This window comes from Streptomyces sp. NPDC007205, from assembly GCF_040634095.1.
GTDB lineage: Bacteria > Actinomycetota > Actinomycetes > Streptomycetales > Streptomycetaceae > Streptomyces.
The window spans coordinates 340,550-455,892 of the sequence record NZ_JBEYEW010000002.1; the positions used below are offsets into that span (position 1 = coordinate 340,550).

The following is a 115,343-nucleotide window of genomic DNA, read 5'->3' on the forward strand; positions in this document are numbered from 1 at the left end:
AGTGGCTCTCCGCGCCGCACTGACCCCGGCTGCGGGGTTGGCTCAGCGGGTGGTCGGTTTTTGCCGAGCAGGTCGTGATCGTGTGGCGGTAGGCGGTAGGCGGCAGCAAGGTGAGTGAGGTTGGCGGTGTGTCTCTCGCTGGGCAGGGGCTGCACGCGCAGCGCGCTGGGCGCGCACGGCCACGTGGTGTCGGCTGGAGGTGGAGGTGAACTGGGGGCCATGGCCGGGTGGGTCGCCGGCTGCTGGGCGAATGCGGCAGTGGGCGGGGGAGCGGTACGGTAGTGCTCCTCGGCGAGGCGCTCCAGCGCGTTGGCGTCGGGCTGCCGGATCGGTACCGGTCCCGTCACAGAGCGCGGTCCTGCGCGTGCTGCGAGCGGCTCCGCCCCGCCTACCGAATGCGGCTCGCCGCACCTGATGCGGCCGCACCCGGCCGTACGACCCCCCGGCGCCTGAGGCTTGGCGCGTCCTGGATGCCCGGTGACCGGTGGCGCGTTTCGGCGTGCCCGGCACCGGGTGACAGGATGACCCCCATGAGCAACGTGTACTTCGACATCAATATCAACGGCGCCTTTGCCGGCCGGATCGTCTTCAGCCTGTTCGACGAGGTCGTTCCGAAGACCGCGCGCAACTTCCGTGAGCTGGCCACGGGCCAGAACGGCTATGGCTATGCCGGTTCGGGCTTCCACCGTGTCATTCCCCAGTTCATGCTGCAGGGCGGTGACTTCACCAACCACGACGGGACCGGTGGCAAGAGCATCTATGGCGAGAAGTTCGAGGACGAGAACTTCGAGCTGAAGCACGACCGCAAGTACCTGCTGTCGATGGCGAACGCCGGCCGCAACACCAACGGCTCGCAGTTCTTCATCACCACCGTCCTCACCCCCTGGCTCGACGGCAAGCACGTCGTCTTCGGCGAGGTCGTCGAGGGCCAGGAGCTCGTCGACCAGATCGAGGCCCTGGGCTCGCAGTCCGGCGCTCCCAAGGGCAAGGTCGAGATCGCGGCCTCCGGCGTCGTCGACGCCGCCTGATCCCAGTATCGGTCGTCGCACGACCGGTGGGACCGATATTCCTGGGGAGCCGGGGCTCACGGACGGTGCGGGGAGGGGACAAATCCGCCGCCACGCTGCCGGTCAGCGCGTCCCCCTCGACCGTTCCGTGGCTCTCGGTGTCGTCAACCGCAGGCGCGGGAAAGGGCATATTCGCAATATGCGGACGACGCGCTTGAGAGATTTCCCTAGCCGTGATGCCGATCTCGAATTTTCCCCAGTGCTGTTCTTCGCCCCAGTCGGTTCACGGAGTGAACCAACTGGGGAATGTGGGGAGCGGAAAGCAGAAGGACTCACCGTCACTCGGTCGGTGAGTCCTTCTGAGCGGGGCGACTCAGTGGGAGGAGATGAAGCCCTCCGACTGGTCGAGAGGGAACGGAGAGCCGGAGCTCTCGGGAATCCATCCGTTGGCGCGAGCGGTTCGAATGCTGTCAGCAACGTCGGAAGGCAGGACAGGGTTGGCCTGTGTGCCGAACCAGTTGCTGGGGTGTGGCTGGTTGGCCGTGATCACCAGAGTGGTGCCGGGAGTCTCGGCGTGTTCGACCGCATAGGTCAGGGGCGACCAGACCAGTCCCTGGTCGTAGGTGGGCCTCCCGCGAAGCCTCCATCGGTAGGTGGTGCCGTCGACGGTGATGCGCCGCGACCCCTTCTTCACCAGTGCCATGCCCACGTCCTTTCTCAAGGGCGAGGGTAGTGAATGGCCACTGACCATGTCCCACGGGTTTCCTGCGCCCGGGTTCAGCTTCTGCGCATCGAAATGACGATCACGTCCCACCGAGTGGTGTAGTCACTGGTCGAGCTGGTTCGGTTCCGGTGGGGGAAGCCGGTGGTCATCCCCAGTCGGTTTGTCCCGGAATCCGGGCCGGTCGCGTCGGCATGTTTCGGTGGGCGCACCGCGTGGAGTGCGTGGCGGTCCTTGACCATCACGAAGGAGTGCTGACCTCTGAGGTAGCAGGTCGGGGTTCCTGTAATCCGACTCCTGACCCGCTGCGGCGGGGCGCCTTTCCAGTGCAGGCGCAGGTGGTTGGGATCGGGGTCGACCTCCACCTCGGCGAAGCCGGGTATGCGCGCCCGGTCGGACTCGGAGAGCCCTTCGGTGATCAGGCCTGCAACGGCGTCGAGAGACCTGCTGGCGTTCGTCCTATCCGCGAGGCTGCCTGCGTGGTCGGCGCAGAAGAGGCGCCTGCCAGAGGCGGGATGACGAACGGTACTGCGGCGGCCAGGGCTGCGGCTGGCAGGACGAATGCCATCCATCTGGGACGTGCACCGTGCTTCATATGCCGCTGTCTTCCTGCTGGAACCAGCATGACGTGAACATGCTCTTAGGGGTTCTCGTGGCACAGGCCCGCTAGATAAAGCGGTGCTCGGATTTCGGAGAAGGTTGCGAAGCAGGTAGTTGCAGGGCTGAGGTGCACAGCGCGGTTCCTGCCGACCCAGTGCCCAAGTCCGTACGGTAGATGGAGGCCCGGCGTCGTGGCGACGACGCGGTCGGGCGATCCATGGCTCTCCCGCCGATCGCGAACCGCGTCCAGTTCCGCGCTTTGCGGGGTGTCAGCACCGATGGCTCAGTGGGCGACCAGCCGCTGGCTCAGCCACTGCAGCATCGGCGGGATCTCGCGCCGCCAGGTGTTGAAGTTGTGCCCGCCGCTCGGGAGGATGATCGACGACATCCTGGTCACGTTGGTCGCCTGCACGCTCTTGATGAACTTGAGCGTGTCCTTGTAGTTGTGCTCACCGACCCTGCTGCTGGTGACGAGCAGCGACGTCTCGGGCGCGGCCAGATGCTTGAGCGTCCAGAAGAGGTCGGATCGATTCTGCAGGTTCTTGTCGCCGTGGAACAGGTCCCCGGTGGTGGGGTCGATCGGCGCCTTGTAGTACGGCGACAGGCCGGCGGCGGCCGCGTAGGAACCCGGGTGGTGCATGGCGATCTTCAGGGCGCAGTAACCGCCGGTCGAGTCGCCGACGACGCCCCAGCTGGCGGGCGTCTTGTCCACCCGGTAGCGGGCCATCACCGCATCGCGCAGGTCCTTGGCGAAGAACGTCTCGGTCTGCGGTCCGCCGGGCACGTCGACACACTCGGTGTCGCGCGGCGGCGCCACGGTCGGGCGCAGCATCACCAGGATCATCGGCTGCATCTTCCCGGCCATGGCCAGCTGCAGCGCCGTACTCGGGTAGTGCAGCTTGTCCACCAGCGCCTGGGCTGTGCCGGGGTAGCCGGTGAGGATGACGGAGACCGGGAACTTGCGCGTGCGGTTCTGCGGCTGGAAGTACTCGGGCGGCAGATACACGAACGCCGGCGTGGCCAGGTGGGTCGTACGGCCGATGATGTCCACCTTCTGGACCTGGCCGGCCACCTGCGGCAGCGTGCTGCTCGCACCGATGACCTTGGACGTGGCGACCACCTGGACGGGGCTGATGGCGCCGTCCGCTATATGATCGACGACCACTCCCTGGGCATTCTCTTGGCCGAACAGGTCCGCCCAGCTGGCGTAGAAACCGAAGGCCTGGTTCACGGCGAGGCCCGCCGAGGCGAAGAGCGCCAACTGGGTGCCGAGCAGCAGAACGACCCGCCCGCTGACGGCTCGCCAGTTCTGCCGGGCCAGGCGAGGCCACAGCCAGACCGTGCTGAGGAACAGTACGACGGCCAGGACGACCGCCAGCACCAGCACTTTGTTGCTCGTGAGTCCCATGGGCTGTTTCCTGCCTGCGCTTTCCGCCCGGTGCCCGCCCGCGCTTCGTTGCGAGGGCTTGTCCGGGACCTTCCTTGGCCTTTGACCGAGACAGAGGTGCAGATGTCGGTCGAGGTTCCGGCCCGATCCAGCCGGCTGTGGTGCATACTGCGCGGCCCGCGCCCCGAGACCGAAAGAGTGCAACGGCTGCGAAGCACACTGATTTCTGGTCGGTTCAGTGTCCGGTTGGCGGCTGGATGTAGTCCTCCAGGCGAGCCACCGCGAAGCCCTGCTCCTGGATGCGCCTGAGAAGATTCGCGAACATCTCCGTCATGGTGGCGCCCTTGAGCTCCGCAGGGCCGCGGAAATGAGCGAGGATTATGTCACCGGGACGCAGCTTCTTGCCTGGCTCCTGGTATTGCATAGTGCGTACCTGCATGGACTCACGCCACCATACGATCGCTCGCGGCCCGCACTCTCCCACCGCGATCTTGGTGTTGTCGTTGTACGCCCCGTAGGGTGGCCGGAAGAGCAACGGGGCGGTGCCGAACTGCTGGGTGAGGATTTTCTGGTCGCCGCACACCTCCTGCTTCTGGCGGCCCAGCGGGATGGTGTTCATCGCGGGATGGTGCAGGGTGTGGTTCTGGATGTGGTTGCCCATCGCCTGCAGTGGCTTGAAGTACCCGTAGTCCGACTTGATGGCGTCGTTCATCAGGAACATCGTGATCGGGATCTTCAGGTCCCGCATCATCTCGATGAACTTGGGGTCCTTCTCCAGTCCGTCGTCGACGGTGATGAAGACGACCTTCTGGGATGTCGGTATGTGCGCGAAGACCGGGACCGGGCCGGTTGCGGACAGCTTGATGGGTTTGTCCGCCGGGGGCTCGGGAGCCGCGGGCAGCGGTGTCAGGCCCCACTTGTGCCAGGCGGCAGGCTCAGCCGTGACGTGCGACGCGGTCCCGGGCGTGCCGCCGACGGAGCCGGACGCCGGGCCGGTTGCCTCGCCACCGCTCGTGCCACAGCCGCCTACGGACAGGGCCAGGAGCACGCTGGCCAGCGGCGCGTAGAGCCTGCCGCCTATGTTGCGTCGCTTCACCGTACCGGTCTCCTGACTGCAAAGCTGACCTTGACCTGGTGGAAAGTAGCCGTGGCATGAAAGACGAAGTTCAGCTGCATGAAAGGCGAAGTTCAGCGGAGGGTGAGAATGTGACCAAGGCCGACATGACCCCCGGCGCCATGCCAAGGATCGTACGGACCGGTACCAGACCGCCGAAGAGATGCGCGACGCCATCGGGGAGGTACTGGCAGGCCGTGCCACGGCGGTCACTTCACCGCTGCCGGATCCACCTGCGACCGCTCGGACACCCAGCTACCGCCGCCCCGGGAGCCCCGGAAAGTACGCCCCGTGCGTCGACGGCGCATCCGCCGGCCACTCCAGGCAGTGGCAGTGCTGCCGGCAGCCGCCGTGTGCGTCTACGTGATCACCGGGCCCCGCACCACGACTCACGTGGCGAGATGTGAACTCAAGACCAGATCACTAGCTCGAGGACACCTCCAAGCGGATGTGTTGGCCCGCCCAGTGCTACGGCGAGGTGGGCAGGCGCGGTGAGCGGAGCACGAGCAGGGTGATCTCGCTGGGGGCGAAGACGCGGAACGGCGGGCCCCAGAAGCCGGTGCCGCGGCTGGTGTAGAGGAGGGTGCGGGTGCCGTGGTGGCTGAGGCCGGCGAGGGCGGGCTGGTCGATGCGGACCAGGTGGTGGAAGGGCCAGATCTGGCCGCCGTGGGTGTGGCCGGAGAGCTGGAGGTCGATGCCCTCGGCTGCCGCCCGGTCGACGAACTTGGGCTGGTGTGCCAGGAGCAGGACGGGCAGGTCGGGGTCGGCGCCGTCCAAGGCTCCGGCGAGGTGGGCGCGGTGGCCTGCCAGGCCGGAGGACTCGGCGGTGACATCGTCCACGCCGGCGACCACGAGGGTGTCGCCTCCGCGTTCGAGCAGCAGATGGCGGTTGCGCAGCGGCTCCCAGCCCAGCTCGTCCATCAGGTCGACCCAGCCCTGGGCCTCGCTGTAGTACTCGTGGTTGCCGGTGACGTAGACACGGGCCCGGGTGGCCCGCACGGTACCGAGTGGGACGGCCTGGGCGCGGCGGCGTTCGGCCGTGCCGTCCGCGATGTCGCCGGTGTGGCAGACCAGGTCGGCTTCCAGCGTGTTCACCGTCTCGCATACCCGTGCCGACCAGCGGGCGCGATCGAGTGGGCCGTAGTGGGTGTCGGTGATGAGGACGACGCGTATGCCGTCCAGCCCGGCACCCAGGCGTGGGAGTTGCACGTCGAGTCGGCGCACGCGTGGCACGCGGCGGGCCTCGGCGTACCCCCAGGCGAGCAGTACGGCGGTTGTGCCGAGGACAGCCCAAGTGACGATTCGGGCCCGGTCCTGGCTCTCGCCGACCCCGGCCACGGTCAGGGCGAGCCGCAAGAGAACCCCGATCAGAACGGACCAGGTGAACAGCACCCAGCTGGTGCCCAGCAGGGTGTCACCGATGATCGCCGCCCGGTCCTGCTGGCGCCGGCCGTGGCCACGCACCATCGCGAGCGGCATACCGACGAGGCCGAGGACGAACAGGGCGGTGCCGACCAGCGTGACGGGCAGCGGCCAGTGCTGGCCGGTGTGCAGGAGCACCCAGCAGGGCACGGCCCACAGCAGGACGGGCGCGATCAGCGGGATGTAGCGCATCAGACGGTGCAGCCGGCTCTGCCGCGGCGCTTGCGCTTCAGCCTCGGCGGGCCGGGTGCTGCTGGTGTCGGTCACGCTTCCCCTCCCTGACCAGGCTGCCGTCTCGCGCACTGTACCCGGTCGCCCTCGGGCCGGCTGGACCGGCGTTCATGGACGCGGCCCCCTTGGGGCGAAGGGTTCTGTGCGGGATGGCAAAAGGCGCCGCAGGCACCATTCTTGGCATGAGCCGTGATCAGGGCGCTGCCGGTGGTGCGGGTACGCGGCTGCGGCTCGGGCCGGGTGTCGATGGCAGGCATGGTCTGCTACAAGCCCGGCGAGCGGGCGACGCTGATCTGCGCGGTGCGCGAGTACACCGGCCGGCCGAAAGGCTTCGGCCGGCACCACTTCTGCGAGCCGACCGTCCGCACCCACACTGATCGGTGTTCCAGCTGCCGCCCACGCACCCGACCTCAACCCCACGAGGGCATCTGGTCGCTGGTCCGGTGCGACATCGGCAACCTCGCCGCAGCCGACCCCGGCCAGATCGCCCGAGCCGTGAAGCACCGGCTCAAGAAGTCCCAGTGCCGCTCAGAGCTGGTCGACGGCTGCCAGGCCGGCACCCGCCTGCCTCTGCATGGCGGCGAGCAAACGACCGGCCTACGTCGCGGGCTTCGTCAACAGCAGTTCGGTGTTGTGGTCTGCCGCGGTGCCGATGCGGGTGGTGGGGGTGGCGTAGGGGTCGTTGTAGGCGAGTTCCCGGTACAGCGCGGCGAGGCCGGGATCGGAGGTGTCGGTGAAGTCGGTCCGGTAGGGGGCGGCGGACTCGATGAGCGTGGTGAACAGCGACAGAGTGCCGTCCTGGTTGTCGGCGATCTCGATGATCCGGGCGTGGTGCGGGTAGTCGACGTGGGAGGCGGTGTTGATCTCCCAGAACGCGCGTTCGGGGACCGTGTGGCCGTGCGGGATGATCTGGTTGGTGTGGGTGTGCCCGTTGACCCAGGCCACGACGTTCGGGTAGCGCTGGAGGAGGGCGACCAGTTCGCCGCCGCTGTGGCGTGCTTCGAAGGGGTGGTACGGGTCGGGCAGCAGGTTGCCCATGGTGCCGCTGGTGTGGTGGCTGAAGACGACGACGAGGCGGCTGTCGGATCCGCCTCGGACCACGCTGCCGTTGGTGTCGTACCAATGCCCGCTGTGCGCCTTGAGGACCGACTCCAGCCAGTTCAGCTGCGCCGTGCCGAGCGAACCGTCCGCGAATCCCGCCCGGTTGGTGGTGTCGAGGCTGATGCCGAGGGCGCCGTCGGCGAGGTCGAAGGTGTAGTAGAGGTGTCCGCTGCTGACCGAGTCGTTGGTGAACCCGTGGCCGACGGGACCGGCTCCGGTGTACGCGGGGCTCAGGTGCGCCTTGGCGAACTCGGCCGGCGTGAAGGGGTGGCGCCGCTCGTCGGGGGTGACCGTGCGGATCGCGTCGCCGCTGGTCAGCAGCTTGCTCAGCAGCAGCACGGCCTCCGCCGGGTCGTGCAGTACGGCGTCCGCCAGCTGGATTGCGGTGGCGTCGTCGCAGCCCTCCAGCTTGCGGGAGCCGGTGTAGAGGTCGTTCAGCAGGCCGAGGTCGGGCAGGCTGCCCTCGATACTGTCGTCGTGGTTGCCGACTGTCGTGTACCACGGGAGGCTCAGCCCCGGGGCGTCGAAGGGGCGGATGGCGCCGCTCAGGAAACCGGGGATCTCCGGCAGGCCCTTGGCCTTGTAGACGTCCTGGAGGGACGACTCGGGGTTCCAGTACTGGGCGCTGCCGGAGTTCTGCACGCCTTCGTAGCGGGAGAGGTTTCCGCTGTTCGGGGCGACCCGGCCGCCGCTCATGACCGTCAGGTACCAGTCGAGCTCGATGCGTTCGTGGTTGTCGGTGTTGTCACCGGTGGCCATGACAAGGCTGAAGGGCAGGCCGGTGTAAGGCCCTTGGCGCACCGCGTTGACTCGTTCGACGAGGGACGAGGCGCCGCGCACGGTCAGCGTCTCCTGCGGCCGGTGCGCGCTGTCGTTCAACCGCGCCAGGTACTCGAACCGCACGGGCGACTCGGTGTCCGTCAGATGCAGGTCGGTGAACTGCACGAAGGAGGCGAGCCCGGTCCGCCGGTCGTCCCGCCCGGACGCGGCACCGGCCAGTTCGGCGCGCACCATGAGGGGCCAGCCGGGCCCAGCTGTCAGCCGTTTGTACGCTCCGTCGCCGGAGGGCGTGGCCACCTGTTCCAGCGTGGTCCCCTCGATCCGCACCGCGCGCGCGGCCGTGGCGGCGAGGGCCCGGTCCTGGGCACGTGCGCTGCTCGGTGTCAGCAGCGGCCACAGGGCGGCTCCTGCGGCTGCCGCGGATGCTCCCGACACGAACCGGCGACGGCTCATCTGGCTCATGAATCCCCCTGCCCATGGCGGCAATTGAGTGTCACGTCCGAGGACCGGGCGCGTCCGCCGGGGCAACCTTACTGACGGGTAGACAGGTGTCCAGGGCACAGATGCAAACTTGGGGGAAACAGGGGTAACGAGGTGCATCGGCCGACGGGGAACTCGGACGAAGGGCCTCTCCCCGCGTGACTGCTGGGCGAGTACGACCACCGCCTCGTCCGGTCCGTCAGTGGCGGGCGCGGCTGGCCGAGGGACCTGGCCGATGCCGCCCGTGCGATGGCAAAGGCACTGGACGCGTACGCGGACGCCGTCCAGAGGGCGAAGAAGAGGCCGGAGTACGAGCTGGAGATCGCTGGTGCAACGCCAGTGGCCGGCGGCGCATTCTCTGTTGTCACGGACGCCGCAGCGGCGTTGGCGGCCGGCATTGAGCCACCTCGCCGCCGGCCTGGGGGTTGCGGTGACGGAGGAGATCGCGACCATCGCCACCATCGCGGCTACGACGCCGGCGTCGGCGGCGTTCGCCGGCGTGGAGTCCCTCGGCGTGGATCTGGCCGTCGCCCAGCCGATGTCCGTCGCGCCGGTCGAGCAGAAGGGCGGACTCGTGGCCGGCTTCGGACTGGACAAAGTCCACCTGCCCGTGCGGCCCCAGCGTCACGCTGCCCGAGTACGACGACTGCTGCGCAACGGCCGGCCCCGCGCTCGTCGACCGCTTCGCCACCTGGGACGCCGCCCCATATGCCGGCGGCTACGCCGTCAGCGTCCACCGCCGCCGAGGTGCACCACGAGGTGTCCTTGCGCCACCACGCCGGTATCGTCAGCCATCGACTCGCCCCCATGTGAAGAGCGCTGAACTTGGCGCCTGCCTGCCCGCGCACCAGGGCTCTGGTCGTCTCGGTACACCGGGAATGCGAGTCAAGACCCGCCTTTGCTGCGTGGTCGGTTCGGTTCACCACCTCAGTCGCGGGAGCATCTGCGGACCAGGCAGTACTCAGCACTGCTACACGCACGCGCGTAGTGCAGGAGCGGTGCAAGGCATCTTGGCGTGGTCGCTGCGGGCGCTCTGCCGCGAATGCCAAGCACTGCGGCAACATACTTGACCGTGCTGCCGCGACTGACGCATGGGCGGAGTCGGCGTGTGGGAGCCGCGGTCGGGTGCTGGACGGCCGCGCCGGGGACGCTCCGAGACGGCCGCGTGCGAGTCCGGCAGCGCCGGTCAGCTGCGCCGGTGCGCCGACTCCTCCAGCCGCTCGACGAGCTCGGCAGCCATGGCCTTGATGGTTTCCAGCCCCTTGCGCCCCCACGGCTGCGGGTCCTGGTCGACCACGCAGATCGTGCCGAGCACCACGCCGGTGCTGTCTATCAGCGGTGCGCCCAGGTAGGAGTGGACGCCGATCGCGTCGACCACCGGGTTACCGGCGAACCGCGGGAAGTCCCGGATGTCCTCCAGCACCAGCGCCCGGCGGCGCTTGACGACGTGCGGGCAGATGCCCATGTCGATGTCGCGGGGCATGACCCGGCCCGGGCACCGGTTCCTCCAGCAACGGTGGTCCCCCGTGGACCGTGGTGTCCTGCGCGGCGCTGTACAAGCCTGCGAAGTACTGGTCGTCCGGCGTGGAAGGATCAGGCATAACAGTCCCCGGGCAGTGCGATGATCGGGCCGAGCTGCGCTCGTTATCGCGCACCAGGACCCCGGTGTCAACCCCTGGCGCGTACAGAAATCGAACCGTTGTCCTCAAGTGTGCTTCGGAGCGCCCGTCCCAAGGGTGCGAGTGAGGAAGGGGCCACCAGCACTGGGGACAGCGTCGCGCCAGCGGCCGCCACCGGCAGCCTGGTGCGCAATCGGCACGCGTCCACGAGGAATCCGTCAAGCAGCGAGCCGAGCGGGGTCTCGAAGTGCGCGCCGGAGTAAAAAAGGTCGCCGCTCGAGCGTCGGCGAGTGAGGCAACCGACCAGCAGGTGCCCTGCCTTTCGTCGTCCCGGTGCATCTCTGGGAAGTTCAGTCCGACACCGTGAAGTCCTGGAGTCCCCTTGCCCCCGGTGATGCGCGCCGTGCGGCACACCGGCTGGGACCCCCGCCTGCCTGACAGCGACTACGGCCGTTCAGTGATGGGGCCAACAGCTCGGCGAGCCCGGGCGGTTCGGTGCCGACCGGGGACCCGGACGCGGTCCGGGTCGCCATGCTGGTGCCCATCGCGGGCGCAGCCCGGCAGGACGGAGCACACCTGGGACCCGCTGCCGTGTTCCCGGTATGCGGCCCTGTACGGACCGACCACCGGGGACGGGATCCGGCTCGCCGACACCAATCCCGTCCTCAAGGTGGAGGACTACTGGTGCGGTGGGGCCTGGACGCAGTGGTGACGAGATGGTCTTCGGCGGCGGCAAGGTGGTCCACGAGTCCATGGGCCAGTCGCACATCCCGCGTGACGACCCCCCGCATGCCGGCGGACACAGGTCGGCGGCGCGTACGACGGACCAGCCCGCGGTGAGCGTCTCGGCCTAGGCGACGTTGATCCCGAGGTGCTTGCAGGGGTCGCTGTCCTCGCGGCGACCGGCGAGTTCGGTGACGACCTGGAAGGTTCCGCCGGGTGCCAGGACCTTCCGGACGCGGTCGAGGAAGGCCGGCTTGTCGTCCATCCACCGATAGACCAGGCGGCAGGTGACGACCGCGTACGCCCGGTCCGGCAGGGCGTTGACCCGTCGTCGGCGGCGAAGTCCATCAGATGCCGGGTCAGCCCTCCGCCGTGCTGGTGGCTCCGGGTTTTCTGGGCTGCTGCGGCGATGGCGCCGGGGGAGAAGTCGATGCCGGTGGCGCGGTAATCGAGCTCGTGGAGGTGGTGGGTGAGGGCGCCGTCGCCGGTGCCGATGTCGAGGGCCCGGGCGTCCACGGCCGGGTCCGACGTGATCCGCCAGAAGCGTGCGCGGTACGCCTTTCACCCAATATCGCGGCGAGCGCTTATACGCCTGCCGCAGACTCGGACCGAGGCATTTTCACACAGGAGGAGTGTTTCATGAATGACTGGCCCTTGACGCTCATGGCGGTGCACGCCCACCCCGACGACGAGGCCACTGGAACGGGAGGTGTCCTCGCGCGATACGCGGCGGAGGGCATCCGCACGGTCCTCGTGACGTGCACCGACGGCAGTTGCGGTGACGGACCGGGGGGTGTCAAGCCGGGCGATCCCGGGCACGATCCGGCAGCCGTCGCCTTGATGCGGCGTCAAGAACTTGAGTCGAGTTGCGAGATTCTGAAGGTCAGTCATCTGGAGACGCTGGACTACGCCGACTCCGGGATGATGGGCTGGCCGGCCAATGACGCCCCCGGATCCTTTTGGCGGACACCCGTGGAGGAGGGCGCTGCCCGACTCGCGCAACTCTTGCGCCGCTACCAACCCGATGTGGTCGTCACCTACGACGAGAACGGCTTCTACGGCCACCCCGACCACATCCAGGCAAACCGCATCACGATGACGGCGCTGGCGATGACCCTGCGGACACCGAAGGTGTACTGGACGACAGCGCCCCGCTCGATGATGCAGCGGTTCGGGGAGGCCATGCGCGAGTTCCATGCGGACTGGCAGGAGCCGGATCCGGCCGAGGCCGCCGCGTTGGCCGAGCTCGGACTCCCCGACGAGGAGATCACCACCTGGGTGGACACGACCGCATTCGGCGGTCAGAAGTTCGACGCGCTGGCCGCGCACGCCAGCCAGGGCGAGAACATCTTCTTCCTCAAGATGGGCCAGAAAAGGTTCACCGAATTGATGGGCGTCGAGACCTTCGTACGTGTCCAGGACACCACCGGCGCGGCCGTGCCCGAGAACGACCTCTTCGCCGGACTGCGCTGATCCGCCCGCTTTCCGGGGGCCTGGGAAAGCTCATGGTCGGTACGGCTCGATTGAGCGTGCTCGCACATCTGGAGCCTTGTTCACAAGGATCCGCTCCGCGCGTCCATTGATCATCAGGGTGGCCCTGCTCGGCAGCGTGGCGGTCACGAGGACGTCGGTCCCCCACCTGGGCAGGGCCGTCGAGCGGGGAACGTTCGACAGGGCTGGGCGGGGATCAACCGTACCGGCTGGCGGCCAGTGTCCATGCCGAGCTGCAGGCCGCCCCGCTCAGCGCGTCCCCGGAGCAGATGCGGGCTGCGGGTCTGCACAGATCAGCATCGCTGGCGGTGCGTGATCCCGCTCCGCCGTCGGTTGCGGCCATGGACGCTCGGATGCGGGCAGGAAGTCGAGCAGCGGTCAGCCGACCGGCGACGGCGCACGCTCTGTGTGGCGCGCTCTGACGCCGGCGGAAAAGGGTGGGCAGGATACGGGGTCGTCGTGGTCCGCCTGGTGCGGTCCGACGCCGTGAGACTCGGGACGAGGGCAAGGCCAGGCTGGTCACCCCCCAGCCCCACAGTCGGCGACACCGTGCCGGAAAGGTGGAACGCAGCAGCGGCGAGACGGCGGGGGCCCAGACCATGGGCGATGTAGTAGCAACTGGAAGTCGTCGCCCCGGTCGCCGACGGACCCTCAGGTCCCGTTGCCCTCCTGCGGTCGGACCCGCCGCAGGCGAACGGCGAAGCGGCGACCGCCGAGTGAAACACACCACGGTTATTGCCCGTAGGCATGGGCGGCCCTGACGGGTAGGTTCCCACGACCGGCGTCCATGGGAACGAGCCCTGTGGACGCCCTTGTGATCGCGGATAGCCCGTCAAGCCCTCCTCCCAGGAGAGAACACGATAAATGTCTGCACAAGAACCTGCGCACCACCCACCCCGGCGCATCGGCGTGGTGGCCGAGTCCGTCTCCGGTGAGACGCGTGTCGCGGCGACGCCGGCGACCGTGCGTCAGCTGCTCGACCTCGGTTACGAGGTCGTGGTGGAGTCCGAGGCCGGCGCGGCGTCCGGCTTCAGTGACCAGGCCTACCTCGATACCGGCGCCGAGATCGGTGAGGCCTGGGACGCGGATGTCGTGCTGAAGGTGAACTCCCCCTCCGACGCGGAGATCACCCGGCTGCGGCACGGCGCGACCATGGTCGCCCTGCTGGCACCGGCCCAAAGGCCGGAGCTGCTTCGGACACTCGCCGATGCCGGAGTGACCGCTCTGGCGCTGGACGCGGTGCCCCGCATCTCGCGCGCGCAGTCGATGGATGTGCTGTCGTCGATGGCCAACATCGCCGGGTACCGGGCGGTCATCGAAGCCGCGCACGTCTTCGGCCGGTTCTTCACCGGCCAGGTCACCGCGGCGGGCAAGGTGCCGCCGGCGAAGGTGCTGGTCGCCGGCGTGGGCGTGGCCGGTCTGGCGGCGATCGGCGCCGCCTCCAGCCTCGGCGCGATCGTCCGGGCCACCGACCCGCGGCCCGAGGTCGCCGACCAGGTGAAGTCGCTGGGCGGCGAGTACCTCCCCGTGCACGTCGCCCAGGAGACGAGCACCGACGGCTATGCCAAGGCGACCTCGGCCGACTACGACCGTGCCGCCGCCCATCTCTACCACGAGCAGGCCGGCGACGTGGATATCGTGATCACCACCGCGCTGATCCCGGGCCGGCCGGCGCCGCGCCTGCTGACGGCCCGGGATGTGGCGGTCATGAAGCCTGGCAGCGTCATCGTGGACATGGCCGCCGCCCAGGGCGGCAACGTCGAGGGCACCGTGCCGGGGCGTGCGGTGGTCACCGACAACGGCGTCACCATCATCGGCTACACCGACCTGGCTTCCCGGCTGCCCGCCCAGGCCTCGCAGTTGTTCGGCACCAACCTGGTGAATCTGCTGAAGCTGCTCACACCCGGCAAGGACGGGCAGTTGACGATCGACTTCGACGACGTGGTGCAGCGGGCGGTGACCGTGGTGCGGGACGGCGACGTCACCTGGCCGCCGCCGCCCGTCGCCGTCTCGGCAGCGCCCGCCGCGCAGCCCGCGGCCGCGCCCGAACCGCCCGAACCGAAGCAGTCGACATCGAAGCTGACGCCTGCCTGGCGCGTCGGCCTGACCGGGCTCGGCATGCTCGCCATGTTCCTGCTGGTGGCCTTCGCCCCCGCCCAACTCGCGGGTAACTTCACCGTGTTCGCCCTGGCGGTGGTGATCGGCTACTACGTCATCGGCAAGGTGCACCACGCGCTGCACACCCCGCTGATGTCGGTGACCAACGCGATCTCCGGGATTGTCGTGATCGGCGCCCTGTTGCAGATCGGGCACGAGAACCGGCTCGTCACCGCGCTGTCCTTCGTGGCGATCCTGCTGACGAGTGTCAACGTCTTCGGAGGTTTCGCCGTCACCCGCCGCATGCTGTCCATGTTCTCGAAAGGCTGAGCCGAGATGACCTCTCTGACGGCTTCCCACGCTGCCGACCTGGTCGCCGCCCTGTTGTTCATCCTCAGCCTGGCCGGCCTGTCCCAACACCGCACCTCCCGTGCCGGCGTCGTCTACGGCATCGCCGGCATGGTCCTCGCGCTGCTCGCCACCATCGTGGTGGCGGCGCAGAGCATCACCGCCGGGGCGGTGGCCCTGATCGTGCTGGCCATGGCGCTCGGCGCGGCGATCGGCCTGTGGCGGGCCCGCCGCGTCGAGATGACGCAGATGCCCGAACTGATCGCGGTGCTGCACAGCTTCGTCGGCCTCGCCGCGGTGCTCGTGGGCTGGAACAGCTACCTGGAGGTGGAGGCGCACGGCACGGCTCAGAACCGGATCGGCGCCGATCTGCTGGGCATCCACCATGCCGAGGTGTTCATCGGCATCTTCATCGGAGCGGTCACCTTCACCGGCTCGATCGTCGCGTTCCTGAAGCTCTCGGCACGCATCAAGTCCCGTCCGCTGATGCTGCCCGGCAAGAACGCGCTCAACATCGGCGCGCTTGTTGCGTTCGTCGCGCTGACCGCCTGGTTCACGATCAGCCCCGACCTGCCGCTGATGATCGCGGTCACCGTGCTGGCGCTGACCCTCGGCTGGCACCTGGTCGCCTCGATCGGCGGTGGCGACATGCCCGTCGTCGTCTCCATGCTGAACAGCTACTCGGGCTGGGCGGCGGCCGCGGCGGGCTTCCTGCTCGACAACAACCTGCTCATCGTCACCGGCGCGTTGGTGGGCTCCTCCGGCGCCTACCTGTCCTACATCATGTGCAAGGCGATGAACCGGTCGTTCCTGTCCGTCATCGCGGGCGGTTTCGGCATCGAGGCGCCGTCCGGCCGCGAGGACGTGCAGGGCGAGCACCGCGAGGTGCGGGCGGCGGAGGCGGCAGAGATGCTCGCCCAGGCGCACTCGGTGATCATCACCCCCGGTTACGGCATGGCCGTAGCCCAGGCCCAGCATCCGGTCGCGGAGTTGACGCGGCAGCTGCGCGAGCGGGGTGTCGAGGTCCGCTTCGGCGTCCACCCCGTCGCCGGTCGCCTGCCCGGGCACATGAACGTGCTGCTCGCCGAGGCGAAGGTGCCGTACGACATCGTCCTGGAAATGGACGAGATCAACGACGACTTCGCCGACACCTCCATCGTGCTGGTCATCGGCGCGAACGACACCGTCAACCCGGCCGCCACCGAGGACCCGGCCAGCCCGATCGCCGGCATGCCGGTGCTGCGGGTCTGGGAGGCGGAACGGGTCATCGTCTTCAAGCGCTCCATGGCCTCCGGCTACGCGGGCGTGCAGAACCCGCTCTTCTTCCGCGAGAACAGCAGCATGCTCTTCGGCGACGCCAAGCAGAGCGTCGAGGACATCCTGCATGCGCTCAGCACCAACGGCAGCCATGGGGCGGCCCCGGCCGCGCGTCAGACGACGGTGGCCGGCCGGTGAGCCGGTTCCGAGTTCGTTCGCCGTCCTGCCACAGGCGTCCGGACCGACTCGATGGTCCAGTTGCGGGGCTCGGCCGGTTGCGGTGCCCGTCGAAACGGGAGGCAACCGGCTGGCCATTCCGCGGCCCGGTGCTCTCGCAAGCCCGATGGCGCTCGGCGATCCGGCAGCTGGGTGCGATCGATGTGGAGCGGGCGGCAGAACCGACGAGGCGGCCCCAGCTGACTCCTGGCGTACGCCGACAGCGGTCTCAGAGGTGGAGCTTCCCTTGTGCCAACACAACCGTATCGTCAGCGGCCAACTCGCCCCTCGGACACCAGCTGAGACCCCTGTTGATCAGGGTTTTCTGCTTTCCAGGACTGTGGCGTGACCAACAGCCTGGAGACTCCCCAGGTCGGACCAGGGATGGCAAGCTGATCCGGCTCGCGTGGGACGCGGCCAGCTTGCGAGCGTTCTCCGTACGGCGCTTGCCGTACTTGCCCGCCGTGTGAGTGGTGCCGGACGTTGGCTGAGACCTCCACCAAGTTCTCTCCGGCCTCCAGAGCATTGGTCACATAGCTGTGACCCCAGTCGTGAATGCGGAAGTCGTCAGGGAGCTTCAGCCAGGTGCGCAGGGTGCGCCAGCGCGCCGAGATCTTCTCCGGGTCCTGTGTCCGCCCGCCTCCCTCGGTCGAGCTTGAAGCCGTCCCGGGCATACACAAGGTCGTGATCCACCCACGCCGGCCCGAGCCGCTTGCGCTCGGCGTCCTGTCGCTCCTTCTGCCAATTCAGAATGTTCATGCCGGACTGATCCACGAAGAAGCGGGCCGTCTGGCCGTCGTCCACGGTCGGGAACTTCCGTTCAGGAAGCGAACTGTGTCCTCGCCGGCGGCCTGCGCGTCGCGTACGTGCTTCAGAAACTGCGCCTCGGAACGGACTGGACCACCCACCACGGCGATGCAGCCCGTGACGAACCCCACGAGCAGGAACACCACGACGGCCCCGGCAACGGACAGTCCCAGGACCATGAACCGGCGGCGGAAAGCGGACGCCGCGGGAGCGGCGGAAGGAGTCGGCGTCATGAAGCCATCCGAACACCGCCACCCAGGCCGACGGCACCGTCGCCCCACTCGGTCTCGTACTCAGAAGGGCCGGAGTGCCCGGAGAGTCCTCATGGCCTCTCTGAGGCTCTGAGCACCTGTCTGGCGAACGGTGCCCACTTGGGCGCTCAGTCGGTCACACCTGCGCACTTCAGTCAGCGCCTGGAGCAGCCGAGAGTGAGTACGTCTGCGCACTTGGTTGAGTAGAGCGCCTCATGAAGTGCGCGAGGGCTGCCGACGATCATCGGCTTATGAATCCTCAGACGTATGCGAGGCTCTACGGCCCGTGGAAGCCGGCCCCGTCGGCCACAGCCCGTCCAGGGGTCACGTTGCTGACGGCTCTGCTCGGCGTTGCCACGGTCCTGTCGATGGCATGGCTGACTTTCCTGGTAGGCATGGTCGCACTGTGGGGCGCGGCGGAAGGGGCGGCCGTCGGGGGCTTTCTCGCGCAGTACGCGGCGGGCGTGGCCGGCGGTGCCGCGCTGCTCGCCGCGCTCGCCTTTGTGCCCGGGGTGCGGCGCATGACGCCGGCCGGGCGGCGGCTGTTGCTGACTGCGGTGGCGTGTCCTGTCCCACTCGTTCTTGCTGTCGTGACCTGGTTGGGCGCTGGCTGACCACTTCTCCTGCCTCGCACCGAACCGTTCACGGGGCGCATCACCGCAACGCCCGTGGTGACGAGGTACGCCGCCCATCCACTCGCCGAACTGAGCACCGTACTCGGCGAGACATGCCAACCGGAGCAGTTGACGCCGATATCGCCGCCGACCTGGGCAGGGGCAGGCACAGGCACCGGTCCGCCCCGACTCCTCGGTGAGACGGCCAGCGGGGCTTATGGTGCGGACCAGCTCCTAGAAGGGTTCGGCGGCCCGCAGGAGATCCTGTGGAAGGTAGGGGGATTCGACGCGGATGGCCCAGCCGCGGCGGCGGGCGTGGCAGGCCAGGGCGAGGATGTCGAGGTTGACGGAAGCATCCGGATCGTCGGCGCGGTCGGCGACCTGGTAGTAGTCGCGGTGGGCTTCGAGCGCGTCGGCCAGGGCCAGGTTGAAGCTCTCCTCGTCGCCTTGCACGAGCTGTGACAGCAGCACGGCCGGCGGCATGGCGAAGCCCCAGTCCTTGGCTTTCTCGTCCTGTTGCAGCGCCCGCTGCGCGGCCGGCTCGGGGTCGGTGCCCTTGAGGTAGGCGTGGAGGGCTTCGCGGTACGCGCTGAAGGCGGAGCGGTCCGGGCGGGCGAAGGCGGGGCCGGTGAGGACCAGCGGGGCGAGGTCCTCACGTGCTCCGGTGATGAGGGCGAAGGCAGTGGCCGTCTGCCAGTTCCCGGCGCCGGCTTCCTCGCCCCGCTCGGCCGGGTAGCGCAGCGTGCGGCCGTCGATGGTCACCTCGGCCTCGGTGCCCGGTTCCGCGAGGGCGATGCGGAACAGGGCCGCCCCCGTCTGGGAGGCCAGCCGAAGGTTCGCGAGCTGTGCTTCCGTGACGCCGCCGGGGCTCCCCGCACGCCACTTGAACAGGCGCTCCTGATCGCCCATGACGCTGCCCAGCAGCCAGACAGCCAGGGGCTCTTCGCCGACGGGCGTGAACGCCTCCTGGATGTGTTCCTCGTACATGGCCTCGATCCGCGGGTTCACCGTCCGCTTGCAGGCGGGCCGTTCCACCACCAGGGGGCCCGCGGCGAGCGCGGCGACCGCGTCCGGCCGCCGGTCCCGGCCGAACCCCGCGACCCGCGGGCCTCGGGTCTCGAAGCCGGTGACCAGCGCGTGCGGGAGGTAGTCGGTGCGGACGGCAGGTGCCCAGCCCAGGGTCCGGTACGCGAGCGCGGCGAGGGTGATGGGGACGAGCGGGAGAAGGGTGCTCGGGGAGGCCGCGGGGCCGTGCAGGGTGGTGTGCCTGGCCAGGAGGTCGGCCAGCGCGGCATCGAAGGCGCCTTGGTCCTCGGCGGCCAGGGCGCGCAGCGTGTGCAGCGCCGCGCTGTCCGGCCGGTCCAGGAGAGGCTCGCCGGTCTCCTGGGCGCGGCTACGGATGCGGTTCAGGGCCGCGTCGACGGCGGCGAGCTTGGCCTGCGCGCTCGGCGGGTACTCCTCGTCGTCGCCGGTGTCGTCCAGGACCACGGCCATCAGTCCTGTGGCGAGCTCGCCGAGGGGCGTTCCCTGCGCCTGCTCGGCGAACTTCCGCCGGGCGAAATCGAAGGCCTCGCCGTGCCAATCGGCCTTGTCCGTGAGGACCGTCAGGCAGAGCGCGTCGATCCACTCCCCGGGCGTGACGCTCTCCTCGGGGGCATCCTCACCCGGGTCGTAGCTCATGCCGAAGTTCACATACTCCAGGAAGACGTGGAAGCTGCAGTGCGGGTGGTACGCCGCGTAGGCGACGGCGCCGGCCGCGGCTTCGGAGGCGTCCTTGAGGGCGGCCTTGGCCTCCGGGGTGTCGAGGTCGGGTGTCTCGACGGAGAGGGCGCCCAGGTAGTCGAGGAACCCCTCGGCGATCGACTGCCATTCGTAGGTGGCCATCCGGCCGCCCCGCGACATGGACCGCACCTGGCTCCCGATGCGGTTGGTGAAGTCCTCGCGCGCTGCCGACACGACGGCTCCGCCCACCTGGTGACGCTCTATCCGCACTGCCCTGCTCCTTGATCGAATCTCTGCGACAGCCTAAGCGTGGGGTCTGACAGGCCGGCGGCTGCGGCTGCACCTGAACAGACGGCTCCGAGGAGGCGGCACAGACAGTGATCATCTCCGTCGCTCCTTGGGGCCTGGAGTCGGTCGACGCCGGCGTCGAGTTCGAGGTTCGGGCTGATCAATCGACCACAATCTGAGGCTCACGATCCGGCAAGACTGGTCGACGCACTTCCGGAGCCGGAAGTGCCCGCCCCGCGTGTGGTCGGCGTCGACGACCCGGCAAGCGTCGCGCGGACAAGGCGTGCTTCTCCGCCGACCACATCACCTGGCTGCGCGAACATGCGCTCATCACGCGCATCGCGCGTCCGGGGATGGAATCGGGCGAACGGCTCGGCCGGCACCGCTGGAAGATCGAGCGGGCGATCGCCTGGCAGTTCGGCTACCGCCGCCGCACTGTCCGATACGAGCGAACCGGCTCACACTTCCTCGCCCTTCTCGGCCTCGCCGCCGCCCTGACCTGCTACAAGAAGCTCTCAAGACTGAAGTCGGGCAGCGGGAGACCGTAGCGGTCCCCCGCTGCCCGAACCTGATCACAGGCCACGCTGGGGCGCGATGATCAGGCCCGGGTCACCGGTGCCTGCAGTTCCGTCACCCAGTCGTCACGATTTTCGGGGCATTCCAGGTTGATCTCCCGGGGGTATCCGGTCGACTGGTAGCCGCGGGCGTCGATCCAGCGGGCCAGGGCCTGGGCGGTGGGGAGCACGGTGTCCATCGAACCGCGGTGCACGATGGTCGCCGCCTGGTCAAGGCACGGCAGGTCGAGGATCCGGAAGGCGCCGTCCTGGAGAGGGGCGGACACCTGGACGGCGGCGTGGACGGTGATCCTGCCGCCGCCCTCCGGGGCGTCCTCGTAGTACGCGACGCCGGGGCCCGTGGGCGTAACACCCGCCGAGCCCAGGCACCGGAACAACTCGTCGTAGAGCGGCCCGATGACCGGGCCGATGTCCTCGGGCTGGAAACTCGCGGCGGTTGCGGTCAGCTCCGCCACCCGGACGGAAGGGACGCTCTTGATGACAACGTCGTTGGTGGGCATGTGTCCCTCACCCTCGATCGCTCGGAGCCTCGCCTCGACCTGGACCAGCCGTGCTCCTGCGGCAGCAATTGCCGTCTCCAGTTCGGCCCGCCGCAGCCGCAGCATGCCGCGCAGTTCCTCGAGGCTGACCTTCTCGTCCACGATGTCCTGGACCTGCTGGAGAGTGAATCCAAGGTCCTTGAGCGCGATGATCCGGTTGAGGCGGGCGAGCTGAGCAGCGGTGTAGTAGCGATAGCCGCTGGCGGGGTCGACGTGAGCCGGGCGCAGCAGTCCGGTCGCGTCGTAGTGACGCAGCATCCGGACCGAGACGCGGCCGTGCCGGGCGAAGTCTCCGATGGTGAACATGATGTCTCCGAGCTGACCGCCTGACACGGTGTGAGAGTCAAGAAGCTACGTGGCGGCCGAGGGACAGCGAAAACTCGGGGCCTCATCGGCGCAGATGCATGGGGTGCCCGCAAGTGAGCAGTCCATGACGAGACAGCGCCCCACGGCGGACCGGGTCACGGTGGGGGTCGGTCAGGGCGTACAGGGCGCTACGGGGCAGGCGCTCGAAGCCGGCTAGCCGCAGAATGTGCTCGGCGACGTGGTTGTCGTGCGAGGTCGCCGCCACGACGCCGTACCGGTCGTGGTGGCCGGCAGTGTGCGGGCGAGTTTCCGCCACGAAGATGCACCTCGCAGAGGTCGGGCCGTGCGGAGGCCGAGGATGCGGCCGGACGACGGATTTGGTGTGGCCGGAACTTTGCGCTAGCGCGATGGGGACAGGCCGTCGTGGCCGAGAGAGCCGGCCGGCGAAGACGCTGCGGCCGGTCTCGTCGCCGCAATGCTCAGGCGGATCGCGCGTTGGGACCGGCGCGAGCGGCATGGGCCTGACCGGGCTGCACGGCCGCGCAGGGCTCGCTGGACCCGTGCCGTCTCGGCGCGCAGGCGGCCGTTCCCCATTCAAGTCAGGGAGGAGTGCCGGCCCTCGGCGTTGCGCCCTGTCGTCTCGAAGAGAGCTTGAGATCCCGACCCCGACAGTGGGCCGAGGTCGCGTAACCTGCCGCCATGTCAGGGATGGATGCGGTCGTTGATGTGTCGAATGTCTGTTGGGCGAATGACATCGCGCCAGGGCCGAAGTCGCCCCGGCTGGGGCGGCTGCGCATACTGACGGACGCGTGGCGCGGCCTGTACGGCGCTCAGACGCGTATGGAACTGGTGGTGGACCGGTCGCTTCGGTACAAGATCCCACCAGGTGAGAGACACGAGTTCGACCGGATGTGCCGGACGGGGGAGCTTGTGGAGGTTCCGTACGCGGACCCCGTGATGCTGTCCATGGCAGGCGAGAGAGACCTGAAGGTCATCAGCCGGGACAAGTTCATCGACCTGCGGCGGCGACATGCCTGGATCGAGGGCGCTGCCGAGCGGTTTTACAGGTGGAGGGTGGAGAGCGGCGGGCTGCGCTTCGTACCGAGCGGAATCGTGCCGGTTTCGGGACATGTCGTGTCACAGGCGGAAGAGGACAAGGAGCTGACCCGGGACGGGCTCAAGGACCGCAAGGACGTCCTGAATTTCGCCTGGAAGTGCGTGTCACGGTGCGCGCTGTCACAACTGTGGCCGGACCGCATTCTGTTGTGGCCCGTGGTGGACCGAGAAACCGGCGCGCCGGTGTGCCCGGACCGCAATTGCCGCCGGCCGTTGGTGAAGGTGGGGGCGCGTAAGTCCGCGCGGCAGATCGTGGTCGCACGTCGGGACGACGGCACGGAGATCGTGCGTTTCCCGCTGGAGGCGGGGGACTGTGTGGAGATCGGCCGGGGCGCGCTCTCGCACGGGATCAACCTGGACGGGCTCGGCGATCAGCACCGCCAGGCTGTCGCGGCGGTCAGCCGTCATCATCTGCTGCTCGAACTGGACGATCGTCTGGTGCTGTCAGCGCGTGACGTCGGCTCGTCGCACGGGACCGAGGTGCAACGCTGGACCGGGCAGGCGCTCGGGGATCCCAGGCGGTTGGCGGCGGGCGAGGAGGTGCGACTGAACAGTCCGGACCGACTGGTGCTGGCCGGAGCCGTGGTCGTGCGGATGTCGGGTCGGCGTCACAGCCCTGATGTCGAGTATCCGGAGTCCGGCGATGCAGGCGGGGCAAGTACGGCCTTCGCGGACCCCAAGCAGTGACAAGTGGTCTCAGAAGACCACGAAACCATTGTGAGATGAACAACACACGGCTAGGCTTCGGTGCGTGCTGGTGAGTCTGACACGGGTGGGGGCTGCGCGGCAGGCACTTGCCAAGGGACTGGTCCTGCAAGGTGCCGACCCGAATGCCGTGGTAGCGCAGGCGACACGGAACGGTATGCCCGCTGTCGGAGGCGAGCCCATCCGGTTGGAGCAGCATTCCAGACACCAGGAACTGTTGCAGCTCGTCACGCCGATGTCGTGGCTGGGCACCAGAGGAGCCCGCAGGGAAGGATTCGACGCGCTGGCACGCGCAGTTGACACGGTGGCGACGGCAGCGACGCAGGCGGGAGGCCTGCTGACGGCTCCGGGCCTGTCGCTGGACGGTTCGGTCGTACCCTTGGACGGTGATACGCACTGGCTGGAGGCCACCGACCCGGTCGAGCAGGAGGTGTTGTGCAACCTCCTACGGCGGCACAGCCCACTGCTGATCGCGATAGCCGGCCGGGGGTCCTTCGTCCCGGGCGGGCGCCGGGACCGTATCGGCTCGCGCTGGCTCGCCGACTCCCGTGAGCACCTCGCCGCCCGCTTCCTGGCTTCCGTGTCGCAGCGCCATCTGTACCGGGTGCAGGCCGAGTTGCGCCGTCGGGACGGCATCAGCCATCTCGATCGGATGGATGTCGCTCCCGTGGTGGGCGACGGAACCGTACTCGTCCGCTGCCTGGACGCGCAGGTGTCGCTGGCCGAAACGCGTGCGCACGTACTGCTGTTGAGTGCCCTGGCACTGAGAGCGCGAGCGCTGGTGAAGGAGGGCCGCCGCGAAGGACATGTGCCGCAACGGCTGTTGGAGGAGAACCGCGCCCGCGCGATCTCCGACGGGCTGCGTGCCGGTCTGGCAGAGGACAGGCGTCCGCGCGACCGGGACCGTGACAGGCACGACCAACCGGCACGGAACCAGAACCCGCAGGAACGTAAGGTCCCGGCCCGCCAGGCGGTTCGGGTACTGCTGGATGACCTCGTGCCGGAGTTCAGCCGGCTGGACGCCACCCCGGAGGAGATTCTTCCCCTGCTGTGTCTGGTCGAGTTGCCGGGCGGACAGTCGCTGCGGGCCCAGGACCTCTTCGCCCAGAGCGGCAGGAGCGGGCGGGTGCCGCCGGAGACCGTACGGGAGATGCTGACCGACAGCCGGCCGGGCGGTCCGCTGCTCGATGCGGTGTTGGCCGAGTACCCGGGCAGTGGTCAGCTGATGATGAAGGTGTGGCGGGAGGCGCTGGAGAGCGGAGTTTCGCTTCGGGCACGCCGTGACCGCGATCGCGCCCCGGCCCCTTCCAGCGGTCGGCAGGACCAGCGGCGCAAGGCAAGGGCAGATGGCCGACGGGGCCGTCCGGCCGGCCCGGCGAAGGGAGGGAAGCAACGGTGACCGTTGTGCACTCCGAGCACTCTGCGGTGCCGGCCGGCGAGGTGGAGGTCGTACTCGATCTGCGTGCGTCCACGTTGTCCCTGTCCGGTGCTGCGCAGTACGCCGAGTTATGGAATCAGCTGGAGTCGGCGTTGCTGGGGCAGTCGTTACGGACGGGCGCCCCCTACCAGTGGAGTTCGCACTTCGGCGACATCACGGTGGAGATCGTCCGGCTGGCGCCCGGAGTGACGGTGACCCACGAGAACACCCGCTTCGACGTCGTGGCGGTCAGAGAACGGGCGACTCTCTCCTACCGGTGTGCCACCTGCGCCGAGCTCGGCAAGGAGACGTACGGACCGTTTGTGTGCCGCGGTTGTGCGGACGCTGGGCGCAGGGACCGGGTCTGCGACGAGCATGTCGTCATTCTGGACGGGGCGCTCATCACTGCCTGCCCGCTCCATCGCCCCGAGTGCGGGGAATGCCGGCAGCCGGCCACCTTCCGGTGTGCCGGGCCTCGTTGCCGCACGAAGACCGCCTGGTGCGACGCCCACCGCGTTGCCCATCCTGAGGACCCGGACACCGATTACTGCCCTTCCTGCTACCAGCTGGTCTTTCCGGTCTGCGAGCACAGCGGTTGCAACGGTGTCGGCACCATGGCCTGCGACATCGTGGACGGCTCTGGCCACCCCTGCGGACGGCAGGCCTGTACCCGGCACGCACTTCGCTGGCAGGTCTTCGGCCACGAGAGGACCGGGCTGGGGCTGTGCAAGCAGCACCATGCGGCGCTGCGTGGCACTGCGCCGGTGGAGCTGATGCGGCAGATCGTGTCTACTGCCGCCCGGCGCTCCGACGACTTCAGGACACCCAGACTCGTGTCGTTCGGCCACAATCTGCGCAACACCGGGCATCGACAGCTCGCCGTCGACTACCGGTCCATCTACGAACAGCTGCGACGGCTCCGTGACGACTGCGAGGGCAGCGGAGACCGGCACGTTGCGGGCGCCCTGCGCCGCGCAGATGCGGGATGGCAGCGTGAACTCGCTGCCCTGGTAGGCACCGCGGAGGAGGGAGAACGGCTACTGGCCCGGCTGCGACTGCTCGTCGAGCAGCAGGACGGGCGCCGGGGCCCGGAGATCGCGGCGGCGCTGCGGCTGGTGGAGTTCAAGGCTCCGCGGGTTCGCAACGGGGTCACGGAACGGCGGGGCATCCTCTTCATCGACCTTCCTGCGCCGCTTCGTGGACTCTTCATCGGTGCCAAGGGCGTGAACGTGGCGAGGTACCGGACAGAGCTGGGCGTGGATGTGAAGTTCGAGGGCGATCGGAGCCGACGATGACAGGACGCCCGGGGGACCCGGCCGACACCAAGGCGGTGGTCGTACCGGCCGGGGGCGTCCTGGCCGGGGCGCGCGTCGGCGTGTCCGCCGCCGACTGGCCGCCCGCCTCGGCCTCTCAGGACATTCGCTTGCGCGTGCTCACCGTAGACACGGGCTACGACAGCACCTCCGTCGCTGTCGAGGTGGTGCCCCTGGACGATGTGCCGTCCGGTGTCCTGGCGATCCCCGACGACCTGGCCCAGACCACTGATTTCGCCGGGGCCGAGGAGACCGCCACCTGGCGGCTCGACGCGGCCCCGGTGGTGGAGGCTCGCTCCGTGCGGCTGGAGTCATCCACCGAGCGCTCGCTCGACGACACCGCCCGTGATCTGGCCGAGGCGGGTCTGGTGGGCAGAGTCATGTGGATCCCCCACGACAAGCACGAGCTCTGGCTGGACGTCGATTCCGTTCCCTTCAGGGTTCAGCAGTACGACATCGAGGGCCGTGACGGCGTCATCCTCAGGATCGGCGAGCGTACCGCCGTGGATCTCTTCGTGCCGGGCGCCCGGAGCGGCGTCGACATCGTCATCCTGGCCGACTGCAGCGGCTCGATGGGGTGTGACGACATCGCGTCGGTGGGGGAGTACGCCGCCGCCCGAAGGTCCGTGGTCCGCGACTGGCGCACCTATGTGGGATCCCGGAGCCGCACGGCCCAGGTGGGCATGAGCCGGATGCGTGCGCTTCAGGACGCGCTGCAGCACCTCCTCGACGTACGGCTCCAGGTGAGCGGCCGGGTCTCCCGGGTCGCGCTGGTGGAATTCACCCACGGCACCCGGCAGGTCTTCCCCCGTCAGGGCGGCATGTCCGAGGTCGACGCGGGCACGCCGCAGGAGGCAGAGGCGTTTCGGCACGCGATCGCCCTCCTCCAGGCTCAGAACGCAGGCACCGACATCGGCAATGCCCTGCACGAGGCAGCCAACCTCCTCTACCGGCACCACAAACCCGGTAACGAGAAGCTCATCGTGCTCGTGAGCGACGGCGCGCACTGGGCACCGAAGGGTGAACAGGGATCCGGCGAGGTGGTGTACGCGCACCAGGAGCCGGTCAGTCTCATGGAACACCTGCACGGTGCCACGGGCATTCGGGTGCATGCCATCGGCATCAGTACCCCCGCCATGTACGAGAGGTGGCTGGCGCAGACCGGGGGGCAGGACCACGAGTCGCTGCGGCCGGACCACGCGCTGCTGGCGGAACTGGTCCGGGTCGGCGGCGGCGACCCTGCCGCCATCGGTGGCTACGAGGTGCTGGACGAGTACTTCTCCGGACTGGGTGCGGGCCTGTCGCGCCGTGTGCGGGTGACCCGCGGCCAGTCCACGGCCTCGGGCCTGCCGGCCGCGACGACGCAGGTGCTGCGGGACTGGGCGGTACGGCTGTCGGCCGGCCGCACGGTGGCGCAGTCGCAGGACCTGGCCAGGCGTCGGGAAAGCGTCCGCGAACGGCTGTCCGCCGCCGTCGGCCGGTGCGTCGAGGCCGCCCAGACTGCGCTGCGTACGCCGTTGCTCGACCAGCGGCAGCTCTGGGACGCGGTGACCCGCGGTATGGAGGGCAGGCGTGGGGTGCCCGACGCCAAGGCGTTCGTCAGGATGGTCACGCGGGCACTGCTGCCACAGTCGGGGCAGGCGCCGCTGCCGGAGCGGGTCGCAGCATGTCACCAGCAGGTGCGGGAGTTCCTGTCCGGGCTCACCGAGGAACACAACCGGCTCACGGCCTCAGGCACCGGCGTCGACGACGACGCGTGGATCGTGGAGCGCTGTGACCGGCTGGCCGATCTGGTGGAAGCCCTGGCCCTGCAACTTGAGGCTTTGCCACCTGCCGCCAACCCGCCTGCCAACCCGCCTGCCGGGCCGCCCGAGGACACCCGTCCGGCCGATCAGTCGGCCGCCCATGAGGCTCGGTACGAGGTTGAGTCCGCGCTCGGCACGGCGAGCATGACCCCTGGCAGCTCTCAACCGACCTTCCCGCTCGGGCTCCAGGCCCGCTTCAGGCTCTGAGCGTGCCCGTGCACTCCAGCCCATGGGAGCCCGGCATGTGTCTCGGTAGCCGGGAGAACCCCGACCAGTACATCCTCGACAAGTACATCGCCCGTGGAGGGGAGGGCGAGTCCTGGCGCGCCCGCCGCATCGATCGGTCCGGTGAGGTCTCCGACTGGATGGTCAAGGTCCTTCCACCCCAGAGCGACCCGACCGAGCTGCGGAAGTGGCAGGGGCGCTGGGAGGACTGTGCCGCCAACGCCATCAACCTGGCGATCGAGGGCCTCGTCGCGCCGATTGCCATCGTCGGTCCTTCACCCCATTGGCCCGGGACGGAATCCGGCACGTACTCCTCCTACCTGGTGACGCCCTGGTGTGATGGCTGCAACCTGCGGCAGTGGGCGGAACGCAACCCCGATCCCCTCGAAGTAGCCGACGTCCTGGTACGGCTGTGCGCACTGGTGGACCGTCTGCACGACCGCGGCTGGATTCACGGGGACATCTCGTCGGGCAACGTCATGATCACCCGGAGCCACCGGGTCCAGCTCATCGACCTCGCCTTTCTGCACCGCGCGGGCGTCCCGCGTACCGCACCCGTGTACACCAAGGGCTACGTGGCTCTGGAGAAGGTGCCCGACCTGCACCTGACCACGATCGAAGCCGAGCGCTATGCGGTGGGGGTGCTGGCCAGGGAAGCGTTGCTCGGCGTGGCTCCCGAGGCGGTTCCCGGCGGCGCGCGCAGCCAGTTCGAGGAAGAACTGACGCACGCCGGCTACTCCGCGGAGACTGCCACACACGCCGCCCTGCCGCTGGCGGACGATCCAGCGCAGCGTCCCTCGAAGTTGCTGCCATGGGCGGAACGGCTGCGCGCATTGCTGCGGGACGGCGGACGCCCGGCGCGACACCAGTGCGTGGACATCCTGGCCGGGAGCACACGTGGCTTGATCGTGGCTGCGGGCGGGGCGGGCGGCGTGGAGTTCCTCCGAGTGCCGGGACCCGCTCCCCTTACCGAAGCGCTGCCCCCTGACGAGGGCGCACCGCGCGGAGTCCACAAGGTCGCGATCCAGTACACCGGCACCGGACGCCCGGTCGTCTTTGCTCTCGACCGTGCCGGCGATCTCCACGTCGGCGACGCGTCCGGCTGGCGCACGGGGCTTGTGGGGGCCGCTGGGCTCGCCGTCTGCTGCACCCCTGAAGGGAACCTCATCGGCTGGACGGCACACGACGGCGCCCTGTACGCCGTGCGGTGCCCGGCGGACGGTGGCGAGCCCGTACGGCAACGGGTGGAGCAGACACCGGCTGAACGCGTTTTGGCGGCGGCCCGCGATACAGACGGCAACACCGCCGTACTCGTCGACGACGGGAGCGCCGTGTCGTGTCTACGGCTGGGACAAGGCCAGCCCCATCCGCCGCCTGATCGAGAACTCGTGCACGGCCGGCGGGCCGATCAGGCGGCCCTCGCGGTGAACCGCTGGGGCAACCTTGAGGCCGTGCTGAACTTCCCTTCCGGCCCGCCGGAACGTGTGGAACATGACGGCATGGGCTGGGACACCCCAGTCACCCTGGCCACCACACAGCCGGTGTACGACGTCACGGCTGTCGGACATCGAGGCGGCCCCACGGTGGCACTGGCCGGACCGGAGGGCGTACTGGTCATGACGGGAGACGCTGAGGACAGCGCATGGAGGCTCATCAAGGAGTCCTCTGACGCGACGCAGGTCACTGTCGCCGAGGGAGCTGGATGGAGACTGTGTCTGGCAGCCGTCGTCGACGGCACCGCACGCCTGTGGTTCGAGAAGGTGACGGGCAACGGCTGGGACGACCGCGTCGTTCTGATGTGAGGCCTCGCTCACGCTTCTGGGACTGGGCGGTCAACGGTTTTCACCGAATCGCCGTGCGTGCACATGCCTGGTCAGAGGGCGTCGACGCCGCTCACCTTCCAGCCGTCGGAGGTGCGGGTGAGTGTCAGTCGCACCCGGTTGAGGTCCAGCCGGGGCTGTGGGACCTGCGTGCTCTCGGTGATCTGGTTGACGAAGAGCAGCACGACCGCCTTGTCCGGGGTGGCCGACACGACGGAGGCAGCAGGGGCGCCGCCGTCGGAGGGTGTGGCCACGGTTGCCTTCACCACGCCGTGGTACTTCGTCGCGGTCGGCGCGACCACCGTCTTCGTCGTCCTGCCGTACTGGTCGCGGAAGTGCCCGGTCAGCAGGGCGCGAGCCCGGGCGAAGTCCCGGTCCAGGTGCCGGTAGTCGTACGACAGCACGACCGGCGCGGCCTTCTGCGCGGCCGCGAGGGCCTCGCCGCGGGCCTGCTCCGCCTGCCGCCCCTGCCGGTACTGCCACCCGAGGACGGCGGCCACGACCAGGGCCGCCACGAGGACGACGCCCAGTACGGCGGTGAGCACGCTCCGCCCGATCCTGCGCGAGGGCGCGCTCTCCTCCGGCTCGTCCTCGAAGGGCGCGGGCTCCGGCGGGTCCTCCCAGCCGTCCGCCGGGGGCTCGACGAGCAGGGTGCGTCCGGGGGCGGCTTCCTCTTCCTGGCGGGCAGCGTGCTCGGGGCGCGCCGGCCGTCCGGCGCGCTTGGCCGCCGCGCGGGCGGCCGCGGTCATGGTGCGGCGGGCCGGGGAGCCGGTTCCGCGGGTGCGGGAGGTCGGGTTCGCCACGGTGTCTCTCCTCATTGATGGCCTCAGGGGTGGGTCAGCCGACGAACGTGACGTCGGAGGTCAGCCAGCGGCCGGCCACGCGCACGAGGTCGAGCTGGAGCCGGTAGGTGCGCGCCTGGCCCTCCGGCGCGGCGGTGTTGGTCACCTTGCTGTCGGCCACGACCAGGACCCGGGCCGAGCGCGCGTCGGACCGCACGATGCCCGCTTCCAGGACCTGCCCCTCGGACACCGACTTGTTCTGGGCGACGAGCTTCGTCAGCTGCGCGGTCTGCGCGGCGAACTGTTTCCTGAAGTCGCCGGTGGCGCCCTTCAGCACGGTGCGGCTGTCCCGGTCGTAGTGCCGGTAGTCGAGCGAGGTGAAGTTCAGCGCCGACTGGCGGGCCGCCGCCAGGATGTCCTGACGGCGCTGCTCCGCCGCGTGCTGGTCGGCCGACTTCAGGCCCAGCCAGACGGCCAGCACGGTCGTCAGCACGGTCGCGGCGACGAGCACCGCCGACAGCAGCCTCGCGCGTCCCCCTGTCATGCCATCGGTCCCACGAGCAGCCATTGCCACGACTCCTTTCCGAACACGGTCTGTTCGCCGCCCGCCGAGCCGATCTCGACGGGCGTTCCGTCCGGGCCGGTCACGGTGCCGGTCTCCGGGTCGTACGGGGCCACGAACGCGGCCTGGTTCGCGCCGGCCGAACCGGACGTCGCGCCGGGCGCGTTCTGTGCTCCGCGCACCGAGGTCTTGCTGCCGCGCGGTGCCGTGCAGTGCGCGGCGGTGTTCGCCGGGCGCGTGCCGGTGTCGGCGGGGTCGCGCCGCTGGGTGCCGTAGCCCTGGGTGCACGCGGGCGGGTCGTCGGCGTTCACGGTCAGCCCGAAGTGGGTGGTGCCGTCGCCGGGGATGACCGTGTAGCTGCCCGCGACCGTGAGCGGGAGCGTGACCAGGGCCTGTTCGACGCCGGGCAGCCGGGCCACGGTGATCTGGCCGCCGCTGATGAGGTTGGCCAGCAGCACCGGCACGTGCGGCCGGGTGGACTTCAGCAAGGAGTCCAACTGCTGCGTGGCGGGTGGTGTGTTGCCGATCAGCCGGCGCAGGTCGCCGTCGCTCGACTTCAGCTGCTCGGTGAGCGTGGCCAGGTCGCGGGAGAACGACTTGATGGCCGAGCCCTGGTCGGCCTGGGTCTTGAGCACCTTCCGCGAGTCCTCGATCAGCGAGACCGTCTGGGGGAGCGACGCGGACGCCGACTCCACCAGCGCGTTGCCGGAGTCCACCAGCCGGCTCAGGTTCGGTCCGGTGCCGGAGAACGCCTTGCCCAGCTCGTCGACGGTGACCCGCAGATCGTCCTTGCCGACCGAGTTGACCAGCCGGTCGAGGCTGAGGACCAGGTCGGTGACCGGCAGCGGGGTCCGGGTACGGCTGCGCGGGATCGGACTGCCGTCCATGAGGTACGGGCCGCCCGACCGCCGTGGCTGGAGGTCGACGTACTGCTCGCCCACCGCCGAACGGTCGGCGACCACCGCGAGCGTGTCGGCGGGGATCCTCGGGGCGCCGTCCTCGATCTTCAGCGCCACCGAGACCCCGGACCCGGTCAGCTGCAGAGCGCCCACGCGGCCCACCGGCACACCCCGGTAGGTGACCTCGGCGCCGGGGAAGACGCCCCCGGACTCGGCGAAGTCGGCGCGCACGGTGTACCCGCGGTGCAGGACGTCGTCCACGAGGCCCGTGTAGCGGGCGCCGACGTACGACACCCCGAGGGCGGTGACGGTCGCGAAGGCGAGCAGCTGGGCCCTGACCGTACGTGTGATCACGGCAGTATCCCCTTCAGCATCAGCTCGGCGAGGCCGAGATCGATCCCGGGCGGGAGCCGACGCGCGCCGCCCCCGGTGCCGTAGGCGGCGGTGCACACCGGCGGGCACAGCAGGGTGCTGCCGTCGGAGGGCGTCGAGGGCACGGCGGGTGCGGAGGGCGCGGAAGGCACGGACGGGGCGGACGGCAGGGACGGGACGGACGGGATGGACGGCAGAGGGGTGGGGGTGGGGACGCCGGGAAGGTGCGGCGTCCCGGGGGCCGGGGACTTCCGGCCCTTGCCCGGCTTGTCGGTGACGTTGCCGTAGAGGCCCGCCAGGTCGAGGTCGGCGGTGATCTTCAGATTGACGTAGTCGCCCTTGATGGCGTCCGTCGCGTTGCGCGGGAACGGGTAAGTGGTGAGGATCTCAAGGGAGTTGGGCAGGTCGTCGCCCGCCTTGTTCAGCTCCTGCAGGATGGGCCGGAGCTTCTTCAGGTTGGCGACCGTGTCGTCGTGGGAGGCGTTGACCACCCTGGTGCCGGTCCTGCCGAGGCCGGCCAGGGCGGTGAGCATCTTCGTCAGGTCCTTGCGCTGGTCGGCGAGGGCCTTCAGGGCGGGCGGCATGGTGTCGACGGCCAGGGCGATCGTCTTCTTCTCGTTCTTCAGCCGCTTCGCCAGCCGGTCGACGCCCTTCAGCGCGCGCACGATCTCCGCCCGCTGGTCGTCGAGGCCGCCGAGGAACGTGTCGAGCTGCTTCAGCAGGGACCTGACCCGGTCCTCGCGGCCGTTCAGAGCCTTGTTCAGCTCGACGGTGATCGTCTTCAGCTGGGCCACCCCGCCGCCGTTGAGCAGCGCGGACAGGGCCGACAGCACCTCCTCGACCTCCGGGTTGCGGCCGCTGCGGGACAGCGGGATGCGGTCGCCGTCGCGGAGCCGTCCGACGGGCGCGGTGCCGGCCGGTGCGGACAGGGCGACGTACTTCTCGCCGAGCATGCTGGTCTGCCTCAGGTCGGCGACCGCGTTGCCGGGCAGCTTCACCGAGTCGGCGATCCTGAGCCGTACGCGGGCGTGCCAGCCGTCCAGTTCCACCTTCTCGACCGCGCCCACGGTGACGTTGTCGACCTTGACCGCCGACTGCGGCACCAGGTCCAGTACGTCCCGGAAGTCGACGGTGACGTGGTAGGCGTGGCCGTCCGAGGCGGCACCGCCGGGGAGCGGGACGTCGTACCAGCCGTTGAACTCGCAGCCGGTCAGCAGCAGCGAGCCGGCCGCCGTCCAGGCGGCCACCTGCCCCTTGCGCAGTGTGCTCATGCCGGTGCCCCCAGGATTCCGCCGAGGGTCTTGTCGACCGTGCCCGTCGACGCCGGGGCCGACGGGACCTTGGGCAGGGAGTCGAAGAGCTTCTTCAGTCCGGCACAGTTGTCGTGGTCGTCGCCGGTCGTCTTCAGGATCGAGCAGAGCAGGGCCGACGGATCCTGCGACGTCTGTGCGTTGTTGCGGGTGTCGAGGGTGCCGGCGGCCGGGTTGTAGGCGTTCTGCAGGTTCGACAGGCCCGTGGGGGCGACGGTCATCAGTTCCTCCAGTGCGGCCCGTTGGGTGACGAGGACCTTGGTGACCTTGGCCAGGCCCTGGACGTCCGAGGTCAGCGCCTTCTTATTGCCCTTCACGAAGCCGGACACGTCCCCGAGCGCGGCGGCCAGGTACTTCAGCGCCGCCGCGAGATCCTTGCGCTCCCCGGCGAGCTGCCCGGCCGCGGTCGCGAGGTCGGTGTTGAACGACCGCACGCTGGTGTCGTCCGCCGCCAGCGCCGCCGTGAACACCTGAAGGTTCCGCACGGTCCCGAACAGGTCGCCGCGCCCGTCGGACAGCGTGGTGACCGCCTGGGACAGGTCCTCCACGGTCTGGTTGAGGTTCTTGCCCTGGCCCCGGAGGTTGTCGGCGCTCACCCCGAGCAGCCGGGACAGTGAGCCCTTCTTGTTGGCACCGTTCGGGCCGAGCGCATCGGCGGTGGTGTGCAGGCTGTCGAAGATCCGGTCCAGCTCGACGGGGACGGCCGTACGGGACTCGGGGATGACGTCTCCGTCCCGCATGACCGCGCCCTTGCGGTACACCGGCAGCAGCTGCACGTAACGGTCGCTGACCACCGAGGAGTTGACGATGGCGGCCTGGGCGTCGGCGGGGACCTTGCGGCCCCGGTCGTACTCCAGCTCCACCCGCACCCGGCCGCCCTCCGGCGTGATCTTCCTGACCTCGCCGATGCGGACGCCGAGGACGCGGACGTCGGAGCCGGGGTAGATGCCGACGGTGCGCGGGAAGTACGCCGTGACGCGGACGGGGGCGGGGCCCGGCCACAGGACGACGGCGAGACCGACGACGACCGCGAGCGCGGTGAACAGGGCCAGGAGTCTGCGGATCACCGGGTGCCTCCCGTCCGTGGCGTGACCGGGGCGGCGACCAGGTTCTGGACGTAGGAGTCGAACCAGCGGCCGTTGCCGAGGGTGTTGGTGAAGAGCCGTACGTAGGGGGCGAGGAGCCTGACGCTGCGGTCGAGGCTCGTCTGGTTGCGTGCGAGCATCCGCACGAAGGTGTTGAGGTTCTTCAGTGCGGGCCCGATCTCCTTGCTGTTGTCGTCGACCAGGCCGGACAGCTCGATGCCCAGCAGCGCGGAACTCTTGAGCAGCGTGTGGATCGCCGCGCGCCGCTTGTCGATCTCCTTGAACAGCGCGTCACCGTCCTTGACCAGCGCGGAGAAGTCCTTCGTGTGACCGGCCAGCACCTTGGTGACTCCGTTCGCACGGTCGAGGAGCCCGTGCAGTGCCTTGTCACGGGAGGCGACCGTCCGGGAGATCCGCGACAGTCCCCTGACCGACGCCCGCACCTCCGCGGGAGAGTCCTGGAAGGTGACGGAGATCGTGTCCAGCGCCTTCGCGAGCCGGTCCGTGTCGACCTTCTCGCTGGTGGTCGTCAGGTCGCTGAAGGCCTGGACGACGTCGTACGCCGACACGGTCCGCCCGAGCGGAATCTCGCTGCCCGGCTCCAACTGGCCGTGCCCTTTCGGGTACAGGGCCAGGTACTTCGCGCCGAGGATCGTCTTGACGCGGATCGCCGCGCCCGTGTCGGTGCCGAACCCCGGGTGGCCCTTCACCTTGAAGGTGACCTTGACGTGGTCGCCGTCCAGGTCGACGCCCTCGACCTTGCCGACCTTGACCCCGGCGATGCGTACCTCGTCGCCCGGCTTGAGCCCGCCGGCCTCGGAGAAGGCCGCGCTGTAGGTGTCGCCGCCGCCGATCAGCGGCAGGCTGTCGGCGTTGAAGGCGGCAACGGTGAGCAGCGCGAGGACGGTGAGGCCGACAGCGCCGACGACGACCGGGTTCCGCTCCCGGAAGGGCTTCAGGCGTGGGCGCCCCAGCCGGATGCCGGGCAGCTTCGGCGGCAGGACGCGCACCTTGACCAACGGCTGGGGGCGGGTCTTGCGCCTGGGCAGCAGCCGGGGGAGTTGCGGCAGCTTCGGTGGCAGGACCCGTACCTTCACCAGGGGCTCGGGACGGCGCTGCCGTGGGACACGCAGTCTCATCCGCCACACCTCGCCCGCGCCACGTGCAGGTCCGGGGTGATCACCTGCTTGGTCTTCGGCAGCACGATCCGGCCGTCGAAGTCGCAGAGGTAGAAGTTGAACCACGAGCCGTACGAGGCCGTCCCCGTCAGCTTGTTGAGCTTGTTCGGCAGCCGCTTCAGGACGCCCTCCACGGTGTTCTCGTTCTTGTTCAGCGTTCCGGTGAGATCGCCGAGCCCGGCGATGTCGTCCTTCAGCGGGGGACGCGCGTCCTTCAGCAGCCCCGACGTGACGTCCGTGAGGTCGCCGATGCTCACCAGCGACTCCCCGATGGGCTTGCGGTCGGCGGACAGTCCCGAGACCACCCGGCGCAGCTGCGTGAGCAGGTCGGAGAAGCGGGAGCCGCGTTTGTCGAGCGTCGCCAGGACGGTGTTGAGGTTGTCGATCACCGAGCCGATCAGCTTGTCGCGGTCGGCGAGGGTGGTGGTGAGTGAGGCCGTGTGCGCCAGCAGGCTGTTCACCGTGCCGCCCTCGCCCTGGAGGGTCTGGACGATCTCGGTGGCGAGCTGGTTGACGTCGCTCGGGCTGAGCGCGGCGAACAGCGGCTTGAAGCCGTTCAGCAGGGCGTTGAGGTCCAGCGCCGGCTGGGTCCGGGACAGCGGGATGGTGCCGCCCGGCCGCAGCCGGGCGGTGACGTCGCCGGGGCCCTCGGTGAGCGCGATGTACCGCTGCCCGACCAGGTTGCGGTAGCGGACGACCGCGTGGGTCCCCGCGAGCAGCGGCCGGTCCGCGCTGACGCTGAACGTGACCTCCGCCAGGGTCCGGTCCTTGATCCGGATGCCCTCCACCTCTCCGACCCGCACTCCGGCCACCCGGATGTCGTCGCCGGTCTCCAGCCCGGTGACGTCGGTGAACACCGCGTGGAAGGTGTCCTTCGGGGTGAAGGAGATGTTGACGATGGTGGCGGCGAGCAGCGCCGTCGCCGCGATCGTGACCAGTGCGAAGAGGCTGAACTTGACCAGCGGGGCGGCCGTCTGCCGGGCTCCTGACCTGCTCATGCGACGCTCACCGCCGTTCCGCGCGCGAGCGGCCCGAACAACAGGGTCGTGACGGGCGGCACCTGGTCCGCGGGGACGCCCATGACGGGGGCCACGAGCGAGCCGACGGCCCGCTGCTCGGCCCGGGTGGCGGACACGTCGACACCTCCGGGGAGTGCGCCGCCGGAACCTCCGGCGGACGTACCGTCGTTGAGATGGGGTTTCGGCCCGGGCACCTGAGGGTGCGGCAGACCGCGGCAGTCAGGGCCGGACCGCTCGCCGTACACCGGCTCCTCACCGGGCCGGTACGCCCCCTGCGGCCGGACGACCTCAAGGGTGATCCGCATCTCGCCGCCCCGGAACGCGTCCTCCGACGCCCTCTCCTGCCGGACCAGTCCCTGGAACAGGCACGGGTACTCGGGGGAGTAGCGAGCGAACAGTTCCAGCGTGGGGCGGGAGACCCGGCCCAGGGTGATCAGCCGGTCGCCGTTCTCGGACAGGAAGTCGTTCGCCGTGCCCGCCATGGCAGCGGTCGAGCGGAGCCCTGCGGCCAGCTGGTCCTGCTTCTCCACGATCGTCCGGCTGGTGGTGACCGTGTTGCGCAGGATCCGCATCAGGTCGGGCGCGGCGTCGCCGTAGACCTCGGCGACGTCCGCGAACCGCGAGATGTCCTCCTTGAGGGAGGGCAGGTGCGGGTTGAGGCGGCGCAGATAGCCCTCGACCCGGGTGAGGTTGTCGCCGATCCGGTTGCCGCGGCCCTCCAGCGCGGTGGCGAACGCCGAGAGCGTCGCGTTGAGCTCACCCGGCCGGACCGTGCGCAGCAGCGGCAACAGGTCGTTCATCAGCTGCTGCACCTCGATGCCGACCTTCGTGCGGTCCTGGGTGATGACGTCCCCGGCGCGGATGGGCCGCTCAGAGGTGTGCGCGGGCGGCACCAGGTCCACGTACTTCTCGCCGAACAGCGTCTTCGGCAGCAGCCGCGCGTGCACGTCGGAGGGGATGTACGCGACGTACTGCGGCTTGAGCGCGATGTCGAGCGTGGCCTTCGTGCCGTCCGCGTGCACCTCGCGCACCTCGCCGACCAGCAGCCCGCGCAGCTTGACGTCGGCCCGTGGATCGAGCTGGTTGCCGAGGGTGCCGGCCTCCAGGGTGATCGGTACGACGGAGGTGAACGCCTGCTGGTAGACGGCCACCGCGAGCGACAGCAGCAGCGCGAGCACGGCGAGGAACGTGATGCCGTACAGCCTGAGTCTCATTCTGCGCATGCGCACCGCTGTCACCCCGCTATCCGTACGGTCGTGTTGGCGCCCCAGATCGCGAGGCTGAGGAAGAAGTCCAGGACGTTGATGGCGACGATCGAGGTCCGCACCGCCCGGCCCACCGCGACGCCGACGCCCGCCGGGCCGCCGCTCGCGTGGTAGCCGTAGTAGCAGTGCACCAGGATGATCAGTACGGCGAAGACGATCACCTTGCCGAAGGACCAGAACACGTCGACGGGCGGCAGGTACTGGTGGAAGTAGTGGTCGTACGTGCCCGTCGACTGCCCGTAGTAGCCGGTGGTGATGGTGCGGGCGGCCAGGTACGAGGACAGCAGCCCGATCACGTACAGCGGGATCACCGCGACGAAGCCGGCGATCATCCGTGTCGTCACCAGGAACGGCAGCGACGGGACGCCCATCACCTCCAGCGCGTCGGTCTCCTCGCTGATCCGCATCGCGCCGAGCTGCGCGGTGAACCCGGCGCCGACCGTCGCCGACAGGGCGAGTCCGGCCACCAGCGGGGCGATCTCCCGGGTGTTGAAGTACGCCGACAGGAACGCCACGAAGTTGGAGGTGCCGAGCTGGTTGAGGGCCGCGTAGCCCTGGAGGCCGACCTCCGTGCCGGTGAAGAAGGAGAGGAAGGCGATCACGCCGACCGTGCCGCCGACGACGGCGAGCGCGCCGCGGCCGAAGCTCACCTCGGCGAGCAGCCGCAGGATCTCCTTCTTGTAGCGGCGCAGGGTGCGGCCCGTCCACGCCAACGAACGCCCGTAGAAGGACAGTTGGGTGCCCAGCTCTTCGAGTGAGCGCAACGGGCGATCGAGGAGTCTTTGCGGTCTCATCGGCTAACCCCTCTGCGGGACGACCTGGAAGTACACCGCGGTCATCACGAAGTTGGTCACGAACAGCAACATGAAGGTGATCACCACGGACTGGTTGACGGCATCGCCCACGCCCTTCGGACCGCCCTGCGCCGTCAGCCCCTTGTAAGAGGCGACGATCGCCGCGATGGCCCCGAACACCAGCGCCTTGATCTCCGCCGCCCACAGGTCGGACAGCTGGGCGAGGGTGGTGAAGGACGCCAGGTAGGCGCCGGGCGTGCCGTGCTGGAGGACGACGTTGAAGAAGTAGCCGCCCGCGACACCGACCACCGAGACGAGGCCGTTGAGCAGCACGGCCACGACCATCGACGCCAGCACCCGCGGTACGACGAGCCGGTGGATCGGGTCGATGCCGAGCACCTGCATCGCGTCGATCTCGTCGCGGATCTTGCGGGCCCCGAGGTCCGCGCAGATCGCCGTGCCGCCCGCGCCCGCGATCAGCAGCGCGGTGACGATCGGCGAGGCCTCGCGCAGCACGGCGAGCACGGACGCGGCACCGGAGAAGGACTGCGCGCCGAGCTGCCGGGTCAGGCTGCCGATCTGCAGCGCGATGACCGCCCCGAAGGGGATCGAGACCAGCGCCGTCGGCAGGATCGTGACGCTGGCGACGAACCACGCCTGCTGGATGAACTCGCGTGCCTGGAAGGGCCGTCGGGGCAGGGTGCGGACGACGTCCAGCGCCATCGCGAACAGGTTGCCCGAGTGCCGGAGCGCACCCGTCGGGGAGAGCCTCATGTGCCCGTCACCCCCGTCCCGTGCAGCTGGGCCTCGCGTCTCGCGATCGCCTCCCAGCGGGGCGGGCGGGTGATGCCGGGACCGGGCAGCAGGCGGGGGGTCAGCGCGTCGGCCGGACCGCCCTCGTCGATCTGGGCCAGTTCCTGCTCGACCTGGGCCGCGTCCTTCTCCTCCGCCATGCCGATCGGCCCCTGCATCCGGCCGTTCAGGAACTGCCGTACGACCGGCTCGTCACTGGTCAGCAGCTGCTCGCGGGGCCCGAACAGCACCAGCTCGCGCCGGAACAGCAGCCCGATGTTGTCCGGGACCTGGCGGGCCGAGGCGATGTCGTGGGTGACGATCAGGAAGGTCGCGTCGATCTGTGCGTTGAGGTCGACGATGAGCTGGTTGAGGTAGGCCACGCGCACCGGGTCCAGGCCCGAGTCCGGCTCGTCGAACAGGATGATCTCCGGGTCGAGGACCAGGGCGCGGGCGAGCCCGGCACGCTTGCGCATACCGCCGGAGATCTCGCCGGGCAGCTTCTCCTCCGCGCCGATCAGCCCGACCATGTCCATCTTTTCCAGGACGATCCGCTTGATCTCGCTCTCGGACTTGCGGGTGTGCTCGCGCAGCGGGAAGGCGATGTTGTCGTACAGGTTCATCGATCCGAACAGCGCGCCGTCCTGGAACAGCACGCCGAACAGCTTCCGCACCTCGTACAGGTCGCGCTCACGGAGCTTGGTGATGTCCCGGCCCTGGATCGTGATGGATCCGCGCTCCGGCTTCAGCAGCCCCACGAGCGTCTTGAGGAACACCGACTTGCCCGTCCCCGAGGGGCCGAGCATCACCGAGACCTCCCCGGCAGGCAGCGTCAGCGAGACGTCCTGCCAGATGACCTGGTGTCCGAAGGACTTGGTCAGCCCTTCCACACAGATCTCGACACCCATCCGGTTCCACCCTTCGCCCGTGGAGCAGCTCCGACATCTGCTCTACGGGGAGGGGCGGGGCGTCCGTCGCGGCGACCGGGAAATTTTTTTCGGGCGCGTTTACGGCGTGCTACGGCCGGCTACGGCAGCTTCGGCGACGGCGTGCCCGAAGGCGTCCTCGGGGTGGGGGCGGATGGCGCGGTGACCGGTACCGCCGGGGCCGGGGGAAGCGACGGGACCGGCGGGGCGGCCGAGCTCGTCGGCAGGTCCGGCAGGTCCGGCACCTTCGGCACGTCGGGCACCCGCGGGACCTGAGGCGCCGACAGCTCCGGGAGCGGGGACGAGGACACGTCCGGCAGGGACGGCACGGACACCGGCAGCGGCAGGGACGTTCCCCCGGTGGGTGAGGGAGTCCGGCCCCAGGCCCCGGGCGCCGGGGGCGAGGAGGTGCGCGGTTTGGGGGTGCGCCCCGGGCCCGTCGCCTCGCTGCGCCGGACCTGCGCGTCACCGGACACGGCCGGCCGCGGCGCCGCACTGTTCCCGTTTCCTCCCGCATTGAGCGCGTACGGCAGCACGAACCCCGCCACCACCAGGGTCGCCGCCGTCGAGGAGACCGCGACCGCCTGGGCCTTGCCGCCCCCGCGCAGCCGTCCGCGCCCGACCAGGAACAGCATCACTCCGAGCGTCCCGGCCAGCGAAGCGCGCAGCGTCCGCCGGGCCCGGGCGAGCAGCGACTCGACGGTCCGGTAGCTGAGCCCCATCCGCACCGCGACCTGGTTCACGTCCAGGTCCTCGGACTTCAGCCGGAGCGCCTCCGCCTGCCGGGCGGGCAGCTCACCGCTGCGCACGGCCAGCCACTTCGCCTCGGCCCGGTCGCACACCGCCTCCTCGACGGGTACCGGGCCCGGCGCGACGAGCGTGGGGCGGCTGCCCGCCTCGGCCTCGCGGTTGACCTGCCGGTACCGGTCGACGCACAGCCGCATCGTCACCGTCGTCAGCCAGGCGCCGAGCCGCTCGTCGTCGAGGTCCGGGCGTTCCGCGGCCCGCAGCATCGCCTCGTGTACGGCGTCCTCGGCGTCCTCCTGGCTCATGGAGCGCCGCCGGGCCACTTTGAGCAACTGCTCGCGATGGCTCCACATACGCTGCCAACGCTCGTCGGCGGCCGCTGTGTCCGCAGGCATGTCCGTCGCCATGAGGGCCCCTTCGCACTCACCGCCGGTCCTGTGCTTCCGGCGGGTGGCGACATTACCGTCGAGTAGGCGCGGTTGTGGAGGGGGAGGCGCCCATCGTGTTCTAGCCGTTGCCGATGGTCAGCGGCCCGGTGTCGGGCAGCACACCGCCGCCGGGCAGCGTGAGGGCCGGCTCGGGGACGGGGACCGGCGCCGTAGGGGACGCCTTCGGGACGCCGGCCGTACGTGACGGGCTGGGCGAGGGTGACGGTGAGGCGGGCGGCGTCGACGGCGTGCGCGAAGGACCAGGGCCCGGCTTCCGGTCGTCCGAGGGCTTCGTCGGCGAGGGCTTCGGCCTCTTCGGGCGGGACGGCTTCGGCCGGTCCGACCGGGACACGCCGGACGCGTCCGGCACCACGCGGTGCCCGGTCAGGTAGTACGCGTACCAGGCCTTGACGGTGCGCAGATAGGCGTCGGAGTGGTTGTAGCCCAGGATCGCCCGGTCCAGGTCTGCGGTGTTCGACAGGTCCCGGCCGCCCGCGCACAGATAGCTGCCGGCGGCGAGTGCCGCGTCGTAGACGTTGTCCGGGTCCCGTCGTCCGTCGCCGTTGCCGTCCGCGCCCCAGTGGGCCCAGGTGGACGGGATGAACTGCATCGGGCCGACCGCCCGGTCGTACACCGCGTCCCCGTCGTACGCGCCCCCGTCGGTGTCCGGTACGGCCTCGAAGGCGCCGCCGGTCAGCCGCGGGCCGAGGATGGGCGTCACGGTCGTACCGTCCGGGGTCACCCGGCCGCCCCATGCCTGCCCGGACTCCACCTGGCCGATCGCGGCCAGCAGCTGCCAGCGCAGCCGGCAGCCGGGCGCGCTGCGCGCCAGCTCCGCCTCGGCACGCCGGTACGCGGCGAACACGCTCGCGGGCAGGGCGCCGTCGCTCGTCGCCCCCGGTGCCGAGCCCTTCTTCCGCGTCCGCAGCGGGGGAAGACCGGTGCGGTACGGGGTGTCGCCGGACATACTGGGGCCGTGCTCGGCGGGTGCCGCCTTCCGCGCGGGCTCCGCGGCCTCGGCCGAGACCGCCCCCGGCGCCTGCGACGCGGTCAGAACGGCCATCGCCGCCGCCGCGATCGCCGTACCCCTGGCACCCCTCAGTGCCCCCTTGAGTGCACGCGCTGTCACTGTGCAGTCCCCTCCGTGGGTGAATCCGTCGTCTGCTCTACGCGGCCGGAGGGCACGTCCGTCGCGCGGAACCGGACGGGGTGTGAGCAGTGCGGGCCCAGCGCGTGCCGCGCTCATCCGGCCAGGGTTCGCCCCTGCTTGCGGTATCCGTCCAAGATGTCCTGGCGGAGCAGGAAACCGAAACCGGCGGACTCCAGTCGCAGCCCCAGCTGAGCCTCACCGACACCAAGATCGACCGCGGTGTCCGCCAGGTGCCAGTCGTTGGCGGCAAGCCTGCTCAGAAGGTGACCGCGACGAACCTGGTTCTCCGACAGGCGAAATGTCTTGAGGTAGGCGATCCTGCCCCTGTCGTCGGTGATGGCCTCACCGATGTGGTTCTCCTGCTTGGGGCGGAACGGCGGCAGGAAGCGGGAGAGCGTGAAGCGTCCCATCCGGTGGACCGACTGCCAGGTGTACGCGTGTTCCAGCAGGCCGGTCGCCATGGTCGTGTCGTGGAAACGCGTCCAGGCATGTTCCTGTTCGGCAACTGCCGTGCGCAGGTCGGTCAGGGAGCGGATCTGCGCGTCAGGTATGCGGGCCCGGAAGTCCGGCACCGGCGGCATCAGCGTGGCGTAGTGGTGGATCAGTTCGCCGTACAGGTCCTGCAGGAGCGTTGGGTGGAGCGCACGGTAGTCGTCGGGATGCGGGACCGCGAACGCGGCGGCGAGCGCGTCGGCGACATAGACCATCACGCCACACTGGTTGGGGTGGATCTCGAAGATGCGCAGTGCGTCGGCGAGCCCGCGTACTTCGGCACCCGTAAAGGCTTCCTCGACGCGGGGAGAGAGTCCTTGGCGGATCGCACGCCGCGACCACTGTTCCCAGGCGAGGGAGGGGCCGCCGAAGTGCAGTGCCAGGTAGCCTTCCAGTGCCAGGTGCACGGGGAGGAACCGCAGCCGGTCTTTGGCCTGACGGCGGGCCGTTCTGCGGTGGAAGCGCAGGGTCATCGTGGCGGCGGGAGCCGAGCCGGCGTCGGCGGAAAGCTGCGTGCCGTAGGCGGCTGCCGGCGTGCCGTCGTCAGTCCACGTGGCGACGAACCCATGCGGGATGTAGGAGAAATAGGCATGGCGCGGGCTGACCTCGACCAGCCCGGCCGCATCACCGTGGAGCTGCGCGTGCAGACGGAGGTCGTCGACAGGTTCGTCCCGCACGAGCGGCACCAGTCGGACGGCATTCCAGACCTGGGAGGGGCGGGTGGCCAGGCCGGTCAGGTCCAGTGTGGTCATCGCGCCCGCTCCTGGTGGTGTCCGTTCACCATCCGGGCCGCGCGGGTGTCCATGTAAGTGATCAGTTCGGCCAGGCCGGTCCGGCCTTCCGCGAACTGGGCGAGTTCCACCAGTGCGGGAAGGTCCTCGGCGTCACGGATACCCGCGGTGGGCACCGTCGCCGACAGCCGACGCACATCGAAATCGGCCGCGTCGTAGACAGGGTTGAGATGCACGATGCTGGTGCGACGCTCGGGGTCGAGCCGGGTCCGCCAGATGCGCAGCACCTCGGCGGCCAGGCCGGGAGGCGCGTTGTCCCATCCGTCGGAGACGATCACCAGCCTGGACGGGGCGGTGTCCAGCGCGTCGAGGATCCGCCGGCCGACCGGCGTCGGCCCGTACGGATAGGTCAGCAGCGCGTCGGTCCGCCCGGACGTCCACAGCCCGGTGTAGTCGCCGGCAAGGGCCGCGAGCAGATAATGGCAGGCCAGGGCCACGGCCAGCGGTCGACGACGCTTGTGAACCGAACCGAAGGCGGAAAAGCTGTCGTCCAGGACCGCGGTGACCTTGCCCCAGCTGCCCCGGTGGAAGTCGGCCACCCGGTCGGCGGCCGATTCCAGGGCGTGGGTCAACTCGGCACGCCGACGCCGACGGTCCTCGACCGGCAGCGACAGCACATAGGTCGCCAGGCGGGTCAGCGGCATCCCCGCCAGGTCCGCTTGTACCCCTGTGGTCCCGCGTTTGTGCGCGGACTCCTGCAGCCGCAAGGTCTCCAGGCGGGTCATCCGGGGAGCTATGCGCTCCAGGAAGACATCCCGGGAGATGCCGTACTTGGCGGCGAAACCCTCGGCAACCGTATAGGGCAGCTCGTACAGGGCGGCCTGCTCGTAGTGCGCGCGGCGCCACGCCTCCAGGAGGGGGGTCGCATAGTGCGGGCGGGCCGACGGCGCGAACATGAACGTCCCCAGCTCTTCGGTGGCGGGGGCCAGGTGTGCATGACGAAGCGCACGCTTGAGGCCGCTGCGGTACTTCACGGCATCGAACGCCAGGTCGTGGCGGGCGGACAGCCAGTCACGCATGATCGCGCGGCTGCGACGGTTGTTCACCCTGCCCCGGCGCAGGGCATCGAACAGTCCGTACACGCGTGGTGGCGGCAGCGTCGCAAGACGGGACGCGATCAGACGGCCCTCGCGGCGGCGCTGGTCGGCAGTGGCCTCACCGCCGGTCTCCAGCAGCCGTCGGATGATGAGGACTGCGTTGTAGTCGTTGATGTCGAGCGCAAGAACCCCGGCGTACAGGTCACGGTAGTTCCCCAGCATGTAGGCATGGAGAAAGTCCAAGGACAGCCGCTGCTCGCCCGCGTCGCTGTGGAATTCACGCTGGCCGGTGGAGGTGATCGCCGCGTTGACGAAGAGCAGCACATCGTCGGCTGCGACGAGGTCCCCGTACGAATCCATCCAGATCTTTCCCCAGGAGCGCGGATGCCGGCCGGGGAATGGGGGCACGAGCTGCGAATCATTGCTTCAGAGGCAGGTTCCGGAAGTCGCACCGGAGTCCCGCGGCCGGCCAAAGGACCGTAACAGAGCAGGCCACAAGCTTTCTACTGACTATCTCTCACCTCGCTGCAGGCGAGCACCGTCCTGGCGCACCGGCGCCCCCAGCACAGCGGTGAGGGGTGCCGCGGTCCGGTCGAGCAGTTCCCGCCCGAAGACACACAGCGTGTGCTCCCAGGGGTGCCCGAAGACGCCATAGCTGAAGTCCGGGCTCACGTTGATGGCGTAGTCGCCGTCCGGCACCGGGCTGACGGGCCAGTAGGGCTGTTCGGGGCTGCCGACGGAATGCGGGCGGAACCGGTAGCAGGCGTGCTGCCAGTCCAGGCCGAACAGGTGCCCGGCGGCCGGGGTACAGGCGGTCAGGCTCTGCTTGACCACCTCGATCGTCCGGTCGATCCTGGTTTCGTCCGGGTCGTCGTCGAGAGCGTCCAGGCTCCAGGTGAGCGACGGCACGGGCTCCCGGATCCCCGGAAACTCCTGCATGTCAGGCCGGAACGCGAAGTGCTGACGGAAGCGGTCCCATACCTGTGTGTACTCGGGGCCGGCGAGTTCCCCGTATGTGTCTCCTGTCATGAGGTCTCTCACTCTCTCGTGGCCGGGTGCCGCGCGCCGAGGGTGCGCGGGGTGCCTGTGGCGGCGGAGATCCTTCATCCCGGCCGCGGTGCGTGCTAATCCTTCCAGCGGCCGATCGGATCAAAGCTCTTGTAGTGGTCGGTGGTGACGTAGAGCAGCCCGTCGTCGGACCACAGCAGCCGGGTGCCGGGCTGCTTGTTCCGCCCCATCGTGTTCACCAGGCCGACATCCGCCTCGTGCCATGTGCGCCCTGCGGCCGATGGCAGCCGCCCGTCTGTGTTCATGAAGGGGTCCCCGCCGATCTGGCCGCCCGGCACATGGTTGTTCACCGCCTTGCCCGCGACCCAGCCCCGCGCCATCGCCTGGGACTTGGTGACGAAGTGGCTGGGGAGCGTGCCGGTCCGGCGCAGGCTGTCGACCAGAGGATTGGCGGACTCGACCACCTTGAGGAGATTCGACAACCGGGCCGCATTGGCGTTGCTCTGCGGAGAACCGGATCCGGCAAGCCGGCCGCGGACGGCGCTGACGGCAGCGGCAGCCGCGGTGGCGGCGGCTGCTCCGGCGGCGACCGTGCCCGCCCCTGTCCGGGCTTGTCCGGCACAGGGGTCGTTGGCGGGGCGTCCGGGCCGGGGCGGCTGGCTGGTGTGGCCGGCGTTGTCGTAGCTGACGTCGCCGCAGGCGGCGTAGGCGGGCGCCGGCAGGAACACGAGGAACGCGAACAGGATGCCGGATATCGCTGTGATGCACCGTAAGAGCATGCGTGTGGTCATGCCACCGCCTGGAGTGGGCGCGGGAGGCCGTGGAGGGGCCGGGCTGGCGTTTGAGGCTGATGACGTGCCGGCGGAGTGTGTGTTCGTCGGGTGCGGTGGGGTCGTATTCGGCTCGGCTGCGGTGCCAGCGGGCCATGCCGATGCGGAGCTGGGCCTGGTGGAGCCGGCCGAGACGGTGGTAGGCGGTGATGCCGCCGTGGCGGAGCGCCTTGAGCCGTAGGTAGAAGCGGCGTGCCGGGTGGAGCAGCACCGGGACCTCGTCTTCGGTCACCGCTCCGTGTCCGGTGGCTGCCTCGGCGACGAGTTCGACGGCGAGGGCGGCGGCCTGGTCGCGTGTGCCCCGCCGGAGCAGCAGCAGGTAGAGCAGGACCAGCGGGCCTTGCAGCACCAGGAACGTCAGTGGGGTGAGGACCAGGAGGTCGACGGTGGGACTCGGGTCGAACCAGTCCTGTTTGACCCGGCTGTAGGCGGTGATGAAGACGTCGTTGGCGAAGTGGGCGGCGATGGCGATGCCGAAGCCGCAGCTGATGGCTGTCCGGCGGGCCCGCTTGTCCTGCACTTGCCGTGCGATGCCGAAGCCCGCGCCGATCATCGCGGTGAACGCCATGTGGGCGGCCATCAGGCCCAGTGACTGGCGCAGGAAGTACTGCGTGGAGGCGTTCGCGCCGTCGTGCACGGCCATGTACGTGGCGCTTTCGGTGAGGTTGAAGCCCACGCCGGCGGCCGCGCCCAGGACGATGCCCGAGACGACGTTGTCGACGTGCCTGCGCAGCAGCAGGAAGGCGATGGCGACTCCGGCGCCCTTGCCCAGTTCCTCGAAGACGCCGGCGAAGACCAGGCTGCCGGACGTCACCTGGAGTTTGAGTCTTGCCAGGTCCGCGGGCATCACGGCCCCGTTGCCGGGTGAGAGGTAGTTGTAGGCGTAGTCCAGCCACCACTGGTTGATCGAGCCGCCGAAGCCCGCACCCACGACCGCGCCCCAGCCCGCTGTCGCCACCAGGGCCGGCACCGGGAGCCGGGCGAAGCGCTGCATGCGGTGGACCAGCCAGAGGGCGTAGGCGGTGCTGGGCAGGCAGAGCAGCAGGAAGGTGATGTTCTGGGCGAAAGCGTCCAGCATCCACACCGGGTAGGGCAGCAGCAGGACCGCGGTCGCCGCCGCCTGCCAGTGGGCTCGCTGACGCCCGGGTCGTCGGCTGAGCAGCCAGAAGGCCGCGGCGGCCGGCAGGCTCAGCACGTAGCACCAGAAGGAGACCTTGTACCAGCTGAACGGCGGGTAGGGGAGCCCCTTGAGGGGCGGGTTCAGCCAGCCGACCAGTGCATGCCCCTCCTCGTACGCGAGAGCGGGGCGGAGGATATCGATGATGACCTGGACGGCGTAGACGGCTGACAGCGTCACGGCGATGAGCAGCACCGCACGCATAGTCCGGGTGTCCCGGCTGTCGGCGGCCGTCGGGGCGGAAGGGGATGCCTGGCTCATGACGTCCTCACGGGGTCGTCCGGAGCACCGGTCGGCACGTCCGCAGGGAGCTGGGTGGGAAAGCTCGGCGGACCGGTCGGGAAGCCGGTGGGCAGGGCCGTGGGCAGGTCGGTGGGAAAGCTCGTCGGCAGACCGGACGGTCGCGCACTCGTCCCGGGCGGAACGGGCACCTTCGGGTCCGGTCCGAGCTCGAAGTTCACCACCGAGCCGACCACTGCGAGCACCGCCGCTGCCGCACCGCAGCCCAGGAGGAGCCGGTAGTGCGGGGCGTGCTGGTATCCGGGCCGTTGTGGCGTCGGGTCAGTCATGACTCACCTTCAGGGGCAGTACGCCGACGGTTGTCTGGCCGGGCTCGTACGAGCCGGGGAAGGCGATGGCGAGGTGGTCTCCTGCCCGCACGGCCCGCGGAGGATCGACGTAGGGATCCACGCCGAAGGACGTGGCCTTCCCGGCCTTCCACGACGGTCCCGGCGCCACCTGACCGGCACCGGTCACGGTGGAGAGGGAGGTGGGGCTTCCCGCACCGGCCAGCACCTCCACGCCGGAGCCGGTGGGCGCCGTCAGGGTCACCGAGGAGGCGCCCGGCAGCGTGGTGCTCCAGCGCTGACGCCCGGTGGCAAGGTCCACCGCTATGACGCCGTCCGTGCGGCCGTTGTAGCTGTTGTCGCCCTTGACCAGGTACAAGGTGTCCGCACTCAGCACCAGGTTGGCCGGCGCGTAGACGGCCCCGGAGCCGAAGGCCACCGTGATGGTGGAGGCCCCGGTCGTGTCCAGCGGGACCAGCCGGTCCGTGCCCGCGGACAGCAGGGAGAGCCGGCCACCCCCCGGATCCGACAGATGGCAGCCGGCCAGCAGACGGGAGCCGCGCACGGTCATGAAGCCGGAGAGCCTTCGGCGCACTGCCGTCAAGGGCCTTGCGCTGTCGCACCCGGGCAGGGCAAGCATCCCGATCGGCCGGGTCGGCGGACCGTCACCAAGGGACAACAGCCTGGCCTGGTCACCGCATTCGGCCAGGACGTAGACCGTGCCCACCAGCCCCTGCGCCTGTCCGGTGAGGCGGCATCCGCCTTGCATGGTCGCCGGACCGAAGTCCGTCGTCCACTTCACCCGGCCGGTGTGCACGTCGGCGCTGAGCACATCCGTGACGTGGTGGTCATGGGTACGGGAGCCTGCGAAGGGGGCTGTCACCACGTCGCCGCTGATGGACAGTGAGGTGCCACCGAGCCGGTCGGGAAAGCCGGTGGAGCCGTCCGCGACCAGGCTGACCGCGCGCGTCCAGCCGAGCGTGCCGGAGGCCACCGAGACCGTCTGGAGGTGATCGCACCTCTCGATGCCCGGGTTTTCGGCCCACACGCCGTAGGTGAACGCACCGATTCCGAGGGACGTGCTGTGGCTCATGTTGCACAACAGCCCGCCCCTCGGCGGCTTCCAGGACCAGATCCGGTCGCCGGTGGCGGCGTCGTACGCGGTCAGACCGGACTTGCTGCCCAGTACGACGGATGTCGATGTGCCCCACAGGCCCACGAAGGTGCCGGTCTCCGCGTTGCTCAACGACCAGGCGAAGCTCCCGCGGGGGGCTGGGCCGGGCCTGGCGGAGGGGAAGGCGGTGGCGGTGGGCGGGGCGCCGGGGCCCCAGTACGTAAGGGCGAGGGCGAGCGCGAGGATCACGGTGACCACCCCCGCAAGCGCGGCCGCAGGTCCCCGGGCCCCACGTATGCGGCCGGGTGGCGGCGGGGCCGGAGGCGGGGCAGCAGGAAGAGGCGGCAGGGGCGGCAGGGGCGGCTGGCCCTGCGGGCGGTGGCTGTACGACGTCACCGCAGTGCCGCCTCGATCCGGTCGGCGACGTCCAGCACGGCGTCGGCGCGCAACGTCCAGCCGCCCGGAGTGGAGCGGTGAAAGGTGCGGACGACGAGGAGCGCACCCGGAGCGAGCGGTTCGACGGCCAGCAACCGGTCCACCTGCCAGGTATGGAGACGGTCGGGCCCCACCATGGTGGGAGCCACGGCGTTGGCCCTGCTCACCAGGTCGGCGTCGGCGTTCAACCGGCCGACGGAGCCGGGCTCCCCGTCGAAGGGCGCGGGGCCGGAGCCGCCGGGTGAGCCGAGCGCGACCCGGCCGGTCAGCGGCGCGTTGAGCGGTACCGCGTACAGCAGCGGGCCGAGCCCGAGGCCACGGCGCATCGACCAGCGCCCGCCCAGGACCGAGACCCGGAGTTCGAAGCGCCGGGGCACAGGGGTGTCCACGTACACGAAGCCGTGCGTCCGGGCCGGCATCCCGCTGAACCGCTCGCGTGGCGGCAGCAGGCTTCCCGCGGGAACACCGGCGCTGTCGGCGGGCAGGGCCCCGGCCGTGGGCGGACGGGCGAGGCCGAGCTCCTCGCCGAGTACTCGGGCGACATCGGCGGAAACGGTGCGGATATCGCCCCGTCGGCCGATCCACAGGGAACCAGGCATGGCAGTCCCGTCGCCCCCTCAGGCCAGTCCGGCGGCTTCTTGGCGGGCCCGCACCGCCTCGGCCGTCTGCCCCGCACCGTCCAGCAACTCGCCCAGGCGCCCCAGGGCGGCTTGCAGCTCGCTCCGGAACCGGCCTGGCCGCGCCGCAGTGAGCTGTCGCCAGCAATCGGCCGCTGCCCTGGCGTGCTCAAGGGCTTCCGCCCGGCGGCCCTGGGCCACCAGCTCATCCCTGCGCCGGTCGGCCTCCTGGGCGTGGCGCAGCAACGTCTGCGAAGGGTCCTCGACCGGAGCCGGCGCGGCCGCCTCCGCCTTCGCGACCTTCCTCCTGCGGCTCTGCACGCTCAACCACCCCACCAGCGCGATCAGTCCGCCCGTGATGGCCGCAGAGACCAGCTTGTGCAGCAAATCGTTCACCGAAGACTCCGCTTCCCCGTTCGTTGCGCGTGACAGGTGAGCACGCGCGGTCGTGAACACATCGGGCAGGACGTTAGGAGCAGTCGATGAAATCGCCGTGAAACGGTGCAGGCGCCGTGATCCGGTGGACGGGGGCGCTACCGCTGCCCGGCCCGCCGGCGTGGGGTGCGGGGTACTCGGTGAGCATGGGCGAGGTGGTGTTGGAGGCGGGCGTGGCGGAACTGGTAGACGGCGCCGGCCTGGCGGAGCACACCGCGCTGGTAGGCGTCTTCGAGGAAAGTGATCAAGGACCAGGGCAGCCGTCCGGTCAACGGCAGCCAGACACGGCAGAGCACCGCCCACTGGCCCCAGGCCGTCAGGGTGAGCGTGTATCCGAGCGCGCCGCCGAGACCGCTGATGACTCCGACTTTGACCGCGGCTGCCAGGGGCCAGATGAGCGGTCCCAGCAGTCCCTGCAGAAGGGTGACGGCTACGGTGGCTCCACCTCCGACGACAAGTCCGAAGGTGGGTGTCCACACCAGCAGGTGGGCGGCGGCGGTGCGGCGGTCGGTGTTCAGCAGACCGCGCGGGTTGACGGCGGAGCGGAGGTCGAGCGGGGTTTCGAGCAGGCCCAGAAGGCCGTAGGTGAGCCCTGTGCCGCAACCGAAGACCAGGCCGAAGAGGATCCCGTCGATCAGCCCGATGTGCAGCGCGGCGGGGAACCCGGTGCCCCAGCCGACGCCGTTCGTCGTGCCGAGCACGAACCCGTAACCGAAGCCGAAGGCGGCCCCGCCCAGCGAACCGAGGACGAGCCGGGGGACGGTTCTCCATCCGATGGTCCCTGTTCTGCCGCGCAGCCGCAGACGTACGGCGGACGGTGCGACCGTCATGTCCCTGACCGTGAACGTGAGCCAGTGGGTGAGGCCGAACATGAGCCCGGAGAAGAGTCCGACGATGGCCCCGTCCACGATCTGGGGCGTGAGCGGGCCGAAGGCGGTGCCGACCGCGCAGTCGACGAGGCCCAGGGCCAGCCCGACCGCCAGCGAGGTGACCAGCGTGCGCGTGGAGCGGCGCAGCCCGCTGCCGAGCCGCCACCAGGCCAGGTCGGGGGTGCCGAGCAGGGTCAGGTGGTGAGCGAGGTAGCCGAGCCAGTACCGGGCGCGTTCCGGATGAAAGCCGCGGTGGCGCCTGCCGCCCGGGAGTTGCTGGTGCCGGCGGCGGTAGACGGTGGGGATGAAGCTGTCCAGAAGGTGGTCTTCAAGTTCCTCCGGGCTGGCGAACCGTTCGGTGTCGAGCAGGGCGGCGGGGTCGTGGTCGGGAGTGTCGCTGTAGATGGTGCGGGCGAGCGCGACCATGAGCGGGGTGGCCAGCACGTCGCTGAGAGGGGTCCCGGACTGCTGGCCCGGTGGCCGTTCGCGCAGTTCGGCCAGGACGGGGTCCCAGGCGTTCGAGGCGGGGCCCGCGCCGCCGGGTTTGCGCGTGGTGCGCGGCAGGTAGGCGGCCAGGTCGTCGAGGGTGAGATCGGTCAGTTCGATCGCGGCGGCGGAGGTCAGTACGTCGGTCTCGGCGACCGCGGCGGCGTATTCGGCGGGACGGCTGGTGAGCAGCAAGGGCAGGGTGGTGGCGTTGAGAGCCTCCAGCGCGGGGCGGCGCAGGCCGTCGGCGATCTCGTCGAAGCCGTCCAGTACGGGCAGGACCCGTCCGGACTCGACCAGCGCGGAGGCGAGGCTCGTCCCGCCGGGGCCCGGTGCGGCCAAGCCAGGCTGGTCGCGGGTCAGTTGAGCGGTGAGCCAGTCCCGCAGGGTGAGGGCGGTGGGGTTCCACGCGCCGATGCTGAAGATGACCGGTACGGGCTCCGCGGGAGTCCGTGACGCGAGGTGGTCGAGGACGAAGCGCAGGGCGAGGACGGTCTTCCCGGAACCGGATCTGCCCAGGACCACGAGCCGCCTGGAGGGTATCTGCCGGTAGGTGTCCGCGATTTGTCCCAGCTGGCTGGTCAGGTCGAGCGGGCCGGCCGCGGCTCCCGCCGGGAGACAGCAGATGTTGGCCCAGTGGTCGGTCAGTTCCTCCGGGGCCGGCTTCCAGCGCACCGGAAGGGGATAAGGGTCCTGGATCTGCCGTTGCTCCTCCTCTCGCTGCCAGCGGGCAGCCACCGCCTTCGCCAGGTGTGTGGCGGCGTCCGCCAGCGGGTCCGGCGCCGCAGGACCCGCCGGCCTCTGCTCCGGCTCTCCCGGCCCCGGGCGCCCCGAAGCCGGGCGCCCTGGACGCGGCTCTCCGGAGGCATGGTCGTCCTCGCCGGCCGGCTCGGCCCGACGGCCGCCGTCCGGCCCCGGGGGGAACGCGGCGCTCAGTAGCTCCTCGCGCTCCCCGGCCCGTAGCGCCAGTGCGTCGGCGAGCCGCTGCACCGTGGCCATGCGCGGGTTGGTGCGTTCGCCGGTCTCCAAGCCGCGGATGGTGCGCACGCCCACACCGGAGCGCCTCTCCAGCTCCTCCTGCGTGATGCCCGCCTGGTTCCGCAGCCGTTGCAGCACCGCGCCGAATCCCCTGGCCACAAGTCAAGGCCCTTTCCCCGGAGTCGCCTTTTCCCAGCTCAGGGACTCTAGCGGGACCGGCGGCCGGATATGGCCGGTGCCATGGCCTGTGCGTGGTTCCTGCACAGGACCAGCCTCGACGGCATCGACGGGATCGACGGCATCGACGCCTCGACGGCATCGACGCCTCGACGGCATCGACGGCATCGACGGGATCGACAGGCCGACCGCAGCGGCCGGTCCGAGGAAACGGGGAAATACCATGCCCATGACGACCGCACTCCATGGACGACCGACGGTCACAGCGCTCACCGTTCAGGAGAACAAGGTTCTGTACGCGATCGGTTGTGGCTTGCAGGACGCAGAGGTCGCCGATGCCCTTGCACTGCCCGAGCATGCGGTGGCCCGGCATCTCGGGAGCATTCTGGCGAAGCTGGGGCTGCGCGACCGGGCCGCCGCCATCGTCCACGCCTTCGACTGCGGTCTGGTCACGCCCGGCCATGGCCCGCGGAGGCAGGCGTCGCGCCCGGGACCGCGGGCGACCGACCTCCGCCAACCGGGCCCCGAACCCTCTCCCCGGCTCCGGATCTCCGTGCTCGGCCCGCTGCGGGCCTGGCGCGCCGGGCAGCCCGTGGATATCGGCCCCATCCGCCAGCAGGCCGTCCTGGCGGCGCTGGCCCTGAGCCCGGACCGACCGGTCAGGCGGCAGGAACTGCTCGACGGCGTATGGGGGATGGATTCGCCCGGCGGGAACGTCGTACCGGTCTACGTCTACCGGTTGCGCAAGATCCTGCGTGGTGAAGACAGCGCGGACTCGGTGATCGAACACGATCGGTACGGCTACCGGCTGGTTCACGGTGCGGTCGAAGTGGACGTGGCGCGCATGGAGGAACTGGTCACCGCGGCCGGGGCGGCCGAGCGAGCGGGCGAACTGGACGATGCGGTGCGTCTGCTCGGTCTGGCGCTGGATCTGTTCCGCGGCGAGCCGTTGGTCGGCCTGCCCGGCCCGTCGGCCGAGTCGGAGCGGCTGCGTCTCGTCGAACGCAGGATCACCCTGGCGCGGCGGAAGGCGGGCTGGCAACTGCGGCTCGGCCGATATGGCGAGGCGGTGGGTGAACTGTCCGCTCTCGCCCTGGAGCAACCGCTGAACGAACCGGTCTGCGCGCTGCTGATGTGCGCACTGCAGCGCAACGGGCTGCGGGCCGATGCGCTGGCCGTCTTCGACCGCGCCCGCAAGAGACTCGCCGACGACCTCGGGGTGGCGCCGGGAGAGTTGCTGCTGCGGGCGCGGCGCGCGGTACTGCGCGGGGACAGCGCGAGTCCCGGCCTCGGACAGGGGGACGCGGCGTGATGGAAGGGGTTCCCCGCGATCGCGAGGACGAGTTGCTGCTGGCGCGGATCTCCGAGGCCGCCGGCCGGGAACGTCTCGGCAGGCGGTGCGCCACTTATCGGGCGGTAGCCAGCCTGGCTTGCGCACCCGGTGGGCCGGGAGCGCCGATCCGCAAGGTGTGGCGGGCCGTCGCGGCGGTCGTTGGCCGCTCACGGGGTTCCGTCGAGGGGCGCGGGACGGCGGTGGGCGGACGGCTGGACTTCTACGAGCGGGGAATGACCGTTGCCGTGCGCGGGCGGATCCACGTCGTCCGCTACGACAGCACCTCGGTGCTTCAGCGCGCCGAACCGTGCCCGCAGGGCGTGGCGCGGTCCTGCGCGCTCACCGACGTCGACGGCGAGCACGTGGTGCTGCGCCGTGGTTACTTCGGCGACCCGGAGGCATGGGAGGCGGAGATCCGCCGGGCCGTCGTCGACGCCCAGGTGCCGAGGGCCCTGGCCGCTCTCGCCCAAGGGGCGCGACTCACCTACGGCCCTGTGTGGCTCACCGGGCAGGAGGTCGGCTCCGGAGAGCTGTCCACGCGGTGGCCGCTGATCCAGCGGATCGCCGTCCGCCACGGCTCCATCGCCGTACGCGTCGCCGGGCAGTGGCAGGTGCTGGGGACCCTGGTGTCCGAGATCCCGAACATCTTGGTCCTCCGTGCCCTGGCTGAGCATCTGGCCGGCATTCCTCCGGTGGGTGCCGAACCGGGTGACGATTGAACGCGAAGAGGGGCGTCACCTCGACGCCCCTTGTTTCACAGTGATTTCATCGACTGCTCCTAGCGTCCGACGTGACGTGTTCGCGGCCAACGTGGACCGGAACGTGTTGTCGCTGCTGATCTCCGAAGAAAGGACGTACGCATGCGCAGACGAAGGAGCTTAGGCGCGCTCGCCAGTGTGCTGGGTGTCTTCCTGGCCGTCACCGGTGCCACGGGGGCGGCCCGTGCTCAGGCAGAACCCGGCAAGCGCGTCTTCAACGGGATGCAGATCACCTTCGCCGCCAACACCCCCGACGCCTTCTGCACCGTCGGGGCGGTCGGCAACGACCAGTACGGCCGGAGGATCGCCATTTCGGCGGGACACTGCATAGCCGACCCCACCCACACGTACGCGGACCGGGAGATCCCCGAGGACATCGCGCCCGTCTACGACCGGAACGACGTGGGTTTCGGACCCATCGGGCATGTGCGGTACTTCAAGGATCCGGAAGGCTCGACGGTGGGGCATCCCACCAAGGACTACATGATCATCGAGCTGGTGCCGGCGGTGACGCTCTCCTCGCAGGGCCCGTACCTGAAAGAGACGGATGAGCTGAAAGTGCCCGGCGGGCAACCCAGCCCCAATGCCCTGACTCCGCCGCTGGACGACGAACGTCTCCTCGGCGCCGCCCTGAACAACGACAACGAGCTCGTGGTGTCGGGTCAGCTCGGCGTCCTCTACGGACGCATCACCAACAACTCCAGGGGCATCTACCAGTCCTGGGCAGGGCACCAAGCCGGCGACTCGGGTGGCCCGGCGATCTGGCACGTGCCCGGCAGCGCCTACCCGTCGGCGGCGAACACGTTCCAGGCGGCAGGCCCCTGGGCCGGCATCACCAAAGCCAGGGTTGCGGGACTTCCCCCCTTCGTCTACACCAGCTCGGCGAACATCCTCGCCGACCTGCGGGCGCGGGACGCCGCACACCCCGGTGTCTTCGGCGCCGGCTTCCACGTGACCGACAACCCGTGAACGGCCCGCGGCTGCGGGCGGTCCGATGCCGTCCGCAACCGCGCCCCTCCGGCCGGCCGACCGCCCCGGCCATCCCCGGCTGAAAAGGGAACACACCGTGAGATCACTGCTGACCGCGGCGCGCATCCGCGCCAAGACTGCCGCCGCCGCCACTGCCATGGCTGCGGCGCTGACCGTGCTCGCCGGACCGGTCGCGCACGCCGACACCCCGGCGATCCCGAGCTTCACCGACGGCTACGGCCTGACCCAGGTGGCAGGCGCCACCGAGGTACACTCCGCAACCGACTTCACCCTCACCGTGACCAGCCCGCAGCTGTCCGGCAAGCACAAGATCCGCATCTTCCTCCCCAGCGGCTACGCCGCCGACCCCCACAAGCGCTGGCCGGTGGCGTACTTCCTGCACGGCGGGGGCGGCACCGTGGACGACGCGTCCGCCGCTCCGGCCCTGCACTCCGAGTCCATGATCACCGTGGTGCCGGACGGCGGTCTGAAGGGCTGGTACGCCAACTGGGCCATGCAGAACACCGCCGTGGGCGCGGCGAACTGGGAGACCTTCCACATCGAGCAGGTCGTGCCCTTCATCGACGCCAATCTGCGCACCGTCGCCGACAAGGCCCACCGGGCCGTCGTCGGCCTGTCGATGGGCGGCTACGGTGCCCTGCACTACGCCGAGTCCCACCCCGAGCTGTTCGGCCACGTCGCCTCCCTGTCGGGTGGCATCGACTTCAGCATGCCGGCGGTCCGCGCGGCCGTCGTGGCCACGGAGCTCAACGTCACGGGCGCGTGGTGCGCCGTCAGTACGTCCGGCACCGGCCGCTGCACGGGCTACGGTCCCTACGTCGACAGCGACGCGATCTTCGGCTCCCCGTATCCCGTCCTGAGCGCCGATCACATCTGGAACGAGGTCGATCCCGCCGCCACGGCCAACCTGGCCAGGCTGGCCGACCACGACATCACCCTCTACACCGGCAGCCAAGGCCCCGTCGACCACTTCACCGAGATCGCCGCCAAGAACGTCAAGGCCCGCCTGGACCAACTCGGCCTCCCCAGCCGCTTCGTCGACTACGGCAACGGCGCGACGATGGGTTCCACCTGCGACGGCGGCCACGACTACGGCTGCTGGGCCCCCGCCCTCGCCGACTACCTCCCCCGCCTCGCATCCGCCTTCCGTACGACGGGCTGATCCCGTACTCCGCTCCGCCGGTCCGATGACGGATGAAGACTGAGCCGATGTGGTGCGCCACTCGACATGGTGAAAGCGAGGGGTGGGATGGATATGCGGGGCAGGAACCATGGGCTGGCGTCTCGGCGGGTCTGGTGGAGTGGTTGCGGCACATGCGCCGGATGAGGTGACGGCTGGGGCGGGGTGTGCCTAGCGCCTATCGTCACCGACACCCTCGGACTGCTGCTCGCGGTGCTGGTCACGGCCGCGAGCGTGCAGGACTCCGTTGCCGGTTCACCACGCCGAGGTCCTCACCCTCATTGGAGACTCCTCCCGCACCCGGCAATGACGCGAACTCCTGCCGCCAGATCGTGGGGCCTCATTGTTCGGGTGGATCGGGTCGCCGACCTCCGGTACCCACAGCGGGATGCGGAAGTGGACGAAGACGGGCAAGGTGTGCTGCCGAACTGGTCGCCGCAGAAGGTGCGCTGGGGCTCTCCGATCACCACCGCGCCGAACCCGCGGTTCGGATCGCGGAGTGCTTGGAGGAGTTCGTTGGTGCGGGGCGGTGGTGTCAGGGCGGGGAGCGGCTGTGGCCGACGTCGGAGTACGGGGTGACGATCTGGCCGCCGACGGGTTCGGTCAGGGCTCGGGCGCGGGTGAGCTGCCAGTTTCTGGGAGCCTCGAGGTCTTGGAGGTCCTCGGTGGAACAGTGTCCGGCGAAGGGGAAGCGGACTAGGTGCGGTCAGACCCCCAGCGTGTGTGGCGTGGCGCGTGAAGCGACGTAGTTGGTCATGGCGGGTGGCTCATCGGGGAGTGCCACGTGGAGCTCCTGGGAATTGCCTGGACTCGGGCACATGACGCGGCGGGCACGAGCGGTGGCGTGGCCGGCGCGAGCGGCTGGATGGGTACACCACTGCCAAGCACGGGGTTTCCGCGTTAAGTAGTTGTTCCGGATGCAGGAGAGTGAGCTATGCGTGTTCCGATGACGGTCGCCGATTTCCTCGAGCGAGCCGAGCTGGGTTTCGCCTCCGACACCGGTGTGGTGGACGAGCCGGACCAGCCCGGCGTGCCGGTACCGGAGTCGACGTACGGGCAGCTGGGTGAGCGGGTGCGCGCCTGGCAGGCGGGGCTGGATGCGCTGGGCGTGGGTGAGCGCGAGCGGGTGGCGGTGGTCAGCCACAACTCCGCACGGCTGCTGGAGCTGTTGTTCGCCGTGCCGATGAGCGGTCGCATCTGCGTGCCGGTCAACTTCCGCCTCAAGCCCGATGAGGTCGAGTACGTGGTGCAGCAGAGCGGCTCGTCGGTGCTGCTCGTCGACCCTGAGCTGGACGAGGCGCTGTCCGGAGTCAAGGCGCGCCACCGGTTCGTCCTCGGGGAGCAGACCGAGAAGGAGCTGATGCGGTTCGGCGTAGCCCCCCGCCCCTGGTCGGACCCGGACGAGGATGCCACCGCGACGATCAACTACACGTCAGGGACCACGGCCCGCCCGAAGGGGGTGCAGCTGACCCACCGCAACATCTGGGTGAACGGGATGACCTTCGGGCTGCACACCAGGGTGTGGGAGCGCGATGTCTATATGCACACGCTGCCGATGTTCCACTGCAACGGCTGGGGCATGCCCTATGTGATGGCCGGACTGGGCGTGAAGCAGGTGGTGTTGCGCAAGGTCGACGGCGCGGAGATCCTGCGCCGGGTCGACCGGCACGGCGTGACGCTCATGTGCGGCGCGCCGGCGGTGTGGAAGGCGGTGCTGGATGCGGCGGCTTCATGGGAGGGAGAGATCCCTGGCCGTGATCGGGTACGGATCGTGTGCGCGGGGGCTCCGCCTCCGAGCACGCTGATCCAGCGGGTGGGGGAGGAACTGGGCTGGGAGTTCACGCAGATCTACGGCCTGACCGAGACGTCCCCGCTGCTCACGTTCAACCGGTCCAGGCCGGCGGATGCGGGACTGCCCGCTGGGGAGCGGGCGCGCAAGCTGTCCCGTGCCGGGCTGCCCGCGCTGGGAGTCAGGCTGAAGGTCTCCGAGACCGGCGAGGTCCTGGCCCGGTCGAACGTGGTGCTGGACGGGTACTGGGACAAGCCGCAGGAGACCGCGGCGGCCCTGGAGGGCGGGTGGTTTCACACCGGGGACGGTGGCGGGATCGACGAGTCCGACGGTCATCTGACGATCTCCGACCGGAAGAAGGACGTGATCATCACCGGCGGCGAGAATGTGTCTTCGATCGAGGTGGAGGACGCCATCTTCAGCCACCCGGCGGTCGCCGAGGTCGCCGTCATCGGGGTGCCGGACGAGAAGTGGGGCGAGACGATCAAGGCCCTCGTGGTGCTTGCCGAGGGAGCCACGGCGGCCGAGGCCGACATCATCGCCCACTGCAAGGAGCGTATGGCCGGCTACAAGGCGCCGACGAGTGTTGAGTTCCGCGATGCCATCCCTCGTACGGCCACCGGCAAGATCCAGAAGTTCAAGCTCCGCCAGCCGTACTGGTCCGGCCTGGACCGGAAGGTCAACTGACCACCGGCCCCTAGCAGTTCGTCCCTCGGCCAGACGGTTCAACAACCCCGGGGACACGCTTCGGGGGCCGACACGGAAGCGCGGTGGCGGTGGCGGTGTCGTCACCGGTCCGTTTCTCCGTGCCGCTCACCGAACCCGGCGTACCCGCTCCGCGTACCGGGTGCGGGGCGAGTGGCGGGGGGTCAGTGGGGCGTGCTGCCCGCGACCCATTCGCTCCACGGCATGTTCCAGTCGCTGAGGCCGTTGTCCGGGGCCAACGCGGTCTTGTCCGCGGAGTTCTTGACGATCACGACGTCACCGGTCATCGAGTTGTCGAAGAACCAGGCGGCGGGCTGCCTGCCGTCGCCGCCGCCCATGACGTCCTTCAGGCCCACGCAGCCGTGGCTGGTGTTGACCTTGCCGAAGACCGAGTCGGTACCCCAGTAGTTGCCGTGGATGAACGTGCCCGAGTCGGTCAGGCGCATGGCGTGCGGTACGGCCTTGATGTCGTAGGCGGGCTTGCCGTCCTTCTTCGTGAGGCCGACGCTCGCACCGTTCATATGGATCTGCCTGAACTTCTCGGAGATGACCATCTGGCCGTTGTACGTCGGGTGCTCGGGGCTGCCGGACGAGATAGGGATGGTCTTGATCGTCTTGCCGTCCCGTACGACGGTCATCTGCTTCGTCCTGGCGTCGACGGTGCTGATCTGGCTCCGGCCGATCTTGAACGTGACCGTCTTCTGGATGCCGTGGAGGGTGAGCCGGACGGTGACGGTGGAGCCGGGCTTCCAGTAGTTCTCGGGGCGGAAGTCCAGGCGGTCGTCGTTGAACCAGTGACCGACGACCCGCTGGCCGCTGCTGGAGCTGACCTGGATCTCCGACTCCACGGCGGCCTTGTCGCGGATCGCCTTGCCGAAGTTCACCGTCACCGGCATGCCCACGCCGACGGTCGAGCCGTCCTCGGGGGAGAGGTGCCCGATGAAGTCGTTGGCCGGGGAGACCGTGGTGATCGTGGCGTTCCCGCTGACGGGGCGGCCCTTGGCGTCCTCGGCCTCCGCGGCGACCTGATACTTGGTGGCTCGCTCCAGTGGGCCGTTCGGCTTCCAGGAGGTGCCGTCCGCGGAGAGTGTGCCCGGGATCTCGGCACCGGTCGCGACGGCGGTCATGGTCACCTTGGTGAGCGTGCCGTTGCTGACGGTGACTGCGACGGGGCTGTTGATCCCGATGTTGTAGGCACCTTGCCCGGGGGTGATCTTTATTCGGGCGTCGGAAGCGTCCTGGGCGCCCGGCTGATCTGCCTGCGCCTGCGCCTGCGGTTTCGGGGGATTCCCGGTGCCGTTTCCGCTGGTGGCAGCGTTGCTGGTACCGCTGAGGGCCGTGAGGGTGAATACGCCGCCGAGTACGCCGGCCGTAGCCATCAGCCCGGTGCGTCGCTTACGTGCCGTGATCAAACGCTTCTCCCATGCCATTGGTCGTTGAATCCCTTGAGCTGATTACCGGAGGATGCAACCGGCCGGCTTTAAAGAACCATTTTTATGCATTCGTCCACGTCAAAGGCAATGAATTGTGGCGGATTCCACGCGTCGCGACGCTGCCCTCGACGGCTGAAGACCGCCGTCGAGGGCAGCGGCAACGCCTTGATGAACGGTGTTGCTTCCAAGGGCTGCCCACCCAGGCTGGAGGGTGGCCGTGGGGTCAGTCGCCCTCCTCGGCGAGGGCCGCCAGTTCACGATCCACGGCGCGCTGGTGCTCCACCGCCTCGTCGCGGGCCTTGCGCGGGCTCCAACGGCCGGCCATGACGAAGATGAACGGCAGGAAGATCACTTGGCCGGCGACACAGATCAGCCACCAGGTGCGCCATTGTTCGGGGCCCTGGGCCGCGGCGCTCTTCACCTGGGCTCCGTAGCGTTGCAGCAGTGCCAACTGCGGCTGGGCCCTGCGCACGGTCGCCAGGTTGTCGGGCCCGACCTCGCGCGCCGCCTGAGCCGCCAGTGCCGGCGGGACCGCGGTCGGAGGGTACGCCCCGAGTTCGGCGAAAAGCCGGGGGTGAGCGTCGATGATGGCCAGAGCGGGGGCGGCCTGGACACTCGCGGCCTTGACCTGGGCGCCATGTTCGACCAGTGGCGTGGCCGACGTCACCACGACCGGGACGAACGCTGTGGAGATCGCGACCACCGCCCGGATGATCCATCCCCACACGGCCAGACCGGTCGCCGTGGCGGCCGGGTTCTGCTTCTCCACGGTCTCGGTGAAGCTCGCCATCCAGGGTGCGTAGGTGACGCCGGTGAGCACACCGATGGCGACGAACAGTGCGGCAAAGGTGTAGTAACCGGTGCGCGGCTCCGTGGCGTGCAGGGCGAAGAGCGTGGTGACCACGATGGAGCCGATGGCTCCGACGATCATGAACGGCTTGCGCACCTTCAGCTTGTCGGAGAGCAGCCCGGCCGCCACCAGTGCCACCGCGTTGGCCGCCCAGTACCAGTTGGCCAGTCCGTTGGTGCGCTGCTCGCTGTAGCCGAAGGTCGCGGCGAAATAGACGACGAAGTTCCCTACAGCGCCGAAGTAGAGCAGGAGGAAGAGGCTGACGGCCGTGGCCGAGCCGACGATGTCCAGGCGCAGCATCTGCCGCCAGTGGCCCGCGGCCGCCGTCCTCGGATTCGTGCCCTTGGCCCGCGCCTCGACGAGCGCACGGTCGTGGAGGCTGACCATGATCTGGTCACGCAGCCGGGGCGACAGCTCGCGCAGCCCCAGCAGCGCCACCATGAAGACGGCAAGCCCGGCCCAGCCGGAGTAGCGCAGCTCGTCCTGCCAGCCGGCGAAGGACAGGGTGCTGCTGGTGACGACGGTGACGACCAGGCTCCCGATGACCGGGCCCATGGTCCAGTAGCCCATCGCGGTGGCTCGGCCGAGCTGCGGGGAGAAGTCCCGGATCAGTGCCGGCGTGGCCACCAGCACGATGCCTTCGATGAAGCTGAGGCCGGCGAAGAGCACCAGGTATGTGCTCTTGTCCGGGGCGTTGGGCAGGCCGAGGAGGCTGAGCAGGGCGGCGATGAGAAGCCCGTAGACCACCATGTTGGCCCGGCCCCAGCGGTCGGCCAGGCCCGCGACGAGTGAGGCGAAGGCACCGACCGCGTTGCCGATGACGCTGACCCACACGAAGTAGCTGTAGGTCATGTGGAAGTGCGTGATGATCGACGTGGCGACGGCGTACTGCACGTAGAGGGCGTAGTACAGCACCACGGTGGTCAGCACCACGATCGCCAGGTACGCCATCCGGCGTGAGGTGGCGGGGTAGTGGTTCAACTCGCGGCGCCACAACAGGGTGGCGCGGTGGGGGGTTTCCGGCGTGCCGGTATCGGCCGGTCTGGGATTCGTGTCGTCGGGCGAAGCGGGCATGGCAGTCATGCGGCGGCTCCTGGTGTCGGGCCCACGGGCCCGGTGCGGTGGATGCGGACAGTGCGCGCCTTGCGGTGCGGCGGGCACGAGCACTGTTCGGCCAGGTGGGCCGAATCCCGGGGGCTCGGTGTCCAGACGGGGAAGATGTGCGCAGAGGCTAGTACCGACCAGTCGGTACGGACTAGGGGCGTGCGTCGGGATACCGAAACGTGACCTTGCGCCTGGCGAGTTGCAGGGGCCCGGTCACGCCGGGACGGGTCGCCCAGTTACGGCGCCTACCGTCCGACCTGCCCGACGGGCGGCAGGAGGTGCTGAGGGCACCTGGCAGGGTGGTACGGGCACGCCGGCGCGGTCAGGCAGACCGCGGCGTCGGCGCGCTCGACACAGTTCCCCGCGATGGACGGGCGCCGCCTTCTCTGGGGGTAACCGTGTGGTGCGAGGCGAGTGGAGTCCACTTTGTGCAGCTCAGCGCCAGGTGAGGTCAGAGTAGCGGGTGCAACAGGTGTGGCGCCAACCGTCGTTCGGATGGCCTGGCGCGTCAGCCGGTGGATGTGCTCCGCTCTGCTGCCTCGCGGGCGTCAATGAGCTCGTCCAGGTGAGTTTCGGCCCATGTGCGGACCACGCCCAGTAGCTCGAGGAGACTCCGGCCGAGCGAGGTCAGTTCGTACTCGACGTGGCGGGATGGTTCGACATGGACGGTGCGGATGACGTAGCCGTCACGTTCCAGGGTTCGGAGTGACTGGGTGAGGACCTTTGGCGTGACGTTCCGCAGCGGTGTTCGTAGTTCGGAGAACCGTCGTGGGCCGTCTTCAAGACACTGGATGATCATCCCGGCCCACTTGTCACCCACGCGGATCGGCATCAGCTCAGAGGGGCAGAGCGGGTCGAACATGTCCGGGTCCAGAGGCTTTGTCACAGGGCCACGGTAGTTCGGTATCCGGGAAGTAACCATGGGTCCGGCTACTTTGCGGAGTCAGCAGGCAGAGCTTGTTGAGACGAAGCGAGGTAGCCGCATGGGCAAGATCATTGTTTTCGGCGCAGGTGGCCGCGCTGGACGGGCAGTTGTTGGCGAGGCGGTCCAGCGCGGGCACCATGTCACCGCGGTCGTTCGGGATCCGGACAAGTACCGGGATCTTGAAGGGGCGGGAGTCCGCCTGCTCGTCGGTGATGTCACCGACGCCCACGCCGTTGCGGACCTCGCGAACGGGCATGACGCTGCGATCATGGCTGCCTACGACCCTGGCTCCCAGGCTGACGTGTTCTTCAAGACCGCTGTCCAGGCGCTCTTGGACGGGCTGCCGAAAGCCGGTGTGGGCCGGTTGGTCGTCGTCGGCCTGGCGGCCGTTCTGGAGACCGCCGACGGGACGCCGTTGATGGACAGCCCCGGCTTTCCGCCGGAGTACCGGCCCTTCTGCCTCGCTCATGCAGCCGGGGCAGGTGTGCTGCGCACCTCGACTACCGCGCTGGACTGGCTGATCGTCAGTCCAGCGGGCGACTTCGATCCTGACGGGACGCGCTCTGGGCGCTACTCCACCGCTTCCGCCGACGCTGCCAGCCGCATCTCTCACCACGACTTCGCAGTCGCCTTGCTGGACGAGATCGATGAGCCTCGCCATCACCGCACTCATGTAGGCGTGGAGACGGCGTGAACCGGGCCGCCGCCGCGACAGCCGTCGTGCCGCGGAGGCTTCAGGTACCCGTGCACGGTGGGACATCGCAGATCAACCGCGTTGGTTGAGGGCTCTCGTCAGGTCCCGGTTGGCTTCCCGTGCGGCATCCAGGTCGGACCGAGCCTCTTCCAACGCCGCCGTCAGCTCGACGTTCTGCTGCTCCAGCCTGGTGACCTTTCGCTGGAGTTCATCGACGTCGACCGGGGCTCCGAGCCCTGATTCCTGCCATGCCTGGGCTCCCAGCGCCTGCGACAGCCGTTTCTCCAACTGCTGGACACGGGCGGCAAGGCGGGTGTTGCGTGCTTGGGCGTTGGCGAGGTCGGCCTGGAGCGAGGCCCGGCTGACCGGCGAGCCGCCGGCCGGGTCCTGGGCTGCCGGTTCGTCACGGTCACTTCTCCCCCCTCCCGTGCAGGGCCCGCGGGGAGGGAACACGCTCGATCGCTTCACGCAATCGCGCCCGGTCAGGAATCAGGTAGGGCCTGGGCGACTCCGGGTGCGTCTGACCGAGCAGAGCTTGCACCTCGTCCACCGACCCGCCAGCATCCGAGACGTTACTGCCGAAAGCACGGCGGGCCATATGCGGGCCGACCTTCCGCGACAGCTTCGCCCGCTGCCCCAGGCGCTCGAACAGCTCGCCCAGCGCGTCCGGCGACATCGGCGCCCCCAGCGGCTCGCGGAACAGGTTCACCAGCAGGAAGTCACTGCCGCCCGCCCCGAGGACCTCGTGGCGCTCGTCGATGTACTGATCGAAAGCCTGGACCACCAGGAAGTCCAGCGGCTGCGTCCACGCCTCCTTCGACTTCGACCACGCCCGGTTGCTGTTGTCCCGGCGCCGGACGTGAACGTGGGCGCCCTCGTAGTCGCAGCCCAGAGCCCGTGAATCAGGCAGCAGGTGACAGTCGCTGCGGTGCAGGCCGGCCGCCTGGCCACGGCGCAGACCGACCCGGCCGAGCAGCAACACGATCAGCCGGTCCCGGGCGTTGCGGCACTCCAGGAACATCGCCACCAGCTCGTCGTCGGTGGCCCGGTCCACCTCCGCCTCCGGCTCCCGCACCCGGTGGACGGCCCGCAGCCGGTAGGACAGGCCGGCGTCCTCACCCTGAGCCTCCGGCGGCAGGTCCCGGCTGTCGGCCAGCTCGTATATCTGCCCCAGCACCGAGCGGGGCGCCTCGCCCACCGACACGGCGTACGACAGCAGCCCCCGCACCGCGGTCAGCACCCCGTTGATCCGCCGTTCCCTCCGGGCCGGCTCGGCCCCGGGACCCAGCACCACCGGAGCCGGTTCGCCGTCTGGCGTAGACGGCGTGTACTTCAGCCAGACCATGAACCGGCCCATGTCCCGGGCCGCCTGCGGCCATTGCCGCCCCGTGATCCGGCACCACAGCAGATACAACGCCACGCCCTCGGCGTACGCCTTCGTCGTCAGCTCGGCCCGGCTCCGACCGAACCGCAGGAACCGCAGCCACTGATCGGCGACCCACACCACCTCGAAGTCGTCATCGACGACCGTCCAGTACCGAACTCCCGACGGCAAATCCACAGGAAAGGCACGCAATGTAACTTCATGATCCGAAGGTCGATGCAACAACCCGCCACAGAGCCACACCCCCCGAGAACGACTCTCAGAAGATCAACTTACTGCCCTACACAACGTCACACCGCACCGGTCTGGCCCCCAGAGAAGCCGTTGTTGCTCGTGTCAGGCGTACTGCTCGCCGACGCGCGCGTCTTCCCCCGGCCTGTTCGGCACTGACGTGGTCGGGGAACTTGTCTGCCAGTCTCCGCCAGTCCCCGACAGTCCTCGTCGCCCTCGGCTGCTACGTCCGGACGGAGGCGGGACTGCTCGGCGACCGCCTCGGAGGGGCGCGGTACGTCAGATCCGCTCGGCCGTCGTCGCCGTCATGCCGTCGAGGAGGAGCCGCAGGATCTGCTGGAGTTCGTCGGCCAGACACGGTCCGGTCTTGTCCGACGGCTGGTTCGCCCAGCGATAGAGCGCTCCGAGGTAGACGTCGCGCAGGACGTTGCCGACGCCGATCGGGGACATTCCCGGGTTCAGCTCTCCCCGGTTCATCCCGCCATCGACGATCTTGGCGAAGACCTCCGCGACATACGGTTCTTCGAGTATCGGCCGTCCCGCCTTCACCCAGGCGGTGAGCATCGCGGCGGTGAGGCGCGGTTCCTCCTGGTTGATGCGGACGAGGATCGCCATGCACTGCTGGAGCTGCGCGATCGAGCTGGGGGTGAACGCGTCGGACTCGTCGAGACCCGTCACCAGTGCGGTACGCCTCCTGTCTCCCCACGCGCTGATGATGTCTTCCTTGCGCTGGAAGTAGTTGAAGAAAGTTCCGCGTGCGACATCGGCTCGTTCCGCGATCTCGTCGATGGAGGTGTGGTCGTACCCCTTCTCCACGAAGAGTTCGACCGCCGCGGAGTACAGGCGTTCCCTGACGCGCTGTTTGTTGCGTTCCCGGCGGCCGACAGGCGGCGTCGTTGCACGCAAGTCCATTCCGTCGTCCCTCCTGTGGATGCTGGTCCCTCATGGCCCCGAGCGGAGCGACGCGATGCCGCTGGGGCGCTCGTGCCCGCGGAGCAGCGTTACGTGTGTCTGCGGCCCTGCCGTCCCACTGCGAAGTTTTTATACCACAGTCCAAGTTTCACCAGGGGCCGTCAAGCCGAGTGCGGGGTCTCCTGTGCCCGTTGGGGTTCCGGCCCCGCGCTGTGCCGGGCGAGACTCGCACACAGTCCGGCCAGGCTCTCCGCCCCCAGCAGCCGCCCGGCGCTGATCTCGATGCCGTGACCGTGCCGCAGCCGCTGCCGGAGCTGGGAGGCCATCAGGGAATCGAGTCCGAGGTCGCGCAGCGAGCGCCGCTCGTCCATGTCCGCCGCATCCATGCCCAACAGCGCCGCGGAGTGTTCGAGCAGCGAGTCCTCGGCGCTCGGCCGGCGGGGACGGTGTGAGGAGGAGGGCGCGGGGTGCGTCGACGGGGTGTCGGGGCAGTCGGTTCGCGCCGTTGCCGCTGCGCCCGCCCGGTCGGTGGCCGGCGGCCGGACAGGGCGGAGGAGGGTGCCGAGGAAGCCGCTCCCGAAGGGCTCCGCGACCTTCTCGACCACGCTGGTGAACGGCCCCATGAACGGCTCGGCGAGGGCCGACAGCGCCGCCGGGACCAGGGAGGCCGGCGTGCTCCGCCGGGCCTGCGGAGAGATCCGGCGCATCCGGATCCCGGAGAACTGCGCCAGGACGCGCCGGTCCGGTGCGATCAGCACGACGTCGGCCACCGACCAGGGCCCGCCGGCCTCGGGCCGTACGGTGGCCACACTCCAGAACTCGGATTCGAGTTCCCCGTGGAACCGGACCATGCCGAAGGACACGGGCACGTAAGCCCCCTCGTCGCGGCCGGACGTGGCCTTCGGCCGGGCGGCCAGCAGCGGCAGCAGGCCTGCCTCCCAGCCGACGTGCGGCAGGGGCCTCGGCAGCCGTACCCGGGCCACGGCCTCCCCTTCGCGCCGCCACAGGTGTTCCACCGCCGCGAACGGCTCGCGGATGTCGTACCCGTGGCGTCGCGCGAGCGCATGGAGGGCCGGTGCCCCCAGGTAGTCCCGGCACCGTGCGAGCGCGGCGTCGAGGACGTCCGCGGCCTTCGAGCCGGCATCGTCGGCAGCCGCCGTGACGATGTGTCCCGCGGCGCACATGACGGGAGCGGGGGCGCCCTGGAGGAAGGCGTGTACCGCCGCCTTGCGGGGTTGTCCGCCGTCCTCGACGGGCCCGTCCAGGACGACCTGGAGGGTGGTGGTGCCGGCCGCCTCGGCGGGCACGGGTGTGTCGCCCAGCTGTACGTCGTGCAGTTCGAACGATCCGGAGCGCTCCGCCTGCCGCGCCGTATCGGCCATCGCCGCGAGGTACACGACAGGCGGAACCGGGGCGAAGCCGTGGACCGCCACGCCGTCGCCCCAGTCCGCGGTGCGGCCCCACGAGGCGAGGTCGATGCGCCGGACGTGGGGCGCACCGCACGCGCGCGTGGCCGCGCGGGTGGGCGCCTCGCGGCGGAACCGCACGAGGTCCCAGGCGTAGGTGGGCAGGGACGGCACGTGCCGGGGACGGCCGCGGTACCACCGCTGCCAGTCGACCCGCCCGCCGTGGGCGAAGAGCCGCCCGGCCGCCCGCGCCAGTTCGGTGGGCTCGTCACGCGTACGGTGCAGCGAGGGCACCGCGGCGGAGTCGCCGCCGTCGCCGCCGAGCGTGGCCTCAAGGGCGGCGGTGAGGACCGGATGCGGGCTGACCTCGACGAAGACGCTCGGCGCCGCCTGGGCCACCTTGCGTACGGTGTCGGCGAACCGCACGGGGCGGCGCAGGTTGTCCATCCAGTAGTCGGCGGTCAGCTCCGGTCCCGTCAGCTCGGTGCCGAACACGGTGGAGACCATGCCGGCCGTACCGGGCGTGGGGGCGAGGCCGGCCAGTTCCCGCAGCAGGTCATCGCGCAGGAGGTCCATCCGGGGGGAGTGCGAGGCCACGTTCACCTGCACGGGGAGGCACAGGACGCCGTGCTCCTCCAACTCGGTCCGCAGGACGGCCAGCGGGGCGGGATCGCCCGCGAGCACCGTGGTGGTGGGCGCGTTCTCGGCCGCCACGCACACGCCCGCACCGTAGGCCTCGGCGTACCGTCGTGCCTCGGCGGCCGGCAACTCGGCCACGAGCATGGCGCCCTGACCCGCCGTACGCTGCATCAGCCGGCTGCGCCGGCAGATCACCGCGGCCGCGTCGTCGAGTGACAGGGCGCCGTGGACATGGGCGGCCGCCACCTCTCCCATGCTGTGCCCCAGGCACAGATCCGGCTCCACACCGCGTTCGCGCCAGGCTGCGGCAAGCGCCACCTGGACGGCCCACAGGGCGGGCTGCACGGTGCTCACCTCGGTGGACAGCTCGCAGTCGTCGGACATCAGCAGGTCCCGGACGGACCAGCCGAGTTCCTTGCGCACGGCCCGGTCACACGCGTCCAACGCCGTGCGGAAGGCGGGCGAGGAGCGATACAGGGCCCGGCTCATGCCGGTCCACTGCGACCCCTGTCCGGAGAAGACGAAGACGACGCGTTTGCCGCCCGAGAACCCGGCCTCCGCGACCGCGCCGTCGGCGATGGCCTCGCCGGCGGCGAGTGCCCGCAGCCGGCGTGACAGGGACTCGTGGTCGTCGCCCACGACCCACAGCCGGTGCGGATGAGCCTCGCGTCCGGTGGCCGCAGCGGAGCAGATGTCGCTCAGCCGGTACGGGCGCCCCTGTCCCGAGGGCCCCAGGTAGGCGGCGTAGTCCTGGGCCAGCCGGCGCAGGGAGCCGGGCGTTCGCGCGCTGAGCACCAGCAGATGGGGTCCGGCGTCGGCTTCCGTGCCGGCGCGGTGCGCCGCGGCGGGCTCCGGCCCGCCGGGTGGGCACCGACGACCAGATGGACGTTGGTGCCGGACAGGCCCAGGGAAGTGACACCCAGCAGGGCCTCGGGGCCTGCCGGGTCCAGGGGCTGGTTCCGGGTCACCATCCGTACCGGGAAGTCGTCCCGCGTGAGCAGGGGATGCGGCTCGTCGACGTGGAGCGAGGCGGGTATGACGCCGTGCCGGAGGATGAGCGCCGTCTTGATCAGCCCGGCGATGCCCGCCGCGGCCTCGCTGTGACCGAGGTTGGTCTTGACCGATCCGGTCAGCAACGGCCGGTCCTCCGGCCGGCCGGGACCGGCCGATTCGGCGAGCGCGCGCAGTTCCACCTCGTCCCCGATGTGGGTTCCGGTGCCGTGCGCTTCGACGTAGTCCAGTTCCGAGGGCTTGATGCCGGCGTCGGCACACGCCTGGCGCAGTGCTTCGGCCTGGCCTTCGACGGAGGGGCGGACCAGCAGGCCACTGGCCGCGCCGTCGTTGGTCACCGAGCTGCCGAGCAGGACCGCGCACACGGGGTCACCGTCGCGGAGCGCGTCGTCCAGTCGTTTGAGTACGACGGCGCCCACGCCCTCGCTGCGGACGAACCCGTCGGCACCCGCGTCGCCGAACCGGCAGCGACCGCGGGGGGAGAGCATGCCGCCCTGGGAATAGGCGATGCTGTCGTTGGGGGACATGATGATGTTGACGCCCGCGGCGATGCACAGGTCACTCTCACCCGTCAGCAGACTCTGCCGCGCGGCGTGCACGGCCATCAGCGACGAGGAGCACGCGGTGTCCAGCACCACGCTGGGTCCGCGCAGATCGAGGGCGTACGAGATGCGGCCGGCCGTGACGGCACGCAGCCGGCTGCCCACCATGGCGCGGACATCGGGCTCGTCGGCCCGGGGATCGGTCTCCGCGTGTTCCGCCGTCGCCTGCCCGACGAACACGCCACTGCGGCTTCCCGCCAGGAGCGAGGGCCGGATCCCGGCCGATTCCAGGGCCTCCCAGACGACGTGCAGAGCGAGCCGCGCCTGCGGGTCCATCTCACGCGCTTCCGCCGGAGAGATGCCGAAGAACGCCGCGTCGAAGCCGAAGGGCTCGGTGAGGAAGCCGCCGTGCCGGGACACCGTGCGGCCGGGAGTCAGCGGGACGGGGTCGTACCAGTCGCCGATGTCGAAGCGCTCGCGCGGCACCTCGGTCACGGTGTCCGCGTTGGCGGCCAGCACCTTCCACAGGCCATCGGCACTCTCGGCTCCGGGAAACCGGCATGCCATGCCGACGATCGCAACAGGTGTGGGCGGCATCTGATCTGTGCGCACGGATGACTCCAAGCTTCATGCGTGGGCGAGTTGAGGGTCGTCAGCAGCGGGATACAAAAATACACTCCCGCCCATTATTTGCCTGGCATCCGCTCTTTTCTTCACAAAGACCTGGCATCAAGGGGTAGTTAAGGGATGCTTTGCTGGGTTTTGCGGGGTGGGCTTCAGGGCTAAAACTTGTACTTGCGTTCATCCATGGCTTCGTGTTTATTCTTGAATCATGGTTGCCGGAGTGTTCATGGAGGGAAGGCTGTGGACCTCAGTCAGATCGTGCCGCTGATGGGCGACGAGGAGTTGACGGCCTATCGGTTTCTTGTCGCCACCGGCGGAGCCACCATCGAGCGGCTGTCGAGAAGCCTGGGGTGGGGGCCCGGACAGACCGAGCGCGTACTGTCCAGGCTGGGCAGGGTGAGGCTGGCGCGCTCCGGCGCGGAGGGCCGCAGTGACTGGACCGCGGTGCACCCGGACACCATCAGACTCCAGTACGCCAAGCCCCTTTCGGGCGTCATCGACGCGTGGCAGGAGCAGCTGGACGGGTTCCGCGAGCAGCTCGACGCGCTCTCGGGCCTGTGCGTCGACAGCACGGGCAGCGGGGGGCTCAGTCCGGTCGTCACGGTCGAGGGCGCGTCCGACATCCGCGACCTGCTGCAGGACCACGCGGCACGCTGTGCCGAGGAAGTGTTCGCCGTGCACCCCCTGGGGCGGGGAGCCCCGGCGCTCGCCCCGGACGTGCTCTGCCGGGACTCCCGGCCGCCGGACTCGTCGGTCGACGTACGGGTGTTGCTACCCCATCTCTCCCGTTACGACGCGGATGTGCGCGACCGCGTCGAGCGGATCGAGCAGTCGGGGGGCGAGGTCCGGACCGGCGCCGCGACCTTGCCGTCGCTGGTCGTCTTCGACCGGTCCGTGGCCTTCCTGCTCGATGGTGAGCACACCGGCAGGGCACACGTGGTCAAGCACGCCGCCCTGGTGGACTTCATCGTTCACCTGGTGGTCAGCGCGTGGGCGACCAGCGCGGCCTTCCAGCCCACAGGCGGCAACAACAGGATCCCGGAGAGCCTGACCCAGGAGACCAAGACCGCGATCGTCCAGCTGCTCGCCGCCGGCTACAAGGACGAGGTGGTGGCCAGGCGGCTGGGCATCGGCGTGCGGACCTGCCGGAAGTACATCGCCGAGATGTTCGGCGATCTGGGAGCACAAAGCCGCTTCCAGGCCGGATGGATGGCCCGCGACCACATGCTCGTCGACGGCCTCCCCAGGGCCGGTGCGGACCGCAGCGGTTCGGGCGGGCCGGCCGGCAATCCCTCTTCCGGCTCGGGAGGCACGCGTCAGCCCTCGTGGGCGCCCTGTCCGGCCGACGGGTGAGAACGAAGAGCGTTGCCGCAGCCGCAGGTGATGCGGGCATGCGGCAACGCTCCGCTCAGCGGGCGAGGACCGTGGTGAGGGCGGCCGCGAGGTCGCGCTCCGGATCGCGGACGGCGCTCCTGCTGCGCCAGGCCACCACCGCGTCGGGCCGGATCAGTGCGGCTCCGGTCGGTTCGACGCCGTAGCGCCGGCACCAGAGGTTGTCGCTGTCGGCGAAGCGGTCACCGATCCGATGCGCGGTCAGGGTGACCCCGAGCCCGCGGGCGACGCTCTCGGCGGCGGCGACCCACTCGGGTGCCGCCTCGCCGGCCAGCAGCACCGGACCGCGGCCGAAGAGGTCGTGTGTGGAGAACTCCCGCACGCCGTCGGTGAGGGCGACGTGCGGGGCACGACTGCCGGGACGCCCGGTGGGATGCCACGGATCCTCCTGCCGGCAGCCGTCGTCGCCCGCCTCGGTGAGGATCGCGGGGGAGTGGTACCGGAAGCCCAGGAACTCCTTGGGCATGGGAACGGGCGCGTTCGGATCGGCCGGGTTGTAGCTGGCGGGCACCCGGCCCTCGGAGACCTTCGCCAGCTCGACCTCCCGCTTGAGCGTGACGTCGATGACAGGGCGCCGTTCGGTCTCGTACATCTCCAGCAGGCCGGGACCGGCCTGTCCGGTGAGCACCAGCGCGAGCCGCCAGGAGAGATCGTAGGCGTCCTGGATGGCGAGGTTGCCGCCCTGCCCCCCGTTGGGCGGGCAGGCGTGCGCGGCGTCGCCGGCCAGAAAGACCCGGCCTTCGCGGAACCGCTCCGCCAGCTTGTCGTTGACGGGGAAGAAGCGTGCGTTGACGAACCTGACGTCGATCTCCGGGTCGCCGATCGCGCTGCGGATCCGTTCGAGGCAGCGGGCCTCGGTGAAGTCCTGCGGGCTCTCGCCGCGCTCGGGGAAGTAGTCGACCCACAGGGTGTGCCGCTCGGAGCCGTCCAGGATGAAGCTGCAGCCGCGGCCGGGCATCCCGATGACCTCCACGGCGCCCTTCTTCACATAGCGCGTCAGATCGGCCTCGAAGGTGAGGATGTACATGTGGCCGATGACTCCGCTGCCTTCGACGGCGATGCCGAGCATGTCCCGCGTCGGGCTCGTGTTCCCGTCGGCGGCCACCACGTAGTCCGCCTCGACGACGTACGCACGGCCCGTCGACACCTCACGCAGGGTCGCGGTGACCTTCTCGTCGTCCTGCACGAGGGAGATCATCTCGGTGCCGGACCGCAGCTCCGCGCCGGCCTCCTCGGCGCTGGTGCGCAGGATCTCCTCGACCTGCGCCTGGGATATCCAGGCCAGCGGCGGCACCGACGACAGCTCCCGCGGGTCCGGCTCCGTCGGCGGGTCGAGGTGGCGTCGCCGGGGATCGGCGAGGCACGTACCGTGACTCATCCGGGGCCACCGGGCGTCACCGAGAGCGGCGCGCAGCCGCCGCGCCACCCCGGGCAGGGTGTGGAGCAGTTCCTGAGAACGCGTGTTGAGCCCCCACGCCTTCGGCAGCGTGGAGACAGCCGGCCGTCGCTCCACCAGAAGAGGGCGCACACCGCGTGCGGCGAGGCTCAGGGCCGTGGTGAGTCCTGTGTAGGCGCCACCGACGACGAGTACGGGAACTCGCTGCGCTGACATGACATCTGCCTCCATCGCTGCTGAACGCGGGGCCGGCACGAATCGGTGGCGCGTAGGGGATACCAAATCCGGCTTCGGGCCAACTCCGCGAGGAATCAATGCATTCCGGATCGGTGATCGGTGATCGGGCGGACCGGAAGAAACCGCACACGGCGTGGGTTACGCAATCAGTCTCACGATCGGCCGGGCGGCCCCGCCACGGGCGGCGAGTGCAGCAAGCTGTGGTGCAGGTTGCTGCACGTCGAGCACATCACGGGTGTGCCGGGCCTCGGCTCAGGCGCGGCACACCCGTGGCGGTCTCAGCGTCGTGGCAGGAGTGCCGCCGCGCCCAGGGCATTGGCCACCAGAAGTCCCACCGCGAGCAGCAGACTCTCCCGCATGCCCGGCGCGAAGCCCGACGCGAGGAGCGCGCCGAAAACGGCGATGCTCAGCGCTCCGCCCATCTGACGGCTGGTGTTGAGCAGCGCCGCCGCCGTGCCGGCCCGCTCGGCGGGCACGCTGTCGAGCATGAGGGTGGTCAACGCGGGCATGGCCAGGGCACCGCCGATGCCCAGCGGGACCATCAGCACGGCGGTCACCCATGGGGGTGTGCCGGCGTCGACGGCGGCCAGCCCGCCGCTGCCCAGCGCGCCGGTCAGCAGACCGGCGACCACCACGGCCCGCGGTCCGTGACGCGAAACCAGCTTCGGCGAAAGGTAGTTGAAGTTCGCGGTGATCACCGCCATGGGCACGAACATCAGCCCGGCCGAGAACGCCGACTGCCCCCGCTGCTCCTGGAAGAACAGGCTCAGCACGAACACCCCGCCGTAGAAGGCGGCGTTGCAGGCGAAGCCCGCGACGACCGGCACGCTGACGCCGCGCCGGCGGAACAGCTCCAGCGGCAGCATGGGCGTACGCCGCCGCGCCTGGAGGGTCACGAAACCGGCCCCGGCCACCACCGCGAGCCCGGCCGAGGCCGTCACGGCACCGGTGAACCCGTGGTGTCCGCCCTCGATCACGGCGAAGGTCAGCGCGGCCAGGGCCAGTACCGCCGTCAGCTGCCCGGGCAGGTCGAACTCGGCGGTGTGGCGCGGGGAGCGCGCGGCGCGCATCAGTGTCAGAAGACTGGCGAGCCCGGCGGGCACGTTCAGGAAGAACACGGCGCGCCAGCTCCACTCGGTGGTGAGCAGCCCGCCCAGGACGGGCCCCGCGGCGATGGCCACGGCGCCGCCGACCGTCCACAGGGCGATGCCGCGCGCCCGCTCGTCCGGGTCGGAGAACGCCTGCCGGATGAGCGCCAGCGAGGCGGGCACCATCACGGCCGCCGCGGTCCCCTGCACCACGCGGGCCGCCGTCAGCGCCCCGAGGGCCGGCGCCGCACCGCAGGCCAACGAGGCGAGGGTGAAGACGGCGAGCCCCCAGCCGTACGCACGCCGGGCGCCCACCGCGTCGGAGAAGGTGCCGGCGGAGAGCATCAGCGCCGCGAACATCAGGGTGTAGCTGTCGGCGACCCACTGCAGCCCGGACAGCGAACCGCCGAGGTCGTGGCCGACGGCGGGCAGCGCGACATTGACGCCCGAGACGTCGAGGGTGATCACGAAGAAGCCGAGGACGGCGGCGACCAGGGCCGCGGTGGGAGAGGGGGCCCCCTCCGGCTCGGCGTGGACGCCCAGGGCCTCCTCGGTGCCCACGGTCGGCCCGGTTTGCTTCATGCTCATCGTGCGTTGCTCCTCACTGCGCCGCCCCCGGCCGGTCGCGGCATCGGATGTCGAAAAGGTGGGCGGATGGTGGGTGGTGGCAGGGATCAGGCGATGCAGCCAGCGTGCCCGGCGCGGGCGGCAGGTGGGAGACCGGACCGTTCGGGGCACCGCTGTTCCTGGCCCTGATACGGCCTCCCACCCGGTGCCGCCCCTTGCGACAATGAGCGGATGAGCCAAGGTACGGAACTGGGCCGTTTCCTCCGCGCCCGCCGGGCGCAGATCCGTCCCGAGGACGTGGGTCTGCCCGTGGGCAGGGGCCTGCGCCGCACACCGGGGCTGCGCCGCGAGGAACTGGCCACGCTGGCCGGTGTCAGTGTCGACTACTACACACGGCTGGAGCGCGGTACCGAGACCAGGCCGTCGGCCGCCGTGGTCACCGCGCTCGGCGAGGCGCTCCAGCTCCCCGCCGACGCGCTGCGCCGGCTGCAGGAACTGGTTGCGCTCGCCGCGGGGCACACCCCGGCGCCCTCCCCGGGCCCCGCGCACACGGTGCGGGAGCCGGTCCGGAACCTGCTGCAGACCCTGCGCCCCTGCCCGGCGTACGTGGTCAGCCGGGCGAACGGCCTGCTGGCCGCCAACCGGCCCGGCCTGCGGCTCTTCCCCGGCATCACCGACTGGCCGCGGGAGCGCCGCAACCTCACCCGCTATATGTTCCTGCACCCCATGGCCCGCACCCTGTACCGGGACTGGGAGAAGATGGCCGCGCACAGCGCGGCCCACCTGCGGGCGATCGCGGGCGCCGATCCCGACGAGCCGGAACTGGTCCAGCTCGTCGGGGAACTCGTGGTGAAGAACCCCGAGTTCGCCCGGCTGTGGGAGCGGTACGACGTGCGGGCGCACGGTGGCGGCAGCAAGCACTTCCAGCACCCGGAGGTCGGCCCGATGCGCCTCGACTTCGAGGTGATGGCGATCTTCGGCACCGACGGCCAGCGCCTGGTCACCTACCAGGCGACGCCCGGCACCCCGGACCACGACGCGATGCTGCTGCTCGACATGGCCAGCCCCCGCGACGACGGGATCGCCGACCCGGCCGAAGTCTCGGAGCGGGGCGAGGAGTAGCCCGCCTCCGTCCCCGCCTCGCGCCGGGGCGGGGCCCGCTCACCTGTCCAGCGTGATGCGGTAGGTCTCGTGCGGGGTCTGGATGTCGTTGCACGTCAGCTCACCGGTGGCGCCGCGGTAGACGCCCGTGCCCCCGGTGACGGCCATGCGGACGGTGTCGGTGCCTTTGACCCACAGGGACTGCGCGGTGATCTGCCCGCCCGGCAGTTGCACCGACAGCACGCAGTTGGTGGTGATCTTCTCGCCGACCAGCTTGGTCACCTGGCACGAACTGCCGTCCTGGCCGACCTGCTTGCCGTGCCGGAAGAGCTTGTCGGCGTAGACGAACTCGTCCCCGACGCTCAGGCCGGGCCCGCCGACGTGCGTCTGCACGACTCCGTCGTTGCCCACGGCGAGGTCGATGACCTGCTGGGACGTGGCCTGCGCGGGGCCGGCGAGAACGGCGCAGACGCCCAGGGCCAGCAGCCCGGTGCCGGCACCGATGGACAGGGCGGGATTCCTCTTGAACATGCGGTCGAAACTCCTCGGTCGCGCACCGCTGCCGTCGCGGTGCTCGCTGTGGTCAGGCGAAGTCGGCGAAGTCCTCGTCGGTGAACCCCGCGGCGCGCCGCAGGGCTCCGGACTCGATCAGGCCGATCACCGCCTCGATGTCCTGGTCCAGCCGGCGGTCGCGGGTGACGAAGGCACTGTGTTCCCTGATGAGTTCGTGCACCGCCCGGACCGCCGGCGACGCCCCTTCCACGCCGCGCAGCTCGACGGCCTGGGCGAGGGCGAGCAGATGGATGGCCGCCACTTCGCGCACCAGGCCGTTCACGGTGCGGGCGTCACGGGCCGAGATGGTGCCCATGCTGACGATGTCCTGGTTGTGTGCCTCGGTGGAGCGGGAGAACACCGATACCGGGCCCGTCTGTTTGAGGGCCTCCGCGGTGACGGCGGAGGCCGCTATCTGCATGCCCTTGAAGCCGTGGTGCAACCCCGCCTCGGGATCGTCCGCGGGACGGGCGAGGACCAGGTTGGGCGGCAGTCCGCCGTTGAACTTCTCGTCCACGACGAGGGCGAGCTGACGGTCGAGCAGGTTGGCCAGCCCGGCCACCGCCGTCTTCAGGCTGTCCATCGCCTGTCCGACGTGCCCGGCGTAGAAGTTCCCGCCGAGATGCAGTCCGGATTCCTCGACGTCGAACAGGGGATTGTCCGTCGCGGAGTTGATCTCGGTGCCGAGCCAGTTCTCCGTCCAGTCCAGTGTGTCCCGGACGATGCCGATGATCTGCGGGGCGCAGCGCACGGAGTACTTGTCCTGGATCCGCTCGTTCAGCTGGAGGTAGCCGCGCCCGGCGAGCTTCTCACGGCGTACCAGGATGTCCTCGAAGGAGGTGGCCAGCCGGGAGCCCGCGAGCAGGATCCGGATGACCTCGGCGGACCGCACCTGGCCGGGGTGCGGCTTGCCGGCGTGGACGAAGGGATGGAGCGCCGAGGCGTTGCCGCGCAGTGCCTCCAGTGTCATGGCGGTGGCGAGTTCGGCGACGAACGCCAGCTCCCTCGCGTCCCAGGCGGCGAGCACGGCGTACGCGGCGGCAAAGGAGGTTCCGTTGATGAGCGCGATGCCCTCCTTGGGGGCGAGCCGCACCGGTGCGATGCCCTCGTCGCGCAGGGCGGCCGACGCCGGGCGCACGCTGCCGCGGTGCAGCACCCGGCCTTCGCCGATCAGGGCCGCGGCCAGATAGCACAGCGGTACGAGATCACCGCTGGCGCCCACCGAGCCGCGCTCGGGGATCAACGGCAGAATGTCCCGGTCCAGGCAGTCAAGCAGGCTCGACACCAGCTCAGGCCGGACTCCCGACACCCCCTTGGCCAGCGCGTTGGCCCTGATGAGCATGGTCGCCCGGGCGACCTCCGGGACAGCCGCAGGGCCCACGCCGTTGAGGTGATAGAGCACCAGGTTGCGCTGGAGCAGGTGCGCCTTGTCCGGCGAGATCTGCCGCACGCAGCTGTCTCCGAAGCCCGTGGTGACGGCGTAGACGGGGACTTCCTGAGCCAGCAGCGCGTCCATGAGGTCCGCCGAGGCGCGCATGCGCTTGACGGCTGCGGCGCTGAGCGCGGCCCGGGCGCCGCCGCGGCGTGCCGCCGCGGCGACCGCGCGGGGCGAGAGCCCGGCACCGTCGAGTTCGAGGGGGAGGACCGTGGACATGCTCAGTAGACGCCTTCGATCATCTTCTGGCCGTCCATCTCGGCGACCGGACGGATGTCGCGCAGGGAGTCCCCGACCCCCGTCGGGCTGGGGACCCGTGTGGCCAGGTCGCGTTCGAGACTGTTGGGTACCAGGCCGTACTTGGTGACGTGGTTCATGACCACGGCGCCTTCGGTTCCGAACCCGACCGGCCGGTGCGACGAGGGGTCGACCACGCGATAGAAGACGAAGGGGGCGTACGAGTCGAAGACCAGGCCTTCCGCGTCCTCCGCGCCGGGGCGCTGGACGGTGCCGCTGAGAACGGACGTGCTGCCGTACGACCCCCGGAACCGTGTCTTGGGGAAGTACTCCGTGGACAGGAAGTCCAGTGTGTCGGGGTCCATGTGCGCACCGGTCCAGGTCACCAGCCGCACCTTCTCCTGGATCAGCGTACGGACCGACGGCCGCTGCGCCATCCGGGCCAGCAGCGGCGGTGTAGTGATCAGGAAGGCGATGTCCTGTGACCGCAGAACCGGTTCGGCCTGGTCGACGAGGTGCTCGGCATACGCGTCGGCGCCCGCGTTGTCCCCGGCGGCGACGAGACGCTTGACCCAGCGCGGATCGAGGTCGATGGAGAAGCGGATACCGCCCCTGGCCTGCGCGAGCCTCCTCGAGTACTCGCCCAGCATGTGGGGGCCGCTGGGTGCCACGGCCAGGGTGTGCCCCGTGCCGTCGTCGGGGTAGTGGGAGTTCTCCCACGCCATGTATGCGTCGAACCAGTTCTCGAACATCACGAAGCGTTTGGGCGCCCCCGAGGTGCCCCCGCTCTCGTACACGGCGCACACCTTCTCGGTGGCGTCGAGGCCGCGCGGGATCAGATCCTCGACGGGGACGTCACGGAATTCGTCCACCAGGTTGGGGAACTTCAGCAGGTCGTCGACGCACCGTACGTCCTCGACGGGATCCAGACCCAGCCGGCTCCGGCGCTCCAGCCAGAACCGGGACCCCGTGTCCGGGTCGAAGTGCCAGCGCATCATGGCTCGTATGTGCGCGTCGGCCTGTTCGCGAGCGTTCATGGCGTGTCACCGCACTTTCTCGGTCGAAGAACGAAGGGTGAAGGGGAGAAGCGGGCGGGGAGAGTGACGGGGGGCAGGTCAAACCCCGTGATGGGAGCCCCCGTTGATCTGGAGGATCTGGGAGGTGACGTAGCCGCCCGGTGGTGAGCAGAGGTAGAAACTCAGCTCCGCGACGTCCGCCGGATCGCCCGCGCGGCCCAGGGCGGTCTGGCGGACCAGCATGTTCTGCCGCGCGGCGGGAAGGCCGTCGCCGAACAGATCGGTTCCTCCGATGTATCCCGGCGCGATGGCGTTGGCGCTGATGCCCCGCTTCCCCAGGCGTGTCGCGAGGACGTGGACGTACGAGTGGAGGGCCGCCTTCGCGGCGCCGTACCCGCCCGTCCCACCGGATCCGCGGTAGGCGGCGACGGAGCTGTGGAGCACGATGCCGCCGCCGTCGGCCATGAGGGGGATCAGGCCTTCCACGGTGATGACGGCGCTGATGACGTTGGACCGGTAGGCGTCCTGCCATTCGGTCACGACCGTCCTCAGCTCCTCGCCTCCGGGCGCGGGGACCGAACCCGCGCAGCACACCAGCCCGCTGACCGGCAGCCCGGTCGTCCGGACGTGCTGCTGAAGGAGGTGCGCGGACGCGGCATCGGACATGTCGAGTGCCAGCGGTTCGAGGTCCGCGCCGGGCACGCTCGACTCGATCTCCGCGACCGCCTGAGCGAGCCGGTCCCGGCCCCTCGCGATCAGCAGCACCTTGTCCTCGTTCTCGGCGAAACGCTTCGCCGTGGCCTTGCCGATGCCGGCGCTCGCGCCGGTCACCACGATCAACCTGGACGACAATCGAATGTCCTCTGATGAAAATGCGGGCAGGGGTACGGGGAGAGGGGCCGGCCGTCACAGAGCGGCCAGAAGAGCCCTGCGGTCGGGCTTTCCGGTGGAAGTCCTCGGTATGTCCGCCAGTTTCACGATCCTCGACGGGCTCGGAACATCCCGCAGAGCCGCCCTGATGTCCGCCACGCCCGTTCCGCCGCGCCGCCCGGACCAGAAGACCACGTATCCCTCCCCGGTGAGCGCGTCCTGGGGCAACGGCAGCACCGCGCATTCCGTCTGCGGCAGGCGGGCGTTGAGCATCTCGTCGACCCTGGCGAGATGAACCTTGATCCCGTTCACCTTGACCAGCGAGCCGCCGCGTCCGACGTACCGGAAGGTGCGGGGGCCGGTGAACTCCACCAGGTCTCCCGTGGCCCACTGACCGGGCGGTCGCGTCCCGGTCTCCGGGCGCGCCAGACGCGGGCCGCGCACCACCAGTTCCTCCGCCCGCCGCGACGGCGCCCCGTCGGCACGTACGAAGGAGACATCGGGGAAGGCCTCCCACAGGCCCGTGCCGGTCTCGTCGGGGAGCAGCGGCCGGTGGGCCAGGCCCCCGGTCTCGGTCGATCCCAGGATCTCGTGTGCCCGCAGCAGGCCGGCGGCCCGTCGGGCGAGTGCGCGGGCGGACGGCGGCGGGGCCGCCGAGCTGTGCAGGGCGACGACCGCGCTCGCGCGTTCCAGCGCCCGCCGGCCGCGCCGCAGCAGGTCCCAGGCCATCGGGATGCAGACGACCAGCACCCGCTCGCCGGGGGAGACCGGCAGGGGCGCGAACGGGTCCGCCCACGCCTGGTGGACGCGGACCCCTGCCGTGCGCGGCAGCCACTGGCCGAACAGGGCGCCGAACAGGTGCTGGGGCGGGGCGTAACTGATCACACGGTCGACCGGGCCGACGAGATGGTCCCCGATCATCTGCACTTCCAGCTCCATCTGCTCGGGGAGGCGGAACCAGCGACGTGCCACGCCCGTACTGCCGGACGTGTCGAAGCGGATCTCGTCCCGAGCCGCGGTCCGCGGTCCGTGCGTGCGTGTCCCGGTCGGTGTCATGCCGCCTGGTCCTCGATGCGCTCGTGGACGTATGCGGCCGTCCGCTCAAGCGTGCTGAACCAGTAGCGGACGTCGTCGCCGACGAAGTCGACCTCGATGCCGAACTCGCCCTCGACGGCGTTGACGTACTCCAGGGCGGCCAGGCTGTCGAACCCCGGCAGCCGCTCGGACAGGTCCGCGTCCGGAGCCAGCGCGTGGGCGGCGTCGCCGAAGCGCTTCTCCAGCACGGTGAGGAGACGGGCGTTGACCTCGGTGAGGGTCGGGTCAGCGGTGGGCATGGCGGGAACCTTTCTCTTCGTCGCGGCCGGCCGGCATCGGGTCGCCGCTCGTCATCGCCCCCGACTCCAGGTAGAACACCCGGTCGGGCGGGGTGGGTTCGAATCTGACCATCAGGTGGCCGCTGTCCGGGGAGAGAGCGAGTGCCTCCCTGATCTCCCGGGCCAGTTCGGCGCGGTACGTGGGGTCGCGGTCGGGATGGATGTGGCACACGACGGACGCCCAGCGGGTCTGCTGGTCCGCGTCGCCGGCGTCGTCGTACGTCGTCAGCGGCATTCCGCCGCAGAAGTACGCCATGGGCTCCGCGGCGCGGAAGGAGACCACCACGTGCGCGGCGTTCGAGCCGTGGGCGGCCAGCCACCGGGTCAGGCGCAGGGCGGCCCTCAGCCGGGCCGAGGGGGTCAGCGGGGTGCTGGTCACATCGACGGTCGGCAAGACATCGTGCCTTTCACGACAGGGCCAGTGCGGGCAGGGCGTGCCGCTCGGGCGACAGCCGCAGTTCCAGCCGCCGGCCCAGGCAGTCGGCGAGCGGACCGCCGCTCGTGGCCATCAGAGGGGTCCAGGCGAACCCGGTGTCCGCGGTGCGCACGCTGTCCAGGAACCTCGTCAGACGGGCGGTGTCCTCTTCGAGGCCGAACGCATCCGCTGTCAGCACGGCTTCGTAGGTGCTGAGCAGGTCGGGAACCCGGTTGCCCTCGTTGGCGAAACCGCCGCCGCGGACCCGGTGCCGGGCGAGGGCGTCGCTGACGTGTGCGCCGTCCGCACCGACGGTCCGGTGCAGCGTTCGCAGGCCCTGCAGGGTGGCCCGCAGGGTGGGGCGGCCACCGGGCACGTTCGCGTACCGGCCGGGCGCCGTCTCACAGGTGGCCACATACGCGGCGACAGCGCGCAGGCGGCCTGGGACGCGGTCTCCTCCGGTGCGGCGGAGGAGCTCCGCGGCCGCACACGTCGACACCATGTCCGACGCCCGGCCCTCCCAGTACCCGAATCCGCCGTCGGGGTTCTGGATGGCGCCGGTGAGCCAGTCGGCGATCCGGTTACGGGCGGCGGTGTCGTCCGCGAACGCCCCCGCCGACAGGGCCCACAGGGTGCACCGCACCTCGCTGCCTCGCCCAGGCATGTACATGATGCCGTTCTCGTTCGGGAGCATGCAGCTCTCCAGCCAGCGCACGGCCTCGCGCGCCGCGGTGCCCGGGAAGCGGCCGGCCAGAAGACGGGCGGAGGTGGTGAGCACATCCGAGGCCGACTCGGGGGAGCGGTAGGTGAACCCGCCCTGCCCGGTCCGGAAGGACAGCAGCGTCGCGACCACACCGTCGGCGAGGTCGTCGAGCCCGGCGCCGAGCTGCCTGAGCGCACCCACCGCGCAGAACGCGGCCCACACGTCGGGCACGGGATAGCCGGGCCAACGGGTGAACGCCCCGTCCGGCCCTCTGCGGGCCCGGATCCAGGCGACGCAGGCCCCGGGGTCACGCGGGGTCTCGCCCAGGCGGCCCAGAGCGTTCACGGCCCGGAACGTCGCCCAGAGGCAGTCCGTCCCGTCGCCCTCCTGGAAGGTGAACCCGCCCTGCGCGCTCTGTCGGCCCTTGAGCCAGCCGGTGAGCCTCGCACGGTCCCACGGCAGCGGACCGCGCCCGCCGGTGGCGGTACTCCACGCGGTGAGGGCGTAGTAGCACGCCCGCACGTCGGACGTGCCGTTCTTCGCGTGGGCCGGACTCCACGCCAGCCCGCCGTCCTCGGCCTGCAGAGCCGCCAGCCAGTCGGACAGCGCCTCGGGCGGACGCTCGCCGTGGATCTCCACCAGCGTGCGTACGGCGTAGTAGGTGGCCCACACGTCCGAGGCCTGGCCGGGCGTCATGGCGAACCCGCCGTCCGCGTGGGCAGTGCTGCGCACCCACGCGGAACTCGGCCGTCCCGCCGCGGCGCGGCTGCCGTCCGGCAGATCGGCCATGGCCTGGGTGCAGTAGTAGGTGGCCCAGGCGTCCGAACTCATGCCGGCCGACCACGCGAAACCGCCGTCGGAGTTCTGCCGGGAGGCGAGGAAGCCCGCCACCGCCTCCGGGGCGGGCAGGTCGCCGATGCGACCGAGCCAGGCGAGGGTCCGCACGGCCGCGTAGGTGCACCACAGGTCGGACTCGCCGGAGACGACACCGGACGAGCTCAGCAGCGTGTCGTACGTCATGCCGGCACCACCTCGCCGACGATGCGGAAGTTGGAGCGCTTCCAGCTCTTCTGGGAGCCGCCGCTCTTCGTCGTCACGGGCAGCCGGTTGACGAACCGGACCTCGTCCCAGCGGAAGCCGAGGTGGTCGTCCGTGTTCCGCTGGATGAGGTCGCCGCGCGAGGGCTCGGTCTCCCGGGCCCGGCTCGGGTCCCGCTCCAGCAGCAGCCTGGCCCAGGTGCCGTTCTCGTCGGCCTCGATCAAGTAGCCCATGACGTCGTGGTTCGCGTAGACGACGCCTTCGAGGTCACGGGTGCGCACCCGGCGGCCCTTGATCTCGGTCCCGTCGCTTCCCCGGCCGTGGACCGTGATCACCGGTGCGTCCGCGCCGCAGGCGCAGCCGTCGCTCACGGACACCTCGTCGCCCATGTCGAGGCGGAGCAGGGGGCGGGCGTCGTTGTTGAGCGGCGTGACGACGAGCCGGCCCTCGCGTCCCGCCCCGGCCGATGTGAGGCCGTCCCCGTCCGCGATCTCGAAGTAGTTGGCCCGGCGCAGCAGGTGCAGCCGGTCCTGGGCACAGCACGCGGCCAGCGTGCCGCTCTCCGTACTGCCGTAACTGGCGTCGTAGGCACGCGCGTCCCACCACTGCCCGACCATGGACCGCAGCTCCGGCGTGCTCACCTCCCCGAGCAGCATGAGGAGTTCGACGCAGCGGCGCAGCTCGTCCAGCAGGCCGCGCCTCTTGAGGACCTGGGAGAACTCCAGGAGCACGCCGGGCGCCACGAACAGCACCGTCGGCCGGAACACCTCCCACAGGCCGACGATGCGGTCCCAGTCGGAGATACCGGTCGTGTACGGATAGGCCTTCGCATGAGGAACATCCAGGAACTCGCAGACACCGACCATCAGGTCGGCCACCGGCACGATGTCCGAGGGCAGCAGGATCAGCGCGCGGTGCCCGCCGCCCGCCAGCATGGTGCGCCAGGCCTCGGCGACGGACACGGTGTTGGCGGTCACGTCCCGTGCCGTGCGGGGGGTGGGCGTGGGAACTCCGGTCGTCCCCGTGGTCTGGTAGTACTTCAGACCCGCGCCGACCGGCACGCGCAGATAGTCGAGCGGGCGGGCCTTGAGGTCGTCCTTCGACGTCACGGGCAGATCGTGGAACGCCTGCACCGAGAACGCACCGAGCGACGCGTAGGCGGCTGTCTGCTCCGCGCGGCGCCAGGCCTCGGCCAGCTTCGGCGCGTAATAAGCCTCGTCGCAGCGGGCTGCGCGGTCCTGGGCCGACACCTCCCGCTGTATCCGCTCCATGAAGTCGAGGTCACTCCGGGATTTGATCTTCATGTGCCACTCCTTGATCGCGGCGGATGAGCGGGGGCGCCGGTGCGCCCCCTTCGGCCGGGCCCAGGCCCTGTCGGCCTAGGCGTCATGGGCCAGCCCCTTGGCACGCATCAGAAACGCTCCGAGGAAGCCGTCGTGCGGGACATCCGGATGGAGCCAGGACGTCGGCCTGCCCTGGTACACGTTGGAGACGGCCGCAAGCTGCGCGGCCTCGGCGACCAGCGCCCGGTCGGCGGTGTGCAGGGACAGCACCAGCGAGCCGTCGAGCGCGCTCACGTCACCGCGCTCGAACGGGGCGACCCACACACACGGGAAGGGCACCTCGTAGCCCAGCAAGGCGTCCTTCGCGGACGCCAGTTCCACGACCGAGGGTGTGACGGCCGCCGAAGAGCCCTCCCCGGCGAGCCGTTCGACCCTCGGCGCGAGGTGCACGACGGCGTCCTTCGCCCGGTCCAGCACGGCGGCGGCAAGCCGCTCCGCGTCGGCCTGAGGCATGCAGGGCAGGACAGCCGTGTCGTCGAGAGGGTGAGCCGGTGCCGCCTTCGCGAGCGAGGCCGCGAGTTCGGCGGCGAATCCCGCCGGATCCCGTTCGACCAGGACGCCCGTGGTCGCGGTGCACGCCGTTCCCGCGTGATGGAGCGCCCCCGTGCGGGCGATGCCGACTCCGGCGGCCCGGTCCGCGTCGGCCGTCACGACCAGCTTCGAGCGGCCCGGCCCCTGGAGCAGGACGTCGCCGCGGTTGCGGTACTTGTCCACGACGTCCTGGCCGCCGTAGACAAGGGCGCGGTCAGAGCGCTCGACGATCAGATCGGCCGTCGCGTGGTCACAGGGCGCCAGGACCAGCTGGGCCGCCGGCACTCCCGCCTGCCGCAGGGCCGACACGAGCCGGTAGGGGGTGAGCGGGTCCCGGTGGGAGGGGCGTACGACGACCCGGTAGCCAAGCGCCAGCGCCTCCAGCCACATGGCGTGGACCCCGGGGCTGTTGCCCGCGGCCTGCACGGCGAACACGTCTGCGGTACGGCACCACAGGGCGCCCGCCGCCGGCGCCGCGGACACGTCCGTGCCGACGGGGGAGCAGCCGGCGGGCCGGGCCGCCGACGGCGCCCGTCGCACGTCGCGCAGGGTGCGGGTGATGAGCGCGTCGCACTCCCGCACGACGGCCAGGGGGGTGCCCGTCAGCGCCGCCACCCGCCGCTCGTGGGCCACGAGACCGTCGCCCAGGACCTCCTCGGTCTCGAAGACGTCGGCCGCCTTCTCGAGCACGGCCGCCATCTCCCCCACGGGCAGCGGCGCGTGTGCCCGCAGCTGATCGATCCAGTGCGAGACGACCAGGCCCGGCACGGCTGACAGGTAGACGGCCGTGATGCCCGAGGCGTCCGCCACCGCGGTGCGCTTCTTCGTCCGGTACGGCCCGGCCGGGCCCAGCGCGGGGATGTCCAGCATGCTCGCTTCCTGGTTCTTCCGGCGGGTCACGGGGCGTACGGGAGGGGCTGACCGGGTCGGCGCGCGGCGGCCCGCGCCTCCCGGCGCCGACGGGCCGCCACGGCGAGCTCCTGGAGGACTTCCACGGTGGTGGCCCATCCCATGCAGGCGTCCGTGAGGCTCTGGCCGAACACCGGCTCGCCGACGCCGGGTTCCTGGCGCCCGGGGACCAGGAAGCCCTCCAGCATGACGCCCCGGATGTCCGTGTCGCCGCTCGCGACCTGCTGCGCGATCTCCCGGGCCACCAGCGCCTGTCGTTCATGGTCCTTGCCGCTGTTTCCGTGGCTGGCGTCGATGACCAGACCGGTCGGCAGGGCGGCCGCCGACAGCAGCCGCGCCGCCTCGCGTATGTCCTCCGCGCGGTAGTTGGGCTTGCCCGAGGCGCCCCGCAGGACCACGTGGCAGTCGGGATTGCCGGTCGTTCGCAGCACGACGGGCCTGCCGTCGCGGCCGAGACTGAGGTAGGCGTGAGCGGCGGCGGCGGACCGGACGGCGTCGACGGCGACCGCCACCGATCCGGTGCTGCCGTTCTTCATGCCCACCGGCATGGGCAGACCACTCGCCAACTGCCGGTGCACCTGGCTCTCCACGGTCCGGGCCCCGATGGCTCCCCAGGAGATCAGGTCGGCCAGATACGCCGGAACCGCCGGGCTCAGCCACTCCGTCGCGATGGGCAGCCCCGTCTCGGCGATCTCCAGCATGAGCGTCCGGGACGTGCGCAGCCCCCGGACCAGGTCCAGGCTGCCGTCCAGCGCGGGGTCGGTCAGCAGCCCGGTCCAGCCCACCGTGGTGCGGGGCTTCTCGACATACACCCGCATGACGACCGCCAGGTCCCCGGCCAGGTCGCCGGCCACCTCGCCCAGCAGTTTCGCGTATGCCAGACCGGCGTTCACGTCGTGGACCGAGCACGGACCGACCACGACGAGCAGACGGTCGTCGCCACCGCTCAGCACGCGGCGGGTTGTCAGCCGGCCGTCGCGGACCGTACGGGCTGCGGCATCGGTCAGCGGCAGCTCGCTCAGAAGTTCGTCCGGAGTGCTCGCGAAGCGCGTTCGGTACTGCCCCCCGATGTCATCCGGTGACATGTGTTCGGCCGCGGAAGGAGGGTATTCCTCGGCCGGTGTGTGAAGAGTCTGCATCGTTCCTCAATTCGTTCTACTCAGCGCATGATCTGTGCGTCGGCAACGAATCATTCGGGGCGGACCTCCGAACGCCTGAACGGCCTCTCCACAAAGGCAGACGGGGCTGCTCACGGGGACGGAATGCCGCAGTGCAAACGTTCGGCAAGCACGTGAAACACCGTGCCCCGGCTGCGCGGCGCTCCGCCACCCGTGTAGCGTGCAACAAGCTGTTGTGCACCTAGCTGCACCTAGCTGCACCGGCGTGATCGGTGCCGTGCAGGGCGATGTGCTGGCGATCCCGACATCGTCGGCCGCCGACGGACTGAGCCGGGCGCTGCCGTTTCCACTACTGCCCATGAGCTATGGAGGAGGATGCTTGTGACCGGGCACGACAAGGTGTTCATCGGAGGGCACTGGCGGCCCGCGGTAGGAACCGATGCGATCGATGTGGTCAACCCGGCCGACGAACAGGTCATCGGGACCGTACCGGCTGGTTCTGCCGCGGACGTCGACGCCGCAGTCGACGCGGCTCGGTCGGCACTGCCGGGTTGGGCGTCCACAGCGCCCAGCCGCCGTGCCGAGTTACTGATGGCGCTCTCCGGCGAACTTGCCCTCCGCCAGGACCGGATGGCCTCACTCATCACAGCCGAGGTGGGCACCCCGATCGGATTCTCCCGCAGGGTGCAGGCCGGCCTGCCGGTCACCATGACGCAGCTGCATGCCGAGCTTGCGGCTGACTTCACCTTCGAGCAGAGGGCGGGCAATTCGCTTGTCCTGCTCGAGCCCGTCGGCGTCGTCGGTGCGATCACTCCGTGGAACTACCCTCTGTATCAAGTCGTCTGCAAGGTTGTTCCCGCCCTCGCCGCAGGCTGCACGGTGGTTCTCAAGCCCGCGGAGCTGACCCCTCTGTCGGCCCGGTTGTTCACGGAGTGCATCGCAGCCGCAGGCATCCCCGAGGGAGTCTTCAACCTCGTCACCGGAACGGGAACCGAAGCCGGGGAGGCGCTGGTACGCCATCCCGGGGTCGACATGGTCTCGTTCACGGGTTCCACGGCCGTCGGCAAGCACATCGGTTCTGTTGCCGGTGCCGCTGTCAAACGTGTCGCCCTGGAACTCGGCGGCAAGTCCGCGAACGTCATCCTTCCTGGAGCGGATCTCGCACAGGCTGTCCGTGCCAATGTCGCCGACGTCGTCCGCAACGCGGGGCAGTCCTGCAACGCGCTGACGCGTACGCTGGTGCACGCCGACGACTATGAAGAGGCGGTTCGCATCGCCGTCGCGGAGATCGCCGCCTTTCCTCCCGGGGACCCGGCCGATCCCGACTGCCGCCTGGGCCCGGTGGCGAGCCGTACCCAGCAGGAGAAGGTCCGCGACCACATCCGCCGGGGCCTGGCGGAGGGCGCGCGTCTTGTCGCGGGCGGCCCTGAGGTCCCCGACGGATGCGACAAGGGCTACTACGTCCGGCCCACAGTCTTCGCTGACGTCACCGCCGGGATGAGCGTGGCCCGGGAGGAGATCTTCGGTCCCGTGCTCTCGTTCATGAGGTACGAGGACGAGGAGGACGCCCTGCGCATGGCCAATGACTCCGACTACGGCCTCGCGGGTTCCGTCTGGGCAGCCGACGAGAAGCAGGCGATCACCTTCGCGCGCTCGATGGCGTGTGGCCAGGTGACGGTCAACGGCGGTGCCTACAACCCGCTTGCGCCCTTCGGCGGCTACAAGCAGTCAGGCGTCGGTCGAGAGCTCGGCGAGCACGGCCTCATGGAATTCCTGCAGACCAAGTCGCTTCAGCTCTGAGCTTCTTGATGCAAGGCCGCCTGCCCGGCATGCCAAGCGTGGTGCCCAGCATGGCTGCCGGGCAGGCCGCAGCGTGAGTACGACGAGCGGGCGGCTGCCGTCCCCGGGCAGGACAACGGGGAAGCGCCGGGCTCCGTCTGCGACGCGGGCCAGGCCCGTCGTCGTGGCGGTGTCGCATGCTTCAGCGGCGAGTTCCGGACCAGTGTCGCGGCTGCGCCTGCGCCGTGGAGCCACCGGCCCACCCGAGCCCCTCTCCGAAGCGCGGCGAGCAGGTCGCGCGGGCCTCTCCCGGGGCAGCGGCCTGGAACTGCCCGACACCGGGAACTGCGCTGACCTCACCCGCATTCCTCCGGCCCGTGAGTACCGGGCCCCGCGGCACCGCCCGGCCGCCGTGCTCTGCCGGGCGTTGCCCGCTGCCGCCCGGAACACGGGCGGCTCGCAGGCGGACGACGACCGCTGCCCCAGCACTGCTCACAAGACAGCGGCAGAAGCGCCCCCGCCGGGCAGTTGTGGCTGCTGCCGGGGCAGATGGGCCGCGGGCCAGGGCGCGGAGGGCAAGACCTGCCTCAGCGCGTGACGTACGCGGTCGGCTTCACCACGAGCCTGGGCGGGGACATCGCCGCGCTCTGCGACAAGCCGGTTGAAGATCGGGGTTTCCTGGAACATGCTGGGACCTTCCTCCTGAGACGGGCAGGGCACGGCAACCGCCGCACAGCAAGCCGATCATGTGACGGAACGAGTATCTCTCTGGCCAGGCTCGTGGTGACACGTGGATCAAGTGGCTCCGGCCGTGGTCCTCCTGCCTCCTGGGCCTGAACCGGTCGTCATCGGCTCCGCCGGCGCGTGCCGGTCCGGGCCGGCAGGGTCAGCGAACGGCTGCCTTGCGCTCTGCCTCGGTCAGCGGCGGTCCCTGCAGGTGCTGCTTCTTCGGGCCGAAGAGCATGGGGAGGAGCATGTCCAGCGAGAAGAGACGGGTTGCCGGCTTCTCCATGCTCATCACGTCCAGCAGGGCGCCCATGGCGCGCGGGTTGCGGGCTCCGGTGGCGACGGCCCGGTCGACGAAGCGCGCGAGGAACTTCTCCACAGCGGTGGGTGGGGCGTCGGTGGCGCCGGGGTAGAAGGCGTCCTGCCCGACAGCCAGGTCCCAGGCGGCAGCGACGGGACGCGAGGCCGCGCGCTGGAGACGGCGCGCTGTGCCGGGGGCGGTGATGCTGGTGGAGCGCAGGACGTCCCGTACGGCAACGGCGCCCTGGGCGGCTACGGTCAGGCCGTGTCCGTAGACGGGGTTGTAGGCGGCGACGGCGTCGCCGAGGACGGTGAAGCCGTCCGGCCAGCGCTTCATCTTCTCGTAGTACCGGCGGTGGTTGGCGGTACTACGGGTGGTGAGGATGTTGCTGACGGGCTCCGCGTTCTGGATGAGCTCGCCGATGAGGGGATCGCCGAGGTTCAGGGCGAAGGGCACAAAGGCGTCCGGGTCGGCGGTGGGTTCGCCGCCACGGGTGCCGCCCAGGGTGACGAGCCACTGACGGTTCTCGATGGGCAGGATGATGCCCCCCTGGCCGGGGGGACTGGCGGGGTTGGCCTGCACATTGATCAGCGGGAAGTCGCTGCTGGTACCGGCCGGGGCCTTGTAGAGGCGGGTGGCATAGGTGACGCCGGCGTTGACCTCCCGTTCGGTGACTTTCGGGAGGCCGAGGCCGACGAGCCACTGAGCGGCGCGGGAGCCGCGGCCGGAGGCGTCGACGACGAGGTCGGCACCCAGGGTGAGTTCTTCTTCGCCGGCCCTGACGCGGAGACCTGTGACCCGGCCGGCGTTGCCTTCGAGCGACAGGGCGGTGGTGTTCTGACGGAGAGTGATCCGTGGGTGGTCGAGAACCCGCTCGCGTATCACGGCGTCGAGCAGATCGCGGGAGCAGACCACGTTGCGGTGACGGGTGGCGAGGAAGCGACGGAACCACACTTCGTTGGGGGCGCGGGAGACCATGTCGGCCATGATGCGGGCCATGCGCCCCCCACGGGCGACGACGTGGTCGGTGAGGCCGGGCAGCAGAGCGTTGAAGGCGAGGACGCCGCCACTCCAGACCACGTGGGCGTGCCGGGCCTGGGGGACACCGCGGCGGGGTTCGGGCCCGTCGGGCAGGTGGTCGCGTTCGACGATCACGACATCGGCGAACTCGCTGAGTGCCGCGGCCGCGAAGAGTCCGGCTGCGCTGGCGCCGATGACGAGGGCGGTGGGCCGGCCTACGGTGACGCTGTCAGGCATGTGGGGTGAGGTTTTCTGTGTGGGTCATCCGCCGGCGGACGCTGTCGAGTGAGCGAGGACGGTAGAGAGCGACGGAAATGGCGGCGATGTGGTCGGTGACTTCGGGGCCGATGTGCGGGGGCTGTGTGGTGGTGTGGGCGGGCGTGCCGTTGCTGTAGGAGGCGAGCGCGTCGAGGATGGCGGCGGCACCGGCGACCGCGCGGGCCTTGGACTCGTTGCGGGTGGCCGCCGCCTCTGCGTACGCCCTCTGGTAGAGGTCTGTGTCGAAGTACGGGGCGAGGATGCGCAGTGCGTCATGGATGCGCTGCTGGCGTTGCATCACGCGGAGGTCGAGAGGAACCCAGAAGCCGAAGCGCGCGGGCGCGGCGGCCGGGCTGAGTATGCGCACTGCTCGCCACAGCGGCCAGAGCCGCCGGTATTCGCTCTGGTCCCGGCCCCAGCGCTGCAGAGCGGGCCCCGTCTGCGGAATGATGAAACCGACAGCCGCGAGGCCGGCCTCCATCAGTGCGAAGGGCGGTGCGGCTTTCGTGCTGAGCCAGTCCCAGTCGGTTCCGGACCAGCGGGCTGTCACCGCGGTCAGTTTGGCCGCGTCGAAGACCAGGCCGAGTGCGTAGCCGGCCTGGAGGAAGACGACGCCTGTCTTCAGCCACGGGTTTTCCACCTCCTGGAACCACTTCCACAGCATGGCGGCCGCAGTGAGGCATGAAACCAGGTGCGCGACGAGGTAGAGCAGGATGTGCTCACGCATCCACGGGGTGCAGGAGTAGTAGGTGTCAAGGTCGTAGATGCGCGGTTTCGGCACGTCGGCCAGGCAGAACGTCACCCACAGCGCGGCGATGATGCCGATGTAGATGCAGTAGATGAGCCGGATCCTGCGCCGGCGCCGCTCGGATGGTTCCTCTCTCCAGCGCATGATCATGGTCAGACCGGTGGCACACGAGGCGGTGAGGAAGGAGTACGCCCACGGGGCCGCGATGTTCGGGATGCCCGTCAGCTTGTTGAGCCGTTCGATGTTGACCGGGATGATCACGACGAGGGCTGACGTGGCCCAGAAGAGCAGCAGGGTGGTTGCCCGCACCTCGGGATCGCGCCAGGCACGGACGAACGTGGGGAGCTTGAAGAACAGCGCGAGCGCCAGCAGCACGGTGGGGACCGCGTAGGGGACATGGAAAGACGGGGTCATGAGAGTATGCGACCGCCCCGGCTGGTGAGAGACACGTTGATGCGTCCCTCGACGGTTGACTGGTTGAGCGGGCCTTCGGCGTACCGGCCTTTCATCCAGGTGCGGACCTCACGGCCGAAGAGCAGGCCGAACGTCTCCGCGTCCACCTCGTGGTCGTCGACCGAGCCGGCTCTGGCGGCTACGGCCAGGAGGGCGTCGCGTGAGACTTCTTGCTGCGTGGTGAGGATCTCCTCCACTGCCCGCTGGATCGACTCGGGCGTCTGATCGGCGGTCAGGGCACGGGCGGCGGCGGGCATGCCGGCGATGTGGTGGCCGCAGTCGCCCTCCTCTTCGTGCCACAGTTCATGACCGAGGATGACCAACTGCGCCTCGGGAACCGTACGTTCCTCCACGACGATGATCGAGTGGTCGCCGCAGTCCAGGCGCATGCCGGAAACGGGGATGTCCGAAGGGAACGCCCGGAACACGAGCCGGATCGGCCGCCCGGAGCGCACGCTCATGGCCCTGCAGAACTCCTCCATGACCTCCCGCGGCTCCGCCGGCCGTTGAACGGACCGCGCTGCCTCCTGCCCCAGGGCGGTCAGCAGGGACTTCATCGCCTTGATGGTCACGGCTTGTTCTCTCCCTCAGGAGGCAGTACCGACCGGAAGACTCCCTCGAGCAAGCGCTCCAGTTGCCCGCGTGTCAGGGAGCCGTTCATGCGCAGGTCGGTCGTCTTCACGCCGTAGCGGTCCATCAGGGCCTGCACCGGGTCGGTGTGCGGATTCTCCAGCCTGACCAGCGCGGGGAGCAGCGCACGGTTGAGCGCCTCGTCGGCCGGTGCGGTGAAGAACGCCTCTCCTCCCTCGACCCTGAAGTACTCCACCAGACCATGCAGGAATTCGACGCTGGGCACCTTCTTGCCGTCGCACACCTGGCGCGCCCAGTAATCGGAGACTCCCAGGCGGCTGCCGATGTCCGCGGCCAGATCCGACATACGCCTTCCCGTGCGGGTGAGGTGGGCGTCGGACAGTGCCTTGATACGCGCACGGACCCGATCGTTGACCGTGTCGGCGGGAGGGGGGCCGCCTTTCAGCAGGATGCGGACCGCAGTCTCGGGCAGAGCTGTCCTGGCCGCGAGTGCTCGCGGGTCGAGAAGCTCCGATCGCTTGAGGCCCTGCTCTTCGATGAGGGCGGTGAGGCGTCGAAGAGTCTCGTGGAGCTGCGAGGGTGACTCCACCGATGTTCTCCGGCAGTTGAGGATCGACAGATGTGATGCGCCTCGCAGCATACGCAGACCACCAGCGGGCATCAACGATCGTTCACTGGCCATCAACGATCGTTTTCAGACACTCGGGTGGCCGCGGTCGTGCACCTTCGCGTCGTGCCCTACGGGGGCGCGCCTCCGTCCGGTGCATGCCGGGCGGTGCGGCGGCACCGGTCGATGTCGTGCGCGGTGATGATCCCGAGCAGCCGGCTGTCGTCCATGACCAGGACGGGCAGCGGGCGGCCCTCGGTGCCGAGCCGCTCCAGGACGGAGGTCAGCAGCTCGTCCGGTGCGGCGAGCGCGCACCGGGACAGCGGCGTCGCCACGTCTCGTGCCCGCAGCGACGCACGCTGCCCGGACGGCACGGCGGCCAGCCGGCTCAGCTGTACGACGCCACTGAGCCGGCCGTCGAAGTCCAGCAGCGGCAGCGCCGAGTGCCGTGCCGGGGCCGCCACCTCGGCGAGGAAACGGTCGACGGTCAGCCAGTCCGGACCGGTGACCACCGGCGCGGTCATCGTCTGCCCGACCCGCAGGCCCCGCAGGGCCGTGACCAGCTCGGCCCACCGGCGTTCGGCCGCGGCGGCGCCCGCGACGAAGACGCCCACGAGGATCAGCCACAGGCCACCCGACAGGCCCCGGGCGAACGCGAGCCAGCCCAGGACGGCCAGCACCATGCCGAGGGCCTGCCCGCTGCGCCCCGCCGCCCGCTGGGCCCGCTCGCGATCCCCGGTGCGCCACCACAGGGCGGCCTGCAGCAGCCGGCCTCCGTCCAGCGGCGCGGCGGGCAGCAGATTGAACACGCCCAGCACCAGGTTCGTGCCACCGAGCCAGCCCAGTACGGCGACGACGATCCGCGAGCCCGGCGCCGCCTGGACCGCGGCCGCCGCGCCGAGCCCGATCCCGCCGAGCAACAGGCTGGCGAGCGGCCCGCTGACCGCGACCAGGAAGGCCGCCCGCGCCGTCGTCGGCCGGTCCATCCGGGTGAATCCGCCGAGCGCCCACAGCGTCACATCCCGCACACCGATCCCCGCTCGGCGAGCCGTCAGAGCATGCGCCGCCTCATGCACCACCAGGCTCAGCAGCAACAGCACGGCTCCGGCCACTCCGGCCACCGCGTACACCACGGGTGGCAGGCCCGGCGCGTACCCGGGCAGGGTGTGGGTGGCCAGACCGTACGCGAAGAACAGCATGATCAACGGCACGCTCCAGTGGGCCTGCAGCACCACTCCCCGCACACTCCCGAGCCGGATCGAACCTCTCATCGTCCTCACCGCCGACGACTCGTGCCCTGCGACCGCACGCGTCCTGCTTCCATGGTCCACCGTCGGCCGGAGCCGGGGAACGCCTGTGCCGGACAGCGAAACGCCCATGTCACCGGGGCCACGACACGGATGGGCGAGGCCGGGCCCGGCACGCAGGCGGAGGCGGCGGCCCGCGCCTACGGTGGGCGGAGAGAACCCGGCGAGCCGACCGGACCGGCGTAGCGGAGGAGGCCGCGATGGAAGAGCACTACATCTGGGTGACCACACGCCGTATCCGGCCGGACACCCTGGAGGACTTCGAACAGGCGTGGCGGCCGACCCCCGCCCCGCAGGGCCTTCGCCGTGCCTACGCCTACTGGTCGGAGGACGGACAGGAGATCACCGGTGTGTCGTTCTGGGACTCCCGGGAGGCCTGCGACGCCTGGAGGTCCTCCGAGCACGAGGCACAACGACGCGCGGCCATGGCACCCTTCGTCGTCGAGGAGCGGGAAGGGTTCTACCGCGGCCGCGAACTCGCCGTCCCGCAGCGGTAGCCCGGCACGGGCGGGGAGCGCGGACCCCCGCGGCGCGCAAGAGGAGTACGGCTGCCCGGACCCCCGGTGCGGACCCTGACACGGCGGGTACGGCCGCCCGCCGGAAGACCGGGTGCGACGTGGACCGGGCCGCGTCCGGCAACCGGGTGACGTACCGCAAGCGCCGCCGGCTGGACGTCGTACCGGAAAATCAGGTGCCCCGGCCGTGCCCCTCTCGTACCGTCATGCCGTACCGAGCGCCGCGACGACCGTCTGCGCGGCGCCTGTCGTCCGACACAGAGGGGAGCCCGGCCGTGCGCGCACGCACCGCTGTCGTCGCTCCCCGTTCCCGGTACGAGGTGATCCTCGTGTCCCGGTCCGGCCGGTGCCCGCTGCGCGGCCGGCACCGGACGCCCGTGACGCCCCGCTGACCCGGACGCACGGGTAATCGCGCTGCCCTTCTCCCTGATCGTCAGAAAGGCCCCGGGCCGTGCGCACGAACCTCACCACCCTCGCCGCCGTCCGCAACCTCGGCATCCTCGCCCACGTCGACGCCGGCAAGACCACCGTCACCGAGCGGATCCTGTACGCGACGGGCACCACCCACAAGCGGGGCGAGGTGCACGACGGCACCACCGTCACCGACTTCGACCCGCAGGAACGCGACCGCGGCATCACCATCTTCGCCGCCGCCGTCAGCTGCGCCTGGGACGGCCACCGCGTCAACCTCATCGACACCCCCGGGCACGTCGACTTCGCCGACGAGGTCGAGCGCTCCCTGCGGGTCCTCGACGGCGCGGTCGCCGTGTTCGACGCCGTCGCCGGAGTCGAGCCGCAGAGCGAGTCGGTGTGGCGGCAGGCGGACCGGCACGGCGTGCCGAGAATCGCGTTCGTCAACAAGATGGACCGCGCGGGCGCCGACCTCGACCGGGCCGTCGACTCCATCCGGCGGCGGCTGCATCCCGCGCCGCTCGTCGTCCAGTTGCCCATCGGCGCCGAGGACGCGTTCACCGGCGTGGTCGACCTGGTGCGGATGCGCGCGCTGGTCTGGGCCGACGGTGCCGGTACGGCCGTGGCGGGGCCCGTGCCCGAGTCGCTGCGGCAGGAGGCGCTACGGCGGCGCCGGGCGCTGGAGGAGACCGTGGCGGAACTGCACCCGGCCGCCCTGGAGGAGTTCTGCGACCGGGAGACGCTCGACGCCGGCACCCTCGCCGCCGCCCTGCGCGACCTCACCCGCACCGGGGACGGCGTGGTCGTGCTGTGCGGCTCCGCCTACCGCAACCGCGGTGTCGAACCGCTGCTGGACGCGGTCGTGGCCTATCTGCCCTCGCCGCTGGACGTCCCCGCCGTACGCGGTGTCCACGAGGGCACCGAGCAGCGGCGGGCCGCCGATCCGGAAGCGCCGTTCGCGGGGCTGGTGTTCAAGGTGAACGCGAGCGCCACCGGGCGGCTGGCCCACGTGCGCGTCTACGCCGGCACCATCGAGAAGGGAGACACCGTGCGGGACCCGGGCACCGGGCGCACCGAGCGCGTCGCGCGCATCCTGCGGGTCATGGCGGACCGGCACGCCCAGCTCGACCGGGCGGTCGCCGGTGACATCGTCGCGCTCGCCGGCGTGAAGTCGGCGCGGGCCGGCTCCACCCTGTGCGACCCCGGCGCACCGCTGCTGCTGGAGCCGCCCGTGGCCGCCGAACCGGTGGTGTCCGTGGCGGTCGAGGCACGGCGCGCCACGGACACCGGCCGGCTGGCGGCGGCGCTGGCGCGGCTCGCCGAGGAGGACCCCTCGCTGGTGGTGCGCACCGATGCCGAGACCGGACAGACCGTGCTGTCCGGGATGGGCGAACTCCATCTGGAGGTCGCGGTGGAGAAGATCCGCCGCGACGGCGGTCCGGAGGTCGGCGTGGGCCGGCCGCGGGTCGCCCACCGCGAGACGGTCCTGGAAGGGGTGACCGGGTTCGGGTACCGGCACGTCAAACAGGACGGCGGGGCGGGGCAGTTCGCCCATGTCGTGCTCGACGTGGAACCGCTCGGACCCGAGGCCGGCGTCACCGGCTTCGCGTTCCGCTCGGCGGTGGTCGGCGGGCGGGTGCCGCAGGAGTACGTGCGCGCGGTGGAGGCCGGCTGCCGGGACGCGCTCGCCGAGGGACCGCTCGACGGGCACCCGGTGACCGGGCTGCGGGTCACGCTCACCGACGGCTCCACCCATGTGAAGGACTCGTCCGACACGGCCTTCCGCACCGCCGGCCGGCTCGGGCTCCGCGAGGCCCTGCGCGCCTGCACGCTCGCCCTGCTGGAACCGGTCGCCGAGGTCACGGTGACCGTGCCGGAGGACGCCGTGGGCTCGGTCCTCGGCGACCTGGCGGCCCGGCGCGGCCGGGTCGGCGGCTCCCAGACCCACGGCGGAGCGGCCGTGGTGACCGCTGCCGTGCCGCTGGCCGAACTGTTCGGCTACGCCACCCGGTTGCGCAGCCGCACCCAGGGCCGGGGCACCTTCACGACCCGGCCCGCCGGCTACGCCCCGGCACCGCGACCGGTGCCGGCCCGGTAGCGAGGACGGGGCCCGCACCACGGACCGACGCGGTGCGGGCCCCCTGTGCCGAGGCGGTGCGCGGCGCGGGCCCGAGGAACCGACGTGCGGGGTGCGCGCCGCGCGCACCGGTCGCATCCGCGCCGGCGGGGTGCCGCTGAACAGAGCGTCCGCGCCCCACGTACCACCCAGCCGTGGGAGGATCCGTCATCATGAGCACCATGAGCGCGTCCCCGGCGGTGAGAGCCCTGCGCGCCGCGGTGTTCGCCGCGGTGTGCGTGCTGCTCGCCGCCGCCGGGCACGGCCTTGCCATGGGCGCTGTGCCACCGCTGTGGGCCGACGCGGCCGGTTTCCTCGCCGTGTTCGCGCTCGGCTTGGTCCTCGGCGGCCGGGAGCGGTCGCTGCCCGGCATCGGCGCGGCCATGCTGCTCACCCAGGCCGGACTGCACCTCGGCTTCGACGCCGCCCGCCCCGGCTCCGGAACCGCGCGCATGGCCGCCATGCCGGGGCACGCCATGGCCGCGATGCACACGCACGCCCCGATGGCAGCGCAGCCGCACCTCACCGGCCACGCCACCGCCGCCCATCTGCTCGCCGCGCTCGCCGCCTCCTGGTGGCTGCGGCGGGGTGAGGCCGCCCTGTGGTCGCTGCTGCGCCGGGCCGCCACGCTCGTACCCGGCCTCTCCGCCTGGTGGCGCGACACTCCGCTGCCCGCCCCCGCCGGTGATCCCCCTCGCGTCCCGGCCGCCCCCGGACCGCCCCGCCCGGCCCTGCTGCGGCACGCGGTCAGCCGGCGCGGGCCCCCGGCCCCGGTCCCGTACTCGCTCTGACCCACGAACGACGCCTCACCCGTACGGAGACCGACTCACCCATGTCCATGCCCGTGTCCGCATCACGTCTCACCGCGCGCCGCGCCGGCACCGTCGCCGCCGTCGGCGCCGCCCTGGTCCTGCTCGCCGCCGGTGCCGCCTCCGCGCACGTCACCGTCCACCCCGAGAGCTACGCCAAGGGAGCCACCGACGGTGTGCTGACCTTCCGCGTCCCGAACGAGGAGGACAGCGCCTCCACCACCAAGGTGCAGGTCTTCCTGCCCACCGACCACCCCGTCCTCGGCGTGCTCGTCCATCCGCAGGACGGCTGGACCGCCAAGGTCACCACCACCAAGCTCAAGACGCCGGTCAAGACCGACGACGGCACCATCACCGAGGCCGCCTCCGAGATCACCTTCAGCGGCGGGAAGATCGGCGCCGGGCAGTACGAGGACTTCGACGTCGCCTTCGGCCAGCTGCCGGACGACACCGGCCGGCTGGTGTTCAAGACCCTGCAGACCTACTCCGACGGCAAGACCGTCCGCTGGATCGAGGAGCCGGGCGGCGGACAGGAGCCGGAGAACCCCGCCCCTGTGCTGAAGCTGACGGCCGGTGACGCGACCGCCGCGCCGGCGCCCGCGAAGACCGCCGCCACCACCGCGGAGGCGGCCGGCACGAGCGACTCCACGGCCCGTGGGCTCGGCATCGCCGGCCTGGTCGTCGGCGTCCTCGGCCTCGCGGCCGCCGCGTTCGCGCTCGTACGCGGCCGGGCCGCACGGTCGTAACAGCCGGACAGGGACGACGAGGGGCCCGGACCGGTCACCCGGTCCGGGCCCCCCTGCGTTGCCGTCGGCCCGCGCTCAGCGCGCCGCCAGCTCCAGCACCTTCACCTCGGCCGCCGGCTCCACGGGCATCCGGGAGATGCGCCACAGCCACCGCACGTCCCGGCCGAACGACCACACCAGCGAGCCCAGCGCCAGCAGCACGACCGCGAGGTTCGCCAGGTGGGGGAGCAGTTCGGCGCCGGCCAGGAGCAGGCATATCCCCTGGACCGCGGCGACGGTCTTGCGGGCGAAGGACGGCGGCAGCGGGGCGTTCAGCCAGGGGGCCAGCCGGGCGGCGGCGACGAAGGCGTACCGCATGCCGCCGATCAGCAGCACCCACGGGCCCAGTTGCGTGGCCACGTACACACTCAGCACCAGGATCAGGAACGCGTCGACCTCCATGTCGAAGCGCGCGCCGAGCGCGCTCGACGTTCCGGTGCGCCGGGCCACCTGGCCGTCGACGCCGTCCAGGAGCAGGGCGACCGCGGTCAGGCCGACCAGCAGCGTCACCGGCGGCGCGCTCTCGAAGGAGTCCGCGACCAGCGCGGTCACCCCGCCCACCAGGGTCGCCCGGCCGAGCGTGACCCGGTTCGCGGGGCCGAAGGAGCGCAGGGGGGAGCGGTGCAGCGCGCGGGCCAGTACGGCCCAGGTGGCGAACGCGAACGCCAGCCCCGTCAGCCAGCCGGCCGGCCCCATGCCGATCGCCGTGCCGAGCAGCGCGAGCAGCAGCAGTTGTACGCCCGCTCCCACAGCGGTCTCCTGCTGGAGCCTCGCGTCATACGTGTTGTTCAGGGCCACCGCACACCCTCCGGCCGAGTGACAGAGTCGATCAACGCCGCGTACTGTGCGCGGCCTGTGCACTTCTCGGTACGTGAACAACTTCCCTATCGTTCAGGAGGATGCCGATGAACCGCTCGGCCCGCGCGTTCTGGCTGCGTTCACCCGGCCACGGCGAGCTGCGCGACGTCACCCTCGCGGAGCCCGCCGAGGACGAGGTCCTGGTACGCGCCCTGTACTCCGGGGTGAGCCGCGGCACGGAGACGCTCGTCTTCCGCGGCGGGGTCCCGCAGAGCCAACACGCCGTGATGCGGGCACCGTTCCAGGAGGGCGACTTCCCCGGCCCGGTCAAGTACGGCTACCTGAGCGTCGGCGAGGTGGAGGCGGGCCCGGCCGACCTCGTCGGACGCACGGTCTTCTGTCTCTACCCGCATCAGAGCCGTTACGTCGTCCCGGTGAGCGCCGTGACCGTCGTGCCCGAACGGGTGCCCGCCGCGCGGGCCGTGCTCGCCGGGACCGTGGAGACCGCCGTGAACGCCCTGTGGGACGCGGCGCCGCTGATCGGCGACCGGATCGCGGTGGTCGGCGGCGGCATGGTCGGCTGCTCGGTGGCCGCGCTGCTCGCCCGCTTCCCCGGTGTCCGGCTGCAGCTCGTCGACGCCGACCCGGCCCGCGCGAAGACCGCCGAGGCGCTCGGCGTGGACTTCGCCACGCCCGACGGCGCCCTCGGCGACTGCGACCTCGTGGTGCACGCCAGCGCCACCGAGGCCGGCCTCACCCGCGCCCTGCAACTCCTCGCCCCCGAGGGCACGGTGGTGGAACTGAGCTGGTACGGCGACCGGCGCGTCGCCCTGCCGCTCGGTGAGGCCTTCCACTCCCGCCGGCTCACCGTGCGCGGCAGCCAGGTCGGCACCGTCTCCCCGGCCGCCCGCCCCGGCCGCGGCTACCCCGACCGGATGGCGCTCGCCCTGGACCTGCTCGCCGACCCGGCCCTGGACGCGCTCATCACCGGGGAGAGCGCTTTCGAGGAACTCCCGGACGTCCTGCCGAAGCTCGCCTCGGGTGAGATCCCCGCCCTGTGCCACCGGGTGCGGTACGCCGGAACCGGCCTGACCTGAGAAAAGAGTGGCAGAGGACTGAACACGGGGAAGCGGAGAGCCGTACTATCCGGCATCCCCCTACGGGTAAGGACGGGGGGACCAGACGCGCCGTACCTGGAGGGTCGTCCGTTGTTCAGCATCACCGTCCGCGATCACATCATGATCGCCCACAGCTTCCGCGGCGAGGTGTTCGGGCCCGCGCAGCGCCTGCACGGCGCCACGTTCCTGGTGGACGCCACCTTCCGCCGCGAGCAGCTGGACGAGGACAACATCGTGGTCGACATAGGCCTGGCCACGCAGGAACTGGGCGCCATCACCGCCGGGCTGAACTACCGCAACCTCGACGACGAACCCGAGTTCGCCGGCATCAACACCTCCACCGAGTTCCTCGCCAAGGTCATCGCCGACCGGCTCGCCGAACGCGTTCACAAGGGCGCCCTCGGCGAGGGCGCCAAGGGCCTCGCGGGCATCACCGTCACCCTGCACGAATCCCATGTCGCCTGGGCGAGTTACGAGCGTGGCCTGTGACCGAGACGACCACGGCACCGGCGCGCCTGGCCTATGTGCCGGTGCAGCCGGCCGCCGTCGAGAAGGCCGGAATCACCCCCATGTCCCTGCGCACCGTCCACTTCGTCCTGCCGGGCGGCGTCGACGACCCGGCCGCGCCCAGCGGGGGCAACGCCTACGACCGCCGGGTCGGTCTGGACCTGCCCGGCTTCGGCTGGCAGGTCACCCCGCACGCCGCCCCCGGCAGCTGGCCGCGCCCCGACCGCACCGCCCGCGACGGCCTCGCCCGCACCCTGCGGGAGCTGCCGGACGACGCTGTGGTCCTGCTGGACGGGCTCGTCGCCTGCGCCGTCCCGGAGATCGTCACCGCGGAGACCGACCGGCTCCGCCTCGCGGTACTCGTCCACCTCCCGCTCGGCGACGAGACCGGCCTCGACCCGGCCGTCGCCGCCGGCCTCGACGCCCGTGAACGCGCCGTGCTGCGCGCCGTGCCCGCCGTGATCGCGACCAGCGACTGGGCCGTGCGCCGGCTGGTCTCCCATCACGGCCTCGCCCCCGAACGCGTGCACGTCGCCGCGCCCGGCGCGGACATCGCACCGCTCGCGCCCGGCACCGACGGCGTGTCCCGGCTGCTGTGCGTGGCCGCGGTCACCCCGCGCAAGGGCCAGCACCGGCTCGTGGAGGCGCTCGCGGCGGTACGGGACCTGCCGTGGACCTGCGAGCTGGTCGGCGGACTCGCCCACGACCCCGCGTACGTGGACCGGTTGCGGGAGCTGATCGCCCGGTACGGCCTCGCCGGCCGGCTGCACCTGACCGGCCCGCGCTCCGGCGCGGACCTCGACGCCACGTACGCCGCCGCCGACCTGATGGTCCTCACCTCCTACGCCGAGACCTACGGCATGGCGGTCACCGAGGCCCTGGCCCGCGGCATCCCGGTCCTCGCCACCGACGTCGGCGGCCTGCCGGAGGCGGTCGGACGCGCCCCCGACGGCGGCGTACCCGGCATCCTCGTCCCGCCGGAGGACCCCGCCGCGCTCGCCGCCGAACTGCGCGGCTGGTTCGGCGAGCCCGACGTACGCCGCCGGCTCAAGGCAGCGGCCAGGGGCCGCCGCGCCGCGCTCGACGGCTGGGCCGCCACCGCCCGCAGCCTGGCCGGAGTCCTCTCCCTGCTCCCCGAAGCCCCGAGGAGGGCGACATGACCGGCCCGCACACCACGACGAACGGCATGCCGTCGATCCCGGCCCAGGCCGGGCCCAGGGAGGTACGCGCAGTGCGAGGGGCGCAGGACGAGGTGGAGCCGGTCCTCGACGCCGGTCCTGAGGGGGCCCGTACTCCGGCCGCCGTGACGGGTGCGCGGACGTCCGGCGCGGGGGACGCGAGCGGTGCCCTCGAGCCGGCCGAAGCCACCGGGGACTTGGGCGGCCGGGGCGTCGCCGTGGACGGGGGGAACGGCGTGACCCACGGGGCGATCCAAGGTACCGGGGATTCCGGCGGCCCGGTCGTCACCGGAGGCGGGGCGAACGGCGTGGCCCACGGAGCGGCGGCTGCCGGGGAGTTCGGCGGTGCTGTCGGTGACGGGGCAGGCGGTGAGGAGGCCGCGGTCGTCGCCGGGGCCGGGCCCGTGGGGCGTTCCGGTGAGCGGGCCACCGTGCGGCTGCGGGAGAGCGAGCCCGAGGAGCCGCCCCGGTACGCGCCCGAATGGCTGCGGCTCAGGGAAGGGGCCGACGCGGCCGCCCGCGCGCAGGAGCTGCTGGACCCGTTGCGGATCCGGCTGGCGAACCCGCCCTCTCGCACCGGCGCGCTGACCGTGCACGACCTGGGCTGCGGCACCGGCTCGATGGGCCGCTGGCTCGCACCCCGCCTGGACGGATCACAGCACTGGGTCCTGCACGACCACGACCCCTACCTGCTGCACTTCGCCGCCGTCGGCTCCCCGCGCTCCGCCGCCGACGGCAGCGGCGTCACCGTCGAGACCCGGCGCGGCGACGTGGCCCGGCTCACCCCGGACGCGCTGGCCGGCGCCTCCCTGGTCACCGCCTCCGCGCTGCTCGACGTCCTCACCCGCGAGGAGGTCGTCACCCTCGCCGACGCCTGCGTGGGGGCCGGCTGCCCCGCGCTGCTCACGCTGTCCGTCGCCGGCCGCGTCGAACTCACCCCGGCCGACCCGCTGGACGCGGAGATCACCGAGGCGTTCAACACCCACCAGCGGCGTGCCGGTCTGCTCGGCCCCGACGCGGTCACGGCGGCCTGCGAGGCGTTCGAAGAGCGCGGGGCCTCCGTACAGGTGCGTCCGAGCCCGTGGCGGCTCGGCCCCGAGCAGTCGGCGCTGACCGCGCAGTGGCTGCGCGGCTGGGTCGGCGCCGCCGTGGAACAGCGGCCCGAGCTGCGTGACCGTGCCGCGCGCTATCTACGGGACCGGCTCGCCGCCTGCGCCGCCGGTGAGTTGCGGGTCGTGGTCCAGCACAGCGACCTGCTGGCCGTGCCCCGGCCGACGGGCGGGGTCTCATGACCCCGCGGTCGGCGGCGGCGGAGGCGGAGAACCGGCTCACCGGGGCCGACGCCCACGCGCGCGTGACGCCCACCGGCCCGGCGCACGCCCGCGTGCACGGCACCGGTGCGGCAGAGGTGCGCCTGCACGGCACCGGCCCGGCAGACGCGCGCGTTGACGACACCGGCGCGGTTCACGCGCGCGTGCCGGGCACGGAAACCGCATGTGCACTCGCACCCGCCCCCACCCGCTTGCCCGCGGCAACGCCGGTCCCCGAGACCGGGGCCGGGGCCGGGGCAAACGCCGCGCAGCCTCCCGGCCCCCGCCGTCCCGGACTCCGTACCCTGCGTACGCACTTCGGCAGCACCGCCGGCGTCGTCCTCCTCGGCTTCCTGCTGTGGCGGCTGGGCACCGGTGTGCTCCTCGACGGGCTGCGGCGGATCGACACGGTGACGGTGCTGGCCGCGCTGGGCATCGGCGTCGCCACCACCGTGCTCAGCGCCTGGCGCTGGCAGCTGGTGGCCCGCGGTCTGCGCATCCGGCTGCCGCTGGGCCCCGCCGTCGCCGACTACTACCGGGCGCTGTTCCTGAACGCGGCGCTGCCCGGCGGGATCCTGGGCGATGTGCACCGGGCGGTCCGGCACGGACAGAGCGCCGGTGACCTGCGGCGCGGGGTGAAGGCCGTCGTACTGGAACGCGTCGCCGGGCAGATCGCGCTGGCCGTGTTCGCGGTGGCGGTGCTGCCGACCCTGCCGTCCCCGGTCCGCGCCGAGGCCCGCGACTTCGCCCCGCTGGTGGCGCTCGCGGCGGCCGGCGCGTTCGCCGTCGGCGTCGCCGTCCGCATGAACCGCGCGCCCTCGCGCCGGGCCGGGGCCCTGCGCACCGCCCTCGGCGAGGCACGCCGGGGCCTGCTCTCGCGCCGTGGCGGACCGGGCATCGCCCTGTCCTCCGCTCTCGTCCTTGCCGGGCACCTGGCGATGTTCGTCGTGGCGGCCCGGGTCGCCGACTGTGCCGCCCCCGTCGCGGTGCTGGTCCCGCTCGCGGTCCTCGCCCTGGTCGCCATGGGCCTGCCGCTGAACGTCGGCGGCTTCGGACCGCGCGAGGGCGTGACCGCCTGGGCGTTCGGCGCCGCCGGACTCGGCGCGAGCACCGGTGTCGCCGTCGCCGTCGTGTACGGCGTACTGAGCTTCGTGGCCGCCCTGCCCGGCGCCGTGGTCCTCGCCGCGCGCTGGTACGCCGGCCTGCGCTCCGCGAGCGCGACCGCGGACTACCCGCGTCCCTCCGCCGAGGTGAGCAACGCGACATACGGTGCGAAGGATTCCGTCAGGCTCGCCAGCAGTTCCTTCCCCTTTTCCGCCGACCCCAGGGAAGGACGGCCGATGACGCCCGATTCGGTATAGGCGGACATTCCCAGGGTGAGCAGATGACGGCGGTCGTCAGCGGTGAAATCGGCGGACTCGTAACCAGGGCGGACGAATTCGGGATGAGCGTGCAGCAGAATCGAGGTCTCGATCTCTCCCGCGTGCATGTCGGTGAGCAGCGAGGTGTGCACCCCCGCCCGCTCCCGCGCCGTCTCCCAGTCCTCGGCGGCCGGGAACAGCGCCATCCGCTCACCGCGCGCGGAGGCCTCCTGGACGACGTTGCCCAGCACGTAGTTGCCGCCGTGCCCGTTGACCACGACCAGCGCGTCGACGCCCGAGCGGCGCAGCGACGCCGCGATGTCCCGGACCACCGCATGGAGGGTCACGGAGGAGATGCTGACGGTCCCCGGCCAGGTGGCGTGCTCGTGCGAGCAGGAGACCGTCACCGGAGGAAGGAGGTGCACCGGGTACGCGGCGGCGATCTCCCGCGCCACGGCACAGGCGACGAGCGTGTCGGTCGCCAGCGGAAGGAACGGACCGTGCTGTTCGAAGCTCCCGACGGGAAGGACGGCGACCTGTGCTGAAACGCCCGCCCCCCGGGCCCGTACGTCTTCCGTGGTGTCCGTCGGCACCACGCCGTTCGCCACGTCGTACGTCCCCCCGCCCGCCGCCGCACGCGCGCCCGAACCACTCATCTTTTCACGGCCTTTCGTCTCTGCTTAGGAATCAGATCATGACAGAAACCACCGGCGCCAACCTCGGCGTACTCGGCAAGAAGTCCTCGCGGCGTTCGGGCGTGGAACGCGTCGTGAATGCACCGCTGCCCACCGTGTACGGGCAGTTCCAGGCGATCGGCTACCTGGACCACGACCGCGGTGACGAGCAAGTGGCCCTGGTGCACGGCGACATCGGCACCGAGAACGTGCTGACCCGGCTGCACTCCGAGTGCCTGACCGGGGACGCGTTCGGCTCCCGGCACTGCGAGTGCGGCGACCAGCTGGAGGCTGCCCTGCGCGCGGTGGTCGCCGAGGGCAGCGGGATCGTCGTCTACCTGCGGGGCCACGAGGGCCGCGGGATCGGACTGCTCGCCAAGCTGCGCGCGATGGCCCTGCAGGCGGAGGGCCTGGACACGGTGGAGGCGAACCTCGCGCTCGGCCTGCCCGTGGACGCCCGTGACTACGGCGTCGCGGCCGGGATCCTGCGCGACCTCGGGGTGCGCTCGGTACGCCTGATGTCCAACAACCCGCGCAAGCGGGAGGCGCTGGTCCGGCACGGCGTCCAGGTCGCCGAGCAGGTGCCGCTGCTGATCGAGCCGTGCGAGAGCAACATCACCTATCTGCGCACCAAGCGGGAGCGGATGGACCACGTCCTGCCCCATCTGGACGCCGTCGCGCACGGTTCCTGACACGAGACCGTGCGACCCGCCGCCCTCCCCGCAGGAGACGGGCGGCGGGCGGCGGTGCCGGACGGCCGGCGCTCCGGCTCTCAGTCCACCAGCGCCTCGTGCACCAGCCGCCGCAGCTCCGGGAAGATCTTCAGCGTCTTCGGGCGTACCTGCGTCATGAACTGCACCGTCAGCTCATGGGCGGGATCGACCCAGAACGCGGTCGTGGCCACACCGGTCCAGCCGTACGTGCCGAGGGCGGCCGGGGCCAGGGTGCGGGACGGGTCGGCCACCACCGACACGTTGAAGCCGAAGCCGAGCCCGTCGTTGCCGGGTTCCTGGTGGACGGGCGCGCCGAAGGACCGCAGCAGCGCGCCGCCGGGCAGCTGGTTGCGGGTCATCTGCGCGACACTGTCCGCGGACAGCAGCCGGACACCGTCCAGTTCGCCGCCCCGGCGCAGCATCTCCATGAACCGGTGGAAGTCGTACGCGGAGGAGACCAGGCCGCCGCTGCCGGACAGGAACCGCGGCCGGCCGTGCACCGGCAGCCCCGGCACCGGCTCGATCCCGCCCTCGTCCGTCTCCCCGTACAACTCGGCCAGCCGCCCGGCCTGTTCGGGCCCGAGGTGGAAACCGGTGTCGGACATGCCGAGCGGACGCAGGATCCGCTCGGCGAAGAACGCGTCCAGCGGCTGCCCGGACACCACCTCGACGACCCGGCCCAGTACGTTCGAGGCGACCGAGTAGTTCCACTGCGTGCCGGGGTCGAACTGCAACGGCATGCGCGCGTACACCTCGACCGTCTCGGCGAGGTCCTTGCCCGGCGGCACCGAGTACTCGAGGCCGGCCTCGCGGTACAGGGCGTCGACGGGATGCCGGTAGTAGAAACCGAAGGTCAGGCCCGCGGTGTGGGTGAGCAGATGCCGGATCAGGATCGGGCCGGCGGCCGGGCGGGTGCGCACCTCGGTGCCCGAACCACCCTCGTACACCACCGGGTCGGCGAACGCGGGCAGATGGCGGTCCAGCGGGTCGTCCAGGGACAGCCTGCCCTCCTCCGCCAGCAGCAGCACGGCGACCGCGGTGACCGGCTTGGTCATCGAGTAGATGCGCCACAGGGTGTCCGCCTCGACCGGCAGGCCGGCCGCGACATCGCGCCGGCCGTACGTGGTGAGATGGGCGACCCGGCCGCCGCGGGCCACGGCCACCAGAAAGCCGGGCAGCCGCCCCTGGTCGACGTAGTGGGCGACATGCTTGTCCAGCCGGTCCAGCGCCTTGACGTCCAGCCCCGCGTCACCCGGGTCGGCTTCCTGCCGCAGCTGTGCCATCGCTCTCCTCCGGTCACCTCGTCCGCGACGCCCCCGGCCGCCCGCCGGAAGCACCCGCCCCTCATCGTCCCGCAGGAGCACCCCTACCCCACCCGCTGATCAGCACCGCACATGACCGACGCGATGCCTTGAGCCGGGGGCAGGGCCCGGCCGCCGGCGGTGTCCAGCCGTGCGTGGCGCCGTCTTCCCGGGCAGCGGGCGATCGCCGGCGGTCCTGGGGGGAGAAGAACCGCCGCCGATGCGCGCTCGCCTCCGGTCCCGGCACCCGACAGCGGCCGTCCGCTCGGCAACGGCCAGCGGCCTTCGGCCCCGGGCTACGGAGAGCGGCCGTGCGCCGTGGGCGACGGACAGGCGCCGTCCGGCCGGGGCATGGCGTTGTCGGGCTGGGTCCTGGGCACCGGACGGTGGTTGCCGGTGCCGGGTCGCGGGCGGTCGCCGTGGGTGTGGGGCAGTGCGTGGCCGTCTTCGCCCCCCGGCTACGGACAGCGGCCGTGCGCCGTGGGCAACGGACGGCCGCCGTCCGCCCCGGGCATGGCGTTGTCGGGCTGGGTTCTGCGCACCGGACGGTGGCTGTCGGTGCCGGGCCGCGTGCGGTCGCTCTCGGTCTCCGGCGACGGACGGCCGCCGTCCACCCCGGGCAACGGACTGTCGGTGTCGGCCGCGGGCAGCGCGTCCTCGCTGTCGGTCGCGGGCAGCGGACCGTCATGCCCGGTCCGGGGCAGCGCGCAGGCCAGCGGCACGCCGAGCGCTGCCACGGCCGCCAGGGCGAGCAGTGCCGGTCCGGTCCCGGTGTCCATGAGCGCGGTCGCCGTGGCCACGCCGACGGCCGGCCCGACGTTCAGTGCCGTCTGCTGCAGTCCGCCCGCCACTCCGGCCACCGCCACCTCCGCCCGCCGTACGACCACCTGGGTGGCCGCCACCATCACCGTGCCGAACCCCGCGCCCAGCAGGGCGAACGCGCTGCCGAGGGCCGGCGCGGAGGTGGCCCCGGACAGCAGGAGGACACCGAGCGCCAGGAGGGCCGTGGCCGCCGCCGTCGTACCGCGTGCCCCGCACCGGCGCAGCAGCACCGGGCACAGCGCGGCGGACGCCACCATCAGCACCGCCAGCGGCAGACTGCGCAGGGCGCTGTGCAACGGGTCGAGGCCGAGCCGGCGTTGCAGCACGTAGGTGGCCACGAACAGGGCGCCGGACAACGCCGCGGACACGACGACCAGCACCGCGAGCGCCGCCCCGACCGCCCGCGAGCCGATGACCGCGGCCGGCAGCAGCGGGCTCGCCGTACGCCGTTCGTGCCGCACGAGGACGGCGGCGGTGACCGCGGCGACGGCCAGGCCCGCCGCGGACACGGGCCGCGCGGTCAGCGCGTGCACCAGGCAGGCCAGGGACACCGCGAGCAGCACGGCGCCCGGCACGTCCAGCGGTGTCCGGGAGCCCGCGGCGGGCGGGTCCGGCCGCAGCAGGGCCGGCAGGGCGAAGACCAGCGCGGGCAGCACGTTGACGAAGAACACCGCCCGCCAGCCCAGGCCGGTCACCAGCGCCCCGCCCACCAGCGGCCCCGCAGCCGCCGCCAGCCCGATCGCGGCCGTCCGCACGGCGAGGGGCCCGGCGAGCCGGTCCGGCGGGAACGCGGCCCGCAGCATGCCCAGCGTGGCCGGCTGCAGCAGCGCCCCGAACACCCCCTGCACCGCCCGCAGTCCGATCACCCAGCCCACCGACGGGGCGGCACCGATCCCCGCCGACGCCGCCCCGAACCCCAGCAGGCCGAGCGCGAACACCCGCCGCTGCCCGTACCGGTCACCGAGCCGCCCCGCGAACACCAGCAGGCTCGCCACCGCGACGAGATACGCCGTACTGGTCCACTGCACCTCGGCGAACGACGCGCCCAGGTCCCTCTGCAGCCGGGGCTGCGCGACCGTGAGGACCGTACCGTCCAACGCGACGACCACCGCGCCGGCCACACTGCTCGCCAGCGTCCACCGCCGGTTCACCGGCCGCCGTCCGCGCCCAGGTGGGCCACCAGCACCGCATCGAGCAGTGCGCCGAAGTCGTCGTCCCCGACAGCCAGTTGGAGGCTGCGCCAGCGCCACAGCTGGGCGATCCCGTGCAGGTTCGCCCACAACGCGCCCGCCACCCGGCGCGCGTCGGCCTCGGGACGCACCTCACCGATCAGCCCGGCGAGCACACCGAACAGGGGCAGACTCGTCTCCCGCAACCCCAGGCGCCCGCTCTCCAGCAGATCGTGCCGGAACATCAGCTCGTACATGCCGGGGTTGTCCAGCGCGAACTGCAGATACGCCCGCGCCAAGGCCGCCACCCGGGCGCGCGGGGAGGCGGATCCGTGTGCGGGCGTGCTGCGCACCCGCGCGGCCAGATCGTCGAAGCCGCGGCGCGCGATGGCCGACAGCAGCTCCAGATGGGTGGGGAAGTAGCGGCGCGGCGCCCCGTGCGAGACGCCGGCGCGCCGGGCGATCTCCCGCAGGGTGAGCGCCTGCAGCCCCTCGGCGGCCAGCAGTTCCACCCCCACGTCGACGAGGCGGTCGCGCAATCCGATGTCTGACTCAGTCATAGACACTGTCTACCAGCCTCTGGTAGACAGTGTCTACCGCGACTCCCGGATGCGGTGGCGAGGGAATGCCCGGCCGGTCGCGGCCGGTTGAGCCAGTCATGACTCCCGACTCCGCGCAGGACGCGCTGCTCGACCTCCTCTCCGACGGCCACGGCGGGGTGCTGGTCACCCTCAAGCGCGACGGCCGCCCCCAGCTGTCCAACGTCAGCCACGCCTACTACCCCGACGAGCGGATCATCCGGATCTCGGTCACCGACGACCGCGCCAAGACCCGCAACCTGCGCCGCGATCCCCGCGCCTCCTACCACGTCACCAGCGCCGACCGTTGGGCGTACACGGTCGCCGAGGGCACGGCCGAGCTGTCCCCGGTCGCCCGGGACCCGCACGACGAGACCGTCGAGGAACTGATCCGGCTCTACCGGGACGTGCTCGGCGAGCACCCGGACTGGGACGACTACCGGGCCGCGATGGTGCGCGACCGACGCCTCGTGGTGCGCCTGCACGTCGACCGGGTCTACGGCGCCCCGAAGCGCTGACTGCGGCGACCGGCTACGACGCGCCGGCGGTCCGGGTCTCGATCGCGCGCAGTACGGCCACCATGTCCTCGCCGCCGTACCCCTGCGCCACCGTCTCCTCGAACAGGGTGTGGCACACGTCGAGGAGCGGTGAGGCCAGCCGGGCCCCGCGCGCCGCCCCGGCGATGAGCCGGTTGTTCTTCAGGACGTCCAGCGCGGCCGCCTGCACCGAGAAGTCCCGCTCACGCAGTTTGGGCGCCTTCATCCGGGAGACCGCGCTGGCCATGGGCCCCGCGTCGAGGACCTCCAGGAACAGCCGCCGGTCCAGGCCCTGGCGCTCGGCGAAGTGGAACGCCTCGGTCAGCCCGGTCACCAGCGTGATCAGGAAGAGGTTCACGGACAGCTTCATCAGCAGTGCGCCGGGCGCGGGACCGCACACGAACGTCTCCCGGCACAACGGCGCGAGCAGCGGTCGTACGGCGTCCACGGCGTCCGCCTCCCCGGCGAGCATCGCCACCAGCCGGCCCTCCTCCGCCGGCACGCGTGACCCGGACACGGGCGCCTCGACGTACCGGCCGCCGGCGGCCCGCACGTCCGCCTCCAGGGCCTGGGAGTACTCGGGGGAGGTGGTGCCCATGTGGA

Annotated in this window: 96 protein-coding genes and 7 pseudogenes (2 of these 103 running past the window's edge); 34 read left to right on the forward strand and 69 right to left on the reverse strand. The window is 70.8% G+C overall.

Annotated elements, in window-relative coordinates; translation table 11 throughout:
- Both ABZ624_RS05110 and ABZ624_RS05115 read left to right on the forward strand, forming a co-directional pair.
- Window positions 1-23, forward strand: the 3' portion of a protein-coding gene (locus ABZ624_RS05110; protein WP_360082719.1) for an alpha/beta hydrolase-fold protein. 1,039 nt of this gene lie to the left of the window's left edge; only the last 23 of its 1,062 coding nucleotides appear in the window; its start codon lies beyond the left edge, outside the window; it ends in the stop codon at window positions 21-23.
- Window positions 24-530: 507 nt separating this feature from the next.
- Entirely contained in the window at window positions 531-1,028 is a 498-nt protein-coding gene (locus ABZ624_RS05115) for a peptidylprolyl isomerase (RefSeq protein WP_360082721.1), read from the forward strand.
- A gap of 352 nt (window positions 1,029-1,380) precedes the next feature.
- Here the strand turns inward: ABZ624_RS05115 and ABZ624_RS05120 are convergent, their stop codons facing one another.
- From ABZ624_RS05120 to ABZ624_RS05145, 6 genes are all read right to left on the reverse strand, one after another.
- Window positions 1,381-1,710: a hypothetical protein gene (locus ABZ624_RS05120; RefSeq protein WP_360082723.1), complete on the reverse strand. Its 330-nt coding sequence runs from the start codon at window positions 1,708-1,710 to the stop codon at window positions 1,381-1,383.
- Window positions 1,711-1,784: 74 nt separating this feature from the next.
- Entirely contained in the window at window positions 1,785-2,300 is a 516-nt protein-coding gene (locus tag ABZ624_RS05125; protein ID WP_360082725.1) for a hypothetical protein, read from the reverse strand.
- 311 nt (window positions 2,301-2,611) lie between these two features.
- On the reverse strand, window positions 2,612-3,736 hold the full coding sequence (locus ABZ624_RS05130; RefSeq protein WP_360082727.1) for an alpha/beta hydrolase-fold protein: 1,125 nt from the start codon (window positions 3,734-3,736) through the stop codon (window positions 2,612-2,614).
- Window positions 3,737-3,950: 214 nt separating this feature from the next.
- A complete protein-coding gene (locus ABZ624_RS05135; protein ID WP_360082729.1) occupies window positions 3,951-4,811 on the reverse strand; it encodes a polysaccharide deacetylase family protein in 861 nt (286 codons plus the stop codon).
- A gap of 486 nt (window positions 4,812-5,297) precedes the next feature.
- Entirely contained in the window at window positions 5,298-6,518 is a 1,221-nt protein-coding gene (locus tag ABZ624_RS05140) for a metallophosphoesterase (RefSeq protein WP_360082731.1), read from the reverse strand.
- Window positions 6,519-7,079: 561 nt separating this feature from the next.
- Complete coding sequence (locus ABZ624_RS05145) at window positions 7,080-8,825, reverse strand: TIGR03767 family metallophosphoesterase (RefSeq protein ID WP_360082733.1); 1,746 nt, start codon at window positions 8,823-8,825, stop codon at window positions 7,080-7,082.
- A 583-nt stretch (window positions 8,826-9,408) separates the two neighbouring features.
- On the opposite strand from ABZ624_RS05145, the pseudogene ABZ624_RS05150 reads away from it, so the two are divergent.
- Window positions 9,409-9,586 (forward strand): annotated as a pseudogene (locus ABZ624_RS05150) (SAM-dependent methyltransferase); the annotation flags it as partial.
- 443 nt (window positions 9,587-10,029) lie between these two features.
- Here ABZ624_RS05150 and ABZ624_RS05155 read toward each other — a convergent pair.
- Window positions 10,030-10,417: pseudogene (locus ABZ624_RS05155) on the reverse strand (GAF domain-containing protein); the annotation flags it as partial.
- 631 nt (window positions 10,418-11,048) lie between these two features.
- On the opposite strand from ABZ624_RS05155, the pseudogene ureC reads away from it, so the two are divergent.
- A pseudogene (gene ureC, locus ABZ624_RS05160) lies at window positions 11,049-11,226 on the forward strand (urease subunit alpha); the annotation flags it as partial.
- Window positions 11,227-11,312: 86 nt separating this feature from the next.
- Here ureC and ABZ624_RS05165 read toward each other — a convergent pair.
- Both ABZ624_RS05165 and ABZ624_RS05170 read right to left on the reverse strand, forming a co-directional pair.
- Window positions 11,313-11,450, reverse strand: a complete 138-nt coding sequence (locus ABZ624_RS05165) for a hypothetical protein (protein ID WP_360082735.1) — start codon at window positions 11,448-11,450, stop codon at window positions 11,313-11,315.
- A gap of 167 nt (window positions 11,451-11,617) precedes the next feature.
- A pseudogene (locus tag ABZ624_RS05170) lies at window positions 11,618-11,701 on the reverse strand (class I SAM-dependent methyltransferase); the annotation flags it as partial.
- Window positions 11,702-11,824: 123 nt separating this feature from the next.
- On the opposite strand from ABZ624_RS05170, the gene ABZ624_RS05175 reads away from it, so the two are divergent.
- From ABZ624_RS05175 to pntB, 3 genes are all read left to right on the forward strand, one after another.
- Window positions 11,825-12,658, forward strand: coding sequence for a PIG-L family deacetylase (locus ABZ624_RS05175; RefSeq protein WP_360083203.1), 834 nt, complete (start codon window positions 11,825-11,827; stop codon window positions 12,656-12,658).
- Between the two features lie 882 nt (window positions 12,659-13,540).
- Window positions 13,541-15,103: a Re/Si-specific NAD(P)(+) transhydrogenase subunit alpha gene (locus tag ABZ624_RS05180; RefSeq protein WP_360082737.1), complete on the forward strand. Its 1,563-nt coding sequence runs from the start codon at window positions 13,541-13,543 to the stop codon at window positions 15,101-15,103.
- A gap of 6 nt (window positions 15,104-15,109) precedes the next feature.
- Window positions 15,110-16,576, forward strand: coding sequence for a Re/Si-specific NAD(P)(+) transhydrogenase subunit beta (pntB, locus tag ABZ624_RS05185; protein WP_360082739.1), 1,467 nt, complete (start codon window positions 15,110-15,112; stop codon window positions 16,574-16,576).
- Between the two features lie 585 nt (window positions 16,577-17,161).
- Here pntB and ABZ624_RS05190 read toward each other — a convergent pair.
- On the reverse strand, window positions 17,162-17,398 hold the full coding sequence (locus ABZ624_RS05190; protein WP_360082741.1) for a hypothetical protein: 237 nt from the start codon (window positions 17,396-17,398) through the stop codon (window positions 17,162-17,164).
- Between the two features lie 583 nt (window positions 17,399-17,981).
- On the opposite strand from ABZ624_RS05190, the gene ABZ624_RS05195 reads away from it, so the two are divergent.
- Window positions 17,982-18,266, forward strand: a complete 285-nt coding sequence (locus ABZ624_RS05195; RefSeq protein WP_360082743.1) for a hypothetical protein — start codon at window positions 17,982-17,984, stop codon at window positions 18,264-18,266.
- Between the two features lie 234 nt (window positions 18,267-18,500).
- Here ABZ624_RS05195 and ABZ624_RS05200 read toward each other — a convergent pair whose 3' ends face one another.
- Window positions 18,501-20,237, reverse strand: coding sequence for an immunity 49 family protein (locus ABZ624_RS05200; RefSeq protein ID WP_360083205.1), 1,737 nt, complete (start codon window positions 20,235-20,237; stop codon window positions 18,501-18,503).
- 374 nt (window positions 20,238-20,611) lie between these two features.
- Here ABZ624_RS05200 and ABZ624_RS05205 point away from each other — a divergent pair.
- Window positions 20,612-20,824 (forward strand): annotated as a pseudogene (locus ABZ624_RS05205) (IS5/IS1182 family transposase); the annotation flags it as partial.
- 50 nt (window positions 20,825-20,874) lie between these two features.
- On the opposite strand, the gene ABZ624_RS05210 reads toward ABZ624_RS05205, so the two are convergent.
- Together ABZ624_RS05210 and ABZ624_RS05215 are read right to left on the reverse strand one after the other, a co-directional pair.
- A complete protein-coding gene (locus tag ABZ624_RS05210; protein ID WP_360082745.1) occupies window positions 20,875-21,696 on the reverse strand; it encodes a MerR family transcriptional regulator in 822 nt (273 codons plus the stop codon).
- A gap of 82 nt (window positions 21,697-21,778) precedes the next feature.
- Entirely contained in the window at window positions 21,779-22,012 is a 234-nt protein-coding gene (locus tag ABZ624_RS05215) for a hypothetical protein (RefSeq protein ID WP_360082747.1), read from the reverse strand.
- Window positions 22,013-22,395: 383 nt separating this feature from the next.
- On the opposite strand from ABZ624_RS05215, the gene ABZ624_RS05220 reads away from it, so the two are divergent.
- The 5 genes from ABZ624_RS05220 (at window position 22,396) to ABZ624_RS05240 (ending at window position 30,079) form a co-directional block, all read left to right on the forward strand.
- Entirely contained in the window at window positions 22,396-23,499 is a 1,104-nt protein-coding gene (locus ABZ624_RS05220) for an FHA domain-containing protein (RefSeq protein WP_360082749.1), read from the forward strand.
- Between the two features lie 175 nt (window positions 23,500-23,674).
- Window positions 23,675-24,916, forward strand: a complete 1,242-nt coding sequence (locus tag ABZ624_RS05225; RefSeq protein WP_360082751.1) for a hypothetical protein — start codon at window positions 23,675-23,677, stop codon at window positions 24,914-24,916.
- Window positions 24,913-26,229 (forward strand): hypothetical protein, encoded by a 1,317-nt coding sequence (locus ABZ624_RS05230; protein ID WP_360082753.1) that lies wholly within the window; start codon window positions 24,913-24,915, stop codon window positions 26,227-26,229. Before ABZ624_RS05225 ends, ABZ624_RS05230 begins: the two co-directional genes overlap by 4 nt.
- On the forward strand, window positions 26,226-28,259 hold the full coding sequence (locus tag ABZ624_RS05235; protein ID WP_360082755.1) for a vWA domain-containing protein: 2,034 nt from the start codon (window positions 26,226-26,228) through the stop codon (window positions 28,257-28,259). The genes ABZ624_RS05230 and ABZ624_RS05235 overlap by 4 nt, the downstream gene beginning before the upstream one ends.
- 35 nt (window positions 28,260-28,294) lie before the next feature.
- Entirely contained in the window at window positions 28,295-30,079 is a 1,785-nt protein-coding gene (locus tag ABZ624_RS05240; protein ID WP_360082757.1) for a protein kinase, read from the forward strand.
- Between the two features lie 71 nt (window positions 30,080-30,150).
- Here the strand turns inward: ABZ624_RS05240 and ABZ624_RS05245 are convergent, their stop codons facing one another.
- From ABZ624_RS05245 to ABZ624_RS05355, 23 genes and pseudogenes are all read right to left on the reverse strand, one after another.
- Complete coding sequence (locus ABZ624_RS05245) at window positions 30,151-30,900, reverse strand: hypothetical protein (protein ID WP_360082759.1); 750 nt, start codon at window positions 30,898-30,900, stop codon at window positions 30,151-30,153.
- 34 nt (window positions 30,901-30,934) lie between these two features.
- Entirely contained in the window at window positions 30,935-31,423 is a 489-nt protein-coding gene (locus tag ABZ624_RS05250; protein ID WP_360082761.1) for a hypothetical protein, read from the reverse strand.
- Entirely contained in the window at window positions 31,420-32,694 is a 1,275-nt protein-coding gene (locus ABZ624_RS05255; RefSeq protein ID WP_360082763.1) for an MlaD family protein, read from the reverse strand. The genes ABZ624_RS05250 and ABZ624_RS05255 overlap by 4 nt, the downstream gene beginning before the upstream one ends.
- Window positions 32,691-33,983, reverse strand: coding sequence for an MCE family protein (locus ABZ624_RS05260; RefSeq protein ID WP_360082765.1), 1,293 nt, complete (start codon window positions 33,981-33,983; stop codon window positions 32,691-32,693). Before ABZ624_RS05260 ends, ABZ624_RS05255 begins: the two co-directional genes overlap by 4 nt.
- On the reverse strand, window positions 33,980-35,089 hold the full coding sequence (locus tag ABZ624_RS05265) for an MCE family protein (RefSeq protein ID WP_360082767.1): 1,110 nt from the start codon (window positions 35,087-35,089) through the stop codon (window positions 33,980-33,982). Before ABZ624_RS05265 ends, ABZ624_RS05260 begins: the two co-directional genes overlap by 4 nt.
- Window positions 35,086-36,066 (reverse strand): MCE family protein, encoded by a 981-nt coding sequence (locus ABZ624_RS05270; protein ID WP_360083207.1) that lies wholly within the window; start codon window positions 36,064-36,066, stop codon window positions 35,086-35,088. The genes ABZ624_RS05265 and ABZ624_RS05270 overlap by 4 nt, the downstream gene beginning before the upstream one ends.
- A gap of 176 nt (window positions 36,067-36,242) precedes the next feature.
- Window positions 36,243-37,283, reverse strand: coding sequence for an MCE family protein (locus ABZ624_RS05275; RefSeq protein ID WP_360082769.1), 1,041 nt, complete (start codon window positions 37,281-37,283; stop codon window positions 36,243-36,245).
- On the reverse strand, window positions 37,280-38,527 hold the full coding sequence (locus ABZ624_RS05280; RefSeq protein ID WP_360082771.1) for an MCE family protein: 1,248 nt from the start codon (window positions 38,525-38,527) through the stop codon (window positions 37,280-37,282). Before ABZ624_RS05280 ends, ABZ624_RS05275 begins: the two co-directional genes overlap by 4 nt.
- Window positions 38,528-38,538: 11 nt before the next feature.
- On the reverse strand, window positions 38,539-39,363 hold the full coding sequence (locus ABZ624_RS05285; RefSeq protein WP_360082773.1) for an ABC transporter permease: 825 nt from the start codon (window positions 39,361-39,363) through the stop codon (window positions 38,539-38,541).
- 3 nt (window positions 39,364-39,366) lie between these two features.
- Window positions 39,367-40,137, reverse strand: a complete 771-nt coding sequence (locus ABZ624_RS05290; RefSeq protein ID WP_093478077.1) for an ABC transporter permease — start codon at window positions 40,135-40,137, stop codon at window positions 39,367-39,369.
- Entirely contained in the window at window positions 40,134-41,063 is a 930-nt protein-coding gene (locus tag ABZ624_RS05295) for an ABC transporter ATP-binding protein (RefSeq protein ID WP_360082775.1), read from the reverse strand. The genes ABZ624_RS05290 and ABZ624_RS05295 overlap by 4 nt, the downstream gene beginning before the upstream one ends.
- 119 nt (window positions 41,064-41,182) lie before the next feature.
- Window positions 41,183-42,235 (reverse strand): sigma-70 family RNA polymerase sigma factor, encoded by a 1,053-nt coding sequence (locus tag ABZ624_RS05300; protein ID WP_360082777.1) that lies wholly within the window; start codon window positions 42,233-42,235, stop codon window positions 41,183-41,185.
- Between the two features lie 100 nt (window positions 42,236-42,335).
- Window positions 42,336-43,319, reverse strand: coding sequence for a lytic transglycosylase domain-containing protein (locus tag ABZ624_RS05305; protein WP_360083209.1), 984 nt, complete (start codon window positions 43,317-43,319; stop codon window positions 42,336-42,338).
- Between the two features lie 179 nt (window positions 43,320-43,498).
- Window positions 43,499-44,650 carry a hypothetical protein gene (locus ABZ624_RS05310; RefSeq protein ID WP_360082779.1) on the reverse strand — a complete coding sequence of 384 codons (1,152 nt, stop codon included), beginning with the start codon at window positions 44,648-44,650 and terminating at the stop codon, window positions 43,499-43,501.
- Complete coding sequence (locus ABZ624_RS05315) at window positions 44,647-46,086, reverse strand: hypothetical protein (protein WP_360082781.1); 1,440 nt, start codon at window positions 46,084-46,086, stop codon at window positions 44,647-44,649. The genes ABZ624_RS05310 and ABZ624_RS05315 overlap by 4 nt, the downstream gene beginning before the upstream one ends.
- 150 nt (window positions 46,087-46,236) lie before the next feature.
- On the reverse strand, window positions 46,237-46,755 hold the full coding sequence (locus ABZ624_RS05320; protein ID WP_360082783.1) for a DUF2716 domain-containing protein: 519 nt from the start codon (window positions 46,753-46,755) through the stop codon (window positions 46,237-46,239).
- Window positions 46,756-46,850: 95 nt separating this feature from the next.
- Window positions 46,851-47,525 (reverse strand): ribonuclease domain-containing protein, encoded by a 675-nt coding sequence (locus tag ABZ624_RS05325; RefSeq protein ID WP_360083211.1) that lies wholly within the window; start codon window positions 47,523-47,525, stop codon window positions 46,851-46,853.
- Between the two features lie 466 nt (window positions 47,526-47,991).
- Window positions 47,992-49,002: pseudogene (locus tag ABZ624_RS05330) on the reverse strand (PrsW family glutamic-type intramembrane protease); the annotation flags it as partial.
- Complete coding sequence (locus ABZ624_RS05335) at window positions 48,999-49,310, reverse strand: hypothetical protein (protein WP_360082786.1); 312 nt, start codon at window positions 49,308-49,310, stop codon at window positions 48,999-49,001. The gene ABZ624_RS05335 and the pseudogene ABZ624_RS05330, both read right to left, overlap by 4 nt.
- Entirely contained in the window at window positions 49,303-50,679 is a 1,377-nt protein-coding gene (locus ABZ624_RS05340; RefSeq protein ID WP_360082788.1) for a hypothetical protein, read from the reverse strand. Before ABZ624_RS05340 ends, ABZ624_RS05335 begins: the two co-directional genes overlap by 8 nt.
- 134 nt (window positions 50,680-50,813) lie before the next feature.
- On the reverse strand, window positions 50,814-51,455 hold the full coding sequence (locus ABZ624_RS05345; RefSeq protein WP_360082790.1) for a hypothetical protein: 642 nt from the start codon (window positions 51,453-51,455) through the stop codon (window positions 50,814-50,816).
- Between the two features lie 18 nt (window positions 51,456-51,473).
- Window positions 51,474-51,869, reverse strand: coding sequence for a hypothetical protein (locus ABZ624_RS05350; RefSeq protein WP_360082792.1), 396 nt, complete (start codon window positions 51,867-51,869; stop codon window positions 51,474-51,476).
- 137 nt (window positions 51,870-52,006) lie between these two features.
- Window positions 52,007-54,400: a helix-turn-helix domain-containing protein gene (locus tag ABZ624_RS05355; protein ID WP_360082794.1), complete on the reverse strand. Its 2,394-nt coding sequence runs from the start codon at window positions 54,398-54,400 to the stop codon at window positions 52,007-52,009.
- A 241-nt stretch (window positions 54,401-54,641) separates the two neighbouring features.
- On the opposite strand from ABZ624_RS05355, the gene ABZ624_RS05360 reads away from it, so the two are divergent.
- The 5 genes from ABZ624_RS05360 (at window position 54,642) to ABZ624_RS05380 (ending at window position 61,155) form a co-directional block, all read left to right on the forward strand.
- Window positions 54,642-55,730: a BTAD domain-containing putative transcriptional regulator gene (locus tag ABZ624_RS05360; RefSeq protein ID WP_360082796.1), complete on the forward strand. Its 1,089-nt coding sequence runs from the start codon at window positions 54,642-54,644 to the stop codon at window positions 55,728-55,730.
- Window positions 55,730-56,470, forward strand: a complete 741-nt coding sequence (locus ABZ624_RS05365; RefSeq protein ID WP_360082798.1) for a DUF6585 family protein — start codon at window positions 55,730-55,732, stop codon at window positions 56,468-56,470. Before ABZ624_RS05360 ends, ABZ624_RS05365 begins: the two co-directional genes overlap by 1 nt.
- A gap of 141 nt (window positions 56,471-56,611) precedes the next feature.
- A complete protein-coding gene (locus ABZ624_RS05370; protein WP_360082800.1) occupies window positions 56,612-57,478 on the forward strand; it encodes a hypothetical protein in 867 nt (288 codons plus the stop codon).
- A gap of 97 nt (window positions 57,479-57,575) precedes the next feature.
- The gene (locus tag ABZ624_RS05375; RefSeq protein WP_360082802.1) at window positions 57,576-58,661 is read left to right on the forward strand and encodes an alpha/beta hydrolase family protein; all 1,086 of its coding nucleotides are present in this window, start codon (window positions 57,576-57,578) and stop codon (window positions 58,659-58,661) included.
- Between the two features lie 952 nt (window positions 58,662-59,613).
- Entirely contained in the window at window positions 59,614-61,155 is a 1,542-nt protein-coding gene (locus ABZ624_RS05380; RefSeq protein ID WP_360082804.1) for an AMP-binding protein, read from the forward strand.
- A 182-nt stretch (window positions 61,156-61,337) separates the two neighbouring features.
- On the opposite strand, the gene ABZ624_RS05385 is transcribed toward ABZ624_RS05380, so the two are convergent.
- The 3 genes from ABZ624_RS05385 to ABZ624_RS05395 all read right to left on the reverse strand — a co-directional run bounded on the left by ABZ624_RS05385 (window position 61,338) and on the right by ABZ624_RS05395 (window position 65,446).
- Complete coding sequence (locus ABZ624_RS05385) at window positions 61,338-62,603, reverse strand: Ig-like domain-containing protein (protein ID WP_360082806.1); 1,266 nt, start codon at window positions 62,601-62,603, stop codon at window positions 61,338-61,340.
- A 226-nt stretch (window positions 62,604-62,829) separates the two neighbouring features.
- On the reverse strand, window positions 62,830-64,539 hold the full coding sequence (locus ABZ624_RS05390; RefSeq protein WP_360082808.1) for an MFS transporter: 1,710 nt from the start codon (window positions 64,537-64,539) through the stop codon (window positions 62,830-62,832).
- 529 nt (window positions 64,540-65,068) lie between these two features.
- Complete coding sequence (locus tag ABZ624_RS05395; protein WP_360083213.1) at window positions 65,069-65,446, reverse strand: helix-turn-helix domain-containing protein; 378 nt, start codon at window positions 65,444-65,446, stop codon at window positions 65,069-65,071.
- Between the two features lie 97 nt (window positions 65,447-65,543).
- Here ABZ624_RS05395 and ABZ624_RS05400 point away from each other — a divergent pair, with 97 nt between their 5' ends.
- Complete coding sequence (locus ABZ624_RS05400) at window positions 65,544-66,179, forward strand: NAD(P)H-binding protein (protein WP_360082810.1); 636 nt, start codon at window positions 65,544-65,546, stop codon at window positions 66,177-66,179.
- A 72-nt stretch (window positions 66,180-66,251) separates the two neighbouring features.
- Here ABZ624_RS05400 and ABZ624_RS05405 read toward each other — a convergent pair whose 3' ends face one another.
- The 5 genes from ABZ624_RS05405 to ABZ624_RS05425 all read right to left on the reverse strand — a co-directional run bounded on the left by ABZ624_RS05405 (window position 66,252) and on the right by ABZ624_RS05425 (window position 72,916).
- The gene (locus tag ABZ624_RS05405) at window positions 66,252-66,632 is read right to left on the reverse strand and encodes a hypothetical protein (RefSeq protein ID WP_360082812.1); all 381 of its coding nucleotides are present in this window, start codon (window positions 66,630-66,632) and stop codon (window positions 66,252-66,254) included.
- Complete coding sequence (locus ABZ624_RS05410; RefSeq protein WP_360082814.1) at window positions 66,589-67,740, reverse strand: tyrosine-type recombinase/integrase; 1,152 nt, start codon at window positions 67,738-67,740, stop codon at window positions 66,589-66,591. Before ABZ624_RS05410 ends, ABZ624_RS05405 begins: the two co-directional genes overlap by 44 nt.
- 333 nt (window positions 67,741-68,073) lie before the next feature.
- Window positions 68,074-68,706: a TetR/AcrR family transcriptional regulator gene (locus tag ABZ624_RS05415; protein WP_360082816.1), complete on the reverse strand. Its 633-nt coding sequence runs from the start codon at window positions 68,704-68,706 to the stop codon at window positions 68,074-68,076.
- Between the two features lie 161 nt (window positions 68,707-68,867).
- Complete coding sequence (locus ABZ624_RS05420; RefSeq protein WP_360082818.1) at window positions 68,868-71,546, reverse strand: acyltransferase domain-containing protein; 2,679 nt, start codon at window positions 71,544-71,546, stop codon at window positions 68,868-68,870.
- Window positions 71,450-72,916 carry a polyketide synthase gene (locus ABZ624_RS05425; RefSeq protein ID WP_360082820.1) on the reverse strand — a complete coding sequence of 489 codons (1,467 nt, stop codon included), beginning with the start codon at window positions 72,914-72,916 and terminating at the stop codon, window positions 71,450-71,452. The genes ABZ624_RS05420 and ABZ624_RS05425 overlap by 97 nt, the downstream gene beginning before the upstream one ends.
- A gap of 252 nt (window positions 72,917-73,168) precedes the next feature.
- Between ABZ624_RS05425 and ABZ624_RS05430 the strand changes: the two genes are divergently transcribed.
- On the forward strand, window positions 73,169-74,281 hold the full coding sequence (locus tag ABZ624_RS05430) for a helix-turn-helix transcriptional regulator (protein ID WP_360082822.1): 1,113 nt from the start codon (window positions 73,169-73,171) through the stop codon (window positions 74,279-74,281).
- A gap of 55 nt (window positions 74,282-74,336) precedes the next feature.
- Here ABZ624_RS05430 and ABZ624_RS05435 read toward each other — a convergent pair whose 3' ends face one another.
- Together ABZ624_RS05435 and ABZ624_RS05440 are read right to left on the reverse strand one after the other, a co-directional pair.
- A complete protein-coding gene (locus ABZ624_RS05435) occupies window positions 74,337-75,932 on the reverse strand; it encodes an FAD-dependent monooxygenase (RefSeq protein ID WP_360082824.1) in 1,596 nt (531 codons plus the stop codon).
- A gap of 299 nt (window positions 75,933-76,231) precedes the next feature.
- Window positions 76,232-77,629 (reverse strand): MFS transporter, encoded by a 1,398-nt coding sequence (locus ABZ624_RS05440; RefSeq protein WP_360082826.1) that lies wholly within the window; start codon window positions 77,627-77,629, stop codon window positions 76,232-76,234.
- A 210-nt stretch (window positions 77,630-77,839) separates the two neighbouring features.
- Between ABZ624_RS05440 and ABZ624_RS05445 the strand changes: the two genes are divergently transcribed.
- Complete coding sequence (locus tag ABZ624_RS05445; RefSeq protein WP_360082828.1) at window positions 77,840-78,730, forward strand: helix-turn-helix transcriptional regulator; 891 nt, start codon at window positions 77,840-77,842, stop codon at window positions 78,728-78,730.
- A gap of 39 nt (window positions 78,731-78,769) precedes the next feature.
- On the opposite strand, the gene ABZ624_RS05450 is transcribed toward ABZ624_RS05445, so the two are convergent.
- From ABZ624_RS05450 to ABZ624_RS05500, 11 genes are all read right to left on the reverse strand, one after another.
- A complete protein-coding gene (locus ABZ624_RS05450; RefSeq protein ID WP_360082830.1) occupies window positions 78,770-79,240 on the reverse strand; it encodes a hypothetical protein in 471 nt (156 codons plus the stop codon).
- Between the two features lie 52 nt (window positions 79,241-79,292).
- Complete coding sequence (locus tag ABZ624_RS05455; RefSeq protein WP_360082832.1) at window positions 79,293-80,915, reverse strand: aromatic amino acid ammonia-lyase; 1,623 nt, start codon at window positions 80,913-80,915, stop codon at window positions 79,293-79,295.
- A 2-nt stretch (window positions 80,916-80,917) separates the two neighbouring features.
- A complete protein-coding gene (locus tag ABZ624_RS05460; protein WP_360082834.1) occupies window positions 80,918-81,970 on the reverse strand; it encodes a phenazine antibiotic biosynthesis protein in 1,053 nt (350 codons plus the stop codon).
- Window positions 81,971-82,048: 78 nt separating this feature from the next.
- On the reverse strand, window positions 82,049-82,801 hold the full coding sequence (locus ABZ624_RS05465; protein ID WP_360082836.1) for an SDR family oxidoreductase: 753 nt from the start codon (window positions 82,799-82,801) through the stop codon (window positions 82,049-82,051).
- Window positions 82,802-82,855: 54 nt separating this feature from the next.
- Entirely contained in the window at window positions 82,856-83,875 is a 1,020-nt protein-coding gene (locus tag ABZ624_RS05470) for a class I adenylate-forming enzyme family protein (RefSeq protein ID WP_360082838.1), read from the reverse strand.
- Entirely contained in the window at window positions 83,872-84,153 is a 282-nt protein-coding gene (locus ABZ624_RS05475) for an acyl carrier protein (RefSeq protein WP_360082840.1), read from the reverse strand. The genes ABZ624_RS05470 and ABZ624_RS05475 overlap by 4 nt, the downstream gene beginning before the upstream one ends.
- On the reverse strand, window positions 84,140-84,586 hold the full coding sequence (locus tag ABZ624_RS05480) for a hypothetical protein (RefSeq protein WP_360082842.1): 447 nt from the start codon (window positions 84,584-84,586) through the stop codon (window positions 84,140-84,142). The genes ABZ624_RS05475 and ABZ624_RS05480 overlap by 14 nt, the downstream gene beginning before the upstream one ends.
- A 13-nt stretch (window positions 84,587-84,599) precedes the next feature.
- Window positions 84,600-86,330, reverse strand: coding sequence for a prenyltransferase/squalene oxidase repeat-containing protein (locus ABZ624_RS05485; RefSeq protein ID WP_360082844.1), 1,731 nt, complete (start codon window positions 86,328-86,330; stop codon window positions 84,600-84,602).
- Window positions 86,327-87,652 (reverse strand): phenylacetate--CoA ligase family protein, encoded by a 1,326-nt coding sequence (locus ABZ624_RS05490; RefSeq protein ID WP_360082846.1) that lies wholly within the window; start codon window positions 87,650-87,652, stop codon window positions 86,327-86,329. Before ABZ624_RS05490 ends, ABZ624_RS05485 begins: the two co-directional genes overlap by 4 nt.
- A gap of 75 nt (window positions 87,653-87,727) precedes the next feature.
- Window positions 87,728-89,122: an aldehyde dehydrogenase family protein gene (locus ABZ624_RS05495; RefSeq protein ID WP_360082848.1), complete on the reverse strand. Its 1,395-nt coding sequence runs from the start codon at window positions 89,120-89,122 to the stop codon at window positions 87,728-87,730.
- Window positions 89,119-90,270: a 3-deoxy-7-phosphoheptulonate synthase gene (locus tag ABZ624_RS05500; RefSeq protein WP_360082850.1), complete on the reverse strand. Its 1,152-nt coding sequence runs from the start codon at window positions 90,268-90,270 to the stop codon at window positions 89,119-89,121. Before ABZ624_RS05500 ends, ABZ624_RS05495 begins: the two co-directional genes overlap by 4 nt.
- Before the next feature lie 360 nt (window positions 90,271-90,630).
- On the opposite strand from ABZ624_RS05500, the gene ABZ624_RS05505 reads away from it, so the two are divergent.
- A complete protein-coding gene (locus ABZ624_RS05505) occupies window positions 90,631-92,049 on the forward strand; it encodes an aldehyde dehydrogenase family protein (RefSeq protein WP_360082852.1) in 1,419 nt (472 codons plus the stop codon).
- Between the two features lie 471 nt (window positions 92,050-92,520).
- Here ABZ624_RS05505 and ABZ624_RS05510 read toward each other — a convergent pair whose 3' ends face one another.
- From ABZ624_RS05510 to ABZ624_RS05535, 6 genes are all read right to left on the reverse strand, one after another.
- On the reverse strand, window positions 92,521-92,715 hold the full coding sequence (locus tag ABZ624_RS05510) for a hypothetical protein (protein WP_360082854.1): 195 nt from the start codon (window positions 92,713-92,715) through the stop codon (window positions 92,521-92,523).
- A gap of 199 nt (window positions 92,716-92,914) precedes the next feature.
- Window positions 92,915-94,312, reverse strand: a complete 1,398-nt coding sequence (locus ABZ624_RS05515; RefSeq protein WP_360082856.1) for an FAD-dependent monooxygenase — start codon at window positions 94,310-94,312, stop codon at window positions 92,915-92,917.
- Window positions 94,305-95,495: an MAB_1171c family putative transporter gene (locus ABZ624_RS05520; protein ID WP_360082858.1), complete on the reverse strand. Its 1,191-nt coding sequence runs from the start codon at window positions 95,493-95,495 to the stop codon at window positions 94,305-94,307. The genes ABZ624_RS05515 and ABZ624_RS05520 overlap by 8 nt, the downstream gene beginning before the upstream one ends.
- Window positions 95,492-96,106: a toxin gene (locus ABZ624_RS05525; protein WP_360082860.1), complete on the reverse strand. Its 615-nt coding sequence runs from the start codon at window positions 96,104-96,106 to the stop codon at window positions 95,492-95,494. Before ABZ624_RS05525 ends, ABZ624_RS05520 begins: the two co-directional genes overlap by 4 nt.
- Window positions 96,103-96,714 (reverse strand): hypothetical protein, encoded by a 612-nt coding sequence (locus ABZ624_RS05530; protein ID WP_360082862.1) that lies wholly within the window; start codon window positions 96,712-96,714, stop codon window positions 96,103-96,105. The genes ABZ624_RS05525 and ABZ624_RS05530 overlap by 4 nt, the downstream gene beginning before the upstream one ends.
- Before the next feature lie 149 nt (window positions 96,715-96,863).
- Window positions 96,864-98,003, reverse strand: a complete 1,140-nt coding sequence (locus ABZ624_RS05535; RefSeq protein WP_360082864.1) for a site-2 protease family protein — start codon at window positions 98,001-98,003, stop codon at window positions 96,864-96,866.
- Between the two features lie 236 nt (window positions 98,004-98,239).
- Here ABZ624_RS05535 and ABZ624_RS05540 point away from each other — a divergent pair, with 236 nt between their 5' ends.
- From ABZ624_RS05540 to ABZ624_RS05555, 4 genes are all read left to right on the forward strand, one after another.
- Window positions 98,240-98,536, forward strand: coding sequence for an antibiotic biosynthesis monooxygenase (locus ABZ624_RS05540; RefSeq protein ID WP_360082866.1), 297 nt, complete (start codon window positions 98,240-98,242; stop codon window positions 98,534-98,536).
- A gap of 469 nt (window positions 98,537-99,005) precedes the next feature.
- The gene (gene fusA / locus ABZ624_RS05545; protein WP_360082868.1) at window positions 99,006-101,063 is read left to right on the forward strand and encodes an elongation factor G; all 2,058 of its coding nucleotides are present in this window, start codon (window positions 99,006-99,008) and stop codon (window positions 101,061-101,063) included.
- Window positions 101,064-101,263: 200 nt separating this feature from the next.
- Window positions 101,264-101,872, forward strand: a complete 609-nt coding sequence (locus ABZ624_RS05550; protein ID WP_360083215.1) for a hypothetical protein — start codon at window positions 101,264-101,266, stop codon at window positions 101,870-101,872.
- Window positions 101,873-101,925: 53 nt separating this feature from the next.
- On the forward strand, window positions 101,926-102,636 hold the full coding sequence (locus tag ABZ624_RS05555; protein WP_360082870.1) for a YcnI family protein: 711 nt from the start codon (window positions 101,926-101,928) through the stop codon (window positions 102,634-102,636).
- A 75-nt stretch (window positions 102,637-102,711) separates the two neighbouring features.
- Here ABZ624_RS05555 and ABZ624_RS05560 read toward each other — a convergent pair whose 3' ends face one another.
- Window positions 102,712-103,473: a CDP-alcohol phosphatidyltransferase family protein gene (locus ABZ624_RS05560; protein WP_360082872.1), complete on the reverse strand. Its 762-nt coding sequence runs from the start codon at window positions 103,471-103,473 to the stop codon at window positions 102,712-102,714.
- Window positions 103,474-103,580: 107 nt separating this feature from the next.
- On the opposite strand from ABZ624_RS05560, the gene ABZ624_RS05565 reads away from it, so the two are divergent.
- The 5 genes from ABZ624_RS05565 (at window position 103,581) to ABZ624_RS05585 (ending at window position 108,947) form a co-directional block, all read left to right on the forward strand.
- On the forward strand, window positions 103,581-104,570 hold the full coding sequence (locus ABZ624_RS05565; RefSeq protein WP_360082874.1) for a dehydrogenase: 990 nt from the start codon (window positions 103,581-103,583) through the stop codon (window positions 104,568-104,570).
- 111 nt (window positions 104,571-104,681) lie between these two features.
- Window positions 104,682-105,080, forward strand: coding sequence for a 6-carboxytetrahydropterin synthase (locus ABZ624_RS05570; protein ID WP_360082876.1), 399 nt, complete (start codon window positions 104,682-104,684; stop codon window positions 105,078-105,080).
- Window positions 105,077-106,258 carry a glycosyltransferase family 4 protein gene (locus ABZ624_RS05575; RefSeq protein ID WP_360082878.1) on the forward strand — a complete coding sequence of 394 codons (1,182 nt, stop codon included), beginning with the start codon at window positions 105,077-105,079 and terminating at the stop codon, window positions 106,256-106,258. Before ABZ624_RS05570 ends, ABZ624_RS05575 begins: the two co-directional genes overlap by 4 nt.
- Before the next feature lie 422 nt (window positions 106,259-106,680).
- Window positions 106,681-107,568 (forward strand): class I SAM-dependent methyltransferase, encoded by an 888-nt coding sequence (locus tag ABZ624_RS05580; RefSeq protein ID WP_360083217.1) that lies wholly within the window; start codon window positions 106,681-106,683, stop codon window positions 107,566-107,568.
- Window positions 107,565-108,947, forward strand: coding sequence for a lysylphosphatidylglycerol synthase transmembrane domain-containing protein (locus tag ABZ624_RS05585; protein WP_360082880.1), 1,383 nt, complete (start codon window positions 107,565-107,567; stop codon window positions 108,945-108,947). The genes ABZ624_RS05580 and ABZ624_RS05585 overlap by 4 nt, the downstream gene beginning before the upstream one ends.
- Here the strand turns inward: ABZ624_RS05585 and ABZ624_RS05590 are convergent.
- Window positions 108,833-109,603, reverse strand: a pseudogene (locus ABZ624_RS05590) (creatininase family protein); the annotation flags it as partial. The gene ABZ624_RS05585 and the pseudogene ABZ624_RS05590 overlap by 115 nt on opposite strands.
- A gap of 38 nt (window positions 109,604-109,641) precedes the next feature.
- Here ABZ624_RS05590 and ribA point away from each other — a divergent pair.
- Window positions 109,642-110,313: a GTP cyclohydrolase II gene (ribA, locus tag ABZ624_RS05595; RefSeq protein WP_360082882.1), complete on the forward strand. Its 672-nt coding sequence runs from the start codon at window positions 109,642-109,644 to the stop codon at window positions 110,311-110,313.
- An 80-nt stretch (window positions 110,314-110,393) separates the two neighbouring features.
- Here ribA and ABZ624_RS05600 read toward each other — a convergent pair whose 3' ends face one another.
- From ABZ624_RS05600 to ABZ624_RS05610, 3 genes are all read right to left on the reverse strand, one after another.
- Window positions 110,394-111,617 (reverse strand): serine hydrolase domain-containing protein, encoded by a 1,224-nt coding sequence (locus tag ABZ624_RS05600; RefSeq protein WP_360082884.1) that lies wholly within the window; start codon window positions 111,615-111,617, stop codon window positions 110,394-110,396.
- A gap of 476 nt (window positions 111,618-112,093) precedes the next feature.
- Window positions 112,094-113,608, reverse strand: a complete 1,515-nt coding sequence (locus tag ABZ624_RS05605; RefSeq protein ID WP_360082886.1) for an MFS transporter — start codon at window positions 113,606-113,608, stop codon at window positions 112,094-112,096.
- Window positions 113,605-114,186 carry a TetR/AcrR family transcriptional regulator gene (locus ABZ624_RS05610; RefSeq protein ID WP_360082888.1) on the reverse strand — a complete coding sequence of 194 codons (582 nt, stop codon included), beginning with the start codon at window positions 114,184-114,186 and terminating at the stop codon, window positions 113,605-113,607. Before ABZ624_RS05610 ends, ABZ624_RS05605 begins: the two co-directional genes overlap by 4 nt.
- A gap of 98 nt (window positions 114,187-114,284) precedes the next feature.
- On the opposite strand from ABZ624_RS05610, the gene ABZ624_RS05615 reads away from it, so the two are divergent.
- Window positions 114,285-114,722 carry a PPOX class F420-dependent oxidoreductase gene (locus ABZ624_RS05615; RefSeq protein ID WP_360082890.1) on the forward strand — a complete coding sequence of 146 codons (438 nt, stop codon included), beginning with the start codon at window positions 114,285-114,287 and terminating at the stop codon, window positions 114,720-114,722.
- A 13-nt stretch (window positions 114,723-114,735) separates the two neighbouring features.
- Here the strand turns inward: ABZ624_RS05615 and ABZ624_RS05620 are convergent, their stop codons facing one another.
- Window positions 114,736-115,343 carry the 3' portion of an NAD(P)-dependent oxidoreductase gene (locus ABZ624_RS05620; protein WP_360082892.1) on the reverse strand. 433 nt of this gene lie beyond the right edge of the window, so only the last 608 of its 1,041 coding nucleotides appear in the window; its start codon lies off the right edge, out of view; it ends in the stop codon at window positions 114,736-114,738.

Bases quoted from the DNA above. Each gene is read 5' to 3' on its own strand.
- ABZ624_RS05490 (WP_360082846.1), bottom strand. From the start codon at position 87,652: ATGAAGATCAAATCCCGGAGTGACCTCGACTTCATGGAGCGGATACAG.
- ABZ624_RS05180 (WP_360082737.1), top strand. From the start codon at position 13,541: ATGTCTGCACAAGAACCTGCGCACCACCCACCCCGGCGCATCGGCGTG.
- ribA (WP_360082882.1), top strand. From the start codon at position 109,642: ATGACAGAAACCACCGGCGCCAACCTCGGCGTACTCGGCAAGAAGTCC.
- ABZ624_RS05225 (WP_360082751.1), top strand. From the start codon at position 23,675: ATGCCCGCTGTCGGAGGCGAGCCCATCCGGTTGGAGCAGCATTCCAGA.
- ABZ624_RS05145 (WP_360082733.1), bottom strand. From the start codon at position 8,825: ATGAGCCAGATGAGCCGTCGCCGGTTCGTGTCGGGAGCATCCGCGGCA.
- ABZ624_RS05335 (WP_360082786.1), bottom strand. From the start codon at position 49,310: ATGACTGACCCGACGCCACAACGGCCCGGATACCAGCACGCCCCGCAC.
- ABZ624_RS05475 (WP_360082840.1), bottom strand. From the start codon at position 84,153: ATGCCCACCGCTGACCCGACCCTCACCGAGGTCAACGCCCGTCTCCTC.
- ABZ624_RS05235 (WP_360082755.1), top strand. From the start codon at position 26,226: ATGACAGGACGCCCGGGGGACCCGGCCGACACCAAGGCGGTGGTCGTA.
- ABZ624_RS05500 (WP_360082850.1), bottom strand. From the start codon at position 90,270: ATGCAGACTCTTCACACACCGGCCGAGGAATACCCTCCTTCCGCGGCC.
- ABZ624_RS05565 (WP_360082874.1), top strand. From the start codon at position 103,581: ATGAACCGCTCGGCCCGCGCGTTCTGGCTGCGTTCACCCGGCCACGGC.
- ABZ624_RS05210 (WP_360082745.1), bottom strand. From the start codon at position 21,696: ATGTTCACCATCGGAGACTTCGCCCGGCACGGCCGCGTCTCGGTCCGG.
- ABZ624_RS05515 (WP_360082856.1), bottom strand. From the start codon at position 94,312: ATGCCTGACAGCGTCACCGTAGGCCGGCCCACCGCCCTCGTCATCGGC.
- ABZ624_RS05220 (WP_360082749.1), top strand. From the start codon at position 22,396: ATGTCAGGGATGGATGCGGTCGTTGATGTGTCGAATGTCTGTTGGGCG.
- ABZ624_RS05260 (WP_360082765.1), bottom strand. From the start codon at position 33,983: ATGAGCACACTGCGCAAGGGGCAGGTGGCCGCCTGGACGGCGGCCGGC.
- ABZ624_RS05390 (WP_360082808.1), bottom strand. From the start codon at position 64,539: ATGACTGCCATGCCCGCTTCGCCCGACGACACGAATCCCAGACCGGCC.
- ABZ624_RS05485 (WP_360082844.1), bottom strand. From the start codon at position 86,330: ATGACGTACGACACGCTGCTGAGCTCGTCCGGTGTCGTCTCCGGCGAG.
- pntB (WP_360082739.1), top strand. From the start codon at position 15,110: ATGACCTCTCTGACGGCTTCCCACGCTGCCGACCTGGTCGCCGCCCTG.
- ABZ624_RS05320 (WP_360082783.1), bottom strand. From the start codon at position 46,755: ATGACAGGAGACACATACGGGGAACTCGCCGGCCCCGAGTACACACAG.
- ABZ624_RS05600 (WP_360082884.1), bottom strand. From the start codon at position 111,617: ATGGCACAGCTGCGGCAGGAAGCCGACCCGGGTGACGCGGGGCTGGAC.
- ABZ624_RS05125 (WP_360082725.1), bottom strand. From the start codon at position 2,300: ATGGATGGCATTCGTCCTGCCAGCCGCAGCCCTGGCCGCCGCAGTACC.
- ABZ624_RS05550 (WP_360083215.1), top strand. From the start codon at position 101,264: ATGAGCGCGTCCCCGGCGGTGAGAGCCCTGCGCGCCGCGGTGTTCGCC.
- ABZ624_RS05370 (WP_360082800.1), top strand. From the start codon at position 56,612: ATGCGCAGACGAAGGAGCTTAGGCGCGCTCGCCAGTGTGCTGGGTGTC.
- ABZ624_RS05115 (WP_360082721.1), top strand. From the start codon at position 531: ATGAGCAACGTGTACTTCGACATCAATATCAACGGCGCCTTTGCCGGC.
- ABZ624_RS05585 (WP_360082880.1), top strand. From the start codon at position 107,565: ATGACCCCGCGGTCGGCGGCGGCGGAGGCGGAGAACCGGCTCACCGGG.
- ABZ624_RS05240 (WP_360082757.1), top strand. From the start codon at position 28,295: ATGTGTCTCGGTAGCCGGGAGAACCCCGACCAGTACATCCTCGACAAG.
- ABZ624_RS05250 (WP_360082761.1), bottom strand. From the start codon at position 31,423: ATGACAGGGGGACGCGCGAGGCTGCTGTCGGCGGTGCTCGTCGCCGCG.
- ABZ624_RS05610 (WP_360082888.1), bottom strand. From the start codon at position 114,186: ATGACTGAGTCAGACATCGGATTGCGCGACCGCCTCGTCGACGTGGGG.
- ABZ624_RS05510 (WP_360082854.1), bottom strand. From the start codon at position 92,715: ATGTTCCAGGAAACCCCGATCTTCAACCGGCTTGTCGCAGAGCGCGGC.
- ABZ624_RS05535 (WP_360082864.1), bottom strand. From the start codon at position 98,003: ATGAGAGGTTCGATCCGGCTCGGGAGTGTGCGGGGAGTGGTGCTGCAG.
- ABZ624_RS05520 (WP_360082858.1), bottom strand. From the start codon at position 95,495: ATGACCCCGTCTTTCCATGTCCCCTACGCGGTCCCCACCGTGCTGCTG.
- ABZ624_RS05445 (WP_360082828.1), top strand. From the start codon at position 77,840: ATGAGCCAAGGTACGGAACTGGGCCGTTTCCTCCGCGCCCGCCGGGCG.
- ABZ624_RS05295 (WP_360082775.1), bottom strand. From the start codon at position 41,063: ATGGGTGTCGAGATCTGTGTGGAAGGGCTGACCAAGTCCTTCGGACAC.
- ABZ624_RS05275 (WP_360082769.1), bottom strand. From the start codon at position 37,283: ATGAGCAGGTCAGGAGCCCGGCAGACGGCCGCCCCGCTGGTCAAGTTC.
- ABZ624_RS05175 (WP_360083203.1), top strand. From the start codon at position 11,825: ATGAATGACTGGCCCTTGACGCTCATGGCGGTGCACGCCCACCCCGAC.
- ABZ624_RS05165 (WP_360082735.1), bottom strand. From the start codon at position 11,450: ATGGACGACAAGCCGGCCTTCCTCGACCGCGTCCGGAAGGTCCTGGCA.
- ABZ624_RS05285 (WP_360082773.1), bottom strand. From the start codon at position 39,363: ATGAGACCGCAAAGACTCCTCGATCGCCCGTTGCGCTCACTCGAAGAG.
- ABZ624_RS05470 (WP_360082838.1), bottom strand. From the start codon at position 83,875: ATGACACCGACCGGGACACGCACGCACGGACCGCGGACCGCGGCTCGG.
- ABZ624_RS05325 (WP_360083211.1), bottom strand. From the start codon at position 47,525: ATGACCACACGCATGCTCTTACGGTGCATCACAGCGATATCCGGCATC.
- ABZ624_RS05360 (WP_360082796.1), top strand. From the start codon at position 54,642: ATGCCCATGACGACCGCACTCCATGGACGACCGACGGTCACAGCGCTC.
- ABZ624_RS05380 (WP_360082804.1), top strand. From the start codon at position 59,614: ATGCGTGTTCCGATGACGGTCGCCGATTTCCTCGAGCGAGCCGAGCTG.
- ABZ624_RS05280 (WP_360082771.1), bottom strand. From the start codon at position 38,527: ATGCGCAGAATGAGACTCAGGCTGTACGGCATCACGTTCCTCGCCGTG.
- ABZ624_RS05615 (WP_360082890.1), top strand. From the start codon at position 114,285: ATGACTCCCGACTCCGCGCAGGACGCGCTGCTCGACCTCCTCTCCGAC.
- ABZ624_RS05400 (WP_360082810.1), top strand. From the start codon at position 65,544: ATGGGCAAGATCATTGTTTTCGGCGCAGGTGGCCGCGCTGGACGGGCA.
- ABZ624_RS05300 (WP_360082777.1), bottom strand. From the start codon at position 42,235: ATGGCGACGGACATGCCTGCGGACACAGCGGCCGCCGACGAGCGTTGG.
- ABZ624_RS05435 (WP_360082824.1), bottom strand. From the start codon at position 75,932: ATGTCAGCGCAGCGAGTTCCCGTACTCGTCGTCGGTGGCGCCTACACA.
- ABZ624_RS05450 (WP_360082830.1), bottom strand. From the start codon at position 79,240: ATGTTCAAGAGGAATCCCGCCCTGTCCATCGGTGCCGGCACCGGGCTG.
- ABZ624_RS05455 (WP_360082832.1), bottom strand. From the start codon at position 80,915: ATGTCCACGGTCCTCCCCCTCGAACTCGACGGTGCCGGGCTCTCGCCC.
- ABZ624_RS05345 (WP_360082790.1), bottom strand. From the start codon at position 51,455: ATGCCTGGTTCCCTGTGGATCGGCCGACGGGGCGATATCCGCACCGTT.
- ABZ624_RS05365 (WP_360082798.1), top strand. From the start codon at position 55,730: ATGGAAGGGGTTCCCCGCGATCGCGAGGACGAGTTGCTGCTGGCGCGG.
- ABZ624_RS05460 (WP_360082834.1), bottom strand. From the start codon at position 81,970: ATGAACGCTCGCGAACAGGCCGACGCGCACATACGAGCCATGATGCGC.
- ABZ624_RS05315 (WP_360082781.1), bottom strand. From the start codon at position 46,086: ATGGATTCGTACGGGGACCTCGTCGCAGCCGACGATGTGCTGCTCTTC.
- ABZ624_RS05385 (WP_360082806.1), bottom strand. From the start codon at position 62,603: ATGGCATGGGAGAAGCGTTTGATCACGGCACGTAAGCGACGCACCGGG.
- ABZ624_RS05130 (WP_360082727.1), bottom strand. From the start codon at position 3,736: ATGGGACTCACGAGCAACAAAGTGCTGGTGCTGGCGGTCGTCCTGGCC.
- ABZ624_RS05440 (WP_360082826.1), bottom strand. From the start codon at position 77,629: ATGAGCATGAAGCAAACCGGGCCGACCGTGGGCACCGAGGAGGCCCTG.
- ABZ624_RS05310 (WP_360082779.1), bottom strand. From the start codon at position 44,650: ATGACCACACTGGACCTGACCGGCCTGGCCACCCGCCCCTCCCAGGTC.
- ABZ624_RS05290 (WP_093478077.1), bottom strand. From the start codon at position 40,137: ATGAGGCTCTCCCCGACGGGTGCGCTCCGGCACTCGGGCAACCTGTTC.
- ABZ624_RS05540 (WP_360082866.1), top strand. From the start codon at position 98,240: ATGGAAGAGCACTACATCTGGGTGACCACACGCCGTATCCGGCCGGAC.
- ABZ624_RS05305 (WP_360083209.1), bottom strand. From the start codon at position 43,319: ATGGCCGTTCTGACCGCGTCGCAGGCGCCGGGGGCGGTCTCGGCCGAG.
- ABZ624_RS05120 (WP_360082723.1), bottom strand. From the start codon at position 1,710: ATGGCACTGGTGAAGAAGGGGTCGCGGCGCATCACCGTCGACGGCACC.
- ABZ624_RS05415 (WP_360082816.1), bottom strand. From the start codon at position 68,706: ATGGACTTGCGTGCAACGACGCCGCCTGTCGGCCGCCGGGAACGCAAC.